Here is a 109,889-nt window from a genome sequence, read left to right as displayed (position 1 = left end):
TCCGGATCGAGGCCGAGCACCGCGGACATCGTCGCGACCGCTGCGACGGCGTTCCTTTGAACGCGCAATCCACGACCGGAATTGAATTCATCGCGGTCGTAATCGCCGAGCATTTCAAATCCCAGGGCAGTCTTGTTATAGGAGGGAGAATGGACGCCTGACATGGTCAGGGGAGTGAACACCCAGATCTGCCTATCGTCGATGAAAAGATGCGGACCGGCTTTCCAGTGCTGCTGATCTCTGTAAAAACCCTCCAGGTTTAGAATGTGCTGTTTCGTAAACCCATTGGGCCGCTGCGCGAGTGTTGGCACCGCCGTGTTGTGAACAACAATGAATGCAGGCCGCCATCCGGACCATCGCAGAGCGTGCGCGTAGCTGTCGAACTCATCTGCAGTATAGGCGGTACCAACTATTCCCTTCCATTCCACCATGACCTTCTCCCAAAAAAACGTTTGAAAAAATTTCAGTCGCAATGCGTGCCGGACGGGCCCGCTCTCTTCGAAGCGCCGGGAGGTCCGGGCGGTCTGGCAACTTAAAATGGTAGAGCGAAAACTGTCGCGTTGCAAGAAACATGGGCGCTGCTGCCACGCCTCGTTCCGGCAGCACAGCGAGATATGCGGGTGATTGAGAGCAGCTGAGGTTTGATGTCGAAGCTGCCTTGCAGCGGCGCGGGCGATGGCGATAAATGGGCTGCAATGAGCCGGCGGCCAGCGCGCCGTCCGCCCCCGAAGAGGAATCCCCATGCAGCCCCTGCGCATGTCCCGCCGCGTCATGAATCTCGCTTACATGCTGACCCAGAATGCGCGGCGGCATGGCGCGCGTCCCGGTTTCGTCTGGGGTGACATATCCTGGAGTTGGCGCCAGATCGATGCGCAGGTCTCGGCGTTGGCGGCGGCGCTCGCCGCGCGCGGCATCGCCAAGGGCGATCGCATCCTGGTCCATTCCAAGAATGGCGACGAGATGTTTGTCTCGATGTTCGCTGCGTTCCGGCTCGGCGCGGTCTGGGTGCCTACCAATTTCCGCCTGATGCCGGACGAGGTCACCTATCTCGCGCAAGCTTCCGGCGCGAAGGCGTTCCTGTGCCATGTCGATTTCCCCGAGCACGCAGCGGCCGTGAAGGGCGGCGCGCTGGAGTTCACCTGGAGCGTCGACGGCAAGGCTGCGTTCGGCGAGACGTCGGTTGCCGATGCCATTGCCTCGCAGGCCGGCGCCAATTTCGCGAACGTCGCCGTCGAACACGACGATCCCTGCTGGTTCTTCTTCACCTCGGGCACGACAGGCCGCTCCAAGGCCGCGGTGCTGACCCACGGCCAGATGGGCTTTGTGATCACCAACCATCTCGCCGATCTGACCCCCGGCGTCACCGAGAATGACGCCTCGCTGGTGGTGGCGCCGCTGTCGCATGGCGCCGGCGTGCATCAGCTGATGCAGACCGCGCGCGGCGTCTGCACCGTTTTGTTGCCGACCGAGAAGTTCGACATCAACGAGGCGTTCCGCCTGATCGAGACGCATCGGGTCGCCAATCTCTTCACGGTGCCGACGATCCTGAAGATGATGGTCGAGCATCCCGCCGTCGACAAATACGATCACTCCTCGCTGCGTCACGTGATCTATGCGGGCGCGCCGATGTATCGCGAGGACCAGAAGACCGCGCTGAAAAAACTCGGCAAGGTCATCGTGCAGTATTTCGGCCTCGGCGAAGTCACCGGCAACATCACCGTGCTGCCGGCGGCGCTGCACGATCCCGAGGACGGCCCGCACGCGAAGATTGGCACCTGCGGCTTCGAGCGTACCGGCATGCAGGTCTCGATCCAGGACGACGAGGGCCGCGAGCTCGCGGCCAACCAGAGCGGCGAGATCTGCGTGATCGGGCCGGCGGTGCTCGCAGGCTATTACGACAATCCCGAAGCCAACGCGAAGGCGTTCCGCAACGGCTGGTTCCGCACCGGCGATCTCGGCCACATGGACGAGGAGGGGTTCGTCTACATCACGGGACGTGCTTCCGACATGTACATCTCCGGGGGCTCCAACATCTATCCGCGCGAGATCGAGGAGAAGATCCTGACGCATCCCGCGGTAGGTGAGGTCGCCGTGCTCGGCGTGCCCGATGCGACCTGGGGCGAGGTCGGCGTCGCCGTGTGCGTGGCGCGCGAGGGCGAGAAGGCGGTGAGCGAGGCGGAGATGGCCGCGTTCCTGTCGCCGAAGGTACCGCGCTACAAGATGCCAAAGCGCTTCTTCTTCTGGGAGGCCCTGCCGAAGTCGGGCTATGGCAAGATCCCGAAACGCATGGTGCGCGACGAACTCGAGGCGCGCGGGCTGCTCGATCTCGACACGATGAAGACTGGCTGAGTGCAGGCGATGCGGAGTATCAAGCAGCCGGGCGCGCCCATCGCGGAACGCATCCAATGGGTGGAGGCGAGGGGACGTGCCTTCTCGTTCACGCTTCAGGCAGGTCGGCCGCTGCTGGAAGCCGCGCGGCGCGGCTTTGCGGCGGAGGGTTTTTCCGGCGGCGTGCTCAACTTCCGGAGCGGCGCGCTCGGGCCGTTCGCCTATGTCATGCCGGCGCTGTCGAAGGACGGCGAGAACGCGGCGTTCTACAGCGACACGTACCGGCCCGGCGGCGTGACGCGCACCAAGCTCGGCAGCATGACGTTCGGCACGCGCAACGGTGCGCCGTTCTTTCACTGCCATGGGTTGTGGATTGAGGCGGACGGCAAGGCGAGCGGCGGTCACATGCTGCCGGACGAGACTGTCGTCGCCGAACCGTTCGAGGTCGAGGCCTTCGGCCTCGATGGCGCGATGTTCACCGCCGAGTCCGACCCCGAGACCAACTTCAAGCTGTTCGGGCCGGTGGCGGCTGCGCGCACCGGCGCGCGCACCACGAGCCGGGCCTTCGCGCTGCGGCTGCGTCCCAATCAGGACTTTGCCTTCTGCCTCGAAGCCTTCTGCCGCGCGCACGGTATCGCGCGCGCGAAGATCCATGGCGGCGTCGGCTCGACCATCGGCGCCCGCTTCACCCATGGCGGCGTGACCGAGCCGTTTGCGACCGAGCTTGCGGTGACGGCCGGGCTGGTCGCGCCCGGGCCCTCCAGCGCACTCGAAGCTGCGCTCGACGTCGCACTGATCGACTACACCGGCGGCCTCGCCGAGGGGCGCCTGGTTCGCGGCGACAATCCCGTGCTGATGACCATGGAGCTGGTGCTGGAGGCGCAGGACTAGGCTGCGCTCGAGGCTTGCGCCGGGCGTATCCCGCCGGTTGCACACCGTCATTGTTCCCGTTATGTTCCGGGCCGGGATGCTTGTGACGGAACGGACGGAGAAGCGGCTATGAGCCGGAGAGGTCATCGTACCATCAACCTGCCGGCGCCATATCTGAAGCGGGTCTGGCTCGACCCGTTGCAGGTCGGGGATCGCGCGGCCTATCCGTTTTGCCTGCCGATCTTGCCGGACGATTTCGAGCTCTGCTTCGACAGCGCCATCACGATCATCGTCGGAGAGAATGGCACCGGGAAGTCGACCATCCTCGAGGGCATCGCAGCGCTCGCCGGCTACGACGATGCCGGGGGTGGCAAGGGCTATAGGCCGGTCGACCACTCCGAGGCGCGCGAGAAGATGGGCGGCCAACTCGCCAAGGCGCTGCGCGCGAGCTGGCTGCCGAAGATCACCAACGGCTGGTTCTTCCGCGCCGAGAGCTTCTTCTCGGTGGCGCGGTATCTGGACAAGGCCGCACGTGATGCCGGCCAGGACGGTCCCGATTTTCTCTCGCATTCGCACGGCGAAGGCTTCCTGCGCTTTTTCGAGGAACGCTGCCAGCGGCAGGGCATCTTCATCTTCGACGAGCCGGAATCCGCGCTGTCGCCGGCGCGCCAGATCGAGTTCCTGAAGCTGCTGCGACGCATGGACGACTCCAGCATCTGCCAAGTCATCATGGCGACCCATTCGCCGATGCTGATGGCCTATCCCAACGCGCAGCTGCTTCGGCTTGGGAAATACGGCCTGGAGCCAACGACGGTGGAAGAAACGGATCATTACCGGCTGATGCGCGAATTTTGCACGGACCCGCGCGGGTTCGTCGAGGCGACGTTGGCGGAATGAGACCCGGTCAATTGCAGTTCACCGGTTTTCGTAGTCTGTTATTGCCATGATCAGATCCTGGCGGAATGCGGCTAGCCGCAAGGTCTGGGATGGCGAACGTCCGAACCAGTTTCGCGGACTCGATTTCGAGGCGGCGGCTGATCTGTTGCTAGCGTTGGATGTCGCAAAATCGCTTGGCGACCTGAGCCCGTTGAAGAGCGTCGGGTTGCACAAGGGCGATCGCAAAGGGCAATGGGCGATGACGGTCAACGAGCGCTGGCGCATCTGCTTCGAGTTCAGCAAAGGCGATGCCCCAGGTTGAAATTGTCGATTATCATAAGGGCTGAAATCCATGCCTCCTCTGGTGCATCCAGGACGTTTGCTCAAGCGCGAAATGACGGCGCGTGGACTTAGCGCCAATAGGCTTTCGCTCGACATCGGCGTTCCCTCGGGGCGGGTGACCGATATCTTGAACGGGCGGCGCGGTATCTCGGCTGATACGGCGGTGCGTCTCGGTCGCTACTTTGGCAACAGTCCTCAGTTCTGGCTGGACTTGCAGGGGCAATATGACATCGGCGTTGTTGAACGGGAAAAGGGCGCGGAGATCGCTCGACGCGTAAGGCCGGCCGACGCTGCCTGACGGAGTATTGGTCCACGATTGCACCGGATTCGCCTTCAGACGGCGCAAGACGCACTTTCTCCTCCTCGCGGCCTGTTCCGCCCGAGCTTTGCTGTCGTCATCGCCCTCAAAGGTGCCGAGGGCGCAGGGAAGGCCGGGTGCCGGCTGGCACCCGCGGTCCGCTGTGCGCAAATGCACAAAAAACAGATGCACAGCGGCATACAGGTGAAGCCAAACATCCGGCCTTCCCTGCGCAGTGGGTTTACGGCTTATGTCGTGCTCTCCCCGGGGAGCGTTGCACTATTGCCCCCGTCGCCTTGCAGATGGCTGACGCGTGCGCCCGGTTGGACGACACCCATCACCACAAGACTTGGCGCACAGACCCCCGGGCGCCAGGACCACACGATTTTGCCGTACGCAGGCTGCACCGGTCGTGTGCGCGATAGGTCGCTGCTCACGGTGTGACCCGCCCTGCAAACACCCTTCGCGCCGACGCAGCCTGCGTCCACCACGTCCCATCCCGCGTTCGTGACGATCGCGATACGCCCCTCGGCCCGGGACGGGATGGGTGTCGTATACGATAATCCGAAATTCTGATAAAGAGAAATATTTTCGGTTGGCGGCGTTGACCCCGCCATGGGTGTTTTGCCCGCCGGGCCTCGCAACGGGTTGTGGGTAGGCGGAAATCGCCGCCGCAACCACGCCACGAACCGGTCTCCCCTCGGCCCCAAAATGCGCTAGGATGACCGCAGCGCGCATTCAAGTCGCGCACGATCAACGAGACGTATGAGGAAACGAGATGAGGGTGACGATTGGACGACGCATGGCCGTGGCTGCGGTGCTGGCTACCGCGGGAGCGGCGGCTTTGACGGTGGCGTTTGCGCCGGCTTTTTCACCGGCGGCTTGGGCGCATGGGCCGACCCGGCAGAAGGTGCGGGAATCCATCGAGATCAACGCGCCGCAGGACAAGGTGTGGGCAGCGATCCGTAACTTCCAGGACATGAGCTGGCTTCCACCCGTCACCAAGACCACGGGCGAGAAGGGCAACGAAGTCGGCGCGACGCGGACGCTGACGCTGCAGGGCGGCGCGACCGTCGAGGAGGAGCTCTACAAATACGAGCCCGACATGCTGAGCTATTCGTACCGGATCACCAAGGTCGACGTGAAGGTGCTGCCGGTCACCAATTATTCCTCGACGCTGACGGTGTCGCCGGCTTCCGACGGCAAGTCGAAGCTGGAATGGGCCGGCGCGTTCTACCGCGGCTTTCCCAACAACGATCCACCGCCGGAACTGAACGACGAAGCCGCCAAAACGGCAGTGAGCGGGCTCTACAAGACCGGCCTCGAGGCGCTGAAGAAGAAGATCGAGAGCGGCAGCTGACCGTGCGGGCGCAGGCGTTGCGGGCGCTGGTTCTGGCGGCGCTCGCCGCCGGCCTTTGCAATGCCGGCCCCGGCGGCGCGCGCGCCGAGGAGGCGTTCGTCACCAACCAGCTCAGCGACGATCTGATGGTGGTGGATCTCGGCACTCTGCGCAGCGTCGCGACCATCCAGATCGGCGGCAAGCCCGCCGGAATCGCCGTCAGCGCGGACGGGCGCTTTGCCTATGTGACGAGCCCGGACGCCAAGGCGGTGACGGTGGTGGACGCCGCGAGCCGGCAGGTCGCGGGGCGGATCGAGGTGGGCGGCGGGCCGCTCGGCATTGCCGTGGCGCCCGACAGCAAGACCGTCTATGTCGCCGACTGGTATGCGGCGGCGGTGCGCGTGATCGACGCCGCGAGCCGCAGCGTCACCGCCAGCATCGCGGTCGGCGCCTCGCCGTCCGGCCTTGCGGTGACGCCCGACGGCAAGCTGTTGCTCTCGGCGGACCGCGACGACGACAGCGTTTCGGTCGTGGACACGACGTCGCGCCAGCGCAAGGCGACCATCAAGGTCGGCACCCGCCCATTCGGCGTCACCATCGATGCCGAAGGAAAACGCGCCTACACCGCCAATGTCGGCTCCGACGACGTCTCGGTGATCGACATTGCGGCGGGCCGCGAGATCGCCCGTGTGAAGGTGGGCATGCGGCCCTATGCGGTGGCGCTGACGATGGGCCGCGGCTTCGTCACCGACCAATATGGCGGCACCGTCAGCGTGTTCGACCTGGCGAGCCTGAAGCCGGTCAAGCGCATCAATGTCGGCGACTATCCCGAAGGCATCGCGGCCACCGCCGACGGCAAGCGCGTCATCGTGGCGTGCTGGGAGAGCAACACGCTCAGCATCATCGATGCAGACGAGTTGAAGGTGATCGGCGAGATCAAGACAGGGGATGGCCCAAGGGCGTTCGGTGCGTTTTTGCGCAGGACCGAGTAGGGGGTCTTCTTCGTAGCCCGCATGAGCGACGCGACATGCGGGCAACGCCATCCTCATCCGCCGACGGTCCCGGATATCGCTACGCTCATCCGGGCTACGGCACTACGGCACCGGGACAAAGCGTCGATGCAATCTTATCCATCCGCTCAAACACATGATCCGGCCCCAGCGCCCGCAGAGCCACTGGGGCCGCATAGCCCCAGCACACGGCGCCGCAGGCGATTCCCACCGCGCGTGCCGCCTCGATGTCGCGCACCTCGTCGCCGATCGCGATGACCTTGTCCGGCGCGATGCCGGAACGGCGGATGACCCGGCGGAATTTCGCGGGCTTGCCGAATACCGACGCCGCGCAATCGAAATACGCAAACAGCGCGGCGCTCGGCCCAAGCTTCTCGCGCGCATTGGCTTCGCTGTCGGACGTCACCAGCGCGAGCCGCACGCCGTCCTCGGCCAGCGTCCGCAGCATCGTCTCGACGCCCGCAAACAGCGAAATCTCGGAAGCCGCCTCCGCCTTCAGCCGCCGCGCATGCCGCGCGATCGCCGGCAGCTTCCACAAGGGCACTTCGAGGCGTCTGAGGATCTCCCGCGTCGACGCATGCCGCAGTCCCTCGATGTCCTCATCGGCGACGCGGCGGAAGCCGAAGCGATCGGCGATGTCGTTGATGGTGCGCAGGAACCAGGGAAAGCTGTCGGCGAGCGTGCCGTCGAGATCGAAGATGGCGAGGGCGAGAGAAGTCAGAACTTGAGTCTCCTTGAAAAGACCGAGAGCATTGATATAAATGATCAATTATTGATTGCATTCAAATTGGTGGCGGTTTTGATGGCTAAGAAAGTTAAAGCAAGAAGGCGGTCCACCAAACTGCCGCGATTGCGGATATTCATTAGCCATAGCGATCGTGATAAATCGGCCGTCGACAAAATCTCTCAACGTCTTCGTGGCGCAGGATATGCCACTTGGGACAATCGTTTCCAGCTCAAGATGGGTGACAATTTCCAGCGTAAGATCTTAGAAGAGTTGGAAGAATCAAATGTGCTTCTGATCATTGTTAGCAAGAACTCATTTCGATCTGCACTTGCTCAGCAAGAATTCGCAACAATCGTATTGCAACAGGAAATCACGAACGGGTCTCGTCGGATTATTCCGATAAAGATTGATGAAGTTTCTGTGCCGAATTATTTGGCGCATCTACAATACTTAGATTTTTCGCAAGACTTCGACGCAGGATTGGAAAGACTCGTCGCAGACCTTCGAACGACAAAGATGGCGTTGATCGGCAGATCGCAGACGACTGCCGCTCCGAGCGGGGATAGTATCGATACACAAATTCGAGCGCTTCACGAAGCTTTGCAGCGCGGTCGCCTCACGCTGGTTTGTGGAGCTGGAATTTCAGTCAAAGCGGGAATTCCTTCTTGGGGCGAACTTTTGGTCCGTTTGTTGGATCGGATGATGGAAAAGCTCTCGAAGAACCTTTCGATGGAGATCGGGAAAAACACCGCTATCGAATTCCAAAGGGTCTATGGAAGATCGTCGTCTCTCATACTAGGAAAATATCTGAAGAACAATTTGGGCGATGATTTTACTAGCGAAACACGTGATGCGCTTTACGCGGCCGATACCGGCAATTCCGATCTCATCGATAGTATTGTCAAGCTGACGCGTCCTCAACGTGACGCGAAAGCATTAGACTCAATCATAACGTTTAACTTTGATTGCCTTGTCGAGGAAGCGTTGGAGAAGCACGCAATTGCAAATCGGCCGATCTACTCTGAAGCCATTAGACATGACGGCAACGAGATTCCAATTTATCATGTTCACGGATATTTGCCGCGTTATGGCGAAATACCTAAAACTGAGCTCGTTTTTAGTGAGGACGCCTATCACAGCCAGTTCATTGAAGCATTCAGTTGGTCGAACTTGATCCAGTTGACAAAATTGACTCAAAACACCTGCCTGTTCCTTGGAATTAGTTTGACCGATCCTAATATGCGCCGGCTCTTGGATGTCGCTTGGCGCAAGAATCCCGACAAGGTTATGTCGCACTTCATCATCAAGAAGAGCCCGGAGCACCCAAAGGATTCTTCGCTGGAGCGAGTATCAAAGCTCCTGGAGGAGCAGGATGCCAACGCTCTTGGATTAAACATCCTCTGGGTCGACTCCTTTGACGATATCCCGGGCTTGTTGAGCCGCATCTCCTGAGGCGACGAGCGTTGAATGGTAAGGCGCCATGGACGGTTAGATGGAAAATACTACTCCGCCGCCTCGCTCGTCCGCCCGCGCTTCGGCTTCCTTGCCTTCTTCAGCACCGGCGCCAAAAACTTCCCCGTGTAGCTCCGCGGCGCCTTCGCGATGTCTTCCGGCGGGCCCCAGGCGACGATTTCGCCGCCGCCGTCGCCGCCTTCGGGGCCGAGGTCGATGACCCAGTCGGCGGTCTTGATGACTTCGAGATTGTGCTCGATGACCACGACCGTGTTGCCCTGCGCGACCAGCTCGTGCAGCACCTCCAAGAGCTTCTTGACGTCGTGGAAATGAAGGCCGGTGGTCGGCTCGTCCAGGATGTAGAGCGTGCGGCCGGTGGCGCGCTTGGACAGTTCCTTGGCGAGCTTGACACGCTGGGCTTCGCCGCCTGACAGCGTCGTGGCCTGCTGGCCGACATGGATGTAGTCGAGGCCGACCCGGTGCAAGGTCTGGAACGTCTCGCGCACGCGCGGGACCGCCTTGAAGAACTCGGCGGCTTCCTCGACGGTCATGTCGAGCACGTCGGCGATGGACTTGCCCTTGAACAGCACCTCCAGCGTCTCGCGGTTGTAGCGCTTGCCCTTGCAGACGTCGCAGGTGACGTAGACGTCGGGCAGGAAGTGCATCTCGATCTTGATGACGCCGTCGCCCTGGCAGGCTTCGCAGCGGCCGCCCTTGACGTTGAAGGAGAAGCGGCCGGGTTCGTAGCCGCGCGCCTTGGACTCGGGCAGGCCGGCGAACCATTCGCGGATCGGCGTGAAGGCGCCGGTATAGGTCGCAGGGTTCGAACGCGGCGTGCGGCCGATCGGCGACTGGTCGATGTCGATGATCTTGTCGATGTGCTCGAGGCCCTCGATGCGGTCGTGCGGGGCGGCGCCCTCGCTGGCATTGTTCAGCTTGCGCGCGATCGCCTTGTAGAGCGTGTCGATCAGCAGCGTCGACTTGCCGCCGCCGGACACGCCGGTGACGGCGGTGAACAGGCCGAGCGGAATTTCGGCGGTGACGTTCTTGAGATTGTTACCGCGCGCGTTCACCACCTTGATGGTGCGGCGATGGTTCGGCGGGCGCCGCTCCGGCACCTCGACCTCGAGCTCGCCGGTCAGGTACTTGCCGGTCAGCGATTTCGGGTTGCGCATGATCTCGGCGGGCGTGCCTTCGGCGATGATGTTGCCGCCATGCATGCCGGCGCCGGGGCCGATGTCGAGCACGTGGTCGGCGAGCAGAATGGCGTCCTCGTCATGCTCGACCACGATCACGGTGTTGCCGAGGTCGCGCAGCCGCTTCAGCGTGTCGAGCAGCCGGGCATTGTCGCGCTGGTGCAGGCCGATCGAGGGCTCGTCCAGCACGTAGAGCACGCCTGTCAGCCCCGAGCCGATCTGCGAGGCCAGGCGGATGCGCTGGCTCTCGCCGCCGGACAGCGTGCCGGAGGAGCGGGACAGCGTGAGGTAGTTGAGGCCGACGTCGAGCAGGAAGGTGAGGCGCTCGCGGATCTCCTTCAGGATGCGTCCGGCGATCTCGTTCTGCTGCGTGTTCAGCGCCTCCGGCACGGTCTCGAACCATGCGCCGGCGCCCTTCACGGACATCTCCGAGATCTCGCCGATATGCTTGCCGCCGATCTTGACGCTGAGCGCCTCGGGCTTGAGCCGGAAACCGTGGCACGCCTCGCAGGGTACATCGTGGAAGTACTTTGCGAGCTCCTCGCGGGCCCACTCGCTTTCCGTTTCGCGATAGCGGCGGTTGATGTTGGTGATGACGCCTTCGAACGGCTTCTTGGTGTCGTAGGAGCGCACCCCGTCCTCGTAGGAGAACTTGATCTCGTCCTCGCCGGAGCCGTGGAGGATCGCGTTTTGCGTCTTTTTGGAAAGGTCCTTCCACTTGGTGGTCAGCGTGAACTTGTAATGCTTGCCGAGCGCAGTCAGCGTCTGCACGTAATAGGGCGACGACGATTTCGCCCAGGGCGCGATCGCGCCCTTGCCGATGGCAGCCTCCTTGTCGGGGATGACGAGGTCCTCGTCGACATGCTGCTCGACTCCGAGGCCGCCGCAGGCCGGACAGGCGCCGTAGGGATTGTTGAACGAGAACAGGCGCGGCTCGATCTCCGGAATGGTGAAACCGGACACGGGGCAGGCGAACTTTTCCGAGAACAGGATGCGCTCGGGGCCGCTCTTGTCGTGTATCTTGGCGGTCTTCTTCTTTTCCTTCTCTTCCGCGGGCGCCGTCGCCGGCGCGTCGGCGAACTCGACGACGGCGAGGCCTTCGGCGAGCTTCAGCGCGGTCTCGAAGCTTTCGGCGAGGCGCTGGCCGATGTCGGCGCGCACCACGATGCGGTCGACCACGACGTCAATGTCATGCGGGAATTTCTTATCGAGCGTCGGCGCTTCCGCCAGCTCATGGAAGGTGCCGTCGATCTTGACGCGCTGGAAGCCCTTCTTGAGCCATTCGGCGAGCTCCTTGCGGTACTCGCCCTTGCGGCCGCGCACGACGGGTGCGAGCAGATAAAGGCGCGTGCCTTCAGGCAGCGCCAGCACGCGGTCGACCATCTGCGAGACAGTCTGGCTCTCGATCGGCAGGCCCGTGGCGGGCGAATAGGGCACGCCGACGCGCGCCCAGAGCAGGCGCATGTAGTCGTAGATTTCGGTGACGGTGCCGACGGTCGAGCGGGGATTCTTCGATGTCGTCTTCTGCTCGATCGAGATCGCCGGCGACAGGCCGTCGATCTGGTCGACGTCGGGCTTCTGCATCATCTCGAGGAACTGGCGCGCATAGGCCGACAGCGATTCGACGTAGCGGCGCTGGCCCTCGGCATAGATGGTGTCGAAGGCGAGCGAGGATTTGCCGGAGCCGGAGAGACCGGTGAACACCACCAGCTTGTCGCGGGGAATCTCGACGTCGATGTTCTTGAGGTTGTGCTCGCGCGCGCCACGGATCGTAATTGCGTGCCGGCTGGAGCCCGCGTTCTGCTGTTGGCGCTTCGCCTTGATCACTTCATCCATCCGAGTTGCCCCTAGGGAATCCCACGGGTGCGCGACCGCGCCAGTAATGAAGGCGCGCTTCGCCCGGAACCGGGATCGGCGCCGATGGGGTTGCCAGCGAACGTAGGAAGAACGGAGACGGATTTCCAGTGGCAGTTGCGAATCGTCAACGGATTGTTGGCGCGCTGGCGGCATCTGGCAGCAGGTGGCTTTGCGGAACGGCGCGGCAAGCGTACCCGCCAAACAAAAAGGCCGGCACGAGGCCGGCCTTTCGTAACGCGTTGGCGTTGAAGCGTAGCTTAGTACTTGGCGACGACCGGGGCGCCGAAGTGATAGTTCACGCCGAGCTGCACGGTGTGGAAGTTGAGCGTGCCGCTGTTGATGGGCGCGCCGAGGCCGGAGAAGTAGGTCTCGCCGCCGAGGCTGCGATAGAGGTACTCGCCCTTGACCGACCACTGCGGAGCGATGAACGCCTCGACGCCCGCACCGACGGTCCAGCCCGAGTGGAACTTGCTGTCGGAGACGGTCACGCCGAGCGCGCTGACGCTGAGCTTGTTGTCGATCCAGGCGTAACCACCGGTGCCGTAGAATAGCACGTTGTTGACAGCCCAGCCGATGCGGCCGCGGACGGTGCCGAGCGCGTCGGTCTTCGACGACACGGTGATGCCGAGAGCGGTCGCGGAAGCACTGACGTCAGCCCAAGCAGCATCGGCCTCGAGGCCGAACACCACGTTGCCGGTCTGCCAGTTGTAGCCGGCGGTGCCGCCGACGAAGCCACCCTGCATCTTCGGGTCGCCTGACGAGGCTTCCCAGGCGCCGCCACCGACGACACCGAGATAGAACCCGGTCCAGTTGTAGACCGAAGCCATCGGGGCGATCGGAGCCTTGGTGTAGGGGCGGGCTGCGAGATCGGCGGCCGAGGCCGGAGCAGCGAGAGCGAACAAACAGGCCGAAGCCAACAAAACCTTTTTCATCTTACTTAATCCCAGTCCCAGTTTCTGTTGTTGCCTTCCTTGACCGGAAGGGCAGCGGACTCGATGGCCCAACTGGTGCTGTGCTTACACCACTGAAGCCGCAAGTTGTGTCTCCAGAAAGCCACAGTTGCGCGAAAGGTGATGGTTACTGACTCATTGCTTCGAGTGTCGGGCGTCGCGGGCCTGGTTCCAATTTCGGAACAGTATCAGAGCGATACATGCTGTGATCGGCGGGCCGTGCGCGGCTCCAACGGAGTTCGCTCGCCCGGTCGAACGCGACGCCGGTGAGGACACCACCGCTCCGCTGGCGGCCACGGACGGTTGCACCGTCAGCCCTCCATCGTATTTCCGAGAAGAACAAATCTGGAACACGACGAAGGTCGGTGCTATATGTGGGGATAACCTTGGGGGTGCCGGGCTGAGTGGCGCCTGCAAGCGTATAGGGTCGCCTCAACAGGCGCAGAGAACGCGGGCAGCGCGCTCGGCCCTATGAAATTCAGTGGCATTCGGATTGGAGAGCGGCGATGGCGGGAAGCGTCAACAAGGTCATTCTGGTTGGAAATCTCGGCAAGGATCCTGAAATCCGCCGCACCCAGGACGGGCGGCCGATTGCGAACCTGAGCATCGCAACGTCGGAGACCTGGCGCGACAAGAACAGCGGCGAGCGCAAGGAAAAGACCGAGTGGCACCGCGTCGTGATCTTCTCTGAGCCGCTTTGCAAGATCGTCGAACAGTACCTGAAGAAGGGCGCCAAGGTTTACATCGAGGGCGCGCTCCAGACCCGCAAGTACACCGACCAGAGCGGCGTCGAGAAGTATTCGACCGAGATCGTGCTCCAGGGCTTCAACTCGACGCTGACGATGCTCGACGGCCGCAGCGGCGGCGGCGGAGGCGGCAGCTTCGGCGACGAGCCGAGCGGCGATTTCGGCTCTTCCGGACCGGTCAGCAGCGCACCGCGCCGTCCCGTGGCCGCCGGCGGCGGTGGCCGCAACAGCGACATGGACGACGATATCCCGTTCTGAGCAAGGACGGGACTTTAGGGGACGCTCGCGGGCTCAGCGGCGGCGCCTCCCATTTCATGTCAGCAAATCGTACTAATCGACAGGACGGGCTCGGGATTTCCGGGCCCGCTTCATGTGTGGGTTGAACTCGGATTCCGCCGGCGCAAATCCGCCCATGAAGCGCGCTTGCCGCGCGATCGACGAGGTCTCGAAGGCGATTTCGGAAGGCCTGTTCCGGGCTTGTCAAAAATGCTCCCTGCAGCGCCGTAAGCTATTGGAAAAATGAGCGGAAAAAGCGCTTCCCAAGACCCCCGCGAGGGTGGTTATCAGGGGGGCGATGCGCTATATGATTCCCAGATAAAACCTCACCGGATTTCCCCTTGGCTGACGACGACGACAAGCCCGGCGACCAGCCGGCGCAACCCTCGGATATTCGCCCCGTCTCCATCTTCGAGGAGATGAAGAAGTCCTATCTCGACTACGCCATGAGCGTGATCGTGGCGCGGGCGCTGCCTGATGCCCGTGACGGCCTCAAGCCGGTGCACCGCCGCATCCTGTTCTCGATGAACGAGCAGGGGCACACGCCCGACAAGAAGTACGTCAAATCCGCCCGCGTGGTCGGTGACGTCATCGGTAAGTATCACCCGCACGGCGACCAGTCGATCTACGACGCCATGGTCCGCATGGCGCAGGACTTCTCGATGCGTGTGCCGCTGATCGACGGCCAGGGCAATTTCGGCTCGGTTGATGGCGATCCTCCGGCTGCCTATCGTTACACCGAAGCGCGCCTGACCAAGGCCGCGCTGGCGCTGCTGGCCGACATCGACAAGGACACGGTCGACTTCCAGCCGAACTACGACAACAACGAGACCGAACCTTCGGTCTTGCCGGCCAAGTTCCCCAACCTCCTCGTCAACGGCGCCGGCGGCATCGCGGTCGGCATGGCCACCAACATCCCGCCGCACAATCTCGGCGAGGTCATCGACGCCTGCGTCGCGCTGATCGACAATCCCGCGCTCACCATCGACGAACTCATCAACATCGTGCCGGGACCGGATTTCCCGACCGGCGGCGTCATTCTCGGACGTGCGGGCATCCGCGCCGCCTATCACCTCGGCCGCGGCTCGGTCGTCATGCGTGGCAAGGTCGCGATCGAGACCATCCGCAAGGAGCGCGAGGCGATCATCATCACCGAGATCCCCTATCAGGTGAACAAGGCGACGATGGTCGAGCGCATCGCCGAGCTGGTCAAGGAAAAGAAGATCGAGGGCATCGGTGACCTCCGCGACGAATCCGACCGCGACGGCTACCGCGTCGTCATCGAATTGAAGCGCGACGCGGTGCCGGATGTTGTGCTGAACCAGCTGTACCGGTTCACGCCACTGCAGACGAGCTTCGGCGTCAACATGGTCGCGCTCGACAGCGGCCGTCCGCGGATCATGCATCTGAAGGACCTGCTGGCGATCTTCGTCGACTTCCGTGAGCGGGTCGTCACGCGGCGCACCAAGTACCTGCTCGCCAAGGCGCGCGACCGCGCCCATATTTTGGTGGGTCTGGCGATCGCGGTGGCCAATATCGACGAGATGATCCGCGTGATCCGGACCTCGCCGGACCCGACCACCGCGCGCGACACCCTGATGTCGCGCGACTGGCCGGCCCGGGACGTCGAGGACATGCTGACGCTGATCGACGATCCGCGTCACCGCATCAGCGCGGATGGCACCATCCGGCTGTCGATGGAGCAGGCGAGGGCCATTCTCGACCTGCGCCTGCAGCGCCTCACCGCACTCGGCCGCGACGAAATTCGCGAAGAGCTCGACAAGCTCGCCGGCGAGATCGCCGATTATCTCGATATCCTTCGCTCGCGCGAGCGCGTGCTCGGCATCATCAAGACCGAGCTTGCCGAGGTGAAGGCCGAGTTCGCGACCCCGCGGCGCACGGTGATCATCGAGCAGGAAGGCGAGGTCGAGGACGAGGACCTGATCCAGCGCGAGGACATGGTCGTCACCGTGTCCCACGCCGGCTACGTCAAGCGCGTGCCGCTGTCGGCCTACCGGGCGCAGCGCCGCGGCGGCAAGGGCCGCGCCGGCATGCAGACCCGCGACGAGGATTTCGTCTCGCGCCTGTTCGTGGCCTCCACGCACACGCCGGTGCTGTTCTTCTCCTCGCGCGGCCAGGTCTACAAGGAGAAGGTCTGGCGCCTGCCGATGGCCGCGCCGAACGCGCGCGGCAAGGCGCTGATCAACATCCTGCCGCTGGAGCAGGGCGAGCGCATCACCACCATCATGCCGCTGCCGGAGGACGAATCCACCTGGGCCAACCTCGACGTGATGTTCGCCACCACGGGCGGCAATGTCCGCCGCAACAAGCTGTCCGACTTCGTCGACGTCCGCCGCTCCGGCATCATCGCGATGAAGCTCGACGAGAATGAAGCGATCGTGGACGTGCAGATCTGCACCGAGCACGACGACGTGCTGCTCACCGGAGCCGGCGGCCAGTGCATCCGCTTCCCCGTCACCGACGTTCGCGTGTTCACCGGGCGCACCTCGATGGGCGTGCGCGGCATCGCGCTGGGCGAAGGCGACAAGGTGATCTCGCTGGCGATCCTGCGCCACGTCGAGACGTCCTCGGACGAACGCTCGGCCTATTTGAAGATGCGCCGTGCGGTCGCCGGCGAAGCCGCGGCCGAGGAGCCGGTTGCGGAGGCCGAGGCCGAGGAGACGACCTCCGGCAGCTTCCAGCTTCCGCCGGAGCGCTATGTCGAGATGTCGGCGGCCGAGCAGGTCGTGCTCACCGTCTCCGTCAACGGCTACGGCAAGCGGACCTCGTCCTACGAATACCGCACCACCGGCCGCGGCGGCAAAGGCATCGTCGCCATGAGCGTCAACAACCGCAACGGCAACCTCGTCGCGTCGTTCCCCGTCGAGGACGCCGATCAGATCATGCTGGTCACCGACAAGGGCCAATTAATCCGCTGCCCGGTCGAAGGCATCCGCATCGCCGGCCGCTCGACGCAAGGCGTGATCGTGTTCGACACCGCCGAGGACGAGCACGTGGTGTCGGTCGAGCACATCACCGAAGAGGCTGAGAGCGGGAACGGCGCGAATGGTGAGGGAAACGGGGAGTGACGCGTCACTGCTGTAGCCCGGATGAGCGGCGATATCCGGGACACATTTCCCCGTATGGCGCTCCGCTCATGCGGGCTACGCGCTCACGCTAAATCTCCAGCTCCGTGCCGAACTCCACCACCTGCTTGGTCGGCACGCCGAAGAATGCGGCGGAGCGTTCGGCGTTGCGTTGCAGGAAGGCGAATACGCTTTCGCGCCAGACCCACATGCCCGGGACATCCTCGCGCGGGATGATGGTCTCGCGGCCGACATAATAGGTGATGTCGGAGAGGTCGATGCCGGGCAGCTTGCCCTGGCGGCAGACGAGATTCAGTCCCTCATAGATCGTCGGGTTCTGCATGAAGCCGTAATGCAGGACCACGCGGGTGATTCCGGGGATGATCTCGATCACCTCGGCGCGGTCCTCCTCGGGGATGTGCGGCAACTCCTCGATCAGCACGGTGACCAGCAGTACGCGTTCGTGCAGCACGCGGTTGTGCTTGACGAATTGCGTCAGGGCCAGCGGCACGCCCTTCGGCGCCGCCGCCAGGAACGCGGCCGTGCCGGGCAGCCGAGCGGTGCACTTGTTGACAGCGGTCTCGATCAAATCCTCTTCCGGCTGGCGCAGCTTCGCGCGCGCCGTCTCGACCAGCTTCACGCCGGCGCGCCAGGTCAGCATCAGGAAGGCGACGAGGCCGGCGAGCAGCAGCGGAAACCAGCCGCCCTCGAACAGCTTGATCGAATTGGCCGAGAAGAAGATCAAATCGATTACGAAGAAGAATCCGTTGACCGCAACGACGAGCCAGGGCGAAAAACCCCACTGGATCGCGAGCAACGCGGCCAGCAGCGTGGTGATCGCCATCAGCAGCGACACCGCGATGCCGTAGGCGCCGGCCAGCGCATCCGAGGTGCCGAAGCTGAGGACCGCGCCAAGCGTTGCGGCAGCGAGCAACCAGTTCACCAGCGGCACGTAGATCTGGCCGATGGCGTCGCTCTGGGTGTGGCGGATCTGCATGCGCGGCAGGAAGCCGAGCTGGATCGACTGCTGTGTCAGCGAAAACACGCCGGAGATGATCGCCTGCGAGGCTATCACGGTCGCCACCGCCGAGAACGCGACCAGCGGATAGTGCAGGGCGTCGGGGCAGAGCTGGAAGAACGGGTTCTCGATCATGGTGGGATCGGTGATGAGCAGCGCGGCCTGCCCGAAATAGTTTAGCACCAGCGCCGGCAGGCAGATCGCGAACCAGGCCAGCCGGATCGGGAAGCGGCCGAAATGCCCCATGTCGGCGTACATGGCCTCGCCGCCGGTCACCGCCAGGAAGGCCGCGCCGAGGATGGCGAAGGAGACGTGGAAATCCTGGTGAATCAGGAAGTCGAAGGCATAGAGCGGGCTGAGCGCCGCCAGCACCGCCGGCGCCTTGACGATGCCGTGGATGCCGAGCGCCGCGAGCACGACGAACCAGGCCAGCATCACCGGCCCGAAGATACGGCCGATGAAGCCGGTGCCCTGTTTCTGAATCATGAACAGGCCGATCAGGATGACGACGGTCACGGGCACCACGGCGGGCGCAAGCGAGGGGGCGTCGACCTTGAGACCCTCGATGGCTGAGAGCACAGAGATCGCCGGCGTGATCGCACCGTCGCCATAGAGCAGGGCGGCGCCGACGAGCCCAACGACGAGCAGATGGGCACGCCAGGTCCCGGGCTGGGCGTGGCGGGCATGCAGCAGCGCCAGCAGGGCGACGATGCCGCCTTCGCCGCGGTTGTCCGCGCGAAGGATCAGCAGCGCATACTTCAGCGAGATGATCAGCAGCAGGGCCCAGAAGATCAGAGATGCAATCCCCAGAACTGCGCCGGGGGTCAAAGTGGCACCGTGGGCCGCCGCCTTGGCGGCTTCCTTCAGGGCATAGAGCGGGCTGGTACCGATATCGCCATAGACTACCCCGAGGGCGCCCATGGTCATGGCAAGCGGTAGCGGATCAGGATGGTGGCCGGACGCGACAGCGGGCGTACTGGACAATGGCTACCCCCCGATGCGATTGCGCCCGACGGGCCATTCCGCCGGGCGCGATCATCATGCAGTCTGCGACGGGAGGTCGCAAAACGCCATCGGGATTATGTGACGGGGAGCTGACAGGGCCGACTACGGAGTCCGATTCGCGGTCACGAGGCGCGCCTCGCGGACATTCGCCTTGGTGCCGGCCTTGCGCAGGCACGAAGCCTCGAAATTCGGCCAGGCCTGCTGCGAGCAATCCTTGCCGATGGTGCGGATATCGAGCCGGTCGCTCTTGGCCAGCGGCTGCGGCACGCTGGCTTCCACTTTCGGGGCAAAGCCGGGCAGAAGGGTGAGGGCGGCGGCGACACACGCAGACAGAGCGATCGCTGAAAGAGCCTTGATCATTTGACAGTCCCCTGTGATGCGGCCGCCTACGCCCAGTGTGCGGCCCGTCATTCGTTGGCCGGATTAGTAACCATGGCCAGTTTCCGGACGTCTTCGCCGGCACGGGAAATGGTTTCGTGTCCGTGCCCCTTTGTTTCGTGGTCGCCTCAGGGACGAAACAAACCGGCCATTGCCGGCGCGGTCGGCGGGATATCTCGGTGGGTTTGGCCGGGGAACCCGCCCGGCTTGCCGGGCCGGGCCGGGCGCGGTAGGAGGGAGCCATGCCGCGCATTGCCTTCTATCCCGGTTCCTTCGACCCCATCACCAACGGCCATCTGGACGTGGTCCGGCACAGCGTTTCGCTGTGCGACCGGCTCGTGGTCGCGATCGGGGTCCATCCCGGCAAGAAGCCGCTGTTCTCGACCGAGGAGCGGCTGCAGATGCTCGATGACGTCTGCGGGCCGTTGGCGGCCCAGGCCGGCTGCGTGCTCGAAGCGGTGACCTTCGACGATCTGGCGGTCACCGCTGCGCGCAAGCACGGTGCCACCATCATGATCCGGGGGCTGCGTGACGGCAGCGACCTCGACTACGAAATGCAGCTCGCCGGCATGAACGGGACCATGGCGCCCGAGGTGCATACGGTCTTCCTGCCGGCCTCTCCCATGGTTCGCCCGATCACCGCCACTTTGGTGCGCCAGATCGCCGGCATGGGCGGGGACGTCTCGGCCTTCGTCCCGCCGCAGGTTGCGGCACAGCTCAAGGCAAAATTCGCCGTATAACGGCGCGCTTCCTCTTCTCTCTGATCCGGAGTTGTCATGATCCGAATTCTCGCAGTTCTTGCCGCGCTTCTGTTCGCGGTGCCGGCCGTGGCGCAGCAATTGCCGGCCAATCTCGACAAGGCCAACGCCATCGTCATCGACACCACCAAGGGTCGCATCGTCATCAAGCTGCGGACCGACATCGCGCCCCATCACGCCGAGCGCATCAAGCAGCTGGCGCGCGAGGGCTTCTACAACAACGTGCCGTTCCATCGCGTCATGGACGGCTTCATGGCGCAGACCGGCGACGGCCAGAACTTCAACGGCACCGGCGGATCGAAATATCCGAACCTGAAGCAGGAATTCTCCAAGGTGCATTTCGCGCGCGGCATCGTCGGGATGGCCCGGCGCGGCGACAGCGTCGACACCGCCAACTCGCAGTTCTTCATCATGTTCGCCGACGGCGGCAGCCTCGATAACCAGTACACCGTGATCGGCGAGGTCGTGCAGGGCATGGACGTCGTCGACAAGCTGAAGAAGGCCCCTCCCGGCTCCGCCGGCGGCGCCGTGACCGATCCCGACAAGATGGTGAAGGTGCAGGTCGCCTCCGACATCAAATAGGAGATTGCGATGGCGCGCTGCGGCGACAAGCTCGTGCTGGTTGCCGCATTGCTGCTGTTCGGCCTGTCCGGTGCGGCCGCAGAGGATGGGCAGGTCAACACCATCCAGGACATCTTCCGGCATCTGCGGACCTGCTGGAAACCGCCGCCGGTCGCCAAGGCCCGCCCACTCGACATCACCGTCGTCGTGAGCTTTAACCGGTCCGGCGACATTCTGGGCCATCCGAGGATCTCCTATGAATCCGCGGAGGCCTCCGACAATGACCGGCTGCAATACCGGATCGCGGTGATGGAGGCGTTGCAACGCTGCACGCCGATGCCATTTACCGATGCAATGGCCGGCGCCGCTGCGGGACGTCCATTCGCGATCCAGTTCCGCAGCCGCAAAACGTCACCTGACAAGACTTCACCTCCAACGCAAGAGAGACGAGCATGAGCGCCACCGAAAACACCCTGATCCTCGAGACCACGCAGGGCCCGGTCACAATCGAGATGCGGCCCGACCTCGCGCCCGGCCATGTCGCGCGCATCAAGGAACTGGTCCGTGAGGGCTTTTACGACGGCATCGTGTTCCACCGCGTGATCGACGGCTTCATGGCGCAGACCGGCTGCCCGCAGGGCACCGGCACCGGCGGCTCCGGCAAGAAGCTGAAGGCCGAGTTCAACAAGGAGCCGCATGTGCGCGGCACCACGTCGATGGCGCGCGCCGCGAGCCCGGATTCCGGCGACAGCCAGTTCTTCATCTGCTTCGACGACGCCCGCTTCCTCGACAACCAGTACACGGTGTGGGGCAAGGTCACCGAGGGCATGGAAAACGTCGACAAGATCAAGCGCGGCGAGCCGGTGCAGAACCCCGACAAGATCGTCAAGGCGCGGATGGCCGCGGACAAGGAGTAATCGCTCGATCCTCATCCTGAGGAGCGCGGAACGCGCGTCTCGAAGGATGAAGGCCCCGCTGCTGCAGCTCGGCTTTCATGGTTCGAGACGGCGCTACGCGCCTCCTCACCATGAGGGTCCGACTGCACGGCACTCGCCCGACATGCGCACCGACCTGTTCGATTTCGACCTTCCCGCCGAGCGCATCGCGTTGCGCCCTGCGAGCCCGCGCGACTCCGCGAAGATGCTGGTCGTGGAGAACGGCGCGCTGCGCGACCAGACCATCGCCGACCTCGCACAATGGCTGCAGCCGGGCGACCAGCTCGTCGTCAACGACACCAAGGTGATCGCCGCGCAATTGAAGGGTCGCCGCATCGGCCGCGAGACCGAGCCGAAGATCGAGGCGACGCTAATCAAGCGGCTCGACGGCTCGCGCTGGCAGGCGCTGGTGAAGCCGGCGAAGAAGCTCACGGCCGGCGACCGCATCCGTTTCGGCAATGAAGGCAAGGTCTGCCTGCTCGGGCATCTCGATGCCGAGGTCGAAGCCAAGGGCTTAGAGGGCGAAGTGACGCTGTCGTTCTCGTTCCACGGCCCGGCGCTGGACCAGGCCATCGCCGATCTCGGCAGCCCGCCGCTGCCGCCCTACATCGCCTCCAAGCGCACGCCCGACGAGCAGGACCTCGCCGATTACCAGACCATGTTCGCGGCGAACGAAGGCGCGGTCGCCGCGCCGACCGCGGGCCTGCATTTTACCCCGGCGCTGGAGCAGGCGCTGCGTGACCGCGGCGTCGGCGTCAACCGCGTGACGCTGCATGTCGGGGCAGGGACCTTCCTGCCGGTCAAGGTCGACGATACCGAAGGCCACAAGATGCATGCCGAGTGGGGCACGATCTCGGCGGAGACAGCGGAGCGGCTCAACAGCGCACGGAAGGACGGCGGCCGCATCGTCGCCGTCGGCACCACGTCATTGCGCCTGCTCGAGAGTGCAGCGCGCGAGGACGGCACGATTCAGCCGTTCGCGGCCGAGACCTCGATCTTCATCACGCCCGGCTATCGCTTCCGCGCGGTCGATATTTTGATGACGAATTTCCATCTGCCGAAGTCGACGCTGTTCATGCTGGTGTCGGCGTTTTCGGGGCTGGAGACGATGAAGCGGGCCTATGCGCATGCGATCGCGAATGGATATCGCTTCTATTCGTATGGCGATGCGTGTCTGTTGTTTCGAGCGGTGCTGTAGGGTGGGCAAAGCGAAGCGTGCCCACGTCTTTTTTGATTAAGGGGCGAGAGTGGTGGGCACGGCGCTTGCGCGCCTTTGCCCACCCTACGATACCGGTTGCTACGACATCCGTTACGCCATCACCCGCTGCGGCAGTAGCTCCGCGATCTGCACCGCGTTCAGCGCCGCGCCCTTGAGCAATTGATCCGCCGCAACGAACATCGAGATCGAATGCCCTGAGGGATCGCTCAGATCCTTGCGGATACGGCCGACCAGGACGTCGTCCTGGCCCGAGGCGTCGATCGGCATCGGGAAGTAGTTCTTGGCGCGGTCGTCGACCACCTTCACGCCGGGCGCCTGCGCCATGATAGCGCGGACCTGGTCCTCGCTGATCGGCTTCTCGCATTCGAAGGTGATGGCCTCGCAATGGGCGCGCAGCACCGGCACGCGCACGCAGGTGACGCCGATGGCGATTTTCTCGTCCTCGAAGATCTTGCGGGTCTCCTTGATGACCTTGGTCTCTTCGTCGTTGTAACCGGTGTCGGGATCGACGGCGGTGTTGTGATTGAAGAGGTTGAACGCGTAGGGATGCGGCATCACCTTCGGCGTATAGACCTGCCCGTTGAGATTGGCGCGCGTGGATTCGACCAGCTCCTCCATCGCGGCGGCGCCGGCGCCGGACGCGGCCTGGTAGGTCGAGATGATGACACGCTTGATACGGTTCTTCTGGTGGATCGGCCACAGCGGCACCAGCGCGGTGATGGCGGCGCAGTTCGGATTGGCGATGATGCCCTTGTGGTCGCGAATCCGGTTGGCGTTGATCTCGGGGATCACCAGCGGCACGTTCGGGTCCATGCGGAAGGCGGAGGAGTTGTCGACCACGACCGCGCCCGACTTGACCGCGATCGGCGCATACTTCCGGGAGATGCTGCCGCCGGCGGAGAACAGGGCGATGTCGACGCCTTCGAACGAGCGCTCATTGAGCTCCTCGATCACGACCGGCTGGCCGCGGAACGACACCGTCTTGCCGGCCGAGCGGGCGCTGGCCAGTGCCTTCAGCTTGCCGACGCGAAAGCCGCGCTTGTCCATGGTGGCGATGAATTCGGCGCCCACCGCACCGGTGACGCCGACAATCGCGACGACGGGATCGTTACTCACTTTGTCCTCCATGCGTTTGAAATCTAGACAACAAAAAAGCCCCGGACCATCATGGGCGGGGCTTCGGTAGAGTGGATTGCGTTCTAGTCGACGACTACGCGCGCACGCCTCCCGGGCCCCTGAGGCCGTGGTGGTTTTGGTCGTGCGTTTGGTGGTCGTGAACATGGCGGCGACTTATGCGGGAGAGTCTTGCGCCCGTCAATGCCCTTTCACCCCGGTCGATGCCGGGGCCGGCCTCCCGCTATTTGGCGCCCGGGGGCTCGAGGGTGACCTCCTTGAGATCGTCGCCGCTGACGACGACGATCGAAAAATTGAGCCGGCCGCGTTCGCGCACCAACCCGCCGCTGATCGCCTTGCCCGAGGCGGCGCGTTCGGCGACGCGCACGGCCTCAGCCAGGCGGTGCCTGATCGCACCGAGCGCTGCGAGGTTGTCACGATCCTCGTGGTCGAGCTCGGCGAGGGGGAAGGCGGCTTCGCCGCCGACCAGCTCGCCGGTCGTCGCATTGATGGTGTGGCGCCAGATCCGGTCGTTTTGCAGGGTCTTCACCCGATACACCGGCACCCCGTCCGCCCCGTCGAAACTCACATCCGCCGTGGTGGCGCCGGCGTGCCGGGCTTCGGCAATCGACATCGCCTGGCTGATGGAGATCGACGAACTGCGGAAGCGCTCGATCTCGCGGCTGATGGCCCGGCGGTCGGCATCGGCATCACCATCTGTGTCGCTGTGAAGGGCGGTCGGCGTGCCCGTGGAGACGATTGCCCGGGCCGGTGCGGCGATGAGGAGCGCGGACAGGGCGGTCGCAAGCAGTCGCGAGATATGTCGTTTGGCTGTCGTCATGCTCGAAACCCTCGGCCAGCGAGTGTGCCGGATGATCGTAAAGAATTCGCGGCCGGCCTTGGGCGTCGGCCGGCCGCGGAACGTCGTGGGCGGGCTGTACCCGGCACGGCGATCTAGCGGTACGGGCCACCTTTGGGGCTGGTGAAAAAAGCGGTCCGTATCGCTTATAACTAAACCATACCGTATCGTTTTATTTTGGTCAACGGCGCAGGCAGGTTCCGTTGCGGAAGGCGGGCAATCTCACGGAATTGTCAGCGCGCGGGGCGTCGCCGCGACGAGCCTTTGGTGGTGCCCTGGACGCGGTCGGCAGGTCCCAGCGCACCGGCGAGGAACAGCTTGATGGCCGTGCGCATGCGCTTTTCGGCGGGCTTCATCTCGAGCGCCGTTCCGAACGTCGCCAGGCGGTGGGTGTGACCGACGACCACGTCGAGAAAAACCTCGGCTGCGATGGTGGTGTCCTCGATGTCGAGCGCGCCCTGCGCCACCAGACGGTCAAAGAAGCGCGCGGTGGCGTCGACAGCCTTGAGCCAGCCTTCCTCCTTGCCGAGCTTGGCGACGTCGGGGAAGTTGATCGCCTGCGACGTCATCATGCGGCTGAACGCGACGGCATCGGGTCCGCAGGTGAATGTCAGCATCTCGCGCCCGATCTCGACAAGGCGCTGCTCGACCGAGATGTCGGAGGCGCTGGAGAGCTGCGTCTCGGCAGCGGCCGACAGCGGCGCAAGCCAGCGCGCAATCTCGCGCCTCAGCACAGCGGCAAACAGGCCGCGCTTGTCGCCATAGCGGGAATAGACGGTGGGCTTGCTGACCCGGGCCGCTTCCGCGACCGCGTCGAGCGAGGTGGCGTCGAAGCCGCGGTCCAGGAACAGGCGGGTGGCGACCTCGATCAGCCGCTGGTCGCGCTCGATGGCGGCGGTTTTTGTCGGCCGGCCGCCACGGGATTTCGGCACCTCGCGCCTCGGCACAGCCGGTTTTGTCCTGGTCGCAGTCAATCCCATGCCCACTGATTCCTGCGCGTTTCTGACATTAGTTTCTATATCGCGCAGGAGCCGGGGCGTCATGGCGAAACTGGCCGAATTGGCCGTATCGTCAACGGTTTCGTCAGGGCCTCGTTCCGTCTCACGGCACCGTCGAGCTCCAGGCCTGACCGGCAGCGGCCTTGTCATATCCGTATTGGTAGAGCGCCCGCATATAGGCGGTATCGAATCCTTCCGAGGGCGGCGCCGGGTACTCGCGCGCGATGTAGGAGAGGTGGAAGCCGAGACGGTTGCGCTTGGCGAAATCGTAAGTCGAGAAGATGATCGAGCGCGTCTGCGACTGGGTGATCGCCGACAGGCTGCGCGAGGCGACGTCGATGGTGCCGTTGGAGACCAGCTCGAAGTTGCGCTCGATCTTCTTGTTGACGAGGATGTAGATGTCCATCTTTGCACTACCCGGTAATCGGCTGCCCTGGAACAGCAGGGCTTCCGGCAGCGTCAGCACTGGCGCGGTCACGCCGCCGTCGACATGCATCTCCTGAAACTTGCGGCCCTCGCCCTCGGCGTCGATCATGATCGGCGGAAACACCAGGGGAATGCTGGCGGAGGCCGCCATCACGTCGCGAAACAGCTTCAGCGCCTCGGGCGTGCCGACCGCGGCGATCTTGCCCATGTCCCAGATCGCGGTGCGCTGGGTGTCGAGATCGGTCGTCACCACCAGCAGCTTCCGGCCCTTGGCATTCTCGCGCGCGACTTGCGCCATGACCTCCGGCCCGACATAGCGCGCCACCAGTTCGCGCAGCCGTGTGTTGCCGAACAGGCCGGATCCGAACAGCACGCGCATGATGCTGGGATCGTTCAGCAGGCTCTCGGCGATGCCGCTGGTATAGACCTCCTTCAGCGTGTCGTCGTATTGCGAGCCGAGATACGCAAACGGCGCGATCAGGCCGCCGGTGCTCACGCCCGAGACGACGGAGAAGGCGGGGCGGGTTCGGGCCGCGGTCCAGCCGTTGAGAACGCCGACGCCGTAGGCGCCATCGGCGCCGCCGCCGGACAGCGCCAGATAGGACCTCGTCGCGGTGCCGGTGTTCTTCTCGAAGCTGAATTTGGTGACGGGGTCGTCGGCGTAGCGCCTGAGGCCGTCGATATCGAGCACGCGCGATGTGCTGGCTTCGGCGGCCGTGTAGGGCGTACGCGGCAGGGAGGTGCAGGCGCCGAGCACCAGGCTGCACGTCAGAACCAGGAATGCTGCCAGGTGTGCGCCTGCCTGCCTTTTCCGGCCAGGCGAGGGACCGGACATGTCAGTCGAACCTGAAGGGAAGGGCATTGTCGGTGGCTGGCGATCACGCATCTACCGCCGCCGGCAAAGTTGCCGCGGCATCTCGTCCAGCCCCACCGGTAAAACTACACGGTATCGTTTTGTTTAGCAAGGGCGGCGGCGCGAAACGTCTGGGTCAATTCTGTCCCAGCCTGAGGCACAGGGCGCCGGGGCGGGTTGATCGGCTTCCTCCGACACGCAATAAGCACGGCCATGAATCCGAACCATGATCTTCCCAATCACTTTGAATTGCTCGGCACTGATGGTGCCGCGCGGACCGGGCGCCTGATCACGCCTCACGGCGTGGTGCGCACCCCCGCCTTCATGCCGGTCGGCACCGCCGGTGCCATGAAGGGCATGCACTGGCGCGAGGTGCGCGATGCCGGCGCCGACATCGTGCTCGGCAACACCTATCATTTGATGCTGCGTCCGAGTGCCGAGCGCATCGCAGCGCTCGGGGGCCTGCAGAAATTCACCGGCTGGAACGGGCCGATGCTGACGGATTCCGGCGGCTTCCAGGTGATGTCGCTGTCGGACCTGCGGAAGGTCACCGAGAACGCCGTCACCTTCCGCTCCCATATCGACGGCGCCAAGGTCGAGCTGTCGCCGGAGCGCTCGATCGAGGTGCAGCGCTTGCTCGGCTCCGACATCGCCATGCAGATGGACGAGTGCGTGCGGTTGCCGGCAGAGCGCGCCGACATCGAGCGCGCGATGCAATTGTCGCTGCGCTGGGCCGAGCGCAGCAAGCGCGCCTTCGAGAGCGCGCCCGACGGCTACATGCTGTTCGGCATCGTGCAGGGCGGCGACATTCCCCAGCTTCGCCATGAGAGCGCGCAAGGCCTCGTCGCGATCGGCTTCCATGGCTATGCGATCGGCGGCCTTGCCGTCGGCGAGCCGCAGGCGGTGATGCTGGCGATGATCGACGAGACCGCACCATTGCTGCCGAAACAGCGCCCGCGCTACCTGATGGGCGTCGGCACGCCCGACGACATCCTCGAAGCCGTCAAGCGCGGCATCGACATGTTCGATTGCGTGATGCCGACGCGCAATGGCCGGCACGGCGTCGCCTTCACGCGCTTCGGCCAGGTGAATTTGCGCAACGCGCGCCACGCCGACGATCCCCGCCCGCTCGATGAGGAGAGCTCGTGGCCATCGGCGCGCAACTGCGCGCGCGCCTATCTGCATCATCTCGTCAAGGCGGGCGAGACGCTCGGAGCGATGCTGCTGTCGGAGATCAATATCGCATATTACCAGTTCCTGATGCAGGGCATCAGGGACGCGATTGCGCAGGGAAGGTTCGACGAGTTCTATCAGCGTACGCGCACGGACTGGGCGAGGGGCGATATCGCCCCGCGCTAGATCAATGGTCCAGGCTCAATTGCACACCATCCGCTGCTTCACGGCGTGCTTGGTGACGAAGCCGTAGCCGCAATTGTCGCAGGTCCAGAGATAGCTGATCACGTGGTCGGAGACGTAGGCGGAGGCTTCGGCGGCGACCATGGAGTCGGCGCAGACGGGACAGGTCGGCAACTCGCTGCAACGCGGATCGCGCCTTAGCGCTACGGTCGACATCACTTCAGCGATTGCTGACATCGTGGTGACCTCCCTGCTTCAAGACCTAAGTCTAACATAAGCAGAATCAGTTGACGAGGTCGCAACACAAATGCGTTGGTTTTCGGCTAATTAAAGCTCACGCGATTTTGCGATGCAGCGTATTTAACATGTGCGGCATTGCCGCTTGCGTGTCGCCGTAAGCTGTCTCTAACTGCGCGAGAGCCGCGACAGAATTGAAAATAGTCGTCACAGGGAGTTCATCATGGACGCATCGTCCACCACGGGTGCAGCGCACCAACCCGGCCGCGGCCGGATATATGACTCGATCGTCGATGCCTTCGGCAACACGCCGACCGTGCGGTTGCGTCGGCTACCCGGCATGCACGGCGTGAACGCGACCATTTTGGCAAAACTTGAATATTTCAATCCGGCCGCAAGCGTGAAGGACCGCATCGGCGCGGCCATGATCATCGCCATGGAGAAGGCGGGTATCGTCAAGCCCGACACCGTGTTGATCGAGCCGACCTCCGGCAATACCGGCATCGCGCTCGCTTTCGTCGCGGCGTCACGCGGCTACCGGCTCAAGCTGGTGATGCCGGAATCGATGTCGATCGAGCGGCGCAAGATGTTGGCTTTTCTCGGTGCCGAACTGGTGCTGACGCCGGCGGCGCAGGGCATGAAGGGCGCGATCGCCGCCGCCGAGGAGCTGGTGAACACGACGCCGAACGCGGTGATGCCGCAGCAGTTCAAGAACCTCGCCAATCCCGAGGTGCACCGCCGCACGACCGCGGAGGAGATCTGGAACGACACCGGCGGCAACATCGATTTCTTCGTCGCCGGCGTCGGCACCGGCGGCACGATCACCGGCGTCGGCCAGGTGCTGAAGCCGCGCAAGGCCTCGCTGCGCGTGGTCGCGGTCGAGCCGGAGGAAAGTCCTGTGCTGTCGGGCGGACAGCATACGCCGCACAAGATCCAGGGCATCGGCGCCGGCTTCGTCCCTGACATCCTCGACCGCGCCGTGATCGACGAGATCGTGAAAATCAACTCGACGACGGCGATCGAGACCTCGCGCGCGCTGGCGCGGCACGAGGGCATTCCGGGCGGCATCTCGTCGGGCGCCGCGATCGCCGCCGCGCTCGAGATCGGCAAGCGGCCGGAAGCGGCGGGAAAGACCATCCTGGCGATCGTGCCGTCCTTCTCCGAGCGGTATCTTTCGACAGCACTGTTTGAGGGAATCTAGCACATGGCGGATCAACCACCGAGGCGGCCGCGCACGCTTGGCGATGCCAGGACGGAGGCCGAGGCGGCGTTCAAGAAGGTGACGGCCAGGGTCGCGGTCGCGCCGCCGAAGCCGAACGTGGCGCCGGGGGTCAGGGAGCAGGTGACGCTGCGCATCGACCAGGACGTGCTGGAGTTCTTTCAGGAGGGCGGCCCCGGTTGGCAGGACCGCATCAACGAGGCGCTGCGCAAGGCCGCCGGGAAGTAAGTCCCGATCGATGCGGCATCTGGCTGGATGCTGAGACGTTCGGATAAGCCCATCTCTACCGGCGTCATTGCGAGGAGCTCTTGCGACGAAGCAATCCAGAGTCCCGCCGTGGTGGGACTCTGGGTTGCTTCGCTGCGCTCGCAATGACGGCTTACGCAGGAACACCGTCAGACTAACGTGAAAAGCCCGGCGCGAGCCGGGCTTTGTGTTGTCGACCTCGTTTTCGTATCAGCGGCGGAACATGCCGCCCATCATGCCGCCGACGACACCGCCGACGAAGGCCGCACCGGCGGCATCGCCGGGGTTGCTGCGGTGTTGCGGAGCCGGCGCGCTCTGAGGAGCGCTGGCTGCGCGCCGGGCCGGCTTCTGGCTGGTGTCGCTCGCCGTCGCCGGGCCAGCCACGACTTCCGAGAGCAGGGCCTTGTGCTGGAATTTGTTGAGGTAGCCGGTCGATGGATAGCCGCGGGCGGCCTGCCAGCGCTTGAGCACCGTGCGGGTCTCGTCGCTGAACGCACCGGTCACCTTGGTGTCGAAGCCGAGCCCGGTCAGGCGGCGCTGGACGTCGCGGCGCTGGCCCTTGTCGAGGCCAATCTGGTCTTCGGTGAGCTGGGTGGCATCGTCGGTGAAGGTTGCAGGATCGACGCCGCCGTTCAGGTTGCGGGTTGCGGTGGACGGGCCGGTCTTGATCGCCGCAAGCCGCGCCAAGGCCAGCGCCTTGAACTGGCCGTTCGGATAGGCCGAGAGATAGGCGTTGAGCTCTTCCGGCTTGTTGGATTCCTTGACCGAGCGCCAGTACTCGAGCTCGACTCCGTCAGAGCTGCCGACTGCGGCCGGCACGACGCCGGAGGCCGTCGGTGCCGCGTTCGCAACCTGTGTGGTCTGCGACGGGTTGAGATAGACCGCGCCGATCAGGTTGGTATGACCCCAGGGCAGTTGGCCCTTGCGGGTCTCCTCGTTGACCTGGGCGCGCACCGACGTCATCGCCTGCTGGATCTCGACGCCGGGCTTGGTGATGTTGTCGATCAGCGCGCGGGTGAAGGGGCTGTTGTTGCCCTCCTGGCCGTCGAGCGCGGTCTGGCCCGGCCCGGTGGCGAAGGCGATCAGCGTGCCTTCGCCGGACTTCATCTCGGCAAGGCCGCTCTGCACGTTGACGCTGCGGGTCGCGGAGTTCGACTTGATCTTGGCGGCGAATGGATTGTCGCGGCAGGCGTCGAGGAAGACGAGCTTGACCTTGGCATCGCCCATGGTCTGCTCGAGCGTCAGGTCGATGTTGATGGCTGCGCCGAGCTTGACGTCCATCTCCGATTTGATGTCGGCATCGACAGGCAGGAGATAGTTGCTGCCGCTGACCGCGATGCCGTGGCCGGCGTAGTAGAACACGGCGACGTCGGAGCCCTGCGCCTTGCGGCCGAAATCCAGCAGCTTCTCGGTCATCTGGTCACGGGTGAGGTTGGATCCTTCGATCACCTCGAAGCCGACATTGCGCAGCGTCGATGCCATCGCCTTGGCGTCGATCGGCGGGTTCGGCAATTGCGCGACGTTCTTGTAGGAGCCGTTGCCGACGACGAAAGCGACGCGGCGGTCGGCCTTCGCGGCACCGACCGACAACGCCATGCACATCAATGAAGCGAGGAGGGTGAGATAGCGCATCTGAAATCCCCAGAATCGAATTGCAGGCAGCAACAAATTGGCAACGAACTTACACGAAGTGCCCGACCTCGTGCCACCAAAACGGCGGTCCGGTGCGTGCAACCCGCTGCTGTGTGGCCGAATGTGCACGATCGGAGTACCTCCCAACGTGATCCAAATCACACGGCCACTTTGATTTGTCGCGCAAGGCCGTGCCAGGTTCACGGCGCGCGGGCGGGAACCGCGGGCGCCGGCTTCAAATTCAGGAGGTTGCCACACAAGATCAGCGCAGCACCGAGCACGGTCCAGGCGTCGAGCCGCTCGGAATACAGCAGCCAACCGACCGTCGCCGTCAGTGGAACCCGGAGGAAGTCCATGGGAACCACGATCGTTGCGTCGGCATACCGGAGCGCGCTGGCCAGGCAATAGTGCGAGAAAGTGCCGCAGACACCGATGACGAAGAGCCATCCCCAAAGCGGGGCGGACGGCCACGTCCAGACGGCGAACGTCGGCAGCAGACCCACGACCATCTGCACGATGATCATCCAGAACAGGATCGACAAAGCGCTCTCGGTCCGGGTCAGCGACTTCGCCAGGATCATCGAGACGCTGAAGCCGATCGCAGCTCCGAGCGCGATCAGTTGGCCCGGATTGATCTCGCTGGTGGCGGGCCGCACGATCATGACGACGCCGACGATGCCGAGCACGACGGCGGCGATCTTCCAGACCGTCATGCGTTCTGACAGGAACGTTGCGGCCAGCAGCGCAGTCCAGATCGGCATGGTGAACTCGATCGCCACGACTTGGCCGATTCCGATCAGCGTCAATGCGTAGAACCAGCCGAGTTGCGCAAAATAATGCACCCCGTTGCGCGCAAGGTGCTGGGGCAGGCGTCTGGTCGCGACCGCCTTGAAGCCGCCGGCGCGGTAGATGAACGGCAGGAGCAGCGTGAGACCGATCACCGAACGCACTTCCATGATCTGGAAGACGTTGAGCTCACGGGTGGTCTCGCGTCCGGCAACGGCCATGACCAGCATCAGCGACAGCCAACCGGCCATCCACAGGGCAGCCATCGTTTTGGACGGTGTCGCGCTCATCGAGCCGGGTGCGGGGGGAATGGGAAAAGACGGGAATGTGAAAGGACGGCCGGTATCGGCGACATCGCCGCCGTTTGCAACGGCAAATCTGCGGATGCAGCGATGCAGGGCGACGTGCTAAGGCATCAACGAACAACGACAAAAAACGGGAGAACTTCGCTCATGCAGATCCTGCAGCCTGCCGAATGGAAAAAACCGCGCGGCTTCTCTCACGGCGTTGTGGCGGAAGGCCCTGGCCGCTGGGTGATTCTGGCCGGCCAGACCGGCGGAGACGAGGCCGGCAATTACGCCCCCGGCATGGCGGCGCAGGTCGGAACCGCGCTGAAGCGGATCATCAAGCTCCTCGGCGAAGCCGGGGCGGGTCCGGAGCACATCGTCCGCCTGACCTGGTACCTCACCAGTCGCAGCGAATATGAGGCGGCCGGTGCCGGCATCGGCGCGGCCTGGAAGGAAACGCTCGGACGCAATTTTCCGCCATCGACGCTGCTCTATATCGGCGGTCTCGTAGACGAGCGGGCCAAGGTCGAGATCGAGGTCACGGCGTTCGTGCCGGGCGCATGAAAAATCGATCCGGCGCGGGCGCCGGATCGATTGTCGGATCGTCTGCGGTCTTACTTCGACAGCGAGATGTTGGCGCCGCGGAACTGGCTGTCCGCGCGCATGGTGACGGTCTGCTTGCTGCCGCTCGCCTTCAGCGCGATATTGGCATTGAAGCCAGCGGCGGAGGCCACCAGCTCGTAATTCCCGCCACCGCCGCGGCCCTGAAGCGAGCCGGAAATGTTGCGGCTGGCCTCGGACCAGCTGCCGGTGATGGCGCTGCCTTCGGCCCTGACGTTGGCTCCGAGGTTGAACTTGTAGGCATCGCTGGCACAGGTCAGCGACATCTCCATGGTCGGGCCGATCGGGGCGTATTTGGCCCGGCAGCGGATCCGCTCGGTCGAGCCGTCGTCCAGCATCACCGTGCCGCCGCCGCTCCAGCTGCCCGCCAGCGGGGCGAAGGGGCCGGACTGGGCCTTGCTGTCCGTGTTGGCAATCCCTGCCACAAACAAAACGGCGGCCGTGATCAGCAGCCGCCGGTTCCGGGCACGAGCCTCGATTGGTTTATTGGCGCGATGCTTCCCACCGCCCGCTGCACGGTATGCCTGCAGATGCTCCATTCCACTTTCCCGATCCGGCGTTGCCGTTGAGTTGACCGTTGGCATATGCACCATTGATCGAAACTTTCACAAGTCCCCCGCTACCGATGGTGCCGGAAACGTTAGCGCCGGGCGCGGTGATCCGGCCGTCGGCAACCGTCAGCATGGAGCTTGCGGTCGGCTCGCAGGTGCCGCTCTTGGTGACGATGACGACCTGCCAGTTGCCGTCGTAGGGGCTCTGGGCGAGGGCGGGGGCGGCGAGGGTGCCGGTCAAAACTGAAGCGGCACAAAACGCCGCGATGCGACCAAAACGCATGAATTCCGTCCTTGAATTTGTCTGATATGCCGACGCTTATTCGGACGAAATGTGACGGAAATTTGTTGCAATGCCAAACCGAAAATTGTTCCTGTAGAAACAATGGTTTATTTGCGTTTCCAAGTCCAAATTTTGAAGCGGAATCAAGGCCGCCTTACGTTAAGGGTAAACGTCAGGAAAGACTCGGTGCGGAGGTCGCAAACTGCTCGTCCTGAGTCTTGGACGGAAGCGCCTTGTGGACCTTGGCATAATCGACCACGTCGGCCAGCAATTTGAGGCCGAGCGGAGCGAGCGCGCGCTCCCAGAGTTCGCGGGCGGTCTCGCCCTTCCTGACGAAGCACCAGTCCTGGGCGGCGATGGCGCCGGCGTCCATGCGGTCGGCGAGATGGTAGATCGTGCCGCCGGCGATCGGATCGCCTTCCTTGATCGTCCATTCCACGGCGGCCTTGCCGCGGTGACGCGGCAGCAGCGAGGGGTGATAGCCGATCCCGCCGAGCTTGGCGGCCGAAAGCGCGTCCTGGCCGATCCGGGCGTGGCTGTGCGCCGTGATGATCAGATCGGTATCGGGAGCAATTTCGGAGGCCACAACCAGCTTCGGATTGGCCTGGACCGCGACCTCGATGCCGGCCGCCTTGGCGGTTGCGGCGAGGCGATCCTCGGCGTCGGCGACGACGACCCGGACGATCGAGACGCCGTGCTCCCGGAGCATGTTCAGGGTGGTCACGCCGAAATGGCGGGAGCCGACGAGGGTAATGCGCATGGGTGTCCGATCCGTCTCGCAACTGCGTCATCCCCCGATAACACGTCCGGACGCCCTGTCACCACCCGCGCGGCGTTTGCGCCGGTTATCAACAATGTGCCGGCACGGACGCGATGAATTCCGCGATTGCGCAGGCGGCCGTTCCGGTGCTCCATACGTGTGTTGGACGGCTCGGGAGCGAGTGCATGCGAGGCGCCTGGCTTTTCGTTTTCGCGACGCTGATTGTGGCCTCTCCGGCCCATGCCGGCGGGCCATACCCCGCCGTGCCGCCCGAGACCGGGACCGCGCCGTTCGTGGGGCTAAGCTGGGACGCCTATCGTTGCGTCGGAGGGCCGGTCACCAATTTCTATCACGGTGCCTATTACGGCGGGGAGCCGCCGGCGCTCTATCGAGGCTACGCTTACCGGCCGTACTACCGCTACGGCGCCTATCGCAGACAGCCGCGCACCTATTTCTGCGTCACGGACTAAAGCGCGATGCAATCAGGATGAATCGTCATCGCGCTTCGGGCTGTTGTTTAATCTTGATCTTTTCGGAAAGCCGCTGCGCACTTTCCGGATGCTGCTTTAGCGTTGCCGCGCGGCCACGGTGGGCGGCAAGCGGCCGGTAAGTCGGTTCCTGTGTTTCTTTTTTAACAGAGGCGAGCCGGGCCGGATGATAAGACTACACCTACCGGGGCTGGCGACATTTCAACCCGCATCCGTTTTTAAACCCGGCCAAGGCCGCTGGCGCACTCGTCAGCGGCCTTTTCAATGCCGCGCATCACGACTTCATCCGGCGGTAACGCGATCTCAACCAGCTTGGCGTATCGACGAATCCGTCGCGGATTTGTATTGCGTACCGCGACACCGAAATTGTCCCGGCAGCCTTTGTGCGCGGCGCGGGCCATTTTGCCGGGACAGATTTCATGCCGAGCGCAATTGAGCAGATCGTCGACAGCTATGTGCGGCTGAAGAACCGGCGCGGGCTCGACGAGTTGATGATGCACAGGCAGCGGCTCGCGGTCGATCTGAAGAGCAGGTCCGGCGGCTATGATTTCAGCCTGCCGATCGGCAAGATCGACGAGGAGATCGCGGTCATCGAGGCCGGACTCAGCCGGCTCAAGGCGGAAAATTCCAAAGCAGTCTAGCCGGGCCGCGGGGCGAACGCTGGCGAGGACTGGTGACGACGCATCGTCGCAGTCCAAGGCCGGTTCATGCATGGTTCAGGCCGGCCATGTCTCAATCCCCGGGTCGTTTCGTGGGATACGAATCCTGCTAAGGCTTGTCCCCGTGATCTGGAGGAGACGTCATGATTGAGCTTGCGCTGGCCGGCCTGCTGGCATTTGCAACCGCGCCCGCGGCATCGCCGGCACCTCCGGTGGAGCAAGTTCAGTTCAGGGCTGCTCCGGGCGGACGATGCCCGCACGGCTATGATTTCAACCACTCGAACGGCCACTGCTACCCCAACGATTATCATGCGCCGGGCGTCTACACCGGGCCGCCCGGACGCGGCCACGGACGACGCGGCGGGCTCTGCCCGGACGGCTACGACTACAATTATTCGAACGGCAGCTGCTACCCGAACGGGGCGCACGGGCCCGGCGCTTACGGGCGTCCCGAAGCCTACGGACGACGTGGCGGGCTCTGTCCGGACGGCTACGATTACAACTATTCGCGCGGGCAGTGCTATCCGAACGGCGCACGCGCTCCCGGCATGTACGGGCGGTAATCAGTCGCCGTGCCGAGGCGGGCGCGTTCAGTCGCGCCGGCCGCCGTCGATCACCGTAAACAGAGGCCGCGCCGATGTCGGCTCGACCAGCAATTCCTCCACCAGCGCGGTGGCTGCATCGACATATTTTCGTGTCGGTTTGTCGAGAGGGCGCTTCGCCTCGTCGTCGAGCGCGATCTTTGCGGCCTCGACCAGCTTGCGCATGCGCGCCGCGTGGTCGTCGCCAGCCGTCAGCGTCGCGCGCGCCAGCGAACGCAACACGAACAATTCACCTTCGAGGCGGAGCAGGCGGTCGTTGAGCCTGGTAAGGACGGCGTTGAGGTCGGCCATGTCTGCTGTTCGGCGCGGAGGATCCGCCCTGATCTAGCGGCTTTCGGTGAACGGAGTCCAAATGGCGCCGGTGCAATTGGGCCGATCGCCAGCCTCTCGCGGTGCCGCCGTTGTGACCGGACGTGATGGCGCTTGTGCGTGGGCACAGCATAGTTCTCGCACCATATGACAGTCTGGATGGAGATTTGGAGCCTATGCGATGCGGTTCATCCCGATTGTGATCCTCTTGATGTCGGGATGCGCGGCTGCCGCTGCGCCGGGTCACCACGCCCGCCCGCGCCACCCCGTCGTCGCTCACCCGGCCGAGGACACGCCGGTGCCGCCCGGCTGGTACAAATTTCCCGGGCGGCCACCGATCCCTCCGTCGGAGAACAGGAATCTCGATCCCTCCAATTTCGGCGGAGGTTGATGGAAGCTACGCAGCGCTTCGCGCCAGATAGTCGCGCGCGAAGGCGAGATACCAGTCGAGGCAGGCGGGGTTGGCCATCGCTTCCTTGTTGATGACCTTCTCGACCGGATGGCCGAGCAGGAGCTTCTTGATCGGCAGTTCCTGCTTCTTGCCGGAGAGCGTGCGCGGGATCTCGGCGACGGCAAAGATCTCGTTCGGCAGAAACCGGCGGGAGAGGCCGGCCTCGATCGCCTTGTTGATCCTGGCCTGCATCGCGCCGTCGAGCGCGACCCCGTCGCGCAGCACCACGAACAAGGGCATGTAGCTGTCGCGGCCGAGATATTCGAGGTCGACGACCAGGCTGTCGAGCACCTCCGGCATCGCCTCGATCGCGGAATAGAGCTCGCTAGTGCCCATGCGCAGGCCATGGCGGTTGATGGTGGCATCGCTGCGGCCATAGATGATGCAGGATCCATCACGGTTGACCTTGAGCCAATCGCCGTGCCGCCACACCGGCCCGCGGCCGCTGCCGTCGAAATTGTCCGGATAGGTCTCGAAATAGCTGGCGCGATAGCGTGCGCCGTCCTCGTCGTTCCAGAAATACAGCGGCATCGAGGGCATCGGCTCTGTGCAGACGAGTTCGCCGACCTCGTCCGTGACGGCGCGGCCCTGTTCGCTGAAGGCTTCGACGGCCGCGCCCAGCAGGCGGCACTGCATCGCGCCGGGCGTTTGCGGCAACTCGCGATTGCCGCCGATGAAGGCGCCCGCGAAATCCGTGCCGCCGGAGATATTCGCCCACCAGATGTCGGCCTGCGCCGTGCTGCCGTTGCTCTTCGACAAAGCTGCAAAGCGTTCGTTGAAGTGGCCTTGCGTGTCGGCGCTGAGCGGTGAGCCGGTCGAGCCGAGGCAGCGCAGCCGTGACAGGTCGCCGGCGGCGGCAAGATCGACCTCGGCCTTGGCGCAGTTGGCGAAGAACGCCGCGCCCGCGCCGAAGAAGGTCGCTTTCGACTGCGCGACGAAGCGCCACAGCGTGGTCCAGTCCGGTTTGTCCTTTGCGCCGCCGGGGCTGCCGTCGAAGATGCAGCAGGTGGTGCCGCTGAGCAGGCCGCCGACCTGCGAGTTCCACATGATCCAGCCGGTCGAAGAGTACCAGTGATAGCGCTCGCCGAACGAATTCGGGTGATAGGAGCAGCCGATGTCGTTGTGCAGGCCGAGCAGCGCCAGCACCACGATGACGATGCCGCCATGGCCGTGCACGATCGGTTTCGGCAGCCCGGTGGTGCCGCTGGAATAGACGATCCAGAGCGGATGATCGAACGGCAGCCACATCGGCTCGAACGCATCGACCGCAGCGCTCGTCCTTGCGAGGATGTCGGAAAGCAGTGCCGCCGGTGCGGCAGGCGCAACGGTCTCGCCGTGCAGGATGACATGCTCGACCGTGGGCAGCGCACGCCGCAACTCGGCCACGACATCGCGCCGGTCGTGCCGCCGGCCTGCATAGGCGACGGCGTCGCAGGCGATCAGCACTTTGGGTTCGATCTGCTTGAAGCGGTCGATCACGGCGGGCGCGGCCATGTCGGGCGCGCAGACACTCCAGACCGCACCGATGCTGGCGCTTGCGAGAAACGCGACGATGGTCTCGGGAATATTGGGCAAATAGGCCGCGACGCGGTCGCCGGGCTTGATGCCCTGGTCCTTCAGGTGCAGCGCGAGCGCGGCCGCCTTGCGCCGCAATTCCGGCCAACTCGTCTCCGTCAGCCTGCCGTCTTCACCGGCGCTGACGATCGCGGGCAGGCCGGCGGCATCAGCCGACGCGACATGCCGGAACACCTGCCGGGCATAGTTGACCTGCGCGCCCGGAAACCAGACCGCGCCCGGCATCCTGCGCTCGGCGAGCACGGCCGCAAACGGCGTCGGCGATTGCAGATCGTAATAGTCCCAGATGCTGCGCCAGAAGCCGTCGAGATCGCGTACCGACCATTGCCGCATGTCCTCGTAATCAGCAAAAGTGAGGCCGCGCTGCTCGGCGAGCCAGTTGCGGTAGAGGGCGATCTGGGGAACGGAGGGAGCGGACATTGACCATCGGCTTCAGTTGCGGGGCGGAGAGTCTAACTGATGCCGCAGAGTAGCAGAAGCCGCAGTTCACGCAGGCCGCAATGACGGGGCGGAGGCGCCGTGCCTCAGCCTACCATTCGACGTCGGCCCAGCGCCTGCCGAACACGGGCGGCCTCGTCTTCACGGCCTGCCAGCCGAAGAAATGATGCTTGCCGGACCAGGCGTGCACCATGCCGCTGCAGATGCTGCATTTGAAGCTGCCAGTGTGGGCCTCGCTGTGCTCTTCCCTGGTCGCGGTGTAGTTCATGCCGCAACCTGCACAGGTGAATTCTTCGATCGTCCAGATGCTGTTGGCCATTTGCACGGAATGGTTTTTGTTGACCTCGACCCACGGTAGTCACCGGCGTTTGCAGTGGCGTAAACCGGGGCGGGGAAATCCGGTTAACGGGCGTTAGCCAAGCCCGGCGGCCGCCGCCATCGCGGGTCATGCGAGATCAGCGCGGCTTCGCCGCCGGGTGATCTGCCGGGTCGCATGTCCCGGTCGATGCGCATTTGCACCCGCCTGACCGCGAGCAGCCGCAGCCTACCTTGCACCCGTCCGGAGCGGACCATGCCGCCGATCGCATAGGCATAGTGCCAATAGCCCGGCGCGGCATTCGGCCTCAGGGAATAGTGGATGCCGCGGTGTATGCCCGCGAATGCATCGGACTTTCCGGACGGGCGTGTCATCGTTTTTCGAATGCGGAATGGTCCAATGTGTTCCTAATCTTGGGCAAACGCCGGTTCCGCTCGTCTTGACGCCGGATGCGTTGCTGGCAATAACGGCCAGGCCTCGCAAGCACCGGGGGTTGCGTTCATGTTGCAGGGAAGGCCGTGCCCGTGAAAAGTCTCCGTCAGCTGCTGACGGGCGAGGACGTCATCCAGCTGGTGATCCGGCTCGGCCTGCTCGCCCTGCTGATCATCTGGACCTTCCTGATCATCCGCCCGTTCGTGCCGATCCTGGCCTGGAGCGGCGTGCTCGCGGTCGCGTTCTATCCGGCCTTCAGCTGGGTCGCCAAAATCCTGGGCGGCCGGCCCAAGACCGCAGCAGCGATCCTGACCCTCATCACGCTCGGCATCGTCATTGGTCCGGCGACCTGGCTCGGCATCAGCGCGGTGGACGGCGTGCGCGAGCTGGCGCATCAGCTCGGCACCGGCGATCTGGCGCTCCAGGCCGCGCCCGAACGGCTCAAATCGTGGCCGCTGGTCGGCCCCTTGCTCTACGAGCTCTGGGACCAGGCCTACACCAACGTCCGCGCGCTGGTACGCGAGGTGGCGCCATATCTGCAGCCGCTGGCGGGGCCGCTGCTTTCGCTCGCAGGCGATGCCGGCGTCGGGACGCTCCAGTTCCTGGTCTCGGTGTTCGTGGCCGGCTTCCTGTTTCCCCATGGGCCGCGGCTGGTCGCGGCCGGCCGCGGTTTCCTGTTTCGCATCGTGCCCGAGCAGACCGAGCATTTCCTGTCGCTCGCGGGCGCGACCATCCGCGCCGTGGCGCAGGGCGTGATCGGCGTCGCGATCGTGCAGGCGCTGCTCGCCGGCATCGGGTTCAAGCTCGCCGCCGTGCCGAGCGCCGGCCTTCTCGCCTTCATCGTGCTGCTGCTCTCGATCGTGCAGATCGGCGCTTTCCTCGTGCTGCTGCCTGTCATCATCTGGATCTGGACCGCCAAGGACGTCACCACGGCGCTGCTGCTGACCGTGTTTCTCGTCCTCGTCGGCTTCCTCGATACCATGCTGAAGCCGCTCGTGATGGGGCGCGGCCTGACCACGCCGACCATCGTGATCTTCGTCGGCGTGATCGGCGGCACGCTGGCCCACGGCATCGTCGGCCTGTTCATCGGACCGATCATCCTGTCGGTGGCTTGGGAGATGATGATGGCCTGGATCAGGACGGAGGATCGGGCGGGGGCGGGCGAGGGCTGATCCCCCCGCGAACGGCGCGATCGCTCCGCCGGGTCGGGCCACCCGACGGCTCGCATCTGTGATCAAAGCGCGTCGGGAACTTGTCTGTTCGACTAGACAAGTTACGATTGGGACGATTCTGGTCTCAATGACGGTGCAATGGCGAAGTCTTCCAAACTGGTTGCCGCACGGCGCGGCAAGGTATTGTTGGTCAGACGGCGGTCGGACGGCCTGTGGATGTTCCCGGGCGGCCGCAAGCGCGCGCGCGAGTCCGACAAGGACTGCCTGCGGCGGGAGATCAGGGAGGAGCTGCCCAAGCTGAAGCTCGGCAGGATCAGCCTCTGGAAGGAAGTGACGGCGAGGAACAAGCGCTCCGGCCGCAAGATGAGCGACGCGATCTTCATTGCCAAGACGGCCAAAGGCAGGTTGGCGATCGGCGACAAGAAGGAGATCGACCGCGCCGCCTGGCAGAAGCCGCGCGGCATCCGCCTGACGCCGACCTCGCGCTATATCCGCGACCGCCTGTTTCCGAGGAAGCAGAGGCGAAGGTGAGCTAGTCTAGTCCTCGCGTCCCACCGACCGCGTTCGTCCGGCGAACCTCCGCGACTGCGTCCCCTGCGGTTCGGGCGCAGCACGCTTCGCGGCTTCGGCTTCCCGCATCTGCTTCCGGACGTTGCGCGCATCGCGCATCGCGCGCTTGACGAAGGGATGTTGGGAATCCTCGGCGAAGAACAGCACCACTTCGCAGCTCGGACATTGCCTGGAATAGCCGTCCTGCAACCGCCCGGCGCGATCGCGGAACACGCCCTTGCACCGCGTGCACTGAATCTGGACCGAACTCATGCGCGGACAACAATGTCTTTGGAAAATGGATCGTCAGATGATCCCAAATGTCTGAAGAAAGCTTGAATGTCTTCGTTTTGGGATGCCTGCGGACCGCGCAAGCAAGCGCCATCGTCCGGCCATGGCCAGTGGCGGAACAGGCAGGACGGAACTGCCGGTCAGTGCTTAGCCGCCATCGTTTCCAGGCACTGATTGAGAAAGGCGGTGCGATCCCTGGGGAGCACCTTCTCGAGATCCGCCTTCAGCGCGCATTCGCGCTGGCGCAACTGCTCGGCCCGGCGCTTCTCGGCCGCCTCGCGATATTCGGGCGCAACCTTGTTGGGATCGACCAGCGGCTGTGAGCGGGCGGGAGCCGTCGCAAGCAGTGCAATGGCAGCGATGAAAATGATTGGTTTCAAATGAGCCTCCGTCAAAGCAGGCACCCTAGCGCGTGGAGCGTGCGCGCTCAAACCGGAGAATGCGGTACCCTGTTCCGGCGTGATTGGACGGGCGAACCGCCGCCGGCGGCTCTGGAACGACTGCCCCCAAAGCCCCCGCGGCGAGAAAACTTTCTCCACAAAGGACGGCGGACCTCAGGGCTCCCGCGCTGAGGTCGTTTGTCCGCCGCAACGTGTGAACCAGTTCACAAGCGCGCGCTGAAATCGCTGCTATGAACACGTCATTGCTTGACCAGTTCATTTTGCTCGAAACGCCCCAGCGTGGCTCCAAGCGCTGGGGTTTTTTCGTTTCTCTCCGTGCGCAGAATGTTTACAATCGCGCCAAGCGTCGCATCGACAGACGCAGATCTCGCGCCACGCTAGTTCCGGTCCGAGCTCGATCAACAGACAAATTGTCGGGATCGCGGCGCCGCGCCGAACGTTGCCACCAGGCGTGCGTTCACCGGGCAAATCCCATATGCATGGCGAGAAGTCGCCGAATCGAAAATGAGGGCGGCTGGCGTTCAGTTGACGACGGTTTACGACCAGAAACGGATTCAAGTGAGGCTTACCAAGAAGGCGCGAGCGGCCAAGACGCCGCCGAAGAAGGCGTCACCGAACAAGGCGTCGCCGAAGAAGACGTCACCGAACAGGACGTCGTCACGCAAGGCGCTGCCAGGGAAGAGCAAAGAGGCGCAGCGCGCCGCGATCTCCTCTTCGTCGCCGCTCGGCGTGCTGGCTCTGCACCTGCTCGTCCAATGGAAACAGTCCGGACAGAGCGGCATCGTTTTTCTCGCCGAGAACGAGAACAGGGCGGAGCGGCTCGGCAGCGTCATTCACGCGCTCGACCCCTCCTGCGAGGTGCTGGTGTTTCCGCGCTTGAACACCTTGCCGTTCGATCAGCTCGAGCCGTCGCACGAACTTGCAGGACGTCGAGCCTCCGTCCTGAGGCGCATCGCGAAATCCAAGAAGCCGCTCTTTCTCGTCTCGACGGCGGAAGCCGTGATGGAGCGACTGCCGCCACCGGCGAGCCTGTCGCGCCTGAGCGTGAGCCTGAAGGTCGGCGGCACGTTCTCAGAGCAGGATCTGGAGACGCGCCTCGAAGCGCTCGGATACGATCTCGATGACGAGCCGGACTATCCGGGCGGGGCGCTGTTCCACGGCCAGACCTTCGAGATATTCCCTGCGGGCGCGTTGGGGCCGTTCCGGATCGAGCATTCGGATCGCGCGATCAAGCGGATCGTGGCGTTCGATCCGAACGAGCACAGGATCATCTTCGAAACCAGGGAGCTTGTCGTCGATCCCATGTCGGAGCGGCTCGGCCTTGCCGGCAAAGGCGGCAAGCGCGCCAGCCTGTTCGACTATTGCGGACGCGCCAAATGGATCGCCGATGCGGGCGTGCCGGCACATGTCGACGGCTGGTTCGATACGATCGAGGAGGCCGCGCCGCGTGCGGAGCGTGAGCGCGAATATCTCGGACGGCGCGACTGGAAGCAGCTCTGCCGGGGCATGAAGGTGTTGCCGCGCGCTTCGTCGTTCCAGACCATCCCTGAATTTTCGAAGCTGACCTCCGCCAGGAAGGCGTTGCGGGCTTTCGTCGACGACACGCGACGGGCCGGGTCGCGGCTGATCCTCGTCGCAGCGCATGAGGACGATTTGCGCGTGATGGAACGGATGAGCGGCCTCAAGGCGCAGCGCTGCGAAGACTGGGACGAGGCGGCACGGGGGCGGGGCGGCGAGGCGGCGCTTCTGGCCGATCTCGATGCCGGCTTCGTCGTGCCGGGCAAGAAGCCTATCGTCGTCGTGACCGCCTCCGACGTGCTCGGCAGCCGCGCGCATCATGCGCAGCCGATGGCCCGGGCCTGGAGCGCGGCCTTCGACCATGCCGATGTGCCTGAGCAGGGCACGGTGGTCATCCATCTCCAGCGCGGCCTCGGCGTGCTCGACGGCCTGCAGACCGTGAACACCGGCGGCGGCGCGATGCGGGAGATGATCCGGCTGAAGTTCGCCGGCGACAATGCGGTGCTGGTGCCGCCGCCCGATCTGGCGCTGATGTGGCCTTACGCGGCCGAGCTCGGCAAGCTCTCGCTCGACAAGGCGGACGGCAGCACATGGTGGGCGCGCCGCGGTGAGGCCGAGCGCGAAATCCAGGTGGCAGGCAAGGCGCTCGCCAAGCACATCAGCCAGCGCCGCAAGCGGCGCGGCGACAGGCTGGTTCCGCCGGGATCGGTCTATGAGAAGTTCGTCGCGCGTTTCCCTTACTTCACGACGATCGACCAGGCCAAGGCGATCGACGACGTGCTGGACGATCTTGCGTCCGGTCACCCGATGGACCGGGTGATCTGCGGCGACGTCGGCTTCGGCAAGACCGAGGTGGCGCTGCGAGCGGCAGCGGCCGTCGTGCTGTCGGGCAAGCAGGTGGCGATCGCGGTGCCGACGACGGTGCTGGCACGGCAGCATGTGGCGACGTTCCAGAAGCGCTTTGCCCCGTTCGGCATCGAGGTGGGGAATTTGTCGCGGGCGACTTCGGGTGCGGCGCTGCGCGAGACCAGGGAGGGACTGCGCAGCGGCCGGATCAAGGTCGTGATCGGCACGCAGGCGCTCACCGGCAAGGACGTCAGGTTCGACGATCTCGGCCTCGTCATCATCGACGAGGAGCAGCATTTTGGCGCCGCCGAGAAGGCCAAGCTCTCCGGCCTCGCCAAGAACGTCCATGTGCTGATGATGAGCGCGACGCCGATCCCGCGCACGCTTGCCGCGGGCCTGGCCGGCTTCCGCGACCTCAGCGTGATCGCTTCGCCCCCGGTGCACCGGCTGCCGGTCGCGACCCGGATCGCGCCGATGTCGGATGCGGCGATCGCGACGGCTCTGCTGCGCGAGCAGCGCCGCCACGGCCAGAGTTTCCTGATCTGCCCGCGCATCCAGGATCTCGATCCGATGCTGGCGCGGGTGGAGGCGGTGGCGCCGGACCTGCGCATCGTCTGCCTGCACGGCCGACTGGCGGCCGACGAGATCGACGACCGCATGATGAGCTTCGTCGAGGGGCGGGCCGACGTGCTGCTCGCGACCAACATCGTCGAGAGCGGCCTCGACATTCCCCGTGCCAACACCATCGTGGTGTGCTGGCCGGAAAAGTTCGGCCTTGCCCAGCTGCATCAGCTGCGCGGCCGCGTCGGCCGCGGCGGCATCCGCGCCTTCGCCCATCTGTTGACCGAGACGGCGTCCGGACAATCCGAGAAGCGGCTGGCCGTGCTCGAGGAGTTCAGCAAGCCCGGCTCAGGCTTTGCGATCAGCGAGCGCGACCTCGATCTGCGAGGCGCAGGCGACCTGTTCTCCGAGGAGCAATCCGGCCACGTCCAGGTGTTCGGGCCGGTGCTCTACAGCCACCTCCTGAAGATGGCCTCGGAGAAGCTCGACGAGGGGCAGGCGGTGTGGGTGCCTGACCTGAACCTGCCGGTCGCCGACATGCTGCCCGAGACCTACGTGCAGTCCGAGCCGGTGCGCCTCGAACTCTATGCGCGCGCCGCAAGATGCAAGGATGAGGACGATCTCGAAGATCTCGAGGAGGAAACCGCACGCCGCTTCGGCCCGCTGCCGAGAGGCGCGCTCGATTTCTTCGCCGCAGCCCGGATCAGGCTCGAATGCAAGCGCAGAGGCATCGTCCGCCTCGACGTCGGGCCTGAGGCTGCAGCCGCAACGTTCCTGCCGGGGCGCCTTCGGAAGTCGCGGGGCAAATCGTTGCAGCGCGATGGCGACCGCGTGGTCCATCACGCCAAGTTGCAGGACGCGCCGTTCGAGCGGGTGGAGGAATTGTTCGAGCTGCTGGACGAGGGGTAGGGACCAAAAAATGCGAAAACAACCCCATGCACAGTAGCTAAGTGCTGCTGGCGCAAGGCTTTTTGAATCCGGCGGAGAGGCAGGTCGTGACCACCTGCGCGCGCCTTGTCCTTCGAGACGACCGCTTCGCGGTCTCCTCAGGATGAGGCTAAGCAGCGCCCATGTTCGTTGAAAAAGTGCCGCGCATTCGGCCCTCATCCTGAGGGCCCGCCAACGGCGGGCGTCTCGAAGGATGGCCACAGGCGAAATCGCTCCTGCACGCGACTGTCCCCGTAATCGGCCGGGGGCGCCAAGCGGGTCAGCGTGGTCGGCCGCTAACGTGGAATTAATCCGAAATGCTCACAATTTTAGACAGTTGTGTAAGGGTGCTGCGTACAAGGGGTCGTCGCGAGGACGGTTCAGGGGCGGCTTCCTGTTGCTCGCTCACTGGGGTCAATGCAGATGACCGCGACTTTCGAAACGCAAAGCTTCGCCGAAGAGCTGGACGCTGCAGCCCTTGCGGCGGCCGCATCAGCGGACGAACCCGAAATCTCCGAAGCTCCGGCCCTGCTCAAGCGGTCCAGCCGGAAATCCGTCTTGGCCCTGGCGGTGTGCGCCCTCGCCATCAACGGCGCAGCGGCCATCTACACCTCGCCGACCGATTTTCGGTCGCTGAGCGTCGCCAGTCTGGCTGAACTTCTGCCGCGCCTGGAGGCGTCTGTGCCGAAGCCGGATCCCGTGGTCGCGGCCTTGAAGGACATTCAGGCGGCCCAGCAGCAACACACCGCGTTGCTGCAACAGAACAATCAGGCATCGGATCAGAACTCGGTCTTGCTGCAGCAGGATTCAATGGTGCTGCTGTCGCTTCGGCAGAGCATCACGGAGGAGCGGGTCGACGTGAGGAAGATCTCCTCGCAACTGTCCGCGCTGATGGCGAAGATCGACAATTTGCAAAACACGGTGACGTCGGACGTCACCTCATCGGTCCGGCGCGCGCATGCGCGCTACGGACTGCCCCCCGCGCTGCGCAAGCGGATGGTAAGGGAAGTCATGCCCCTGGGTCCCGTTTCGGTCGGAGGCGCGCCGCTGACGGTGCCGGCTGCGACGGCCGCTCCTGAAAGCTGACGAGCGCAGCTTCGGATCCACCGAGGTCGCCCGGGATTGGCCGTCAGGTCCGACAGCCCGTCACTTCGCGGCGTGGTCGATCTTGTGCTGCAGATGCCCGGTGTCGTGATCACGGCGCAACTGGCTCAGCGACGTCTCGTTCAGCTGAAGCAGGACATCGCTCAGTTGCGTCGTATCGGGATAGCCGGCCGCAAAACCCCTCCCGTAAATCTTGCGCAACGTGCCGACCAGTGCATTGCCGTGCTTCTTGCTGATCTGGCCATCCTTGTCGCGGTGGCGGCCATCGAGGCCCGGTTCTTTCATGGTTCGCTCCCTGTGCGGCGTCTTGAGCGCCTCGGGCGAGCCTGCTCCCAAACGAGTTGACTGGCAATGGCGCGCGGCAGTTGAGGACCGGCTTGCACCAGCGCAGGTGCTCGCGCTTCTCTCCAGCTTGTGAAGCCGCGCTCGGGTTGTGGCGAGCCGATCGGCGCATCAGATGACAGCGGGCGATTGCCCGATTGGAGTTGCTGCGATGCGGTCTCTGTTCGCCATGGGTCTGTTGCTGGTGCTGTGCAGCTCCGCAAGCGCCGCAAATGTGCATCACGCTCGCGCACGCCATCCCGCGGTGGATCGACCCCGCGCGAATGCAACTCCGCCGGTGCGCTTTGCCGTCCCCGGCTGGAGCGACGAGGCAACCGCGCGCTGGCTGAACAACGCCTCGTCAAACGTCGGCCGAGGCGGTTAGCCGGGGAGAAAGGCGCGGCGATACTCGAATGTCGGGGGGCTAGGCGGCTTGCTCTTCGAACGAAGTGTAGACCCGGCCGGCGGGATCGACGACCTGAACGTCCCTGCAGCCGTCCCGGACAAGCTCTCTGGCTTTCTTGAGGGCGGCGGCGAGTGACAGCCGCTTGAGACTGACGACGCCCGCCGTGTCGAAACCGTTGATTTCAAACATGCAGTTCCCTCCGGTTTTGGGAGAAGCGTACACGTTTCCGGCGGGTTGTCAGCGGGTTTTTGGAGGTGGTTTTTGGAACGACTGCGGACGCCAGGCGCTAGCAGGGTGCGGCAGTCGAGCCCACTGTCAACACACTCATTGCGCGCGCTATCACGGCAAGTCCGGCCTCAAGCCAGCGGGATGGTGTCCACCCGCAGACAGGGACGGCACTGGTAGGCATGCACTGCGGGAAGCGTGAAGATGGCCGGCAGCGTGGCCAAGAACGTCATCGGCCGTCTGCACTTGCAGCAGATCAGAACGGGCGGACTGTTTTTCGCTGCGCAAACCATCGCCAACATGCCCAGAAGGGGAGGGCACAATAGGCGGATGTTCCGGGTGGTTCATCTCGGGGCGACTACTGGGCTTTATCGGAATCCGGCGCGCTTTTGCGAGGGAGGAGTTGGTCCGCCCCGTGTCATCTGCGCTTTGTTTAGTGCACCGTGAGCGTAACACAAGCAAATGGCCGCAGTGGGGATTCCACTGCGGCCCGCGCCGAGGTCAAAACGAACCGGGTAGAAACGCTTTAAGTGAAATATGCAGCCAGCCCCGGTGGCAGCCATTTTCCGCCCGACATCATCTAACTGCAAATCGATTCTTTTTGCGGCGCAGCGAAACCAACTCGCGAGCTCAACGTATAGCCCTCAGTCTGAAGGCCGAGCACTCCCGGCGCTCTGATCCGCAATTGAACCGGCAGCCGGGAGCATTGGGGCTGGAAGAGCGAGCCGTGCCATGTTCCGCCGTTAATGACAACTCGTGGAACAACGGACTCCGGTAGTTGTACGGAGTCCTTATTTGGAACGGGGTGTTCTACTGTGAGAACACCGGCGAGATTTAAGCATCAATCAATTTCAAGTTGCCCGGGATGGGCCGCAGTGGGGCTGGAACCGCGCTGCGGCTTTTCCGTTTGTCGAATTGGCGTACCAATCACATCGTACTCGAACGCCACGCCCTCCAGGATCAGCGCCTGCATTGCGGCCTGCCATTCCGGCGCCGCGTGCTCGTTCTTCGGCGCGGCGATGTGCTTGCCGACGTCTTCGCGCCGATGAAGAATTGCCGTTCTGGTCGGTAGCTGACCGCCATCGCAGTCTCAGCACAGTTGGTGCTGGGGCTGCACATGGAGCGACCACCGTGGCGTTGAAAGACTTTGCCAGGATCGGGAGAAGCCAGAATGGCCCGGCATCGCCACGGCGGCCTCTCTCATCTGCACGGCAACGATCGTGATCGCTATAGCTCGCGATGCCGACTTCAAGCTGAAGGACTGGCAAACCATGATTGACGCTTGCATCGCGCTAGTCGGCGGAATCATGGCCTATCGCGGAGCGATGGCAAAAGTAGAATTAGATCGCGAAGCGGCAGCCGTTGCGCTGCAGAGGAAGCGGTTGCACTCTTTTTGAAGCTTAAGATGGCGCTGATCTTGCTCGAAGGCGAAGTCTCTCGCCGGCGGCAGTGGGCTGATATTCCAGTGCTGGCGTCAATGTGGTTCGCAGCCGCTAAGAGAAGGCTTGCGCGTGCCCACATTGTGCCTTGCGCCCCGCGACTTTCGCTAATTCATCGGACAATTTGGTGAGCGCGCTGGGGCTCGAACCCAGGACCCCGTGATTAAAAGTAATGCCAGGCCCCCATTTGTAACGTGCTCCAAAATCTGCATAATCACAGAATCGCTTTGAATTGCAGGGTTGTTTTAGTTTCCCTGTCTTTCCGTGAATGTCCGCATGCAACACCGGTTTTCGTTGCACGCGTTGCACCAGCGTTGCACGCCAAGGGGGGCAGGAGCATGAAGGCCAAGATCACGAAGACGGCCGTCGACGACTTGCCGGCCAACGAGTTCATCAGCGATACCGAGATAAGGGGCTTCATCGCGCGTCGCTTGCCAAGCGGGACGGTAACGTTTGGGTTCCAGTACACCGCGCCGGGTGGCGGCCGGCGATGGCTCAAGCTGGGTCTTTACGGCTCGGTGACGGTGGAGGAGGCGAGGCGGGCCGCCAAGATCAAGGCTGGCGCTGTCGCCGATGGTGGCGATCCGGCCGCAGAGGAAGAGATCGAGGCTGCACGGGCGACCAATACCGTGAAGTTCGTCTACACAGAATGGGACACGAAGTATGCCGCCGTCGCCAAGGGCGGCAAACCGCTCCGAAGCCGCGATGCCATCGCCGGCATCTTCGAGCGCCACATTCTGCCGGAGATCGGCGACATCCCTGTCTATGACTTGACCCGTACCGCCAAGACGCGCGGCAGCATCACCGACATGCTCGACAAGGTTAAGGTGCACGGCGGCGCCAAGGGCGGCCTGCCAATGGCGAACCGCGTCTACACCCATCTCAAAACGGTCCTCGAATGGTGGCGGGACCGGGATGAGAGGTTCACGACGCAGCCCATGCCGGGGACCAAGCCGGGCGGGAAGGAGAAGAGTCGAGACCGCTTCCTTCCGTTTGATGAGATCGTCGACTTCTGGCGGGCCGCAGATGAGCTGGCGCAGCCTGCCCGCAACTATTGGAAAACCGTCCTTCTGTGCGGCGGCAGGCGGAGTGAAGTCGCCAATATGCACACGGTCGAATTCGCGCGTGATGATTGGGTGATCCCGAGCGACCGTTACAAGACCGACGTCGATCATGTGATCCCGCTCACGCCTTCGTTGCGGGCACTGGTGAACGAGAAGCCGGCCGGCTGCAAAAGCGATTCCTGGTTCGTCTTCTCAACCACGAGGGGAGCGGTGCCTATCTCCGGGTTCAGCAAGATGAAACAGGTGCTCGACAAGAAGATCAACCAGATTAGGAAGCGAGAGGGCCGTGGGCCGATGAAGCCTTGGCAGATTCGAGACCTGCGTCGCTCCTGTCGCACGTTAATGGTGTCGCTGGGCATCGCCGAGACCCATGCCAAGGCGGTGACCGGGCACAAGATGCCGGGGATCGATGGCGTGTATAACGTGTGGACCTATCGTCCCGAAAAAGCGGCGGCCATCGAGCGGTTCGCTGCGCACATCAGGAGCCTGCTGGCTCCAACTCCTGCGCCCGCTCCGACGCCCGAGAACGTCGTCGCCTTCGCCCCGAGGAAGCAGGACCGGCGTCGGCAGTCGATTTCCGCTTGAGGGATTGAATCCAGCCGTCAAGGTCGGCCGTGTCGTACTGCACGCGCCGGCCTTTTTTGATGAACACGGGGCCGCCGCCGAACAGGCGGAGTTTGTTCAGCGTCGAGACCGGCGTCTTGGTGTAAGCGCTCGCTTCCTCAACATCGAGAATTGCCATTGCCGATCTCCTCACGCGGGGACTCGGCAGTTATAGCCGCTGGTGTCGCGGTGACATCTAGGATGGCCACTCTTGGTGGTTCGTATCTTGCAGTTCCTGGTTCGCAGCTCGCAGCGACCTGTTTGGTTTTTCACGTGGCGCTCGTATTCCCTGTAACGGATAAACAGGGAGGCCCAGATGGCCATCATCTATTCCGAGGCGATCCTCGCGCGCTTCAAGGTGGAGCAAGCAGAGGCGATAGAGGATTGGAGGAGGGCGCAAGCCCGCATCCCAAGCCTTTCCGACGCAATTCGCTATCTCGTTGATCGTGGTTTAGCGGCCGAACATGTCTCCGGGCAGGTCACCGTCGAGGAATCCACGAAATGAAAAGGCCCCCGCCGACCGCACCGGCGAGGGCCTCGATTTCAGAAAAAAGCAGCAGTGCCGCCAATGGCTTTCTATCTGATCTCGAAGCACCCGCACAAGCACAACTGGGAGAAGGGGTGCATCTCGCCGCGATTTGGCGCGGCCCGCGCGATCGATCGCGCGCCGTTCAATTCGCGTTGAAGGAATTCAACGGGCACCAGTTCCTTGACGTTCGGCAGTACGTCGCCAGTTCGGGCTACATGGTCCCGACGACCAAGGGCGTGACGATCTCCGTCGCGCAGCTCGGCAAGTTCGCCGCCGCTGCAGGTGCGGCCTATCGCAAGGCCGTGCAGCTCGGCTTGGTGCCGAGGTCGTCGACATGAGCGCCCGGCCCATCGTTGTTATGGGCGCAACGGGACAGCGTCAATGGGTCGAGACCTTCGCCAAGGCGGCGTTGTCAGAGAAGTACCCCGCGCGCGCCATTGCGCTGGCAATGGTGCTGATCGAGCTGCACTTCAACCGCAAGACGGGGCAATGCAATCCCGGATACCCGTTGCTCGCCGCCGAGCTGGGATGTTCCGAGCGCACCGTCATGCGCGCCGGCAATGACCTGGAGGCAAAAGGATGGATCAAGCGCCGCGCTCCCGGCCAGCACGTGCATGTCGAGTTCACCTTCACGATCCCGTCGCAGTCAGGGGTGACAACTGCTGTCACCTCTGAACGGGCTCCAGAGGTGACAGGAAGCAGCACCAGAGGTGACAACTGCTGTCCTCCCTTTAATGAAGAACACTTGAACACTAGGAATCGGCGTTCCCAATTTCGTTCAAGCCCGGGGGTGCATGAGTTCGCCAAAATCGAGGCCGAGAGCAGAGCGGCAAACGAGCGGGTGCGGAAATGGAAGGGTTCACCCGTGGGACTGACAACGGCAAGCAGCTAGTCCAGTCCAGCGGCGTGAGGGAGCCCGGCGCCCTCAAGGCGTCCGGGTGGACGTCACACCGCCATGTAGGGCATCGTGGCCGAGCAGCCGACATCGTGCTCCAAACATCCGAGATTTGCATCTTCAAGATGAGAACCGTCTGACGAGATCAACCGCAGGGTTGCAGTAGCGGCAGGATGCGAACCACCAACTGCGGGCGGCACCTTACAAAGCAAGGTTGTCGCGGGTAACGTAACGGCCATGAGCAACAGCGAGATCATCGAGCGCGACAAGAAGACGGGCCGGTTTGTAATCGGGGCAAAGCCGGGACCGGGCCGCCCGAAGGGCGCGCGCTCGAAACTCGGCGAAGCGTTCTTGGAGGACTTGCGCGACGTATGGGACGAGATGGGCATCGAGGCGCTGCGTCGCTGCGCCCAGGAGGAGCCAGGGCAGTTTGTCCGCGTCATGGCGAGCTTGATGCCGAGGGACTACAACATCAACGCCACCGTTGGCGTCAACTCGGAGGATGTCCTCGGCGCGTTCCGCTCCGCCGTGGCGATGCTCGGCAACCAGGCGCCGGCCGCGCTGCCAAAGCTCAAGGTGATCGATGCCGCGTGATCGCGAGCGCCAGCAGACGGTTCAGGAAGGCGTCGCGTTCATGCGAGAGCGCTTCGACGATCCTAACGCGCCCGATGACGGCATCCGCATCCGCTCGCTGGCCGAAGGCCTCGCTTTGCTCGCCGCTGATGCGCGCGCGGCCGGCATCGATGAAGGCCTCGCTGCCGAGATGATCTTGAGGGCCTGCGACTTCCACCGCGACACGTTGAACGAGGCCCGGCGCTTCATGGCAGCGCTCGGCTATGTCCAGATCGGCGACGTCCTGAAGCGGCTGGCGCGGACGGCGCCGCGCCGCGTCTCGTTTGAGGAGAGGATGAGGCGGCCTGCGGCCTGAATGGTTGGTTCAATTTGGGCATGCTGGTCGGAAACCACCGAAAGCCCCGGTTCAATAATTGTGTTTGACAATTCAAACTGAACCACCAACATGTGAACCATCCAAACTGAACTATGGGGGTTCGCAATGTTCGTCCGGGGTTATCTTCGAGCTTCAACCGATGAGCAGGACGCCAACCGCGCCCGCGATCAGCTCAAGGCCTTTGTCGCCGAGCGCGGCCTCACGATCGCGGCTTGGTATGTCGAGAACGAGAGCGGCGCGAAGCTGGCCCGCCCGGAGCTGTTCCGGCTGCTCAACGATAGCCAGCCCGGCGACGTGCTCCTCATCGAGCAGGTTGATCGCCTGTCCCGCCTCAAAGCTGCCGACTGGGAAAAGCTCAAGGCCGAATTGGCGTCCCGGCGCGTGCGCGTGGTCGCGCTGGACTTGCCGACGTCGTGGATGATGGCGACGAACAACACCGACGAGTTCACCGGGCGGATGTTTGAGGCCATCAACGGCATGCTGCTCGATATGCTCGCCGCTGTTGCTCGCAAGGACTACGATGATCGCCGACGTCGGCAGGCCGATGGCCAGGCCAAGGCCAAGGCCGAAGGCCGTTACAAGGGCAGGCCGGAGGACACAGAGCGAAACGCCAAAATCGCGGCGATGCTCGCCGCCAAGCAATCGTGGAACACAATCCAGTCGTTCACCGGATGCAGCCGAGCAACAATCCTCAAGATCGCGAGGCGCGAGAGCGCGGCGGCTTCATAGTCTTCGCCGAGGAAGGCATGGGGGCAATTCTGACGCTGCGCCGGAGCTGCTGTTCCGCGTTGATGATCGCGGCGGGAGCGCCTTAGCCCACCCCCCGGGAGAGGAGCCGTACTCCCCCCCTAGGGGGGCGCTAATCAGTCGACGATTGAGAAAATAAGGTCCCCCGCTCCTCCGCCTCTGCGCTCCTATTTTTGCGCAAAATTTTTTTAGAAGAATTCCAGAGCGTGGTTCTCGCATCATGCGGCCACAGACATCGCCTCCGCCGATGCGCCCCAGATCGCGCCACAGCCTCAGTGGTGACTTGGCGCGCCCATGGCCTTGCCCGGATTAGGCCCGCCCTCATCGAACGCGCAGGCGCGCTTCCCTGCAGGTCACCGCTCATCATCTCATCATCTCATCGTCTCGGTTTCTGGTTCGCAACTGAGATACGAACCGCGCTCGGACACCGGGCACCTTGCTCGCGTAGTCGTCCGCTCGCAAGCTCTCCTCCTCACAAGCGAGGAGGAGAGCAGATGGAGAAAGCCCCGATCACGCCGCGCGCGTTGATCCAGCGCATCAACCGCAGGCTTAGACCGAAACATCAGCGGCTGCGCATGTTTCGGGGCAATAGCCGGTGGTGGAACGATCTCGGCGATTTCTACGTCGTCGATCTCGAAGCAAACCTGATCCTGCACAGCCATGTCGAGCCCGTGGCCTTCGGCCGTGAACTTGGCGTCGTGCAGCCGTTCGAGGAAGTGGTCGCGGAGGAAGTGCAATGAATGCCATGGTTCAGGCGATCTTGGATATGGAAGGGCTGACCGGCGCGCAGATGGAATCCCGTCTCATCCGGATGTTCCCGACCGCTTCGGAGGGTGAGCTGCGCTCCGCGTTTCAGGGTGCGGCAGCAGAAGCCCGACGACGGGGCGACCAGCTCATGCAAGAAGCCGATGAGTTGGAGAATGAGATCATGCGTCGCAAGATCGGCGCCGTGGCCAATGACAATTGAGAGCCTGACATTCCGATTAGAGTCGTCGACAACCCGGGCCGTCTCGCTGCTTGTCCCGCGTTATCTGAAACCAGTCCTCGAAGGACGCCTTGTCGCGGCCCTTGATGCGCGTCCATGCTGCGCGCGCCTCGGTGATGATCGGGTCGCTGGCGCTCACTGCCCGATCCCCTGCAAGACCCGCAGGGTCACGATTGCACTCGACGCGGCGGAGAGGTTGAGGCGGATGGCGGCGAGCGGGCCGGTGACGATGTTGAGCGAGCTGTTCGCGGTGGTCGCCGACGAAAGGGCGAACCAAGCCACGCTCGCCGTTGCCGTTGGCTGGAGATCATCGAGCGCGCCTTCAACGGTGTAGGTAAACGTACCGGAGCTGGAGCCGGTCACTGTCCACGACGTGAACTTACTCGACATCCAATCGAGATTGATGGCGCGGCCTATGCTGCTGCTTGTCAATGTCGTCGTGATCGGCATTCCCATTTTCGATCAACCTCTTGAGGCCAAAAACCGTCAATTGGCCTTACGGTTTGCCCGAATTTCTGTTTTCCGATAGTATCGGCAATTGTCAGACAGAGCAATCGGAGCCTGATCATGTTCCTCTGGACCCAGATCGATGACGCCGTGCAGGACATCCATAACGCGCGGGAGAAGGTCGAGCGCGCCCAGCTTGCGTACCGCAAGGGCGGCGGCACCAAGGCCTTGAATGACGCGAACCGGGAGTTGGCCGATTGCCATGCCCGATACAGGGAAATTGCCGGGGGACGTCCGCACGACGATCGACGGTAAACGTTTTCGTTTGTCACCCGAATGTCAGAGCAACGTGGACGATAGCAGAGATCATGAGCAAGCCCCGCTTCACGACCCGAATTGATACTTGGGTGACGCCGCAATTCGCAGAGGCAATCGAGGCGATTGCGGACGTCCGTTGTCAGACGACGAGCGGCATCATGAGGGAGGCTATTGGTCTATATCTTCATCAGCTCGGCGCGCTGCCGCCGAGGGTGAAGGCGCAGGATCATGCAGCCTAGATCAACCAAGGAGTTTGCGTAATGCCCAGTCTTAGGGAAGTCCACCAGCGAAGTGTCCAAGGCTTTGAGGTCGCCATGCAAGAGGCCAACGTCGCCTATCAGCAGGCGGCAATGTGCAACGATATCGAAGGCATGGCGGCTGCAGCGCAGCAATGGGCGGGCCTGAGAGCGAGCGCGCGGGAGTTGGACATTATGGCCCGCGAGGCCAGCGCAGCGCAGCAGCCCCGCGCCGACGCATCGAAGTATGGGCTCACGCCCGACGAGGTCGCCATCGCGCGCGGCATGTCCAGCGGTGACCGCAACCTCTCCAATGACGAGCGCGAGCGCACCTATGCCGAGCAAAAGCATCGCTATCAGACGATGCGGGCGAACGGCACCTATCGCGATCAATTCCGGTGAGGCACCAATGGCCCTTAGCTTCCGGTCCTCATCCCCGCAGAGGTTCGAAATCATCGGCACCGATCCCGATGGACGCCGCCGCGTCGTGACAGCGACAAAAGCATCGCCAAGCGCGTTCAATTGGGAGATGCGATTGCAGCATCCATCGGGTCGTCATTGGGAGGCCACATATCACGGGCCTGCCATTCTCGACGCAATGTCTGAGCTTATGGCCTCCAAGGATGTTGAGTACACGAATGACCGCGCACGCGGCGACCGGCCGCATGAACAGCGTTTCGACTACAACCGAGCCGTTGACGGCGATGTCCCGCCGATTACCGGCATTTCGAGGAGGTTCTAGTGAGCCGCGTTGAACGATGCAAAGAGTACGCGAACCCGCGACGTCGGGAAAATTGGGACGGCGAGTCCCGTGATAAGGCGAACCTCGATCGCTGGAGTCAGCGTGCCGCCGAGAACTCCAAGACTGCCTCCCGCGCGAGCAAGGGCGAAATGAGGCTGCCGGACACAGGCGATGTCGTCTTGCACGACACGGCAGCAAAGCCGCGCCGTGCCCTGGAGATCGACGCTCGGGTGAAGGCGAAATCGGACACCAATACGGACGGCGGCTCGTCTTTCATGCGCGGCGTGCGCCGGAACGCCTAACATCGGAGATAACTTTGGCAACTCGTCGTCGATACGCCCCGCCGAAATATCGCGACGGTGGCGCTGTGCCGATCTCCGCTGATCCTCCGGTGCCGGAGGTCGAGCGGCAGGAAGTGATGACGGGCGCGGATGTATCGCCGCTGTCACTTCCTGCCGACGATGCCCTGCGTCAGGCCATCGAGGGCCAGCGCCGCGCCGAGGAGTTGCAGCGCGAGCCCCAGCCAATGACCGTCGAGGCCTATGTCGACGCCATGCCCGGCTTGAGCGTGCACAAGCGAGAGTTCCTGAAGCGCAACACCGAGCTATTGCAGCCTGAGCACTCGGAGCTGATGCGCGCGGCCTATGCCGAGGCCCTGCAGGCCGGCATTCCCGACGACACCGAGGCCATGAACGGCTTCCTGCTCAAAAGCGTCGGCGGCGAGATGCAGTTGCGCAGGCAGCGCCTTGCGGACGCAGCGCGCGCCGCTGTCGACAGCATGCAGTCATCGCAAACACCTCTGCCGAGTGTAGAGCGAGGGGCGGAACAGCTCGCCGACGAGGCCGACGCATACCGGAAGGCGTACGATGCCGAGCAAGCCATGCCGATGGAGGTGGTGCAACAGCTCCCGCCGTTACCTCAGGCAACGCGTGCCCGGAGCATTCCCATGACTGCGCCGGTCTCGCGCGAGGTTCCAATGGCGTCCGGGCGGCGCATGGGCGGCGGGTCTCAGATTACCTTGAACGCCGAAGAGCGCTTCATCGCGAGGCACAGCTTCAGCGATCCGAACTTGTCGGATGCCGAAAGAGAGAGGCTGTACGCGACTATGAAGGCAAAACTGGCGAGAGAGCGCGCCGAAGGCCGTTATCCCGAGAGGGAGCGCGGCTGATGCGCTGGTCCGACATCCCAGCCGTCAATGACGAGGTTTGGCTGTTGCTTTGCGATAGCCTCGGCGAGAACCCGTACAGGACGGCCGGTAGAGAGAAGCCGTCCCCGATGACGCGCGCCGACCTGATCAACACCATCCGGGCCGACTTCGGGGAATGCGCGGCCGAGTCTGTGCGTCTGCCGGTGCATTGATGCCCGTCCCGACACAGGCCGATCACCAGCTCGATGACCTCGAAAACCTACATGGCGCGGTGATGATCAAGCTGCGGACTTGGCAGCATGCCGGGCGACGGCGCGACCCGGAAGCAGTCAGGCGGCTCCTGCAGGCATACGTGGATGGTGCGGTCGACTACATCAACGGGGTCGAGTGATGGTCGAAAAGTTCATTCCGGGGAGGCAATTCAAGCGCATCAGGGATCGCAAGGAAGGGTTCGACGAGATCAACGCGCTGGTCACCGCTAAGGGTGGGTGGGTGACATCTATTCCGGGCGCCCCTGAGGTGCACTTTGAATGTTTGCCCGGCGCGACGCTCCCGGAAGAGCTTCGGGAGGCCGGCCACGAGGTCAGCGAGACAGGGGAAGGCGAGCGCATTTTGCCCGGCGCGATCATCGAGGCCGTACTCATCGAGGGCTCAACGGTGCCGATCGCGGTGCGGCATGCAGGCATTGTTCGCGTGCTGTGTTTCAGCTTCTGAGTTCTGCTTGCAGTCGGCGCCGAATTGGCCAATGGCGAAAAATTGGGCGGAATTTGTTCCTTCACGGCATGTTTACCATTGATTTTAGCACCTTCTGAACCTATAACCGTTATAGGTCAACGTATGGAAGGCTGGAATGGCTGCCGAGTCAGGTGACGATCCGGAGAACCCGGTAAAGACGGCCCTGGCGGAAGCGCCGCCGAAGGCGGCGGGAGCCACGCCAGAGATTTCGCGCTCCGTCGTGAACGCGATGATGCTGAAACTGGCGAAGTGGCCATCGAAGGCACCACCGCCAAATGCTCTGCTGGAACTTATCCGGGCGCTCGCAAAACAGCGCCGGGTGGGTTTCTTGGACCATTCAGAAGAGCGCCTCGCCCAGCGCGGTTTCGACGTCTTTGACGTTTACCAGACGTTGGAGAAGGGGTACTTGGCCGACGAAATTGAGGCAGGAGCAAATGAGGGAGAGTGGAAAGTAAAAATCGTGGATACGCCGGAAGGCACTTCCAGAAAAATGGGTGTGGTGACCATCGTGGTTAAGGACAAACGGCTCCTAATCAAGACCGTTGAATGGGAAGACAGATGAGCGAACGAGCAGAGTTCCATGTAATGGGCCAGCCGTATGACGGAGCGCCTCTTCATTACACGGCATCCGGCCTTGATTACGTTTATCTAGCCAATGGCTTCTCTGTAGAGGACGATCCGGACTATGGAAGGATTGTCACCATTGATGCGCCGGATGATCTACACAAAGCTATTGGCCTCCATATTGTAACTCAGCGGAGAAAGCTGACGGGGGCTGAGTTCCGCTTCCTACGGAAACAAATGAAGCTGACTCAGAAGGAACTTGCAGAGCGGTTTGATACTGACGTTCAAACAATTGCGAACTACGAAAAGGGAAGGAAAATCCCGTCCGTTTCTGAAAAATTGATGCGGATTTTGTTTGCCCTCTGCATCACTCCCTCCGATGCGCGGGCTGAAATTATGAAGGAAATTGCCAAGCAGGTGGAGCAGAGGTCTACCAAGAACAAGACCAGCCATATCACCTATCAGCGATGCACGTCATACCCCGAGATTGTGCACCTTTGGCATCAAAACGAAATTTGCGCGTACGCGCATTGATAGCTAAACCCGGCGCAGGCGCCGGGTTTTTTTTGCGAGCGAGACGTTGATGAGCGAACCCTTGCGGACGTCGTGCACGTTACGGCGGCAAGGCCGCGATGCTGTCACACGAAACGTCGGTCTATCCCAACTTCATCCTCCGCCCTCGGCCTCGGATGGTCACGCTCCCGCGTCAGGTAGTCGGCCAGCGCGACCATGGCCTCATCATAGCTCTGCTCGATCTGCTCGGCGGGGTTGAGACGCGCCATCACAGGTCCTCCCGCAGGCCCTTGAAGAACGGGTGCCGGACCTTGCCCTCGGCCGACTTGCCCCGATACTCGACCTCCGCCAGCAGCTTCGGCTCGACCCAGAAGCCCTTGTGCGACACCCGCTTCGTGTAGGGCTGCGTCTTTCTGATCAGCGGCTTCAGCCGCTTCCGCAACTCGGTCTCGGAGGTCTTGTCGAAGCCGTGGTCAACCTTGCCCGCGTAGATGAACTCGTCGCCCTTGTGCCGACCGACAAAGATGCCGTCCCATTTGCTGCCGTCCAGGGCGAAGCCGGCGATGGCCAGCGTCTCGCGGTGGGCGCAGGTGGTCTTGACCCAGTAGTCGCCGCGCCCACCCGCGTATGGCGAGCTGGCGACCTTGGAGACAATGCCCTCCAGCCCGGCCTCGCAGGCGCGGCGGTATAGCTCGGCACCGTCGATCTCGAAGTGCTCGCTGAACTCGATCGCAGTGTCCGCGATTACCGGCTTCAGGAGGGCCTTGCGGTCGACGAGAGGCACCCTCCGGAGGTCTCGCCCGTTGAGGTACAGCATATCGAAGGCCACCATGACGATGTTCTCGGCAGCCCCCCTAAGGCTGTTCTGGAGCACCGAGAAGTCGGTCTTGCCATCCTCGCCGGGCACGACGATCTCGCCGTCGATGATGACCGAGCCGACACCGATCGGGTCGGCGTCGCTGGCGACCTTGCGGAAGCGCTTGGTCCAGTCGTGGCCGCGCCTCGTGAAGACCTTGATCTCCTCGCCGACGATGTGGAGCTGGGCGCGGTAGCCGTCGTACTTGATCTCGTGGAGCCAGCGGTCCCCGCGCGGGACCCGCTCGACCATCTCGGCCAGAAGCGGCTCGACGAAGCCCGGATAAGGCGTCTTCTCCCCAATCGGGGCGGCCTTCTTACGCTGGGACGCCACTGATTACTCCACGACGCAACACACAGGGACTCGAGTCTCGTCTGGACGTTTGGTTCCCGCGCCGTCGTTTCGCTCGTAGGGAACAACCAACAATCGGGGGGGCGTTTTTATTTTGGCTCCGGGCAGCGCCTCAGAGCCGTCGCCACCCACGGCGGAGCACGTCGAAGGCGGGTCAGAATTCGGATCACGCGAAGTTTATCCATTGCGTCGGGCAAAACAGGTGTTCTTAGGAGGCTGGTCCAAGCGAGTGGGAAACCAGCCAATGCCAATCGAGTCCACCTCTGACCTTGCGAAAATTGCCAAGCTCAACGGGGATTTTCGGCGGAACTACGGGACGTTGCTCGGCGCGATTTTATATCTTCGCTCGATCAGTGCGGCGCGCGGCCGTTCCTGGTTCTGGGGCGGCTTGTTTTCGTTGGCTTGCTCGGCCGTGTTGACGTGGTTGGCTCGACACGGCGGGGCATTGGCAGACTTTTTTTGATCTCACTAACCAGTTCTGCAAAGGTTGCAACACGCGTTGCCTGCAGTCGTGGAAGGCCCATATCCGACAGTCTCAGGTACGTCGCGCGTCCCTTTGAATAGGGAAGCAACACGTAGTCTTGGATGGCCCTATTTGCGCTATTGAGCCGGCCGACCGCAAACAGCCCCGATGGCGTCCGATACGTGTAGGTCCGCCAAAACGGAACGCAGTTCGGACCTATGTTCGTGGCGTACCGAGCTAACGCGAATGATATGTGGAGCCTCCCGTTCACTGTTGCGCCGAGTTGATTTGTAGCGACCCGCAGTCCTCGCTGCGTGCGCAACGCGTGTACAAGTTTCTCGCGATGCTCCAACAAAATCGCCGAACTAGCGTTTCGACAGTCGAACCAGTCGCAATCACGGGACGCTGTATAGCCAATCAACGAGTACGCCTTGCGCAGGGAGCCGAAGTGATCGACGTACGAATCGGAACAAGGCAGCCCAGGCGTGGCGTTGATAATGTGAGAAGTTAAGCGTCCCTTGCGCGCGAGCGTCGTTCGCAGCCGCTTCAGCATCTCCTCCTCTGAGATCGCGAGGTAACGGTTCGCCATGATGTCTTGGGCGCGCGCAAAAAGAGTTGCATCAACGATTGGTTTGATGGCCGCATTGCTGCGAATCCATTGGTCGGGAGGGTTAGATTTCAGCTTCTGTCCGAGTGGCTTCGACGTGCGATTGTAGACGACCTTGCCGATGTAGTTCTCGTTCTTGAGGACGTCGTGAATCATGAGAGGCGTCCACGCGCGACCATGATGGTTGCCAACTTGTGCTTCGTTAAGCGAGCGAGCAATTGCGGCGTCGGTCTTTCGCTGTTCAACGAACTGATCGAAAATCCACCGGACGATTCTAATTTCCTCGTCGGAGCCCGCCTGTACGATTACACGGTCTGATTTGAGGGATTTGTATTGTCCCTTACCGAGAAGCCCCTTGGATTTATGGCTTTCGTCAACCAACTCTCTGCGAAGGCCGTAAGTGATTGGAGCCCCAGCGCGATAGCCGAGGCTCGCCAACTTGCACAAACCCATGTGGACCTTGACCGAGAGTTCGCGGCTGTACTCGGCTGCCATCACGCGCTTGATGTTCTTGATGATGCTCGACAGGAGGCTGCCGTCGTTATCGAATTGCTCCGCACAGTAGGCAACGCGAACACCACCTCGTCTGCAAATGAACTCGTAGTGCGCGCTCTCGTCGACGTCCTGAAAACGACCCCACCGGCTTACGTCGTAGACCAGGACATGATCGAAATCGGCGCGTCCTGATTCAACATCGTCGATCAACTCGATCAGACCGGCTCGCCCTCTGATCCTCAACCCGCTTCGCCCCTCATCGACATAGGTGCGCACGATCGTGAGACCTTTATCCCGCGCGTAAGTCGCGATGGCGGCGGCCTGGTTCTGGATCGAATACCGCTGAAGCTCAGTCGACATCCGAACGTATTGGGCTGCCCGAAGGGCGAAGTTCCGCCCGGTGAGGCTCGAAGTTCTTCTGACGACCAGGGAATTTGCCATGGATGCCAATCCCGAAGGCTCGGCGCCAGTTTTAGCAGGTTCCTGTCACTTGGCCTTGGCCAGTGGGAAGCACGAAGACGTTACTCCCGCACGCAGGTCGCAGCGTCCAGCCGATAGACGCCGTTCGAGAAGCGCGGCCAATCGCAAGCATGCTTCGATCGCACCATCTCGGCGGCGATGTCCTTGTCTCCGATAAAGCATTGAGCGACAGCTCTGTCCCGGCTCCATGGTTTCGATCGACCATCGCAAGGGGTCCCTTCGCCAACCTGTAGGCAATGAACCTGCTTACCTTCGACCAATTCAGCCAGTGCTCCGGCTGCCTTGCCGTAGCCGGGTTTGCTACGCTCAGGACTGTCGATCCCGCAAAGGCGGATGTGGACGTCCTTGCCGTCTGCGAGCATGTGGAAGCTGTCGCCGTCGTCTACGGCGGTCACCGCGCCGAGGTAGTCGGCGGCTGTTGCGGGCGAGCCGTTGAGGCCTACAAAGATGACGAGGAGGGCAGCAAGACGGATCATGTTCACGCCGCTTAGTTGCAGATGATGGTTCCGCCGCCATATCCGCCAGTATTGATACAGTTGCGGGGGCGGCTCGCATCAGACGCGGCGCTTGCTGTTGCTCTGGCCTGCCGTCGCGAGCCTTCGAGCTGGGCTCGGCAGTTGACGTAAGCGTCCGTACCCTTCTGAGCGCCGTAAGACAGGCACTGCTGATCGTCTTTGGCACTTTCTGCTGCCAAGCGCTCCTCTTCGCCCAAACAGCCCGTAAGCAGCAGCAAGAACAGGAAAGACGCCTTTCGCATTTGCATCACCCCCAACCGATTCCACGATTGTTATCGCTGGCACAACCGTCGCTTGTCAAACTCGGCGGCACCGCTGCGGGATCGAAATCCGGCCTGACATCAGCGCCGCGCCGACCACAGACCGTGCAGGTGAAGCCCGGCTCATGACCGACAGCCGGAGGTCATCGGGCCAGCGATCGGCGCTGATGGCAACGGAGTGTCCGCAGCGTTAGTCGGCGCAGTAAACCAGGACGCCGCGCACGCCCATGTTACGCATCTGGCCGAAGGTGATCTTGGTCGGCCGGCCATCGGGACGGGTAGGGGTGATGCGGCTCACTTGCAACTGGAATTCCTTTGCAACGCACGTCCATTCACCTAGGTTGCTTGAAGGCTTGCTCGCAATCGGAGGGAATGATGGCTATGACGGACGAAGAGTGGAACGTTCGCGCAGGCGCGGCGGCGCTTGCAACTTGTTTGGTCAAGACGATCGAGCAGTCCGATCCGACTTTCCAAGAAAGGTTTCTCAAGAATCTGGATGACGCCTACTACCACTTCAAAGACGATTCAGCGGCCGTAAGCGCCGATGGTAAGCCTCGATCCGTCATTGGAGCACTCGAAATATTGTCGTGGACCCGCGAGATGCTTACCGGATGGAATCCCGTCACGGGCCAAGGCCAGCCTTTGATCAAGTAAGCCTCGACGCTGGCCCATGTGTTCTGATCCCATTGCATTACGCCTCTGGCCGAAACGACTTGGCGTTGCATCTGCGTTGCACACAGACAGGGGTCACACTCTGTGATCGCATGTTTGTCGCGCAATCATTTGAATTCAAAGGATAATTTTGGTGAGCGCGCTGGGGCTCGAACCCAGGACCCCGTGATTAAAAGTCACGTGCTCTACCGGCTGAGCTACGCGCTCCCATGGCCGCTGATGGCATGTCGGAGTTCGCCATCGTGGTCGGACATTCGAGGAGCATGTCTTGCCGCTACGCTTTAAAGGCGTCGTGGGGAAAACCGGCTGTTTCCGGATCATGCTCTCGGCCCGCGCTGTGTAGGGTGATGGGGCGCGGAGGTCAATAGCGGGGATGGCTGCCGAAAGTCTTGGCAGGAGCGGGATTTTCTCGCGGTTTCCGCTGGTTAGGCCAGGGCTCTCAACTTGATTGTCGCGCTATCATCCACGCTGAACTGCCGAGGGGTACCGAAGGAGCTCGGCCTCCATGGTTCGAGACGCCCGCTTTGGCGGGCTCCTCACCATGAGGGTCCACGGACCTTGCCACGGGCACGATTTCATCCTGAGGGCGTGCCCGTGGCTGGCGTCTCGAAGGATGGCCGCAAGTCGAGGTCAGCCCGTCACCTTCGTCTCCCGCCGCACTTCGTTCGTCACGGCTTGCGGTGCGCCCACGGGGGGCAGGGCGACCGGGCGGAGGCCGATCAGCTCGGCGGTGCGGATCGCGCTGTCGCGCCAGAACTGGAACGAGTTGATGCGGCTGAGCTCGAGGATGGCGATCGCAACCGCGGCCAGGAACGGCAGGCTCTGCAGCACCAGGACGCCGGCGAAGATGTAGATCTCGGTGATCTGACGGAAGCTGTTGGTCACGATTAGGACGCCGGAGCCGATCAGGAGCAGGGCGCCGATCACGGCCTCCCAGAACGCCTGGAACTCGATCGACATCCTGGAGAGGCCGCCCTTGGAGGTGCGGGCGAAGGCGATGTGCTCGGTGATGAGGCCTTGGGCCACCGCGCGCGACACCGTCCATTGCACGCTCATCGCCGCGATCATGGCGCCGAGCATCTGGCCGGGCTTGATGGCGACGCGGGCGCGGTACATCGACAGGAAGTGCGCCAGCGAGACCACGAAGGCGCCGATGATCGGCAGTGTCAGGATCTTGTCGGGGATGGCGATGTCGGCGAAGGCGACGATCGGCACCCAGACGAGGTTGAGCAGCGCCACGACCACGCCGAGGCTTTCGGCGCCCAGCCAGTTCAGCCAGCCCAGGCCGTATTCGCGCTTCTGGTCGGCGGTCAGCCGGCTCGCGCCGGGCAGGAAGCGGCGCCAGTGCTTCTTGACGATCTGCAGGCCGCCATACGCCCAGCGGTGGCGCTGCTTCTTGAAGGCCTCGTAGGTGTCAGGCAGCAGGCCCGCGCCGTAGCGGGTGTTGGTGTAATGCGTGGTCCAGCCGAGCTCCTGGATCGCAAGGCCGAGATCTGAATCCTCGCAAATCGTGTCGGACGACCAGCCGCCGGCCATGTCCATCGCGGCACGGCGGATCAGGCACATCGTGCCGTGCACGATGACGGCGTTGAGCTCGTTGCGCTGGACCATGCCGATGTCGAAGAAGCCGGCATATTCGCCGTTCATGATGTAGTGCATGATCGACAGGTCGCCGTCGCGGTGCTCCTGCGGCGCCTGCACGAGGCCGACGCTCGGGTCGGCGAAGGCGGGCACGAGGTCCTTCAGCCAGTCGGGCTCGACGACATAGTCGGCGTCGAGAATGCCGATGATCTCGGCGTCGACCGCGGTGCGGTCCATCGCGATGCGCAGCGCGCCGGCCTTGAAGCCCTGCACCTTCTCGGCGTTGATGAACTTGAAGCGTTCACCGAGCGCGCGGCAATGGTCCTGGATCGGCTGCCAGAACGCGGGGTCCGGAGTGTTGTTGATGATGACCACGCATTCGTAGTTGGGATAGTTCAGCCGCGCCAGCGCATCCAGCGTCTGCTTGAGCATGTCGACCGGCTCGAAATAGGCCGGGATGTGGATCGAGACTTTCGGGCAGTAACCTTCGGGAACGTTTGAGACCGGCTTGTCCTTCGTGATCAGCCGCTGCGGCGGCCGGCCGAAGGCGACCGCGGCGATCTCGTCGATGCGCGCCATCGCAATCAGCACCAGCGGAACCAGCAGGATCATGCCGAGGGTCAGCGCGAAGGCCGAGCCGAAGATGAAGTAGTGGCCGTTCCAGAACGCGAACACGGTCGCGGCCCAGGCGCCGACGCCGTTGGCGGTCGCCGACAGCAGGAAGGCTTGCTTCACGGTCGGTTTTTCGATCCGCAGGATGGGCAGCGACAGCAGGATGCCGACCAGCAGCGCTATGCCCATCAGCTTCCAGTAGTCAGGGTTTTCGACCGGGCCGGTCCACGCGAATTTCGGCTCACGGCTGGCGTTGAGGATGCCCCAATAGGGACCGACGCCGCCCTCGAAATACTTCCAGGGCTGATCGATCGCCTCGACGATGTTGTATTCCATGCCGAGCGCTTCGGCGCGGCTGACGAAGTTGCGCAGCGTCAGGGCCTGCTGGAACGGACCGGGGTCGGCGTTGCGCAAATTATAGCCCGCACTCGGCCAGCCGAATTCGGCGATGACGATGCGCTTGCCCGGGAACTGATTGCGCAACAAATTGTAGCGGTCGACGGCCTGGTCGACCGCCTGGTCCGAGCGGAAATTTTCCCAATAGGGCAGCACGTGCGCGGCGATGAAATCGACGCTGGAGCCGAGCTCGGGGTTGTCGCGCCAGATGTTCCAGATCTCGCCGGTAGTGACGGGCACGCGGACCGCGCTCTTCACCCTTTTGATCATGTCGATGAGGTCTGCGACCTTCTGCTCGCCGCGGTAGATCACCTCGTTGCCGACCACGACGCCGACGACGTTGCTGTTCTTGCGGGCGAGCTCGATCGCCGCCTTGATCTCGCGGTCGTTGCGATCCTTGTCCTTGTCGATCCAGGCGCCGACGGTGACCTTGATGCCGAACTCGGCCGCGATCGGTGGCACAAGCTCGACGCCGCCCGTCGACGAATAGAGGCGGATCGCGCGCGTCATGGTCGACAGCGTCTTCAGGTCGGCGCGGATTTTCTCGATGGTCGGGATGTTGTCGATGTCCGGGTGGGCCGAGCCCTCGAACGGCGCATAGGAGACGCTTGGCAACAGGCCTTTGAAGTCTGGCGCGGGTTCCTTGTCGCGCAGGACTCCCCATATGCCGGCGTGAAGCACGGACACGAGCAACAAAACGGCGGCGACAACGCGCATCGCGGCTAGACCAAAAGGGGCTGAGGGGGCAGGGAAGCGGATCCGACCCCGAGATCCGACCAAGTCCGCGGCAAAGGGAGCATACCTCTGCCGCGCGGTTTCACAACTGTCATGGTCTCATGTCCTTATAAGGGCATGGCCTTTTCCAGAAGACGCGCGGCAGTGCCAATCGCTTCTATCGCCGATCGTTCCTGAACGACGGCTGAAACGTTCGCGACTATTTCGGGGGCGCGGCCGACGGGCTGGCTGCCGGTGAGGGGCTCGCGGCCGGCTGCGGTGCCGGCGCATTGCCGGTGGTCGGCGTTGCCGGCTGGGAGGCTGCGGCCGCCGCCTGCTGCGGCTGTGCAGCCGGGTTGATCCAGCAAGCCTGGGTCAGGTTATTCAGGCTGTTCGGAACCTTGTCGTCGATCTGGGGCAGGAAGCGGGTCAGGCAGCGGAAGGCGGCCTGGATGTGGCCGCCGGGGCAGCCGAAGCGGTCGTACAGATCGAGGTGGCGGAAGGCGGTATCGAGGTCGTCCCTGTACATCAACTGAACCGCGCGACGGCCGAGCCAGACGCATTCGGGGTTGCCCCCCGGACCATTGATGGCACGGGCAGCTTCGGCGAACTCGTCGGTCCGCTTCTGGTTCTGGCTCTGGTTGGCGTCCTTGGCGGCGGCGTCAGCGGGCTGGGCGGCGGCCTTGCCCTGCTCGGGGGCGGGCGTGCCGCTCTGGGCGGACGCGCCGCCAAAGCTGGCCATAAGGACAAGGCAGGAGACGGCCAAAGCGGCGGCGAACTGCCGCAGGACCGCATTTCGTGACTCGAACACCCGTTGCCGCATGAATTCCCCAATGTATCCGCTGCCCGTCCGCGTCAGGATCCCGCGGACGCGCCGGTGATGGCGTCCAAATGGGTCTCCAATGCGGCGGAAAAGTCTTTCGGAGTCCATGACCTGAATTTGGAATTTTGTCCAGCAAAGTCACGATGCTAGGTGACGGTCGACGGCCGGATTCCCGCAGGGCAGGGGCGGATCGGCATTGGGGCACCCCCTTGGCAGACGGCGTGCAAGCAGGTAATCGACGGACCCTTCGCGGAGGACGGAACCGATTTCTCTTCGTACGCCACTGGCGCTTCTGATCGTTTCACTGGGTGCGATTGCTGCCGTGTGGTGGTGGTTGGCGACGCCGATCACGCTCGCGCGTGCCCCGATCGATCCCGCCGAGAAGGTGCAATGCGTCTCCTACGCGCCGTTCCGCGGCGAGCAGACGCCGCTGGAGGCGTGGACCCATATCGAGGCCGAGCAGATCGAGCAGGATTTGCGCCAGCTCAAGGAAATCACCGACTGCGTCCGCACCTATTCGATGGAGAACGGGCTCGACCAGGTGCCGGCGATCGCCGCCAAGGTCGGCGGGCTGAAAGTGCTGCAGGGCATCTGGCTCTCCAGCAACCGCAGCAAGAACTTCGAGCAGGCGGCGCTTGCCGTCCGCCTCACCAAGGAATTCCCCGGCATCATCACCGCGGTCATCGTCGGCAACGAGGTGCTGCTGCGCGGTGAGATGACGACGGCGGATCTCGTCTCGATCATCCGCCTGGTGAAGACGCAGGTCAGCGTGCCCGTCACTTATGCCGACGTCTGGGAGTACTGGCTGAAGAACCGCGAGGTCTATGACGCCGTCGATTTCGTCACCATCCACATCCTGCCTTATTGGGAGGATTTTCCGATCAAGGCGAAATTCGCCTCGGCCCATGTCGAGGCGATCCGCGAGCGCATGGCGGTGGCGTTTCCCGGCAAGGAAATCCTGATCGGCGAGACCGGCTGGCCAAGCGAGGGGCGCATGCGCGACGGCGCGCTGCCGTCACGCACCAACCAGGCGCGGGTGGTCTCGGAAATCCTGGCTCTGGCGAAGTCGCAGAAATTCCGCGTCAACCTGATCGAGTCCTACGACCAGCCGTGGAAGCGCAAGCTGGAGGGCACCGTCGGCGGCTATTGGGGCCTGTACGATTCGGTGCGCCGGACCCTGAAATATCCGCCGGGTCAGCCGATCAGCAATTTCCCGCTCTGGAAATGGTACATGGGCGCCGGCATGGGTCTGTGCGTGCTGGTGTTCGCGGTGGCGATGATCACGCTGCGCCGTCGGCCGTGGACGCCGCGCTTCTCGGCTTGGCTCGGGGTCGCCATCTCGGCGACGACGGCGGGCAGCCTGCTCGGGATCGGCGCCGACAAGATGTATTACGAGAGCTACGGCATCGGCGGCTGGCTGCTCTGGGGCGCGCTGCTCGCGGCCGGAATCCTGTCGCCGATCTTCTGCGCGCAAGCGATGGTGATCGGCCGCAGCCTTCCGAGCTTCCTCGATCTGCTCGGCCCGCGCGAGGGCCGCAAATGGTCGAAGCTCACCGCCGTGCTCGGCCTGACGCTCGCGGTGACGGCGGTGATCGCGGCCGACACCGCGCTCGGTTTCGTGTTCGACCCGCGCTACAAGGATTTCCCCTACGCCGCGCTGACGATGGCGGTGGTGCCGTTCGCGCTTTTGATGCTGAACCGGCCGCAGATCGGCCAGCGCCCGATCGCGGAATCGGTGTTCGCTGGCGTGCTGGCGCTGTCGGCCGTCTTCGTGCTGTTCAACGAGGGCCGCGACAATTGGCAGTCGCTGTGGACCTGCACGATCTATCTGTTGTTCGCGCTTACGCTGTGGCGGGCGCGGGCCGAGCAAACCCAAGGATGAACAGGCCGATCGCCAGGCCGGACAGCACGACATTGTAGAGCACGATGCCCAGACCGGCGGCGACGATGCCGACGGTGAGCAGCACGATCGACGGCCGCATCAGGTTCAGCGTCGCAACCACCAGCGCGACGATGCCAAACACCGAATTCTTGAACAGCACCGTCGAGACCGACCGCGCCTTGCAGAGCAGCGTCTGCAGCCCGGCGTCGCAGGCGAGCGCGACCTGCGACAGCTCGATCGCGAGGTAGCGCAGATAAAGCGCATAGCCGACCGAGGCGAAGCCGACGACGATCAGGAACTGGACCTGGTAGGGCGAGAGGCGGAAGGGCTTTTTTGTCATGGCGGCAATATGGTCGGGATGGCGCGGGCAGGCAACAGGGCAGGTGATGTTTCCAGTGATCCGGCTCGCGCGAGGAGCCGTCAGAACCGGCTTTGCGTCGCCCGGTTCTGGTCCGCGAGCCGTCGCTCGTATTTCTCAGCCAACGCGAGCAGTCGCGTCCTGATGTAGGGATCCGCCTTCTCTGCCAGTTCCCGGATCAGTGCGAGTTGCTCCCGCAGAAACTTCGCGTCCGTCATCTCCGCTCCGAATCAAATCCGTCGCGGATACTGCCGTCTTACGCCGATCTCTTCCGTATCATTTGGTATGCCCGCTATTTCAATCCGCGCCGTCGCTCGACCCAGCCGAGCACGAATAGCACCAGCAGCGTCACGGCGATGGCAGCGCCAACCAGCAGCCAGGCTCCCAGCGCGCATGCGATGCCGAGTCCTGCCGCGATCCAGACCGTCGCCGCGGTCGTGAGGCCGTGCACGGTCTTCGCCTTGGCGTCGTGCAGGATGACGCCGGCGCCGATGAAGCCGACACCGGTCAGCACTCCGGCAACGACGCCCTGAATGACCCGGGAGATCGCATCCGGGTGATCGCGCAGATTCTGGAACTCGATCACGGAGATCGAGACCACGGCGGAGCCGAGAGCGACCAGCGCGAGGGTCCTCATGCCCACCGGCTTGTCGTTCATGTCGCGGTCGATGCCGATCAGCAATCCTGTTCCCGCCGCGACGGGAAGCCTCAGCACATCATCCAGTTCGTTCATCGAAGCTCGTGCGTTTAGGAAGGGGGCGACGCTTGGCGCGCGCCGTGAATGAACGCAAAACCGCGGCGAAAGGGCAACTCAGGTCCAAGCGTCCGATCGCCGTACGCAAGCAGTTTGCGCCGGGGCGGGACTACCGGCGGAAGAACGACGTCAGTGTCGATGCCGCCGACGCGGCCTCCGGTTTGGCCGGCGCGGGCTGTGCCGCAGGCGTTGGTGCGGGCTCCTCGCGCTTCGACGAGCGCTTGGAGGAATAGCCCCGGCGACGCTTTTCCGGCTTCTCGGGTTTTGCGACGGGCGCGGTTTCAGCTTGCGGGACCGCGTCCTGGTGCTTCTCGGAGTTCTTCTCCAAAACTCTGTCCTGGGACTTCTCTTGCCCCTTCTCCGAGCCGCCACGCAGCGACAGGCGCTGGCCGTCGAACACGGTGGTCTCGCAATGACGGTCGTTCTCGGCGAGGATCGCGCAGAATTTTGCGGCGGCGGCGGCGTTGACCAGCGGGCCGGCCCCCAAGCGGAGCTGCATGCCGAGCCCGGTGGTGCCTTCCTTGATCATGATGATCGGCCGCAGCGCTGCGATCTCCGGATTGGATTTGCTCAGGCCGCGCCAGAGCGCGCGCAGGCCGTCGACCGAATTGGCGCCGCCGAGGTCGATCGCGAAACGCGTCTGCTGAACCGCGATGGCGGGTGAATCATTTTCGGTTGCCTCGGGCGCCTTCGCGGCTGTCGCGACGACTTCGGTCGGGGCGGGCGCCGGCTCGGCCTTCTGCTCGGCGGCCTTCTCGCTTGGCTCGGGCTGAATCAATTTCGAGGCGGCCGGGTCGGGCGGCGCCATGATCGACTTGGAGGGCACCAGCGGAATCGTCGGCAGCGCAGAATTCGTTGCCAGCGGCGGCTGCACGAGCGAGGCGGCGGCAGCAGTCTGCGGCGGCAGGCTCGACGGCTCCTTTGCAGTCTCCTTGATCGTTTCCTTCGCCGTTTCCTTGTGCGTGTCCTTGGCGGCCTCGGTCCGCGGCTTGTCGCCGGCGGAGGCGGGGGTCGAGGCGACCGGCGCGACGCTGGGGGCCGTGGGCGCAGCATCCTGCGGCTTCCCAGCCTGCGGCGGTGTGATGGGCTGCTTGGCGATGGCGCCGGTGACGGAATCGAGCCCTTGCTCCACGACGGTGACGCGGGAATAGAGCCGGTCACGATCCGTGTTCAGCGTCTCGATGGCGGCCGCGAGCCGGCGGGCCCTCGTTCTGGCTTTCCTTGGTCAGCACCTGAAGCCGCTCCGCCTGGCGCGCGAGATCGGCGGACGCAAGCTGGTCGCGCCGCCAGCCGAGCTGGGCCTGGTTGGCCATCACCGCGATGACGACGGCACCCACGGCCGCCACGCCCCATGAGCCCAGCCGCCACATCATGCGGCGGTCGAACGTGCTTTCCTCGGCCACAAGTCCGGAGAACAGCCCGCCGGTCTCCTTGGTGCCGAAGGCATCCGCCAGTGGGTCGGAATCCTTTGCCATGAACGTTAAGTGCCCAGCCCTGTCCGGCTTCCCCGAATCAATCAGGGAACATTAACAGGAAAACCCCGTCGCACTTGAATTCCGGGCGTTTGCGGGGGTAGCAAGGCGAGAGCTCTTGAGGGCGCGCCGCCCGCCGCGCCAGTTGATTCGGCCGTATCTGACAGGATTTCGATGACCGCACGTTCCAGCCTCACGATCGTGCTCGCCGCCGGCGAAGGCACGCGCATGCGCTCACGCCTGCCGAAAGTGCTGCATTCGGTGGCCCACCAGACCTTGCTTGCCCACGTGCTGGCCGCTGCACCCAAGGGAACCGGCACCTCGCTCGCTGTCGTGATCGGCCCCGATCACCAGGCTGTTGCGGACGAGGCAAGGCGCATCAGGCCCGACGCGCTCACCTTCGTGCAGGCCGAGCGGCTCGGCACCGCGCATGCGGTGCTGGCGGCACGCGAGGCGATCGCACGCGGCGTGGACGATCTCCTGATTGCGTTCGGCGATACGCCCCTGATTTCGGCCGAGACCTTTGCGCGGCTGCGCGCGCCGCTCGCCAGGGGCGCCGCGATCGCCGCGCTCGGCTTCCGCGCCGCTGATCCAACGGGGTATGGCCGCTTCATCGTCGAGGGCGAACGTCTGGTCGCGATCCGCGAGCAGGCCGATGCGAGCGCCGAAGAGCGCAAGATCGATCTGTGCAACGCCGGCGTGATGGCGATCGACGGTCGCCGGGCGCTCGCAATCCTGGACAAGATCGGCAATGGGAATTCCAAGGGCGAATATTATCTGACCGATGCCGTCGGCATCGTCCGCGAGCAGGGATGGGAGTCCGTGGTGATCGAGACCAGCGAGGATGAAGTGCGCGGCATCAACACCAAGGCGCAGCTCGCCGAAGCCGAAGCCGTGATGCAGGCCCGCTTGCGGAAAGCTGCGATGGAGGCCGGCGTCACGCTGATCGCGCCCGAGACCGTTCATCTCGCCGCCGACACGGTGTTCGGCAAGGACGTCACCATCGAGCCTTTCGTGGTGATCGGCCCCGGCGTGTCGATCGCCGACGGCACCGTGATTCATTCCTTTTCGCACATCGTGCAGGCGACGCTGGGCAAGAACGTTTCGATCGGGCCCTATGCGCGCTTAAGGCCCGGCACCTCGCTCGGCGACGGCGCGCGCATCGGCAATTTCGTGGAGACCAAGGCGGCGACGCTGGGAGCCGGCGTGAAGGTCAATCATCTCTCCTACATCGGCGATGCCACCGTCGGCGCCAATTCCAACATCGGCGCCGGCACCATCACCTGCAACTACGACGGCTTCAAGAAGCACAAGACTGTCATCGGGCAGGGCGCCTTCGTCGGCACCAATTCCTCGCTGGTCGCCCCGTGAAGATCGGCAACGGAGCCTATATCGGCTCCGGCTCGGTGATCACGAAAGACGTCCCTGACGATGCCATGGCGCTGGAGCGCAACCAGCAGACCATCCGCGAAGGCGGCGCTGCGCGCTATCGCGAACTGAAGACGGGCGGCAACAAGACTGAGAAATAAGCGGGGCTAGTCGTCGTCGGCGACGTCCGAAACCATCGCGCGCGTCAGGCGCCAGCCGCGCGGCCTGGCACGCTTTGCCGGTTCGCCGGCGGACTGCGTGACGAGGGCGGGCTTGCTTTCCTTGCCGCGCTCCATGGCGCGCAGGGGCGGCGGCCAATGCGCAAGGTGCGTGCCTGTGGTCTCGCTGGCGCGCACCAAAGTCGATGACAAGCCTTTGCGGTCGGATGAGCCCTTCATGGCCATAACTCCCTGAAGGGGAATCGTTGGCCAATTTGATTGACAAGGAGTTAATCGACGCGGTTTAACGCCGACAATTCGACGCGGTCGAGCAGGCCACGCTGTGCTGTCTCAATTAGCAATAATTATTGAGTATCTGTTTTCTTAGCAAATTCGCTAAGAATCGAGCGCGTCGTTTAGGCGATTTTTCGACGATTTGGGGGATAGTGATCCGCATGTGCGGGATTGTCGGCATTCTCGGGCGCGAACCGGTTGCAGAGCAGCTGGTGGATTCGCTCAAACGTCTCGAATATCGCGGCTACGACTCGGCGGGCGTCGCCACGCTCGAAGGCAAGCACCTCGAGCGCCGTCGCGCCGAAGGCAAGCTGAAGAATCTGGAGGCGCTGCTGCGCGCCGAACCGCTCCAAGGCACGACTGGCATCGGCCACACCCGCTGGGCCACCCACGGCAAGCCGACCGTCAACAACGCCCATCCGCACGCGACCGAGCGCGTCGCCGTGGTCCACAACGGCATCATCGAGAATTTCCGCGAGCTGCGCGCGGAGCTCGAGAAGAAGGGCACGGTGTTCCACACCGAGACCGATACCGAGATCGTGCTGCATCTCGTCGACGATCTCCTGAAGCGGGGCAACAAGCCGGTCGAAGCGGTCAAGCTGGCGCTGGGGCGCCTGCGCGGCGCCTTCGCCCTCGGCTTCATCTTCGCCGGCGACGACGACCTCCTGATCGGCGCCCGCAACGGACCGCCGCTGGCGATTGGCTATGGCGCCGGCGAGATGTATCTCGGCTCGGATGCCATCGCGCTCGGCCCGTTCACCGACACGATCAGCTATCTCGAAGACGGCGACTGGGTGGTGCTGACCCGCAAGAGCGCCGATATCTTCGACAAGGACGGCAATGCCGTCCAGCGCGACAAGATCAAGCATGCCGCCTCGACCTCGCTGGTCGACAAGGCAAACTACCGCCACTTCATGGCGAAGGAGATCCACGAGCAGCCGGAAGTGGTCGGCCACACCCTGGCGCGCTACGTCGACATGGCGACCGAGCGCGTCTCGCTGCCGGTCAAGCTTCCCTTCGACTTCAAGGACATCCAGCGCATCAACATCACGGCGTGCGGCACCGCGAGCTATGCCGGCTACGTCGCCAAATACTGGTTCGAGCGCTTTGCGCGCGTGCCGGTCGAGGTCGATGTCGCCTCCGAATTCCGCTACCGCGAAGCGCCCTTGCGAAAGGGCGATCTCGCCATCTTCATCTCGCAGTCGGGCGAGACCGCGGACACGCTGGCGGCGTTGCGCTATGCCAAGGCCGAAGGCGTGCACACGGTCGCCGTCGTCAACGTGCCGACCTCCACGATCGCCCGCGAGAGCGAAATCGTGCTGCAGACGCTCGCCGGACCCGAGATCGGCGTCGCCTCGACCAAGGCCTTCACCTGTCAGCTCATGGTGCTGGCGAACCTTGCGATCGCGGCCGGCAAGGCTAGAGGCGAATTGTCCGACGAGGACGAGACCAAGCTGGTCCACGGCCTCGTCGAGGTCCCGCGCCTGATGGCGGATGCGCTCACCACCGAGCCGCAGATCGAGAAGCTCGCGCACAGGATCGCCAAGTCCCGCGACGTGCTCTATCTCGGCCGCGGCACCAGCTTCCCGCTTGCGCTCGAAGGCGCGCTGAAGCTGAAGGAGATCTCCTATATCCACGCCGAGGGCTATGCCGCCGGCGAGCTGAAGCACGGGCCGATCGCGCTGATCGACGAGACCATGCCTGTCGTCGTCATTGCGCCTTACGACCGGGTGTTCGAAAAGACGGTGTCCAACATGCAGGAGGTCGCCGCCCGCGGCGGCAACATCATCCTGATGACGGACGCAAAGGGCGCGGAAGAGGCGACCGTCGAGTCCCTCGTCACCATCGTCATGCCCGACATGGCGGCGGCTTTCACGCCGATGGTCTATGCCGTCCCCGTGCAGTTGCTCGCCTATCACACGGCTGTCGTGATGGGGACCGACGTCGACCAGCCGCGCAACCTCGCGAAATCGGTGACCGTGGAATAGGCAAAGGGGATATCAATCGGTCGCGGTCTTCCAAAACCTGCTAGAAGACCCTAGCTTGTGAGCTGCGACCGACCTGGAACCCGAATGAACCCCCGCGACGACGCGCCTGCGCCTCTTGATCCCCTCCCGGAGCCGCATACCGGCCTGATGGGCCGCTTCCGCAACTATTTTCTGACTGGCCTCGTGGTGACGGGGCCGATCGCCATCACACTGTATCTGGTCTGGTGGTTCGTCACCTGGGTCGACGGTGTGGTGCGGCCGTTCGTGCCGCTGGCCTATCGTCCGGAAACCTATCTGCCCTACGTCATTCCCGGCTGGGGACTGGTGGTCGCATTCTTCATGCTGACGCTGGTCGGTTTCCTCGCTGCCAATCTGATCGGCCGGACGCTGGTCGATGTCGGCGAGACCTTCCTCGGCCGGATCCCGGCGGTACGCGCCATCTATCGCGGCCTGAAGCAGGTGTTCGAGACGCTGTTCTCGGGCAAGGGTTCGAGCTTCCGCAAGGTCGGCCTGGTCGAGTTTCCGTCACCGGGCATGTGGTCGATCGTGCTGATCTCGCAGTCGCCGAACGAAGAGGTTGCGCGCAGCCTGCCGGGACAGGAGGAGCATGTCTCGGTGTTTCTGCCCTGCTCGCCGAACCCGACCACGGGATTCTTCTTCTACGTGCCCAAGAGCAAGATCGTCGAGGTCGATCTCAGCACCGAGGATGCCGCGACCCTGATCATGTCGGCCGGCGTGGTGCAGCCAGGCGCCGCACCCGACACGAAGAAAGCCGCCGCGCTCGCGGGCATGGCGCATGCCGCGCGCATCGCCAATGCGGCGGCGCTCCAGCCCGAGCCTGCGAAGGTGGAGTAGGGCCATTCCCCTGCGGGATGGCCGCGGTCACGCGCACATCGGCATCCTCTGCTAGTCTCCGATTGAGCTGAGCGCCCTCGCTCGGCGTTCGATCTGGAGTGCACGATGTCCAAGACCATTGCGATCCTCGCGCCCGGCGCCATGGGCAGCGCCGTCGCCCGCCGCCTCAGTGAGCATGGCGTGCGGGTGTTGACGTCCTTGGAAGGGCGGAGCGAGGCGACGCGCAAGCGCGCAGCAGACGCCGGCATGGTGGGCGCCGATGACGATGCGATCGCGGACGCCGACATCATCCTCTCGATCGTGCCGCCGGGCGAAGCCGTCGCGCTGGCTAAGCGGCTGGCGGCTCTGATCGTCAGGCGCAAGAAGAAGCCGATCGTGGTCGATTGCAATGCGGTCAATGTCGATACCGTGCGCGGGATCGAGGAGATCATCGGCTCGGCGCAGGCGCCGTTCGTCGATGGCGGCATCATCGGCTTTCCGCCGCAGCCGGGGGCTAAGAGCCCGGCCTTCTACATGTCCGGCGAGCACGCCAGGGACGTCGCAGTGCTGAAGGATTTCGGCCTCGACGTCCGCATCGTCGAAGGCCCGGTCGGCGCGGCGTCCGCTCTGAAAATGTCCTACGCCGGCATCGTCAAGGGCCTCGCCGGCATCGGCTCGGCCATGGTGGTCGCGGCGACCAAAGCAGGCGCTGCGGACGCGTTGCGTGACGAACTGGCGCTGAGCCAGCCTGCCATCCTGGCGCGGCTCGAGGTCGCGCTGCCTGACATGATTCCGAAGGCCTATCGCTGGGTTGCCGAGATGCGGGAGATTTCCGGCTTTCTCGGCGCCGATCATCCGGCCAGCCAGATCTATGAAGGTTTTGCGAGATGGTTCGAGTATCTCGCCGAGGATGCAAATGGCGATGCCGTGGATGCCGACCTGATGAAGGCCTTCGCTGCGGGGATCGCGCGGACGAAATCCTGACGTCGCCGAACTCATCTGTTATTGATCTTGCGGGCGCTGTTCTTTGTCGTGGGAGTTCGAATGAGAGTGCTGGTGATCGGCGCGGGCGCGCTGGGCGGCTATTACGGTGCTTGCCTCGTGCGAGCAGGCCGAGACGTGAGCTTTCTTGTGCGCGAGAAGCGGGCGGAGCAATTGCGGCGGAACGGACTCCAGGTCGTCAGCCCGCACGGTGACTTCGCCGTGCAGCCGAAGCTTCTTGCGGCCGGCGATCTCAGGGAGCCGTTCGATGTCGTGCTGGTCGGCGTGAAAGCCTACTCGCTCGATGACGCGATGAGCCAGTTTGCGCCCGCCATCGGACTCAGCACGATGGTTCTTCCGATACTCAACGGCTTGAAACATATCGACGCTCTCACCACCAGGTTCGGCGCCGCGCACGTGCTCGGGGGGCTCGCGAATGTCAGCGCCGGGCTCGATGCGGATGGTCGTGTCGTTCACTTCATGGCCAATCAAACGATCGTCTTCGGTGAGGTAGGAGGCGCGCTGAGCGAGCGTGCGCTCGCGCTGGAGAAGCTGCTCCAGGTCCCCGGTATCGACGTGCGTGCCAGCGAAGCAATCATGCAGGACATGTGGGAGAAATTCGTCCAGCTCTCGACGCTCGCCGGCATCACCTGCCTAATGCGCGCAAGCATCGGAGACATCCTGGCCGTGCCCAACGGCGAGCAGTCCATTTTTCGCCTGTTTGCTGAATGCTGCGCGGTCGCAACGGCTTCGGGTTTCGAGCCACGCGCGCCGTTCATCGAGTTTGACCGGAAGCTCTTCACGACCTTGGACTCTCCGCTGAAAGCCTCGATGCTGCGCGATATCGAGCGCGGCTCGATCACCGAGGCGGAGCATATTCTGGGCGATATGGCCAATCGAGCCCGTACGCTCGGCATCGAGACACCGCTGCTGGATCTGGCTCGCGCGCATGTGGCGGCTTACGAAGTCGGGCGACGAAGGGCAGGGGGCTAACCCGCCCCGATCAGCGGGATCGCTTCGTCGCGCTCGTACAGATACAAAAGGCAGCGCAGCGCCTCGCCGCGCTCGCCCTTCAGCTTGGGATCGTCCTTGAGGATCCGCAGCGCCTCGTCTCTCGCTTGGGTGATGAGCTGGCCGTGGACCTCCGAGCGCGCGATGCGGTAGCCGGGCAGGCCGCTCTGGCGCACGCCCAGCACGTCCCCTTCGCCGCGCAGCTTCAAATCCTCCTCGGCGATGCGAAAACCGTCGGTGGTCTCGCGGATCACCTTCAGCCGCGCCTTCGACATCTCGCCGAGCGGTTCCGAGTAGAGCAGCAGGCAGGTCGAGGCTTCCGAGCCGCGTCCGATCCGGCCGCGCAACTGGTGCAACTGGGCAAGGCCGAAGCGCTCGGCATTCTCGATCACCATGATGGTCGCCGCCGGCACGTCGACGCCGACCTCGACCACGGTGGTCGCGACCAGGAGGCCGATCTCGTGGGCAGCGAACTGGCCCATCACGCGGTCCTTCTCGGCTCCTTTCATTTGGCCGTGGACGAGGCCGACGCGCTCGCCGAACCGTTTCTGCAGGCTCTCGAAACGTTTGGTCGCGTTGGTGAGGTGCTCGGTGCCTTCGGCCTCGGATTCCTCGACCAGCGGGCAGATCCAGTAGACCAGCTTGCCGGCCTCCAGGGCCCGGCCGATGCTGTCCGTGACCTCGGCGAGACGGCTGATCGAGATGGTGCGGGTTTCGATCGGCTGGCGGCCGGCGGGCTTTTCTCGCAGCTCGGAGATGTCCATGTCGCCGAAATAAGTCAGCACCAGCGTGCGCGGGATCGGCGTCGCGCTCAGCACCAGCACGTCGACCGCCTCGCCCTTGGATGTCAGCGCGAGCCGTTCGCGCACGCCGAAGCGGTGCTGCTCGTCGACGATGGCGAGGGCGAGATCGTGGAAGATCACGTCGTCCTGGATCAGCGCATGGGTGCCGACGAGCAGGTCGATTTCGCCGGCTTCGAGCTGCGCCAGCAATTCACGCCGCTCCTTGCCTTTCTCGCGGCCGGTGAGGATCGCCACCCGCATGCCGGCCCGTTCGGCGAGAGGGGCGATGGTCTTGATGTGCTGGCGCGCCAGGATTTCGGTCGGCGCCATCAGCGCCGCCTGCTTGCCGACTTCCGTGACGGCTGCCGCGGCCAGCAGCGCGACCACGGTCTTGCCGGAGCCGACATCGCCCTGCAGCAGCCTGAGCATGCGTAGGGGCTGCTGCAGATCGCTGGCGATCGCCGCGGCCGCGTCACGCTGGGACACCGTCAATGCATAGGGCAGCGCGTCGATGATCTTGTTGCGCAGGTGACCGTCGCCGGCATTGCGCACGCCGGCCGGCCGGCGCAGCTGCGCCCGGATCAGCGCGAGCGCGAGCTGGCCGGCGAGCAGTTCGTCAAAGGCCAGGCGCGACCAGAACGGCTGATCGGGCAGGATGTCCGTCAGTTCGACCGGCTGATGGACGCGGTTGAACGCCTCGGTGATTGCAGGAAAATTGCAGCGGCGCATGACCTCCGGGCTGATCCATTCCGGCAGGGCAGGTAGCTTGAGCAGCGCCTGCGCGACTGCGCGGCGCAGCGAGCCGAGCGCGAGGCCCTCCGTCAGCGGATAGACCGGATCGATGCCGGAGAGCTTTGAAATGGCCTCCTCGTCGAGCACGCGATCGGGATGCACCATCTGCGGCGTGCCGTCGTACATCTGCAGCGTGCCGGAGACATAGCGCTTCTCTCCGATTGGCAGCAGCTTTTCGACATAGCCGGGCTTGGCGCGGAAGAAGGTCAGCACGACGTCGCCGGTGTCGTCGCTGGCATAGACCAGATACGGCGCGCGCGCGCTGCGCGGCGGGGGCGGGCGGTGGCGGTCGACGGTGACCTCCAGCGTCACCATGGTTCCGACCGCCGCGTCGCGGATCTTCGGCCGGGCGCGGCGGTCGATGACCTGGCTCGGCAGATGCAGCAACAGGTCGACCAGTCGCGGCGTCTCGCTGCGGCTGAGCAGGTACTGCAGCAGCTTGTCCTGTTTCGGACCGACGCCGGGCAGGCTGGTCACGGGGGCAAACAGCGGATTGAGCAGGCTGGGGCGCATCAGGGGAATCTAAGATTGTTCATCGCCGTCATGCCCGGGTTTATGCCGGGCATCCACGTCTTTTTTTCGGCCCGACGTGGACCGCCGGGACAAGCCCGGCCATGACGGATTGGAGGGACGAACTGCCGCAACAAAGTGCTGACATGGGCGGTCCCAATGGCTATATCACCCCGGCCCGGCACGTCCGGGCTTTCGGCGTTTGACTGGATTTGAGACATGACGGGAACGACACGATCGAGTGACGGGCTGGACAATCGCCGCAAGCGGCTGCTGTTCCGCTGCTGGCACCGCGGCACGCGCGAGATGGACCTGATCCTCGGCCGCTTTGCCGATGCCGAGATCGGCAATTTGTCCGACGCGGAGCTGACCGAACTCGAGACCCTGCTCGAAGAGTCCGATCCCGACCTCTATGCCGCCATCACCGGCGACAAGGTGCTGCCAGCTGCTGTCACCGGCGCGCTGTTTGCCCGCATCAAGGCGTTCCCGATCACGGACGGCAATCTATGAAACCTGGGTTGAAGTCGCCGGCCGAGCTGCTCACGCCCGGCCGCGCGGTCACGCTTGCCAATGTCGCGGAAGGCGCCGAAGGCCTGGTGGTCTCCGATCTCGCCCGGGCCATCGCGGCGCGGCCGAAAAAGCCGGCCGTCAGTCTTGCCGTGGTCTGCCGCGATGGGGCACGGATGCAGCAGCTCGAACGCGCGCTGCAATTCTTCGCGCCCGATCTGCCGGTGCTCCAGTTTCCGGCCTGGGACTGCCAGCCCTATGACCGCGTCTCGCCGCATGGCGGTATCCTGGCGCAACGTCTGACCACGCTGGCGCGGCTGGCCTCGCTCACCGGCAGCGACAAACCGCTGATCGTGCTGACCACGGTGAACGCGGTGGTGCAGCGCGTGCCCGCGCGCGAGCTCGTCGCGGCGCAGGCGCTGTCGGTTGCGCCCGGCAACGTCGTGCCGATGGACACCATCGTCGCCTGGCTCGAGCACAACGGCTACAACCGCTCCTCGACCGTGCGCGAGCCCGGCGAATATGCCGTGCGCGGCGGCATTCTCGACCTGTTCCCCGCCGGCCTCGATCAGCCGGTACGCTTCGATTTCTTCGGCGACAGCCTGGAATCGATCCGCACCTTCGATGCCGAGACCCAGCGCACGCTGCTCGACATGCGCGCGCTCGACCTGGTGCCGATCTCGGAATTCCAGCTCGTCACCGACACCATCCGCCGTTTCCGCATGGGCTATGTCGCCGAGTTCGGCGCGCCCGAGCGTGACGATGCACTGTACGAGGCCGTCAGCGAAGGCCGCCGTCATCCCGGCATGGAGCACTGGCTGCCGCTGTTCCAGGACCGGATGGACACGCTGTTCGACTATCTGCAAGGCGCGGCCGTCGCCATCGAACCGCAGGCCGAGGACGCGGTCCGCGAGCGCTTCAAGCAGATCCAGGACTATTACGAGGCCCGCCGCGATGCCATGGAGCATCCAGCCGGTGGCGCCATCTACAAGCCGCTGCCTCCGGACCGGCTTTATCTGACCGAGGACGAGTGGGCCAAGCGCCTTGCCGACATCCCGCTGGCGCGGTTGACGCAGTTCGCCGTGCCGGCCGACGGCACTTCGGTCGTTGATGCCGGCGCCCGCAAGGGCCGCGACTTTGCGCCCGAGCGTAACGACAGCACGGTCAACGTGTTCGAGTCCGTCGTCGCGCATGTCATGGGCCTGCAGGCGAACCGCAAGAAGGTCGTGATTGCACTCTGGAGCGAAGGCTCGCGCGATCGCATGACCTCGATGCTGCGCGACCACAAGCTCGCTCACACCACCAGCGTCAACGCCTGGCGGACGGTGCAGGCGACTCCGCGCAACGAGACCATGCTCGCCGTGCTCGGCCTGGAGGCCGGTTTCGAAACCGACGAGATCGCGCTAATCAGCGAGCAGGACATTCTGGGTGACCGCCTGGTGCGGACGCGCAAGGCCAGCCGCAAGCTCGATAATTTCATCTCGGAGATCACGAGCCTTGCGGCCGGCGATATCGTCGTCCACGCCGATCACGGCATCGGCCGCTTCGTCGGCCTGCAGACGCTCGACGTCGCCGGCGCGCCGCATGACTGTCTCGAGCTGCATTATGCCGCCGAGGCAAAACTGTTTCTGCCGGTCGAGAACATCGAGCTGCTGTCGCGCTACGGCTCCGACCAGACCACGGTCGAGCTGGATCGTTTGGGCGGCTCCGGCTGGCAGACCCGCAAGGCAAAACTCAAGAACCGCATCCGCGAGATCGCGGGCGAGCTGATCAAGATTGCCGCCGCGCGCCATCTGCACGAGGCGCCCAAGCTACCGGTGCAGCAGGGCATCTATGACGAGTTCTGCGCACGCTTCCCCTATGACGAGACCGAGGACCAGTTAGGGGCGATTGAATCCACGCTGAAAGACCTCGAGCTCGGTCGTCCGATGGACCGGCTGATCTGCGGCGACGTCGGCTTCGGCAAGACCGAGGTGGCGCTGCGCGCCGCCTTTGCCGTTGCGCTCGAAGGCAAGCAGGTCGCGGTCGTGGTGCCGACCACGCTACTGGCGCGTCAGCACCACAGGACCTTCACCGAGCGCTTCAAGGGCTTTCCGGTGAACGTGGCGCAGGCTTCGCGCCTGGTGCCGACCAAAGAGCTCAATTTGGTCAAGAAGGGCATCGCCGACGGCTCCGTCGACATCGTGGTCGGCACCCACGCGCTGCTCGGCAAGGCGATCAAGTTCCGCGATCTCGGCCTCGTCATCGTCGACGAGGAGCAGCACTTCGGCGTCACGCACAAGGAACGGCTGAAGGCGCTGCGTGCAGAGGTGCATGTGCTGACGCTGTCGGCGACGCCGATCCCGCGCACGCTGCAACTGGCTCTCACCGGCGTCCGCGAGCTCTCGATCATCGCCTCGCCCCCGGTCGACCGCCTCGCGGTGCGCACCTTCGTCGCCCCGCACGATCCGCTGATGATCCGCGAGGCGCTGCTGCGTGAGCGTTACCGCGGCGGCCAGGCGTTCTACGTGGTGCCGCGCATCGACGACCTCGCCGAGGTCAAGGACTTCCTCGACAAGAACGTGCCGGAGATGAAGGTCGCGGTCGCACACGGGCAGATGCCGCCCGCCGTGATCGAGGACATCATGACGGCGTTCTACGACGGCAAGTTCGACATCCTGCTGTCGACCACGATCGTGGAATCCGGCCTCGACATCCCCAACGCCAACACGCTGATCGTGCACCGCGCCGACATGTTCGGCCTTGCACAGCTCTATCAGCTGCGCGGCCGTGTCGGTCGTTCCAAGCTGCGGGCCTATGCGCTGTTCACGCTGCCGGCGCAGCAGAAGATCACCGCGCAGGCCGAGCGCCGGCTCACCGTGCTGCAATCGCTGGAGACGCTGGGCGCGGGCTTCCAGCTCGCCTCGCACGACCTCGACATCCGTGGCGCCGGCAATTTGCTCGGCGAGGAGCAGTCGGGCCACATCAAGGAGGTCGGCTTCGAGCTCTATCAATCGATGCTGGAGGAGGCGATCGTCAACCTCAAGGCCGGCGTGTCCGAGCCAGCCGCCGACCGCTGGTCGCCGTCGATCACCATCGGCATGCCCGTGCTCATTCCGGAGGATTACGTCGGCGATCTCTCGGTGCGGCTGTCGCTGTACCGGCGTCTGGCCGATCTCGACAGCGAGGAGGAGATCGAGAATTTCGGTGCCGAGATGCGCGATCGCTTCGGCGTGCTGCCGGACGAGGTCCGCTACCTCTTCAAGGTCGCCGCGATCAAGGCGTTCTGCCGCCGCGCCAATGTCGGGAAGATCGATGCCGGCCCGAAGGGCGCCGTCATCGCCTTCCGCGACAATTCCTTCGCGCATCCCGACCGCTTGGTGTCGTTCATCCGCAGCTACGGCCAGGCCGCCAAGGTGCGGCCCGACATGAAGGTGGTATTCCTGCAGGACTGGGAGACGCCGGAAGAGCGTCTCGTCGGCACCACGGAGATCATGCGCCAGCTCGCGCAACTCGCGCAGAGCAAGAAGGCGGCGTAGCAGGCTGTCGTGTTTCAGGTGCCTGCGCAGCGCGAAACACTGCGCAGGCACCTAATCTCGAATTAACGACATATGGCCCCTTGCGGAACGACCGAACAACAGCCATATTCAATTATCGAGTTTCGGCCGAACGACTTGGCCTCGCCGCTTTCGAGCGCGCCTGACTGACGACAATCCCTCCAGATCTCGACGACACCGACCGCGCTTTTGAGCGTGGCCAAACGCTTATCTATCTCAAAGGACGACCCCAATGACGACGGGAACTGTGAAGTGGTTTAACAGCCAAAAGGGTTTCGGCTTCATTCAGCCGGACCAGGGAAGCCAGGATGTGTTCGTTCATATCAGCGCCGTTGAACGCGCCGGCATGAATACCCTCAACGAAGGGCAGAAGGTCTCTTTCGAGATCGTTGCAGACCGCAAGACCGGCAAGTCTGCTGCTGAGGATCTGCGCGCCGCATAGGCTGCCGCAATCGCCATGACGTTGCTTTGACCACGGATGTACTGGCAGAGCTTCTGATTTCTGGACCCGCGACCGTTCATCGGCCGCGGGTTTTTTGCATCCGCTGCCACCCATCGCGAATGAGAACGCCAATGGTCGCATTTCGCGCAAAGATCCCCATATAGACTCTATGAGCAATTGGCAGAAGTCGACCACGCGACAAGCTCCCATGACCAAGGCGGAGCTCCGCCTGATGCTGACCGAGGCGGTGCGCAATACGCAGCCAGGCCTTGAGCCGCAGCGGCTGTCGAAATCCAGGAGGATCGCGGCCGGGACGGCTCCCGCCGATCTGGCGTCCGGGGACGCCGCACCGGTTCGCTGAGCCAGGAGAAGGAGCAGCATGCGCAAGCTTCCCCAGCCCACCGAGCAAGAGCTTAGAGAGGGGCCCCAGGCAGTGTCCTTTCAGATCGCGAATGGGAACGCGCGGCAGAGCTGTCTTCTGCAAACCAATTTCCCCACCAAAGTGCAGGCGCAGAGATACCTTCTGGCGAATTGGCCGGCTGTCGAGAAGATGGCGCGCGACGCTCTCGCGATGGGAACCGTTGAGAACGGCCAGATCAAGCTCATGATGATTTGAGCGTTCGAGCTCCGACGGCATCGAACGCTGGCGGATGATTACGACGCCGCCCGCGACGCGTCCGCCGAAAGACGCCCGAGCAGCGACCGCGCCGTGTCCGACGGCGACAGCGAATCCACGCTGACGACGGGATCGCTGCGCATCTCGTGCTTGCCGTTGGAGGTGTGCCGCATCACCGCCGAGAGGCGGCGGGCGATCATGTGGGCGGTGCGGAAGTCGGTTTCCGCGAACACGACGATGACCGAGCCGTCCTTCTGCGCGGCGCCGAAATCCATCTGCCGCATCAGCCGGCTGAGGATGCGGGCGGCATCGAGCTGGGCGCGGGAATTGCCGGGGTCGAAGGCGAAGCGTGCGACGGACAGGCCGCCGCCGCGGGCCAGCGTGTGCTCCACCGCCTTGGCAAAATCGCGGGCGAAGGCTTCCACCGTCAGCAGGCCGCTGCGCGGATCGAGCCAGCCGCCGGCGTCGATCGAGCGCAGCGTGCGGCTCAATTGCGCTTCCATCGCGTGCTGGCGGATCAGCGGCAGCGCATTGGCCGCGACCTTCGCCGGCTCGCCCGGGATCAGCTCGAGATTGGGCAGGTCGTAAGTTTGTGTCAGCTGGTGCGCGGTGAGGATCACCGGCAGGCTGCGGAAGCGGGTGTCCTCGGCGAGCACCGTAAGAAAGGCGTCGGTGACGCGGGGGGTAAAACCTTCGGCGAGTACGACACCGTCGAGGTCACGGGTGTTGAGATGCTTCGCCGCGGCCTCGATCGAGAGCGCACCGATGACACCGGCGCGTTCGCCGAGCGCGACGGAGAGCGCGGGGTAAGCCGCGCCGCGGCCGATCAGGAGCACGGTGGCATCGCGGGCGGGATCGCCCTCCGGCAACGCGACCTTCACTTCCGGCAGCCGGCGCAGCACCGTGGCATGAAGCGTGCGGACGCGCAGCGCGGCGCGAAGCCGCGCGATCAGGCGGTCGGAATTGCCGCTATGCGAGGAGAAGGGCAGGGCGTTGGGGGGCAGCGCGCCTGAAGCATCGAGGGCCACGAAGGGAAGGTAGGGCGACTGGTCGGCGATCTTCCTTGCGAGCGGCGCGATATGCGGTTCGTAACCGCCGGATATCTCGGCGAGAACGACGGCCGGCTGGACCTGCTCGACCGCGCGCGCTGCGCTGGCCCAGTCGGTGTCGACGACGGGAAAGAGCCGGGCCTCGTCCAGCGCCGCGATGAAGGGCGGCCGCTCGGCATTGGACACAAACAGGATCGGGCCCGCCTGGGACATTCGACAAACTCTGATCACGCGACAGATGCCGTGCAATCTAGTTTGGCCGCCTTAATGCGGCGTCAACATACCAGGCGAAACTGCGCCTAGGCCGGGCCGGAGCGGTCGCGAAAAGCCTCGACCATCAAGGGGTTAAGCCCGAGCTCGCTGAGCGCCTCGCGGGCCCGGGTGTTGTCCTGGGCGCGTCCGGCCAGCCTGTGGCCGGAAAGCCGGTCGGGCAGCGCGGTGAGCAGGGCGCCCTGGCCGAGCCGGCGGGCCCATTCCTGGAGGTCGTTGGAGAGGAAGCGGTAGCCGCCGACGGCCATGATGCCGGAGGGGGGTGCGGTAATGCAGATCGCGCCGCTCGGGCGGTCGAGCCGCGCGGCATAGCCGGTGTCGACATAGTCGCGCGGCGGCTGCGCGATCAGCGTGTCGCCGACCGGCTGCGGCGGCGCATAGGCCGCGATCGGCACCATCGCGCCGCGCAGGCCGAGCGTGCCCTTTGGCGTCAGCAGGATCTCGCCGGCAATGGACGAGCCGGATTGCTCGCGAGGGGCGCCGTGCGGCCCGGGCATCACCGGCACAGGCATGCCGTCCTCGCCGCGGCGGGCGCCGAACAGCCCGGCCTCGCCGAACAGGTAGACGTCGGTCAGCGGCGCATGCGGAGCGATCCAAGCATCGCTTGCCGCCACCTGCTCGGGCGCGCGCCAGAGGCCGATGACGTTGCGCAAGGACGGCATTCGCGCCGCCAGGTCGGCATCGCCGAGGCGCAACGCAAGCTGTGCAGGCGCGATCAGCACGTCGCATTCATGCTCGTTGATCTGCCGCTCCAGCACCTCGTTCTCGAACGGGTGATGCAGCGCCAGCGCACCGCCGGAGAGCAGCCACACCGCGAGCGAGGAGGCGAGGCCTGCGAACGACATCGGCGTGAACGCCGCCATCATTGTCGCGCCCTGCCTGATGTCGGCTTCCAGCGACATCGCAAGGCCGCCGGCGATCAGGCTGAAATGCGGTCGCGGCACCGGGCGAAAGCCTTCCGCCGTGACGTCGAAGGAGATCATCGCCGCCTTGCGGCCGTCCTGGATCACGGCGCGCGTGGTGCCGGGCGGGCGGGCCAGCACATCGTCCAGCGAAGCCATGCCTTCGGGCAGATCGGTGCCGAAGCCGCAGACATGACGGATCGAGAAGGCTTCGGCGGCCGCATGCATCGCCAGATCGGCATAGCTGACGCCGTCGACCGTGCTCGTGGTGACGATGGCGCGCGCCGCGGTGCGGTTCAGCGCCGCGGTCAGTTCCGCATGCCGCCACAGCAGCGGCAGCACCGCAACGACGAGGCCGGCGCGATGGGCGGCGAGCACGGTGAGCACGAACTCGACCGTCGCAGGCAATTGGATCGCGATGACGGAATTGGCCGGCAGGCCCGATTCGACGAAATAGGCCGACAGCGCCTCGATCGCCGTGTCGGCCTCGGCATAGGTCATCCGCCGCGGCTGGTGCCCGGTCACGCGGGCCTTGTTGAGGGGATCGAGCAGAGCGAGCGCGTGCGGCTGCCGTATCAGCGTGCGCTGAAACAACGTGTCGAGCGTCGGCGATATGGCTGGCTGGTTCACGGCGTCACTTTGCTTGATGAGCTTGCGGCTGCCCTTTCGACCACCAGGTCTCCGGCAAATAGCCCGAGAGCGAGGTGGTCTTGGGCCGTTCTATCCGATTCCACCGCGCGATCCATTGCTCGGATACGTTAAACAGGGGGATTGTGTAGAAGCCCGCGATCAGGGCGCGGTCGAGCGCCCGCACCGACGAGACGAAATCCGTATGTTCACGGGCCTCGAGCAGAGCGGCGATCATGGCATCGACCGCGCCATCCCTGGCGCCCATGTAGTTGCGGGTCCCCGGATTGTCGGCCGCAGCGCTGCCCCAATAGAAAGATTGCTCGTTGCCGGGCGACAGCGACTGGTCCCAGCGGTTCTGGATCATGTCGAATTCGTAAGCGAGCCGGCGCTGGTCGAACTGCACGGGATCGACAGTTCGGACGCTCGGCTCGATGCCGGCGCGCTTGAGGTCGCGCTGGAACGCAAGCGCGATCCGCTCCTGGTCGCGGGTCGTGACCAGGATCTCGAAGGTGAAGGGCGCTTTGGTCGCGCGGTTGCGCAGCACCGTGCCGTCGAGCTCGTAGCCGGCCTCCGACAACAGCTTCAGCGCCGCGCGCAGCGTGGTGCGGTCGCGTCCCGAGCCGTCGGTCACCGGCAAGCGGTAGCTGCCGTCCATGATATCGGGCCGAATTTGCGCCGCGAAGGGTTTCAGCAGCTCGCGCTCGCGCGCGCCCGCGGGCCGGCCATAGGCCGACAGGTCGGAGCCGGCGAAATAGCCGGCCACGCGCGAATAGAGCCCGAAGAAGTAGTTGCGGTTGACCAGCTCGAAATCGAACAGCAGCGTCAGCGCCTGGCGGACGCGGATGTCGGCGAATAGAGGACGGCGGGTATTGAACACCAGGAATTCGGATGGCTGCGGCAGGCCCGGCTTGACGGTATCGCGGATCACCTCGCCGCTTTTGGCAGCCGGAAAATCGTAGCCCTCGTGCCAGCGCAGCGGCTCGTGCTCGATTCGGAAATCGTAGAGGCCGCGCTTGAAGGCTTCGAACTGGCCGTTGGCCTCTCGAAAATAGTCGAGGCGGATCTCGTCGAAATTGTAGAGCCCGCGGTTGATGGCGAGGTCGCGGCCCCAATAGTCGGGATTGCGCGTGAGCGTGACGCTCGCGCCGGGCTTCACCGCGGTGACGCGATAGGGCCCGGAGCCGATCGGGCTCGCCAGCGTCGTCTCCTCGAAGGTCGCGACGTCGACCGCGTGCTTGGGCAGGATCGGCATCAGGCCGAGGATCAGCGGCAGCTCGCGATCGTTGGCGCCTGCGAGGTCGAAGCGGACGGTGAGGGGATCGGCAGCTTCGGCCCTGGCGACTTTGGCGTAGTACTGCCGGTGGTTGGGGCGGCCGTGATCGCGCAGCAGCTGCCAGGAGAACAGCACGTCTTCGGCCGTGACCGGCGTGCCGTCGGAGAACCGGGCGCGCGGATCGAGGCGGAACGTGACGAAGCTCCGCTCGTCGTTGGTCTCGACGCTCCTGGCGAGCAGTCCATAGAGCGTGAACGGTTCGTCATTGCCGCGCGCGAGCAGGCTCTCGACCACGTAGCCGCGCATCTGCTGCACGGCCAATCCCCTCACGATGAAGGGATTGAGGCTGTCGAAGGTGCCGAGGACACCCCAGGTCAGGCGGCCGCCCTTGGGGGCATCGGGATTGGCATAGGGCATGTGGGTGAAATCGGCCGGCATGGCCGGCTTGCCGTGCATCGCGATGGCATGGGCTTCCTCGGCCCGCGTGCTGCCAGCGGACAGCCCGAGCGAGAGCGCTGAGGCAAGGACGCAAAGGCGGAGACCGGGGCCCTCGAAGAGGCGCAGGAACTTGAACATCGGCACACGTTGATTCGAGGACCGGCTGGCCTTGAATCCTATCACAGGGAATTTCACGGGGCGCAGCTGCGGATGTGGCCAAAGACGGTTGTCGGCATTGATCTTTTCGTCGGCCACGTTAAGAAGGCGGGCAATCGCGCAAGAGCGCCGAGCCCGTCACTTATCTGCCTCAATTGACGGGAAGAGAGCCGCGCCCAAGGCGGCCAGGCTCGGCGCTTCGGAGCGGTTCGGGCGCTTCCCGTTCAGAAAGGGTTTTCTGCAATGAATTTCCGTTACTTGGCCGCGTCCGTCCGGCCGCGTGGGCGACTTCTCGCCCTGTTGACGGCGACGGCGTTGGTCGTTCCGTTTGCCGCCGAGGCCCAGGCGCCGGCTCCGGGCGCGCCCGCGCCCAAGGCGGCTCCGAAAGCCGCTCCCAAGGCTGCTCCCAAGGCTCCGGCGCCCGCAGCGTCCCCGCAGGCCCAGCAGGCTCCGGCCCCGGGCGCTCCGGCGCAGCAGGGCGCGGCCCAGCCGGCTGATCAGCAGATCCAGCTGATCTACGCCCCCTGGACCAAGTTCTGTCTCAAGGGCCAGGATGCCAACGCCAAGCAGGTCTGCTTCACCGGCAAGGACGGCCGCATCGAATCGGGCCAACCGGTCATCGCTGCCGTCATCATCGAGCCGGAAGGCGAGCCCAAGAAGATCCTGCGCGTGACGCTGCCGCTCGGCATGCAGCTCGTGCACGGCACCCGGATCATCGTGGACAGCAACGCGCCGCTGCAGCAGCCCTATGTGATCTGCTTCCAGAACGGCTGCATGTCCGATTACGAGGCGACCCCCGAGCTCATCAACAGCATGAAGAAGGGCCAGAATCTCGTCGTCCAGGCGATCAACGCCAACGGCGCGCCGCTGACCCTGCCGCTGCCGCTCGCCGGCGAATTCCAGAAGGCCTATGACGGTCCGCCGACCGATCCGAAGGTGTTCGAGGAAAACCAGAAGAAGCTTCAGGAAGAGCTTCAGAAGAAGGCCGAGGAACTGCAGAAGAAGCAGCAGCAGAGCGGTGGCGCCGCCCCGGCGGGTCAGAAGTAATCGGCACCATATCCCCGACATGAGAAAGGCGCTCTATCGAGCGCCTTTTTTCTTGGCTGGCTAGTGGTGAAGAAAACCTAGTTCAGCGAGGGATTGCGGGGGCGATAGCCGCCGGTCTTGTCCTTGACGAAGATCTCGGCGACCTGGGAATGCCGGACCGGTTCGCCGGAATCGTCGGGCAGAAGGTTCTGCTCCGAGACGTAGGCGACGTATTCCGACTCCGCGTTCTCAGCGAGGAGGTGGTAGAACGGCTGGTCCTTGTGGGGCCGCACCTCTTCGGGGATCGACAGCCACCACTCCTCGGTGTTGTTGAATTCCGGATCGATGTCGAAGATCACGCCCCGGAACGAGAAGATCCGGTGGCGTACGACCTGTCCGATCTGGAATTTGGCGGTCCGCGCTTTAATCATTCCTCGTCGATAGACCAGGATTGTGGCCGATGCTAGTGGCCTCATCTGGAATTAACGTTCACTTTGGGGGCAGATAGCCCCCGAGTCTTCAGAAAACGCTTCATCAATGGTCGATATCCTCAATCTGGCGCTACCTTATTTCGGCTTGATCTTCGTCGGCTTCGCCTGCGGCAAGGTCAAGTCCCTGCCGGAATCGGGCCTCGCGTGGATGAACTTCTTCCTGCTCTACGTGTCGCTGCCGGCCCTGCTGTTTGCGATCATGTCGAAGACGCCGTTTTCGGAATTGAACAACCCGCCGTTCCTGGTGGCGACCACGCTGTCCACGGTTGCGGCGTTCACCCTGGCGCTGGTGGTCGGCAAGGTTCTGGGACGGCTGACGCTGCGTGAGGCGACGCTTGCAGGTCTCTCGGGCGGCTACGGCAATATCGGCTATATGGGGCCGGGGCTGGCGCTTGCGGTGCTGGGATCGAAGGCGTCGGCGCCGACCGCGCTGATCTTCTGCTGCGACAGCATCTTCCTGTTCACGATCGTGCCGCTGTTGATCGAGCTGTCCGACCGCGATCATCCCTCCATCGTGCATGCCTTCGGCGTGGTGCTGAAGCAGATCGTGCTCAACCCGCTGATCATGTCGGCCTGTTTTGGCGCGGCCTTCGCATCGCTGCACATCGAGATGCCCGTCGCGCTCGATCGCACCATTACCTTCCTGCAGAACGCGGCGGCCCCGACTGCGCTGTTCGTGCTCGGCGTGACCGTGGCGCTGCGGCCGTTCGACCGTGTGCCATGGGAGGTGCCCGGCGTGATCGCGATCAAGCTGCTGTTCCATCCGCTCGCGGTATTCGGGCTGATGCTCGCGTTCGGCCCGTTCGCGCAGCCCTGGGCTGCGACCGCCGTGCTGATGGCCTCGCTGCCGCCGGCGCTGAACGTGTTCGTCATCGCCCGGCAGAACGATGCCTGGATCGAGTCTGCTTCCGTGGCGGTGCTGCTCGGGACGTTTGCGTCGGTGGTCACGCTGACCAGCGTGATGTGGCTGCTTCAGAGTGGCCGGCTGGCATTCCCGTGAGCGGCTCTACCTTCGCCAGGTCGGCGTCAGGCCTTCGCGCATCGCAAAACGGCGGAGCGGGCCGATGGCGCCGAGCAGGTGCATGCCGACGGCGCGGACCGGCTGCAGCGGCAGGAAATCGTTGAGCAGCGAGCGGTTGGCGATGTCGATCGCAAAGGTGCGGCTCAGGATGTCCGGGCGACGTGCGCGGTCGTAGCGCTTGAGCACCTCGTCCGTGCCCGGATCCTCGCCGGCGGCAATGGCTTCGGCCGCGAGCCGTGCGATATCGGCGGCATCGCGCAGGCCGAGATTGAGGCCCTGGGCACCGATCGGCGGGACCACATGGGCGGCTTCGCCGACCAGAGCGATGCGGTCGCGGCCGAAGGATTTCGGACGTTCGATCGCCAGCGGGAACAGGTTGCGGCCGGGCTCGACCGTCATGCGTCCCAGGATCGAATGCGACTGCTTCTCGATCGCGGCCGACAACTCGGCGTCGCTGAGGCCACGGAGCCGTTCGGCCTCGGCAGGCGCCGAGACCCAGACGATGCTGGAGCGGTCGCCGGGCAGGGGTACGAACACGCAGGGACCGTGCGGCGTGTGGAACTCCGTCGAGACATTGCGGTGTGGCCGCGTGTGAGCGACGTTGAAAGTCAGCGCGGTCTGTGTCAGCTCGCGCCGCGTCACTGCGATGCCGGCAGCTTCCCGGCACAGCGAATGGCGGCCGTCGGCGCCGACCACGAGGCGAGCCGAGAGAAACCGTCCGGACGCGGTGCGGATCGCGACGTCATCGGATTCGATCACGATGCTCTCGGCCTCGTCGTCGAGGCGGACGAGGGTGGGCAGCTCGGCCGCGCGCTCCTCGAGCGCCAGCATCAGTGAACGGTTGTCGATGTTGTAGCCGAACGCGTCGAGGCCGATTTCGTGGCAGGAGAACCGGACCTCAGGGGCGCGGAACAGCCGGCCGGTGTCGTCGACGAGGCGCATGACCTCGAGCGCGGCGGCCTTGCCGTTGCAGCGCGGCCAGACGTCGAGGGACTCCAGGAGATCGACGGAGGCGCCTAACAACGCTGTGGTGCGGTTGTCGGCATAGGGCACACGCCGCGCCACCAGCGCGGTCCGTGCACCCGCTTGCGCCAGTGCAATGGCCGCTGCGAGTCCAGCCGGTCCGCCGCCGATCACGGCCGTGTCATGCATTGTCGATGCGTCTGTCATGGAAAGACAATTGACACGCTCGGCGACAAATTCAAGCCCACCTATATTTCTGATTTTATGACGAATTGTGCGACTGCACGCCGCAATGGCTTATGTGCAAACCGGTCGCATTCTGATAGCAGAAGCCATGGATACCCAGCAGGATTCCCTGAAGCCGAAACCGGCGATCCGCGCCGCAGCCTTCTCGGTGCACATCTTTACCGCGTTCGGCGCGGCGATCGCGCTATTGGCGATGCTGGAGGCGGTGCGCGAGCATTGGGCGGCGATGTTTCAATGGCTGGGTGTGGCCCTGATCATCGACGCGATCGACGGTCCGATCGCGCGCCGGCTCGACGTCAAGAACGTGCAGCCCAACTGGTCGGGCGACGTGCTCGATCTCGTGGTCGACTTCGTCACCTATGTCTTCGTGCCGGCCTACGCGATCGTCGCCAGCGGCCTGCTGCTCCCCGTCGCGGCGCCCTTGCTCGGCGTCGCCATCATCGTCACCAGCGCACTGTATTTCGCCGATCTGCGCATGAAGGCGGACGACAATCATTTCCGCGGCTTCCCGGCGCTGTGGAATGCGGCGGCGTTCTATCTGTTCCTGCTGCACTGGCCGCCGCTGTGGTCGACGCTGCTGGTGGCCGCGCTCGTCGTGCTGACCTTCGTGCCGTTCCACGTGCTGCATCCGGTCCGCGTCGTGCGGCTGCGCTGGCTGACGATGTCGCTGATCGCGATCTGGGCGCTGCTCGGCCTCTACGTGCTGGAGATGGATTTCCGCGTCGGCGCCGGCGTGACCGTCGCACTCTGTGCGATCGCGCTCTGGATCAGCTTCAGCGACGCCTTGATCCGGCTGGTGCGGTCGTTCGGATGATGCATCTGCTGACCAGCCCCGAAGCCTGGGCGGCGCTGCTCACCCTGACGGCGCTCGAGATCGTGCTCGGCATCGACAACGTCATTTTCATCTCCGTGATCGTCTCGCGCATCCCCGAAAAGCAGGCGCATCGCGCCCGCCAGATCGGACTCGCGCTGGCGCTGATCTTTCGCATCATCCTGCTCAGCCTGCTGGTCTGGCTGATCGGCCTGACCGCACCGGTGTTCTCGATTGCCGGTTACGGCTTCTCCTGGCGCGACCTGATCCTGATCGGCGGCGGCCTGTTCCTGATCGCCAAGGCGACGCACGAGATCCACGCCGAGGTCGAGGCCGATGACGGTGAGGGGGATCAGAAATCGGGCGGCAGCGCCTTTTTCTGGGTGATCGTCCAGATCATCGTCATCGACATCGTGTTCTCGCTGGATTCGATCATCACCGCGATCGGCATGGCTGAGGATATCGAGATCATGGTCGCGGCGGTCGTGATCGCCTGCCTGATCATGTACATTTCGTCAGGCCCGGTCGCGCGCTTCGTCGCGGAGCATCCGACCACGAAAATGCTGGCGCTGGCGTTCCTGGTGCTGATCGGCGTCGCGCTGGTCGCGGAAGGTCTCCAATTCCACATTCCGCGCGGCTACATCTACTTCGCAATCGCGTTCTCGGCGGCGGTCGAATTCTTCAACGTGCTGGCCAAGCGCAATCGCAGGAAGACCAGCAAGCCGCCGGTTTAAGGCGTTCCAGCTGCATCGAGTTGACAAGGCGGGCGCGATGTCTTTCGCTGGCCTTTGAGAAGAGGAGGTCAGAAGATGACCAAAGCGGTCCGTGTGCACAAGGTCGGAGGCCCCGAAGCCCTGGTCTATGAGAGCGTCGATGTTCCGGCGCCCGGCCCCGGCGAAGTGCGCATCCGCCAGCATGCGGTCGGCCTGAACTTCATCGACGTCTATTATCGCACCGGTCTCTACAAGGCGCCTGGGCTGCCCTTCATAGTCGGTAACGAGGCTTCGGGCGAAGTCATCGCGGTCGGGCCGGGCGTGACGAATTTCCATCCCGGCGACCGCGTCGCCTACTACCACAATCTTGGCGCCTACACCGGCGAGCGCAACATTCCCTGGGAGAAGCTGGTCAAGCTGCCCGATCACATCACCCACGAGCAGGGCGCCGTGCTGATGCTGAAGGGGCTGACGGTCTGGTATCTCCTGCACAAGACCTTCAAGGTCGAGCCGCATCACCGCGTGCTGATCCATGCCGCCGCCGGCGGCATCGGCCTTCTGGCCTGCCAATGGGCGAGGGCGCTCGGGGCCCACGTCATCGGCACGGTCGGCTCGCGCGAAAAGGCCGAGCTCGCCGAAGCCAATGGCTGCGACCACGTCATCCTCTACAACGAGGAGGATTTCGTCGCGCGCGTCAAGCAGATCAGCCGCAACGAGGGCTGCGACGTCGTCTACGACGGCGTCGGCAAGGCGACCTTCCCGGGCTCGCTGTCGTGCCTGAAGCCGCGCGGCATGTTCGTCTCCTTCGGCAACGCCTCAGGTCCGGTGCCGCCGTTCTCGATCGCCGAGCTCAACAATCACGGCTCGCTGTTTGCGACGCGGCCGAAGCTCAATGATTACGTCGGGACGCGCAAGGAGCTGCTCGAAGGCGCCGACACACTGTTCGCCGCGGTCATCAACGGCAAGCTGCACGTGCCGATCAACCACGCCTACGCACTCAAGGACGCCGCCAAAGCGCATATCGATCTCGAAAGCCGCAAGACCACGGGGGCTTCGATCTTGAAGCCGTAGTTCTCGTGTCCCGGACGCGCTGCAACGTTCTTACGCTGCTGAGCCGGGGCACGAGACCGTCGCTACGCCACCCGCCGTGCCGCGCCGGCCTTGGTCAGAATCCCGTCGAGACAATCGATCATCTCGGCGATCTCTGCCTTCGTGACGTTCAGCGCCGGCATGAAGCGGAGCGTGTCGAGCTGCGGCGCGTTGAGGAGCACGCCTGCCTCGAACGCCTGCGCGACGATGCCGGGCGCGATCGGCAGCTTGAGGTCGAGCGCCAGCAGCAGCCCGCGTCCTCGCACGCCGCCGAGACCATGCCGCGCCGAGACCTTCTGCAGCTCGCTTTCGAGCAGCAGGCCGGTCTCGGCGACCTGTTTCAGGAAGTCGGGCTTGCCGATCTCCTCGAGCACGGCGAGCCCCGCCGCGCACATCAGCGGGTTGCCGTTGAATGTGCCGCCCTGGTCGCCGTGCTCGAAACAGGAGGCATGTTCGGTCGCGAGCAGCGCGGCGAGCGGCACGCCGCCGCCAATGCCCTTGCCGAGCGTCATGATGTCGGGCGCAATCCCCGTGTGCTCGTAGTGGAAGAGTTTTCCGGTCCGTCCCATACCGGTCTGGATCTCGTCGAAGATCAGCAGCAGGCCATGCGCCTTGGTGAGCGCGCGCAACTCCTGCAGGAACTGATCGGTCGCAGGCCACACGCCTGACTCACCCTGGATCGGCTCGAGCATCACCGCGACGGTGTTGTCGTTGATCAGCTTCTCGACCGAGGCGATGTCGTTCAGCTTCGCCTTCTTGAAGCCCGCGACCTTCGGCTCGAACAGCGGCTCGAACGCCTTCTTGCCCGAGGCCGACATCGTCGCCAGCGTTCGGCCGTGGAAGCCGCCTTCGAAGCTGATGATCTCGAACGCGCCACCTCTGTGCAGGCTGCCGTACTTCCGCGCGAGCTTGATCGCGCCTTCATTGGCCTCAGCGCCGGAATTGGCAAAGAACACCTGGTCGAAAGCGCTGTTGTCGACCAGCGCTTGCGCCAGCTTCAAGCTCGGCTCGTTGTAGAAGGCCGGGCTCGGCGTCAGCAGCCGGTTGGCTTGCGTGGCAAGAGCTTCCGCGATGACGGACGGGGAGTGGCCGAGGCAGTTCACGGCCCAGCCCTGCACGAAATCGAGATAGCGCTTGCGGCTGTCGTCCCAGAGGTAGGAGCCCGCGCCGCGGACGAACACGGCCTTGGGCCGTGCGGTGATGTCCATCAGCGCGTCATACGGATGCGTGGTCATGTCGTACTCCTCTGGAGGCGGGTGGAAATGGGGCGCAAAAAGCAGAAAGGCCGCACCTTGCGGGTGCGGCCTTCTCGAAAACTCGGCTGAATTCTAGTGGTTCAGCGGCGTCGTCGGACATGGCGCACCCTCTCGTCGTCGCGGGAGCGACGGCGGAGCATTTCGGTGCGCTGGTGGGTCCGGTTGATCATGGTGCGCGGCAATACATGCGAATGCCGGGCTTTGTCAAGCGGGCGTTTTGCCGAACACCCGCCTGGCGTGCATCGGTCAGGTCAGGTGGGCGGCTTGCTCGGTATCCTCGTCGCCCCAATCCGCGTCCGCAATCGCGCTATCGATGAACTCGCCGCGCATCAGCTTGAGCGGCGAATTCCAGTACAGCGCGATGTTGTGGAAGGGGTCAGTCAGCACCTTGAACACCCAGACGAGGCCAGTCGTGACGTCGCGGGTGACGAACAGCTGGATCATGCGAATGAGGCCGCCGCCGATGCCGATCGCGAGCCAGAGCGCGCCGACGTGACGGACGAAATCGAGACGCGTGGCGGGCGGATCGAACAGTCCGAACAGGGCGGGGAACGCGTACAGGGCGATCGGCGCGCTGCCCCAGACCAGCAGCAGGACGATCTTGCGGGTCTGGTTGTAGCCGACCTTCACCGCCTCCTTGTAATCGTTGCTGACGTCGTTGACGGCGTCGTAGCCGTTCGGCTCGAAGAAGAAATGCCCGGTCTGCCGCGTCAGCATCGCCAGCCAGCCGACGATGCCGGCAAGTGCGGGGTCTGCGAACAACAGCGCGTAGCAGCCGAGGAAGATCACGGCGCTGATCAGGTGCAATGTCTGGTTGACAGTGCTCTGGTGGTAGAAGCGGTAATCGTCGAAGCGCTGCGTGCGCAGCATGTCCGAGAGACGGCTCATCCTCATTCCTCGCTCGCGTTGAAAAGCGAGCGAGAGTTAGGACGAGTCCGTGACCTCTGCGTGAATGCATTATAGTGTCGCATTGCCGGCTCGTGTCGTCGCCCGCGTGGATGATGCGCGAGAAATTTGTGGTAACTTTTCCGAACCCGTCGCGAGCGAATCTCACCGCGTCTTTCGACGGAAACTTTCACGCCTCTAGCGCGTTTGTGATCGAAGCGCGAAAATTGGCTCGAACCGGATATCGCCGGGGACAGACCAAGAGGGGCGGGACCAACAGATAGCTTTGAACCTTGTCCGATACGCCTTACCCGATCGACCTCGACAGCATTCGCGGCGCGTTTCCGCCCGGCATCGAGGTGCCATCGCTCCTGGTCGACTTTGCCGATTGGCTGAAGGGACGACCGTGGGGCAGCGTCGGCTGCTTCTCCCTGCAAGGCCAGTTCTCCGATCAGGCGCCGATCTTCGACGGTAGTCCCTTGCGCGACAGGTTTTCGCTGTTCATGCGGCTGCCGGACGGATCGGCCGTCGGCGGCTGGTATGGTGCCGGTCTCGATCGCGACAATCCGCCGATCGTGGGGCTTGGCTCGGAGGGCGACCATGAGTTGCTCGCGCCAAGCCTCGACGGGTTGCTGGCGAAGCTGACGTCGCAGCAATTCGAAAAGGCGTGGAGCGATCTGAAGCCGCACGAAGAGGTCGCGTGCCAGACCGTCGAGCTGGCGCAATGGCTCGCGGGGCAGGCGGCCGGCGACAAGGCGGCGTGTGATGACGGCGCAGCGGAGCTCCCGGATTTTCGCGGCTTCGTGGAAAAGTGGAGCCGCGATCGCGAGGACTATTGGGCCAATCACCGCCTGATGGCGGAGCTTGGCTGGCGCCTGGCTGCGCATCTGCCCAAGGGCAAGGATGCATGGGACAAGACGCATTTCGAGGTCGCGATTGTCGGCCAGCAGTACGAGGCCCGCGTTCTTTCACGCGGCCCGCAGCCGTTCGCGGAAGCCGCCTCGATCGAATCCCTGCTGCGCGACCTGCGCGAGGAGATGCGGAAGGCCCAGCCGGAACTCGGGCTGTGGTTCGCGATGAGATTTGGCCTCTATGCCGATGGCCGCGTCATGCCGAACTTCGCATACGACGTGCGTCCGACCATCGACGGCGAGCCGGCGCTGCTTGCCGAAGCGAAAGCCGATCTGGCCAGAGCCCCGCGTCCCGAACGCTGGGTGCCGAAATGGCTGGCGGGATATTGAAGCTCGGCATCCCTCGATAGATCCCCCTTGACTTAGAGTGCGCTCGAAGGGGTATCTGTACGTGCGTCAGTACGAGAACGGGCACCCATGAAGATCGGCGACCTTGCAAAGCGAACCGGCCTGTCGACGCACACGCTGCGCTACTATGAGCGCATCGGGCTGCTGCCATACGCTGACCGGGATCGCTCCGGCCAGCGTGACTTTGACGCTTCGATTCTCACTTGGATCGCATTCCTCGGTCGGCTCAAGACCACGGGAATGCCGATCCGGGACATGTTGCGTTATGCGGCGCTTCGTGACGAAGGCGACGCGACCGGGCCAACCCGGCGGCAGATGCTGGAAGTCCACCGGGAACAGGTTCGCACGCAGATTGCCGAACTCCAGGAATGCCTGCTCGTCCTTGATACCAAGATCGCCGGCTATGCCGGCGACGAACAGAGGACGAAGGAAAATGACGCACGCCCAAACACAAGCCGAAAGCCGCTTCGATCGCGGTCAGCGGGCCCTGTCACGCATTGACGGCCATGCCGGCGAGAAAGTCATCGCTTCGCTCGCCGACATCGCTCCGGACTTCGCACGATACGTGATCGAGTTTCCCTTCGGCGACATCTACTGTCGCCCGGGCCTCGGCCTGCGCGATCGAGAGATCGCGACGATCGCCGCGCTGACGGCACTCGGAAATGCCGCGCCTCAGCTCAAGGTGCATATCGAGGCGGGTCTGAACGTCGGGCTTTCTCGCGACGAGATCGTGGAGGTCATCATGCAGATGGCCGTCTATGCGGGCTTCCCGGCGGCGCTGAACGGGCTGTTCGCCGCCAAGGAGGTGTTCGCCGCGCATGACGGACAGCAGGCGCCGGGCAACGGCACATGACGCCGTGACCGTCAGAACCCCGCGACGCTGCCGTGCAGATCATACTGGTCGGCGCGTTCGATCTTTGCGGTGACGATCTCGCCGACGCGCAAGGGACGGCGGCTCGTCAGATACACCGCGCCGTCGATCTCCGGCGCATCGGCCTTGGAGCGGCCCTTGGCCACCGTCGGACCGACCTCGTCGATGATGATCTGCTGGCGGGTGCCGACCTTGCGCTTCAGCCTGCGCGCCGAGATCTTCTGCTGTCGGGCCATCAGCGCGTTGTAGCGCTCCTGCTTGACCTCTTCGGGCACCGGGTTCTCGATCGCGTTCGCCGTGGCGCCTGCGACCGGCTCGTACTTGAAACAGCCGAGACGATCGATCTCAGCCTCATCCAGCCAATTGAGGAGGTATTCGAAATCGGCGTCGGTCTCGCCGGGGAAGCCGACGATGAAGGTCGAGCGCAAGGCAAGATCGGGACATTCCTCGCGCCAGCGCTTGATGCGCGCCAGCGTCTTGTCCTGCGCCGCCGGGCGCTTCATCGCCTTCAGCACTTCGGGGCTCGCATGCTGGAACGGGATGTCGAGATAGGGCAGCACCTTGCCCTCGTTCATCAGCGCGATGACCTCGTCGACATGCGGGTAGGGGTAGACGTATTGCAGGCGGACCCAGGCACCTAACTCGCCCAACTCGCGTGCGAGGTCGAGGAATCTGGCGCGGACCTGGCGGTCCTTCCACGGGCTCTCCGCATATTTGAGATCGACGCCATAGGCCGAAGTGTCCTGCGAAATGACAAGCAGCTCCTTGACGCCGGCGCCGACCAGGCGCTCGGCCTCGCGCAGCACGTCGTTGGCAGGGCGCGAGACGAGATCGCCGCGCAGCTTCGGGATGATGCAGAAGGTGCAGCGGTTGTTGCAGCCCTCGGAAATCTTCAAATACGCGTAGTGGCGCGGCGTCAGCTTGATGCCCTGCGGCGGCACCAGGTCCACGTGTGGATTGTGGGCCGGCGGCAGCGCGCGGTGCACGGCGTCGAGCACGCTCTCATATTGCTGCGGGCCCGTAATCGAGAGCACGCCGGGATAGGCCTGCTCGATCGCTTCCGGTTCCGCGCCCATGCAGCCTGTGACGATCACCTTGCCGTTCTCGGCCATGGCCTCGCCGATCGCCGAGAGCGATTCTTGCTTGGCGCTGTCGAGGAAGCCGCAGGTGTTGACGATGACGATGTCCGCCCCGTCATGCTTGCGGGCGAGTTCATACCCCTCGGCGCGCAGGCGCGTGATGATGCGCTCGGAATCCACCAATGCCTTGGGACACCCGAGCGACACGAAGCTGACCTTGGGCGCAGCCGTCTGATCCATATCCAAATCTGCCTGATTGACAGGCCTGAGCTAGTCCCAATTGCCCATAATTACAACCCTTTGCAGGGCGATCCGGCGTGCTATGGATGAATCACCTGCCGTGAGTGAGCCATGAACGCCGACCAGTCGCCCAAAATCGTGATTGTCGACGAAAGCCCGATCCGGGCCGCGATCCTGCAGGAGGGATTGCGCGAGGCCGGCTTCACGCAGGTCGTCCACATCAGCGAGATGCAGAGCCTGCTCGCCCGTATCTATGCGGTCGACCCCGAGATCATCCTGATCGATCTCGAGAACCCCAGCCGCGACGTGCTGGAGGCGATGTTCCAGGTCAGCCGCGCCGTGAAGCGGCCGATCGCGATGTTCGTCGACCAGAGCGATTCAGCCTCGATCCAGGCCTCGGTCGAGGCGGGGGTTTCCGCCTACATCGTCGACGGGCTGAAGAAGGAGCGCATCAAGCCGATCCTCGACCTCTGCGTGTCCCGCTTCAATGCCTTCGCCAAGCTCCAGGAGGAGCTCGATCGCACCAAGTCGCAACTCGAGGACCGCAAGGTCATCGAACGCGCCAAGGGCATCCTGATGAAGGTCAAGGGCCTCACCGAGGACGAGGCCTATGTGCTGCTGCGCTCGACCGCGATGCGCGAGAAGAAGAAAATCGGCGAGATCGCGCAGTCGATCATCACCGCGTCGGAGATGCTGAAATGACGACCCCCCTCCGCATCGGGTTCATCCCCTTGGTCGATTCCGCCGCGCTGATCGTCGCGGTCGACAAGGGATTTGCCGCCGCCGAAGGGCTCGACGTCGAGCTGGTGCGCGAGGTCTCCTGGTCCAACGTCCGCGACAAGCTCAATATCGGCCTGTTCGACGCCGCGCATCTGCTCGCGCCAGTGGCGATCGCGTCCTCGCTCGGGCTCGGTCACGTCAAGGTGCCGATCGCCGCGCCCTTCAATCTCGGCATCAACGGCAACGCGATCACGGTGTCGCCGGCGCTCCATGCCGCGCTGATGGAGGAGATCGACGGCGACCGTTTCGATCCGATGGTGACGGCGAAAGCGCTCGCGAAGGTCGTTGCCTTCAGGCGTAAGGCGGGGGCCGAGCCGCTGACCTTCGGCATGACCTTCCCGTTCTCGACCCACAATTACCAATTGCGGTTCTGGATGGCGGCAGGCGGCGTCGATCCCGACGAGGACGTGCGCCTCGTGGTGCTGCCGCCGCCCTACATGGTCGACAGCCTCAAGAGCGGCCATGTCGACGCGTTCTGCGTCGGCGCGCCCTGGAATTCGATCGCGGTCGATCTCGGCATCGGTCACATCCTGCATTTCGTCTCCGACATTCTGGTGCGCGCGGCAGAGAAGGTGCTGGCGGTTCGCCAGGTCTGGGCCGAAAAGAACCCCGACACGGTCGCAGCGCTGGTTCGCGCGGCAGTGAAAGCCGCCGCGTTCATCGAGGAGCCGGACAACCGGACCGAGGCGGCGCGCATCCTGGCGCAGCCCGAGCGGATCGGCGTCGATGCCGAAGTCATCCAGCGCACCCTGACGGGACGTCTGAAGATTTCCCCGGATGGCACCTTCCGTGAAAGCAGCCGCTACCTCCTGGTTGGACGCGAAGAAGCAGGGCGCCCCGATCCGGTGCAGGCCGCCTGGCTCTATGCGCAGATGGTGCGCTGGGGCCAGACAGCGCTCAGCCCGGAGGGGGTCAAGACGGCGATGGCGGTGTTCAGGTCCGACCTTTACGATGCGGCCCTCGGCCGCCGGCCGCCCGAGCAGCCTCCCGCTCCGTTCGGAGCATTCGCCGGCCCCGCCTTCGATCCCGACGACATCCGGGGCCACCTCGAGGCTTTCGAGGTCGGACGTTGGAAGGCCTGATTCGGGCCTGCATATTCTTTGGGCAAGATGTTCCATTGCCTAAAGGTTGATCTGACTGCCCGAATTTCGTGAAAGCCCGCTGGCCGACTTGTTCCGCCGAGACACCTAATCATCTGAGATCGCGTCCTTTTCCGTTTTGAGCAAGCTGGCACGCAACTTGAATGTTGCGGTGCGGCTAGCTTGGCACAGGTGCCTGCTGAGCCGAGTCCCACAGCAACGAAGCTGATTGGACCGTGAGGTATCGAAGCCGGCTCTTGGCCAGCCGAGTTCCTCGCGGGTCGCACCAATATCCGTCGATGCCACCCAGGTGGCCGCAGGAGCTTCGTTACCGATCATGAAAATCGATACGCTCTCAGTCGACTTTACCGACGAGCAGAAACGCTATCTCGAAGGCTTTACGACCGGTCTGCAGATCAGCCGGGTCGGTCGTGGTCTCGGCGGCGGCGCCGGCAAGGCGAGCGCCGAGCCTGTCGGTCCCGATGCCGTGCACATCAAGGCGCAGGACAAGCTGATCGCGTCGGGCAAGAAACTCGCCGACCAGGAGAAGATCAAGCGCGACGAGCATCCGTTCGATGCCTATCCGCGGCTGCGTCAGCAGGCGCTCGACAATACCCCGCCGAGCCCGGCGGACAATTTCCGCTGGCGCTATTACGGCATCTTCTATGTCGCGCCGACGCAGGACTCCTACATGTGCCGCCTGCGCATTCCCAACGGCATCATGAAGCACTGGCAGCTGTCGGGCCTTGCCGATCTCGCCGACGAGCTCTGCGGTCCCTACAGCCACGTCACCACGCGCGCCAATCTCCAGCTTCGCGAGATTCCGCCGAAGCATGCCGTGAAGCTGATCGAGGGCATCCAGGATCTCGGCCTGTGCTCGCGCGGCTCCGGCGCTGACAACATCCGCAACGTCACGGGAACGCCGACCGCTGGCATCGATCCGCAGGAGATCATCGACACGCGGCCCTATGCGCGCGAATGGCACTACCACATCCTCAACGACCGCTCGCTCTACGGCCTGCCGCGCAAGTTCAACGTCGCCTTCGACGGTGCCGGCAGGATCGCGGTGCTGGAAGAGACCAACGACATCGCCTTCACGGCGTATGAGGTGAGGGACGGGTTCGGTGTCGAACCTGGGGTCTGGTTCCGCCTAGGCCTCGGCGGCATCACCGGTCACAAGGACTTTGCGAAATATTCCGGCATCATCGTCAGGCCGGAGCAGGCGACCGCCGTCGCCGACGCCATCGTGCGCGTGTTCATCGACCATGGCGACCGCACCAACCGCAACAAGGCGCGGCTGAAATATGTGCTCGATGCCATGGGCCATGACGGCTTCCTCAAGCTGGTCGAGGAGCGGCTGAAGACGCCATTCACGCGCGTGCCGGAGGAAGCGTTCGCGCCGCGGCCTGCCGCGGACCGCACGGCGCATGTCGGGGTGCACAAGCAGAAGCAGGACGGCCTGAACTGGATCGGCGTGTCGCTGCCGCTCGGCAAGCTCACCTGCGATCAGATGCGCGGCCTTGCCAAGGTCTCGCGCGAGCTCGGCGACGGCGAGATCCGTCTGACGGTCTGGCAGAACCTGCTGATGTCAGGGGTGCGCGACGAGAACGTCGAGCTCGCCATTGCCGCGATCAAGCAGATCGGGCTCGCGGTCGAGGCCTCGCACATCCGTGCCGGCCTGATCGCCTGCACCGGCAATGCCGGCTGCCGTTTCGCCGCGTCCGACACCAAGCGCAGCGCGGCCGAGATCGCCGACTGGTGCGAGCCGCGCGTCGCCATGGACAAGCCGGTCAACATCCACGTCACCGGTTGCCACCATTCCTGCGCACAGCATTACATCAGCGATATCGGCCTGATCGGTGCGCGCGTGCCTGTCAACGACGAGGACACGGTGGAGGGTTATCACCTCTTCACCGGCGGCGGGTTCGGTCCCGACGCCGATGTCGGGCAGGAAGTCTACCACGACCTCAAGGCCGAAGACGCGCCGAAAACGGTCGAAGGACTGCTCAAGGCCTATATCGCCCATCGCACCTCGCCCGACGAAAGCTTCCTGTCGTTTGCGCGCCGCCATGACGGCGAGACGCTGCGCAAACTCGCTGATGCCAAGGTGTCCGCATGAACCAGATCACCCCTCCGCCGAAGCTCGATATCATTCCCGCCAGCGCACCGTTCTCCGACGCGCAACGCTCCTGGCTGAACGGCTTCTTTGCCGGGCTGCTGTCGCCTGACGTGGCAACGCCCTTGTCGGCGGAGCAGGGCGCCGCCGTCATGCAAGCCGGTGACGGCGACGACGGCGAGGCCCCGTGGCACGACCAGACCATGCCGATCGCCGACCGGATGAAGCTCGCCGAGGGGCGTCCCGTGCGCCGCAAGATGATGGCGGCGATGGCGCAGCAGGATTGCGGCCAGTGCGGCTACAATTGCCACGACTATTCGGAAGCGATCGCCACCCGCAGCGAAGCCCGGCTCAATCTCTGCGTTCCCGGCGGCAAGGAAACCGCGCGGATGCTGAAGTCGCTGTACGAGGAGCTGGACAAGGCCCCGGCGGCCAAGACGTACAACACGAACGCGGTGACCGCGCCGGCGGTGACCGTGACGATCGCAGAGCCGGGCCGCTCGCGCGACAACCCCGTCACCGCGACATTCCTGTCGCGCCGTCTGCTCAACAAGGGCAAGTCCGAGAAGGAAACCTACCACGTCGAGTTCGATCTTTCCGAGAGCAAGCTCGATTACGTCGTCGGCGACAGCTTTGGCGTGTTCGCGCGCAACGAGGTCGGGCTCGTCGACCAGATCATCGCGCTGCTCGGCGCCTCCCACACCACCAAAGTCAACGGCAAGACGCTGCGCGAAGTGCTGATCGACGACGTCTCGCTGTCGCCGGCACCCGACACATTGTTCGAATTGATCTCCTTCATCACCGGCGGCGCGCAACGCGAGAAGGCGCGGGCGCTGGCGCAGGGCGAGGATCCCGATGGCGATGCCGCCACCCTCGACGTCATGGCGGCGCTGCAGAAGTTTTCCGGCACCCGGCCGCATCCGGAGGCCTTCGTCGAGGCGCTGGAGCCGCTGCAGCCGCGGCTCTATTCGATCTCGTCGTCGCACAATGCGACGCCGGGAAAATTGTCGCTGACGGTCGACTCCGTGCGCTACGTCGTCGGCAAGCGGAGGCGCCTCGGCGTCGCCTCGACCTTCCTCGGTGAGCGCATCAATGAGGGCGAAAATCTCAAGGTGTACGTGCAGAAGGCGCACGGTTTTGGCTTGCCCGAAGATCCGAAGACGCCTGTCATCATGATC

115 protein-coding genes, 2 tRNA genes and 2 pseudogenes (2 of these 119 running past the window's edge) are annotated in these 109,889 nt (G+C 64.0%); 70 read left to right on the top strand and 49 right to left on the bottom strand.

What is annotated here, in order from left to right; translation table 11 throughout:
* Positions 1–743, bottom strand: partial view of an N-acetylmuramoyl-L-alanine amidase gene (locus CIT39_RS18295; RefSeq protein WP_162308561.1) — the 5' portion only. Its footprint begins 145 nt before the window's first position; the window shows 743 of its 888 coding nt (coding positions 1–743); the start codon lies at positions 741–743; the stop codon falls past the left edge of the window.
* Between CIT39_RS18295 and CIT39_RS18290 the strand changes: the two genes are divergently transcribed.
* The 7 genes from CIT39_RS18290 (at position 742) to CIT39_RS18260 (ending at position 7,045) form a co-directional block, all read left to right on the top strand.
* Positions 742–2,349, top strand: coding sequence for an acyl-CoA synthetase (locus CIT39_RS18290; RefSeq protein WP_094977820.1), 1,608 nt, complete (start codon positions 742–744; stop codon positions 2,347–2,349). The two genes, CIT39_RS18295 and CIT39_RS18290, sit on opposite strands and share 2 nt — an antisense overlap.
* Before the next feature lie 9 nt (positions 2,350–2,358).
* Positions 2,359–3,219, top strand: a complete 861-nt coding sequence (locus CIT39_RS18285) for a PCC domain-containing protein (RefSeq protein ID WP_094977880.1) — start codon at positions 2,359–2,361, stop codon at positions 3,217–3,219.
* A gap of 108 nt (positions 3,220–3,327) precedes the next feature.
* A complete protein-coding gene (locus CIT39_RS18280; protein WP_094977821.1) occupies positions 3,328–4,095 on the top strand; it encodes an AAA family ATPase in 768 nt (255 codons plus the stop codon).
* Positions 4,096–4,141: 46 nt separating this feature from the next.
* Entirely contained in the window at positions 4,142–4,396 is a 255-nt protein-coding gene (locus tag CIT39_RS18275; protein WP_244607603.1) for a type II toxin-antitoxin system RelE/ParE family toxin, read from the top strand.
* A 30-nt stretch (positions 4,397–4,426) separates the two neighbouring features.
* Positions 4,427–4,714 carry a HigA family addiction module antitoxin gene (locus tag CIT39_RS18270; RefSeq protein WP_094977822.1) on the top strand — a complete coding sequence of 96 codons (288 nt, stop codon included), beginning with the start codon at positions 4,427–4,429 and terminating at the stop codon, positions 4,712–4,714.
* Between the two features lie 778 nt (positions 4,715–5,492).
* The gene (locus CIT39_RS18265) at positions 5,493–6,074 is read left to right on the top strand and encodes an SRPBCC family protein (RefSeq protein WP_094977823.1); all 582 of its coding nucleotides are present in this window, start codon (positions 5,493–5,495) and stop codon (positions 6,072–6,074) included.
* A 17-nt stretch (positions 6,075–6,091) separates the two neighbouring features.
* Positions 6,092–7,045 (top strand): YVTN family beta-propeller repeat protein, encoded by a 954-nt coding sequence (locus CIT39_RS18260; RefSeq protein WP_094977881.1) that lies wholly within the window; start codon positions 6,092–6,094, stop codon positions 7,043–7,045.
* 94 nt (positions 7,046–7,139) lie between these two features.
* Here the strand turns inward: CIT39_RS18260 and CIT39_RS18255 are convergent, their stop codons facing one another.
* Positions 7,140–7,829, bottom strand: coding sequence for an HAD family hydrolase (locus CIT39_RS18255; protein WP_244607627.1), 690 nt, complete (start codon positions 7,827–7,829; stop codon positions 7,140–7,142).
* Positions 7,830–7,865: 36 nt separating this feature from the next.
* Here CIT39_RS18255 and CIT39_RS18250 point away from each other — a divergent pair, with 36 nt between their 5' ends.
* Entirely contained in the window at positions 7,866–9,242 is a 1,377-nt protein-coding gene (locus tag CIT39_RS18250) for a TIR domain-containing protein (RefSeq protein ID WP_202975557.1), read from the top strand.
* A 50-nt stretch (positions 9,243–9,292) separates the two neighbouring features.
* On the opposite strand, the gene uvrA is transcribed toward CIT39_RS18250, so the two are convergent.
* Together uvrA and CIT39_RS18240 are read right to left on the bottom strand one after the other, a co-directional pair.
* Entirely contained in the window at positions 9,293–12,274 is a 2,982-nt protein-coding gene (gene uvrA, locus CIT39_RS18245) for an excinuclease ABC subunit UvrA (RefSeq protein WP_094974052.1), read from the bottom strand.
* A gap of 278 nt (positions 12,275–12,552) precedes the next feature.
* Positions 12,553–13,227: an outer membrane protein gene (locus tag CIT39_RS18240; protein ID WP_094974051.1), complete on the bottom strand. Its 675-nt coding sequence runs from the start codon at positions 13,225–13,227 to the stop codon at positions 12,553–12,555.
* A gap of 524 nt (positions 13,228–13,751) precedes the next feature.
* Between CIT39_RS18240 and CIT39_RS18235 the strand changes: the two genes are divergently transcribed.
* Positions 13,752–14,249, top strand: a complete 498-nt coding sequence (locus CIT39_RS18235) for a single-stranded DNA-binding protein (RefSeq protein WP_094974050.1) — start codon at positions 13,752–13,754, stop codon at positions 14,247–14,249.
* Between the two features lie 359 nt (positions 14,250–14,608).
* Entirely contained in the window at positions 14,609–17,356 is a 2,748-nt protein-coding gene (gene gyrA / locus CIT39_RS18230; protein WP_094974049.1) for a DNA gyrase subunit A, read from the top strand.
* An 88-nt stretch (positions 17,357–17,444) separates the two neighbouring features.
* Here the strand turns inward: gyrA and CIT39_RS18225 are convergent, their stop codons facing one another.
* Together CIT39_RS18225 and CIT39_RS18220 are read right to left on the bottom strand one after the other, a co-directional pair.
* Positions 17,445–19,298 carry a potassium transporter Kup gene (locus CIT39_RS18225; protein WP_094974048.1) on the bottom strand — a complete coding sequence of 618 codons (1,854 nt, stop codon included), beginning with the start codon at positions 19,296–19,298 and terminating at the stop codon, positions 17,445–17,447.
* 180 nt (positions 19,299–19,478) lie between these two features.
* Positions 19,479–19,736: a hypothetical protein gene (locus CIT39_RS18220; RefSeq protein WP_094974047.1), complete on the bottom strand. Its 258-nt coding sequence runs from the start codon at positions 19,734–19,736 to the stop codon at positions 19,479–19,481.
* A gap of 260 nt (positions 19,737–19,996) precedes the next feature.
* Between CIT39_RS18220 and coaD the strand changes: the two genes are divergently transcribed.
* From coaD to queA, 5 genes are all read left to right on the top strand, one after another.
* Positions 19,997–20,494, top strand: coding sequence for a pantetheine-phosphate adenylyltransferase (coaD, locus tag CIT39_RS18215; protein ID WP_094974046.1), 498 nt, complete (start codon positions 19,997–19,999; stop codon positions 20,492–20,494).
* A gap of 36 nt (positions 20,495–20,530) precedes the next feature.
* Positions 20,531–21,094 (top strand): peptidylprolyl isomerase, encoded by a 564-nt coding sequence (locus CIT39_RS18210; RefSeq protein ID WP_094890396.1) that lies wholly within the window; start codon positions 20,531–20,533, stop codon positions 21,092–21,094.
* A gap of 9 nt (positions 21,095–21,103) precedes the next feature.
* Positions 21,104–21,529 (top strand): hypothetical protein, encoded by a 426-nt coding sequence (locus tag CIT39_RS18205; protein WP_094974045.1) that lies wholly within the window; start codon positions 21,104–21,106, stop codon positions 21,527–21,529.
* Positions 21,526–21,990: a peptidylprolyl isomerase gene (locus CIT39_RS18200; protein ID WP_094974044.1), complete on the top strand. Its 465-nt coding sequence runs from the start codon at positions 21,526–21,528 to the stop codon at positions 21,988–21,990. The genes CIT39_RS18205 and CIT39_RS18200 overlap by 4 nt, the downstream gene beginning before the upstream one ends.
* Before the next feature lie 142 nt (positions 21,991–22,132).
* Positions 22,133–23,206, top strand: coding sequence for a tRNA preQ1(34) S-adenosylmethionine ribosyltransferase-isomerase QueA (gene queA, locus CIT39_RS18195; protein WP_094974043.1), 1,074 nt, complete (start codon positions 22,133–22,135; stop codon positions 23,204–23,206).
* 111 nt (positions 23,207–23,317) lie between these two features.
* On the opposite strand, the gene CIT39_RS18190 is transcribed toward queA, so the two are convergent.
* The 4 genes from CIT39_RS18190 to CIT39_RS18175 form a co-directional block, all read right to left on the bottom strand.
* Entirely contained in the window at positions 23,318–24,355 is a 1,038-nt protein-coding gene (locus CIT39_RS18190; protein ID WP_094974042.1) for an aspartate-semialdehyde dehydrogenase, read from the bottom strand.
* A 229-nt stretch (positions 24,356–24,584) separates the two neighbouring features.
* Positions 24,585–25,181 carry a PepSY domain-containing protein gene (locus CIT39_RS18185; RefSeq protein WP_162308560.1) on the bottom strand — a complete coding sequence of 199 codons (597 nt, stop codon included), beginning with the start codon at positions 25,179–25,181 and terminating at the stop codon, positions 24,585–24,587.
* 251 nt (positions 25,182–25,432) lie between these two features.
* The gene (locus CIT39_RS18180) at positions 25,433–26,179 is read right to left on the bottom strand and encodes a TetR/AcrR family transcriptional regulator (RefSeq protein WP_162308559.1); all 747 of its coding nucleotides are present in this window, start codon (positions 26,177–26,179) and stop codon (positions 25,433–25,435) included.
* Positions 26,180–26,300: 121 nt separating this feature from the next.
* A complete protein-coding gene (locus tag CIT39_RS18175) occupies positions 26,301–27,458 on the bottom strand; it encodes a patatin-like phospholipase family protein (RefSeq protein ID WP_162308558.1) in 1,158 nt (385 codons plus the stop codon).
* Positions 27,459–27,689: 231 nt separating this feature from the next.
* Between CIT39_RS18175 and tgt the strand changes: the two genes are divergently transcribed.
* Entirely contained in the window at positions 27,690–28,835 is a 1,146-nt protein-coding gene (gene tgt, locus CIT39_RS18170) for a tRNA guanosine(34) transglycosylase Tgt (RefSeq protein WP_094974038.1), read from the top strand.
* A 15-nt stretch (positions 28,836–28,850) separates the two neighbouring features.
* Here tgt and CIT39_RS18165 read toward each other — a convergent pair whose 3' ends face one another.
* Positions 28,851–29,069, bottom strand: coding sequence for a hypothetical protein (locus tag CIT39_RS18165; RefSeq protein ID WP_094974037.1), 219 nt, complete (start codon positions 29,067–29,069; stop codon positions 28,851–28,853).
* A gap of 223 nt (positions 29,070–29,292) precedes the next feature.
* Here CIT39_RS18165 and cysK point away from each other — a divergent pair, with 223 nt between their 5' ends.
* Together cysK and CIT39_RS18155 are read left to right on the top strand one after the other, a co-directional pair.
* Positions 29,293–30,270, top strand: a complete 978-nt coding sequence (gene cysK, locus CIT39_RS18160; protein WP_094974036.1) for a cysteine synthase A — start codon at positions 29,293–29,295, stop codon at positions 30,268–30,270.
* 3 nt (positions 30,271–30,273) lie between these two features.
* The gene (locus CIT39_RS18155) at positions 30,274–30,516 is read left to right on the top strand and encodes a BrnA antitoxin family protein (protein ID WP_094974035.1); all 243 of its coding nucleotides are present in this window, start codon (positions 30,274–30,276) and stop codon (positions 30,514–30,516) included.
* 228 nt (positions 30,517–30,744) lie between these two features.
* On the opposite strand, the gene CIT39_RS18150 is transcribed toward CIT39_RS18155, so the two are convergent.
* Positions 30,745–32,166 carry a caspase family protein gene (locus CIT39_RS18150; RefSeq protein WP_094974034.1) on the bottom strand — a complete coding sequence of 474 codons (1,422 nt, stop codon included), beginning with the start codon at positions 32,164–32,166 and terminating at the stop codon, positions 30,745–30,747.
* 200 nt (positions 32,167–32,366) lie between these two features.
* Complete coding sequence (locus CIT39_RS18145) at positions 32,367–33,242, bottom strand: DMT family transporter (RefSeq protein WP_094974033.1); 876 nt, start codon at positions 33,240–33,242, stop codon at positions 32,367–32,369.
* Between the two features lie 162 nt (positions 33,243–33,404).
* On the opposite strand from CIT39_RS18145, the gene CIT39_RS18140 reads away from it, so the two are divergent.
* Positions 33,405–33,803 carry a RidA family protein gene (locus tag CIT39_RS18140; RefSeq protein ID WP_094974032.1) on the top strand — a complete coding sequence of 133 codons (399 nt, stop codon included), beginning with the start codon at positions 33,405–33,407 and terminating at the stop codon, positions 33,801–33,803.
* A gap of 50 nt (positions 33,804–33,853) precedes the next feature.
* Here CIT39_RS18140 and CIT39_RS18135 read toward each other — a convergent pair whose 3' ends face one another.
* The 3 genes from CIT39_RS18135 to CIT39_RS18125 form a co-directional block, all read right to left on the bottom strand.
* Positions 33,854–34,399 (bottom strand): hypothetical protein, encoded by a 546-nt coding sequence (locus tag CIT39_RS18135; RefSeq protein ID WP_162308557.1) that lies wholly within the window; start codon positions 34,397–34,399, stop codon positions 33,854–33,856.
* A complete protein-coding gene (locus CIT39_RS18130; RefSeq protein ID WP_080670293.1) occupies positions 34,344–34,694 on the bottom strand; it encodes a hypothetical protein in 351 nt (116 codons plus the stop codon). Before CIT39_RS18130 ends, CIT39_RS18135 begins: the two co-directional genes overlap by 56 nt.
* 172 nt (positions 34,695–34,866) lie before the next feature.
* Complete coding sequence (locus CIT39_RS18125) at positions 34,867–35,454, bottom strand: formyltransferase family protein (RefSeq protein ID WP_094974030.1); 588 nt, start codon at positions 35,452–35,454, stop codon at positions 34,867–34,869.
* A gap of 185 nt (positions 35,455–35,639) precedes the next feature.
* Here CIT39_RS18125 and CIT39_RS18120 point away from each other — a divergent pair, with 185 nt between their 5' ends.
* The 3 genes from CIT39_RS18120 to CIT39_RS18110 all read left to right on the top strand — a co-directional run bounded on the left by CIT39_RS18120 (position 35,640) and on the right by CIT39_RS18110 (position 37,164).
* Positions 35,640–35,924, top strand: a complete 285-nt coding sequence (locus CIT39_RS18120) for a hypothetical protein (protein ID WP_094974065.1) — start codon at positions 35,640–35,642, stop codon at positions 35,922–35,924.
* A 437-nt stretch (positions 35,925–36,361) separates the two neighbouring features.
* Positions 36,362–36,583, top strand: a complete 222-nt coding sequence (locus CIT39_RS18115; protein WP_094974064.1) for a hypothetical protein — start codon at positions 36,362–36,364, stop codon at positions 36,581–36,583.
* 161 nt (positions 36,584–36,744) lie between these two features.
* Entirely contained in the window at positions 36,745–37,164 is a 420-nt protein-coding gene (locus CIT39_RS18110) for a hypothetical protein (RefSeq protein ID WP_094974029.1), read from the top strand.
* 27 nt (positions 37,165–37,191) lie between these two features.
* On the opposite strand, the gene CIT39_RS18105 is transcribed toward CIT39_RS18110, so the two are convergent.
* The 4 genes from CIT39_RS18105 to CIT39_RS18090 form a co-directional block, all read right to left on the bottom strand.
* Positions 37,192–37,494: a hypothetical protein gene (locus CIT39_RS18105; RefSeq protein WP_094974028.1), complete on the bottom strand. Its 303-nt coding sequence runs from the start codon at positions 37,492–37,494 to the stop codon at positions 37,192–37,194.
* Between the two features lie 415 nt (positions 37,495–37,909).
* Complete coding sequence (locus CIT39_RS18100) at positions 37,910–39,958, bottom strand: acetoacetate--CoA ligase (RefSeq protein ID WP_094974026.1); 2,049 nt, start codon at positions 39,956–39,958, stop codon at positions 37,910–37,912.
* A gap of 109 nt (positions 39,959–40,067) precedes the next feature.
* Entirely contained in the window at positions 40,068–40,295 is a 228-nt protein-coding gene (locus tag CIT39_RS18095; RefSeq protein WP_094974025.1) for a hypothetical protein, read from the bottom strand.
* Between the two features lie 83 nt (positions 40,296–40,378).
* Positions 40,379–40,666 (bottom strand): hypothetical protein, encoded by a 288-nt coding sequence (locus CIT39_RS18090; protein WP_244607602.1) that lies wholly within the window; start codon positions 40,664–40,666, stop codon positions 40,379–40,381.
* A gap of 144 nt (positions 40,667–40,810) precedes the next feature.
* Between CIT39_RS18090 and CIT39_RS18085 the strand changes: the two genes are divergently transcribed.
* Both CIT39_RS18085 and CIT39_RS18080 read left to right on the top strand, forming a co-directional pair.
* Positions 40,811–41,896, top strand: coding sequence for an AI-2E family transporter (locus CIT39_RS18085; protein ID WP_094974024.1), 1,086 nt, complete (start codon positions 40,811–40,813; stop codon positions 41,894–41,896).
* A 138-nt stretch (positions 41,897–42,034) separates the two neighbouring features.
* A complete protein-coding gene (locus CIT39_RS18080) occupies positions 42,035–42,427 on the top strand; it encodes an NUDIX hydrolase (protein WP_018317944.1) in 393 nt (130 codons plus the stop codon).
* 6 nt (positions 42,428–42,433) lie between these two features.
* On the opposite strand, the gene CIT39_RS18075 is transcribed toward CIT39_RS18080, so the two are convergent.
* Entirely contained in the window at positions 42,434–42,718 is a 285-nt protein-coding gene (locus CIT39_RS18075; protein ID WP_094974023.1) for a hypothetical protein, read from the bottom strand.
* A gap of 158 nt (positions 42,719–42,876) precedes the next feature.
* The gene (locus tag CIT39_RS18070) at positions 42,877–43,116 is read right to left on the bottom strand and encodes a hypothetical protein (RefSeq protein ID WP_094974022.1); all 240 of its coding nucleotides are present in this window, start codon (positions 43,114–43,116) and stop codon (positions 42,877–42,879) included.
* A gap of 750 nt (positions 43,117–43,866) precedes the next feature.
* Here CIT39_RS18070 and CIT39_RS18065 point away from each other — a divergent pair.
* A complete protein-coding gene (locus tag CIT39_RS18065) occupies positions 43,867–46,971 on the top strand; it encodes a DEAD/DEAH box helicase (protein ID WP_094974063.1) in 3,105 nt (1,034 codons plus the stop codon).
* 435 nt (positions 46,972–47,406) lie between these two features.
* Positions 47,407–48,075, top strand: a complete 669-nt coding sequence (locus tag CIT39_RS18060) for a hypothetical protein (protein WP_094974021.1) — start codon at positions 47,407–47,409, stop codon at positions 48,073–48,075.
* A gap of 60 nt (positions 48,076–48,135) precedes the next feature.
* On the opposite strand, the gene CIT39_RS18055 is transcribed toward CIT39_RS18060, so the two are convergent.
* The 4 genes from CIT39_RS18055 to CIT39_RS18040 form a co-directional block, all read right to left on the bottom strand.
* Complete coding sequence (locus tag CIT39_RS18055) at positions 48,136–48,378, bottom strand: hypothetical protein (protein WP_094974062.1); 243 nt, start codon at positions 48,376–48,378, stop codon at positions 48,136–48,138.
* A 460-nt stretch (positions 48,379–48,838) separates the two neighbouring features.
* Entirely contained in the window at positions 48,839–49,009 is a 171-nt protein-coding gene (locus CIT39_RS18050; protein ID WP_162848659.1) for a hypothetical protein, read from the bottom strand.
* 877 nt (positions 49,010–49,886) lie between these two features.
* Positions 49,887–50,018 carry a hypothetical protein gene (locus CIT39_RS18045; protein ID WP_274542495.1) on the bottom strand — a complete coding sequence of 44 codons (132 nt, stop codon included), beginning with the start codon at positions 50,016–50,018 and terminating at the stop codon, positions 49,887–49,889.
* 591 nt (positions 50,019–50,609) lie between these two features.
* A tRNA-Ser gene (locus tag CIT39_RS18040) sits at positions 50,610–50,684 on the bottom strand.
* A gap of 138 nt (positions 50,685–50,822) precedes the next feature.
* Here CIT39_RS18040 and CIT39_RS18035 point away from each other — a divergent pair.
* The 9 genes from CIT39_RS18035 (at position 50,823) to CIT39_RS17995 (ending at position 56,238) form a co-directional block, all read left to right on the top strand.
* Entirely contained in the window at positions 50,823–52,133 is a 1,311-nt protein-coding gene (locus CIT39_RS18035) for a tyrosine-type recombinase/integrase (protein WP_094974018.1), read from the top strand.
* A 334-nt stretch (positions 52,134–52,467) separates the two neighbouring features.
* Positions 52,468–52,656, top strand: a complete 189-nt coding sequence (locus CIT39_RS18030) for a hypothetical protein (RefSeq protein WP_094974017.1) — start codon at positions 52,468–52,470, stop codon at positions 52,654–52,656.
* Positions 52,653–53,018: a transcriptional coactivator p15/PC4 family protein gene (locus tag CIT39_RS18025; RefSeq protein ID WP_094974016.1), complete on the top strand. Its 366-nt coding sequence runs from the start codon at positions 52,653–52,655 to the stop codon at positions 53,016–53,018. The genes CIT39_RS18030 and CIT39_RS18025 overlap by 4 nt, the downstream gene beginning before the upstream one ends.
* Entirely contained in the window at positions 53,015–53,572 is a 558-nt protein-coding gene (locus tag CIT39_RS18020; RefSeq protein WP_094974015.1) for a helix-turn-helix domain-containing protein, read from the top strand. Before CIT39_RS18025 ends, CIT39_RS18020 begins: the two co-directional genes overlap by 4 nt.
* Positions 53,573–53,812: 240 nt before the next feature.
* A complete protein-coding gene (locus CIT39_RS18015) occupies positions 53,813–54,169 on the top strand; it encodes a hypothetical protein (protein WP_094974014.1) in 357 nt (118 codons plus the stop codon).
* Entirely contained in the window at positions 54,159–54,503 is a 345-nt protein-coding gene (locus tag CIT39_RS18010) for a hypothetical protein (RefSeq protein WP_094974013.1), read from the top strand. The genes CIT39_RS18015 and CIT39_RS18010 overlap by 11 nt, the downstream gene beginning before the upstream one ends.
* 126 nt (positions 54,504–54,629) lie before the next feature.
* A complete protein-coding gene (locus CIT39_RS18005) occupies positions 54,630–55,253 on the top strand; it encodes a recombinase family protein (protein WP_094974012.1) in 624 nt (207 codons plus the stop codon).
* A gap of 512 nt (positions 55,254–55,765) precedes the next feature.
* Positions 55,766–56,011, top strand: a complete 246-nt coding sequence (locus CIT39_RS18000; RefSeq protein WP_094974011.1) for a hypothetical protein — start codon at positions 55,766–55,768, stop codon at positions 56,009–56,011.
* Positions 56,008–56,238, top strand: a complete 231-nt coding sequence (locus CIT39_RS17995) for a hypothetical protein (protein WP_148667323.1) — start codon at positions 56,008–56,010, stop codon at positions 56,236–56,238. Before CIT39_RS18000 ends, CIT39_RS17995 begins: the two co-directional genes overlap by 4 nt.
* Before the next feature lie 16 nt (positions 56,239–56,254).
* Here CIT39_RS17995 and CIT39_RS17990 read toward each other — a convergent pair whose 3' ends face one another.
* Together CIT39_RS17990 and CIT39_RS17985 are read right to left on the bottom strand one after the other, a co-directional pair.
* A complete protein-coding gene (locus CIT39_RS17990; protein ID WP_155526027.1) occupies positions 56,255–56,395 on the bottom strand; it encodes a hypothetical protein in 141 nt (46 codons plus the stop codon).
* On the bottom strand, positions 56,392–56,706 hold the full coding sequence (locus CIT39_RS17985) for a hypothetical protein (protein ID WP_148667322.1): 315 nt from the start codon (positions 56,704–56,706) through the stop codon (positions 56,392–56,394). The genes CIT39_RS17990 and CIT39_RS17985 overlap by 4 nt, the downstream gene beginning before the upstream one ends.
* 117 nt (positions 56,707–56,823) lie before the next feature.
* Here CIT39_RS17985 and CIT39_RS17980 point away from each other — a divergent pair, with 117 nt between their 5' ends.
* From CIT39_RS17980 to CIT39_RS17930, 11 genes are all read left to right on the top strand, one after another.
* A complete protein-coding gene (locus CIT39_RS17980; RefSeq protein ID WP_094974008.1) occupies positions 56,824–57,018 on the top strand; it encodes a hypothetical protein in 195 nt (64 codons plus the stop codon).
* 53 nt (positions 57,019–57,071) lie between these two features.
* The gene (locus tag CIT39_RS17975; RefSeq protein WP_094974007.1) at positions 57,072–57,260 is read left to right on the top strand and encodes a hypothetical protein; all 189 of its coding nucleotides are present in this window, start codon (positions 57,072–57,074) and stop codon (positions 57,258–57,260) included.
* A gap of 75 nt (positions 57,261–57,335) precedes the next feature.
* Complete coding sequence (locus CIT39_RS17970) at positions 57,336–57,659, top strand: hypothetical protein (RefSeq protein WP_094974006.1); 324 nt, start codon at positions 57,336–57,338, stop codon at positions 57,657–57,659.
* Between the two features lie 7 nt (positions 57,660–57,666).
* The gene (locus CIT39_RS17965) at positions 57,667–57,999 is read left to right on the top strand and encodes a hypothetical protein (protein ID WP_094974005.1); all 333 of its coding nucleotides are present in this window, start codon (positions 57,667–57,669) and stop codon (positions 57,997–57,999) included.
* Positions 57,999–58,301 carry a hypothetical protein gene (locus CIT39_RS17960; RefSeq protein WP_094974004.1) on the top strand — a complete coding sequence of 101 codons (303 nt, stop codon included), beginning with the start codon at positions 57,999–58,001 and terminating at the stop codon, positions 58,299–58,301. Before CIT39_RS17965 ends, CIT39_RS17960 begins: the two co-directional genes overlap by 1 nt.
* Before the next feature lie 14 nt (positions 58,302–58,315).
* Positions 58,316–59,167 (top strand): hypothetical protein, encoded by an 852-nt coding sequence (locus CIT39_RS17955; RefSeq protein ID WP_148667321.1) that lies wholly within the window; start codon positions 58,316–58,318, stop codon positions 59,165–59,167.
* On the top strand, positions 59,167–59,358 hold the full coding sequence (locus CIT39_RS17950; RefSeq protein WP_094974002.1) for a hypothetical protein: 192 nt from the start codon (positions 59,167–59,169) through the stop codon (positions 59,356–59,358). Before CIT39_RS17955 ends, CIT39_RS17950 begins: the two co-directional genes overlap by 1 nt.
* On the top strand, positions 59,358–59,537 hold the full coding sequence (locus CIT39_RS17945; RefSeq protein ID WP_094974001.1) for a hypothetical protein: 180 nt from the start codon (positions 59,358–59,360) through the stop codon (positions 59,535–59,537). Before CIT39_RS17950 ends, CIT39_RS17945 begins: the two co-directional genes overlap by 1 nt.
* Entirely contained in the window at positions 59,537–59,860 is a 324-nt protein-coding gene (locus CIT39_RS17940) for a hypothetical protein (RefSeq protein WP_094974000.1), read from the top strand. Before CIT39_RS17945 ends, CIT39_RS17940 begins: the two co-directional genes overlap by 1 nt.
* Positions 59,861–59,996: 136 nt before the next feature.
* Positions 59,997–60,443 (top strand): DUF4258 domain-containing protein, encoded by a 447-nt coding sequence (locus CIT39_RS17935; RefSeq protein ID WP_094973999.1) that lies wholly within the window; start codon positions 59,997–59,999, stop codon positions 60,441–60,443.
* The gene (locus tag CIT39_RS17930) at positions 60,440–60,979 is read left to right on the top strand and encodes a helix-turn-helix domain-containing protein (RefSeq protein WP_162308556.1); all 540 of its coding nucleotides are present in this window, start codon (positions 60,440–60,442) and stop codon (positions 60,977–60,979) included. The genes CIT39_RS17935 and CIT39_RS17930 overlap by 4 nt, the downstream gene beginning before the upstream one ends.
* A 104-nt stretch (positions 60,980–61,083) precedes the next feature.
* Here CIT39_RS17930 and CIT39_RS17925 read toward each other — a convergent pair whose 3' ends face one another.
* The 4 genes from CIT39_RS17925 to CIT39_RS17910 all read right to left on the bottom strand — a co-directional run bounded on the left by CIT39_RS17925 (position 61,084) and on the right by CIT39_RS17910 (position 64,686).
* A complete protein-coding gene (locus tag CIT39_RS17925) occupies positions 61,084–61,227 on the bottom strand; it encodes a hypothetical protein (RefSeq protein WP_155526026.1) in 144 nt (47 codons plus the stop codon).
* A complete protein-coding gene (gene ligD / locus CIT39_RS17920; protein WP_094973997.1) occupies positions 61,227–62,147 on the bottom strand; it encodes a non-homologous end-joining DNA ligase in 921 nt (306 codons plus the stop codon). Before ligD ends, CIT39_RS17925 begins: the two co-directional genes overlap by 1 nt.
* A gap of 368 nt (positions 62,148–62,515) precedes the next feature.
* Positions 62,516–64,171, bottom strand: coding sequence for a recombinase family protein (locus tag CIT39_RS17915; RefSeq protein ID WP_094973996.1), 1,656 nt, complete (start codon positions 64,169–64,171; stop codon positions 62,516–62,518).
* 80 nt (positions 64,172–64,251) lie between these two features.
* Complete coding sequence (locus CIT39_RS17910; RefSeq protein WP_109853905.1) at positions 64,252–64,686, bottom strand: thermonuclease family protein; 435 nt, start codon at positions 64,684–64,686, stop codon at positions 64,252–64,254.
* Between the two features lie 674 nt (positions 64,687–65,360).
* Here CIT39_RS17910 and CIT39_RS17905 point away from each other — a divergent pair.
* Positions 65,361–65,639: a hypothetical protein gene (locus CIT39_RS17905; protein WP_148667319.1), complete on the top strand. Its 279-nt coding sequence runs from the start codon at positions 65,361–65,363 to the stop codon at positions 65,637–65,639.
* 149 nt (positions 65,640–65,788) lie between these two features.
* Here CIT39_RS17905 and CIT39_RS17900 read toward each other — a convergent pair.
* The 3 genes from CIT39_RS17900 to CIT39_RS17890 all read right to left on the bottom strand — a co-directional run bounded on the left by CIT39_RS17900 (position 65,789) and on the right by CIT39_RS17890 (position 69,783).
* A tRNA-Lys gene (locus CIT39_RS17900) sits at positions 65,789–65,864 on the bottom strand.
* Positions 65,865–66,287: 423 nt separating this feature from the next.
* Entirely contained in the window at positions 66,288–68,963 is a 2,676-nt protein-coding gene (locus tag CIT39_RS17895) for a glycosyltransferase (protein WP_094973992.1), read from the bottom strand.
* Between the two features lie 217 nt (positions 68,964–69,180).
* Entirely contained in the window at positions 69,181–69,783 is a 603-nt protein-coding gene (locus CIT39_RS17890) for a beta-1-3, beta-1-6-glucan biosynthesis protein (protein WP_094973991.1), read from the bottom strand.
* Positions 69,784–70,105: 322 nt separating this feature from the next.
* Between CIT39_RS17890 and CIT39_RS17885 the strand changes: the two genes are divergently transcribed.
* Positions 70,106–71,665: a glycoside hydrolase family 17 protein gene (locus CIT39_RS17885; RefSeq protein WP_162308555.1), complete on the top strand. Its 1,560-nt coding sequence runs from the start codon at positions 70,106–70,108 to the stop codon at positions 71,663–71,665.
* On the opposite strand, the gene CIT39_RS17880 is transcribed toward CIT39_RS17885, so the two are convergent.
* From CIT39_RS17880 to CIT39_RS17865, 4 genes and pseudogenes are all read right to left on the bottom strand, one after another.
* Complete coding sequence (locus tag CIT39_RS17880; RefSeq protein ID WP_094973989.1) at positions 71,625–72,005, bottom strand: hypothetical protein; 381 nt, start codon at positions 72,003–72,005, stop codon at positions 71,625–71,627. The genes CIT39_RS17885 and CIT39_RS17880 overlap by 41 nt on opposite strands.
* Positions 72,006–72,085: 80 nt before the next feature.
* Positions 72,086–72,241: a hypothetical protein gene (locus CIT39_RS17875; protein ID WP_162308554.1), complete on the bottom strand. Its 156-nt coding sequence runs from the start codon at positions 72,239–72,241 to the stop codon at positions 72,086–72,088.
* 74 nt (positions 72,242–72,315) lie between these two features.
* On the bottom strand, positions 72,316–72,756 hold the full coding sequence (locus tag CIT39_RS17870) for an MgtC/SapB family protein (protein ID WP_094973988.1): 441 nt from the start codon (positions 72,754–72,756) through the stop codon (positions 72,316–72,318).
* Positions 72,757–72,886: 130 nt separating this feature from the next.
* Positions 72,887–74,252, bottom strand: a pseudogene (locus CIT39_RS17865) (hypothetical protein).
* 171 nt (positions 74,253–74,423) lie between these two features.
* Here CIT39_RS17865 and glmU point away from each other — a divergent pair.
* Positions 74,424–75,778, top strand: a pseudogene (gene glmU, locus CIT39_RS17860) (bifunctional UDP-N-acetylglucosamine diphosphorylase/glucosamine-1-phosphate N-acetyltransferase GlmU).
* Positions 75,779–75,784: 6 nt separating this feature from the next.
* Here the strand turns inward: glmU and CIT39_RS17855 are convergent.
* A complete protein-coding gene (locus tag CIT39_RS17855; RefSeq protein WP_094974061.1) occupies positions 75,785–76,015 on the bottom strand; it encodes a hypothetical protein in 231 nt (76 codons plus the stop codon).
* Between the two features lie 215 nt (positions 76,016–76,230).
* Between CIT39_RS17855 and glmS the strand changes: the two genes are divergently transcribed.
* The 4 genes from glmS (at position 76,231) to panE (ending at position 80,865) form a co-directional block, all read left to right on the top strand.
* Positions 76,231–78,057: a glutamine--fructose-6-phosphate transaminase (isomerizing) gene (gene glmS, locus CIT39_RS17850; protein WP_094973985.1), complete on the top strand. Its 1,827-nt coding sequence runs from the start codon at positions 76,231–76,233 to the stop codon at positions 78,055–78,057.
* 84 nt (positions 78,058–78,141) lie between these two features.
* Positions 78,142–78,912, top strand: a complete 771-nt coding sequence (locus CIT39_RS17845; RefSeq protein WP_094973984.1) for a DUF502 domain-containing protein — start codon at positions 78,142–78,144, stop codon at positions 78,910–78,912.
* Between the two features lie 105 nt (positions 78,913–79,017).
* Positions 79,018–79,875 (top strand): NAD(P)-dependent oxidoreductase, encoded by an 858-nt coding sequence (locus CIT39_RS17840; RefSeq protein WP_094973983.1) that lies wholly within the window; start codon positions 79,018–79,020, stop codon positions 79,873–79,875.
* A 60-nt stretch (positions 79,876–79,935) separates the two neighbouring features.
* Positions 79,936–80,865, top strand: a complete 930-nt coding sequence (gene panE, locus CIT39_RS17835; protein ID WP_094973982.1) for a 2-dehydropantoate 2-reductase — start codon at positions 79,936–79,938, stop codon at positions 80,863–80,865.
* Here panE and recG read toward each other — a convergent pair.
* Positions 80,862–82,970, bottom strand: a complete 2,109-nt coding sequence (gene recG, locus CIT39_RS17830; protein ID WP_094973981.1) for an ATP-dependent DNA helicase RecG — start codon at positions 82,968–82,970, stop codon at positions 80,862–80,864. The genes panE and recG overlap by 4 nt on opposite strands.
* Before the next feature lie 216 nt (positions 82,971–83,186).
* On the opposite strand from recG, the gene CIT39_RS17825 reads away from it, so the two are divergent.
* From CIT39_RS17825 to CIT39_RS17805, 5 genes are all read left to right on the top strand, one after another.
* Entirely contained in the window at positions 83,187–83,477 is a 291-nt protein-coding gene (locus CIT39_RS17825; protein WP_094973980.1) for an FAD assembly factor SdhE, read from the top strand.
* Positions 83,474–86,992: a transcription-repair coupling factor gene (gene mfd / locus CIT39_RS17820; protein WP_094973979.1), complete on the top strand. Its 3,519-nt coding sequence runs from the start codon at positions 83,474–83,476 to the stop codon at positions 86,990–86,992. Before CIT39_RS17825 ends, mfd begins: the two co-directional genes overlap by 4 nt.
* Before the next feature lie 250 nt (positions 86,993–87,242).
* Positions 87,243–87,452: a cold-shock protein gene (locus CIT39_RS17815; protein WP_094973978.1), complete on the top strand. Its 210-nt coding sequence runs from the start codon at positions 87,243–87,245 to the stop codon at positions 87,450–87,452.
* Positions 87,453–87,660: 208 nt separating this feature from the next.
* A complete protein-coding gene (locus CIT39_RS17810; RefSeq protein ID WP_155526025.1) occupies positions 87,661–87,813 on the top strand; it encodes a hypothetical protein in 153 nt (50 codons plus the stop codon).
* A gap of 18 nt (positions 87,814–87,831) precedes the next feature.
* Positions 87,832–88,068, top strand: coding sequence for a hypothetical protein (locus CIT39_RS17805; protein ID WP_094973976.1), 237 nt, complete (start codon positions 87,832–87,834; stop codon positions 88,066–88,068).
* A gap of 38 nt (positions 88,069–88,106) precedes the next feature.
* Here CIT39_RS17805 and CIT39_RS17800 read toward each other — a convergent pair whose 3' ends face one another.
* From CIT39_RS17800 to CIT39_RS17790, 3 genes are all read right to left on the bottom strand, one after another.
* Positions 88,107–89,330, bottom strand: coding sequence for a hypothetical protein (locus CIT39_RS17800; RefSeq protein ID WP_094973975.1), 1,224 nt, complete (start codon positions 89,328–89,330; stop codon positions 88,107–88,109).
* 86 nt (positions 89,331–89,416) lie between these two features.
* Positions 89,417–90,919 carry an AMP-binding protein gene (locus CIT39_RS17795; RefSeq protein WP_094973974.1) on the bottom strand — a complete coding sequence of 501 codons (1,503 nt, stop codon included), beginning with the start codon at positions 90,917–90,919 and terminating at the stop codon, positions 89,417–89,419.
* 4 nt (positions 90,920–90,923) lie between these two features.
* Positions 90,924–92,768 (bottom strand): extracellular solute-binding protein, encoded by a 1,845-nt coding sequence (locus CIT39_RS17790; RefSeq protein WP_162308553.1) that lies wholly within the window; start codon positions 92,766–92,768, stop codon positions 90,924–90,926.
* A gap of 261 nt (positions 92,769–93,029) precedes the next feature.
* On the opposite strand from CIT39_RS17790, the gene CIT39_RS17785 reads away from it, so the two are divergent.
* Positions 93,030–93,833: an invasion associated locus B family protein gene (locus tag CIT39_RS17785; protein WP_094973973.1), complete on the top strand. Its 804-nt coding sequence runs from the start codon at positions 93,030–93,032 to the stop codon at positions 93,831–93,833.
* A 77-nt stretch (positions 93,834–93,910) separates the two neighbouring features.
* On the opposite strand, the gene hspQ is transcribed toward CIT39_RS17785, so the two are convergent.
* On the bottom strand, positions 93,911–94,243 hold the full coding sequence (hspQ, locus tag CIT39_RS17780) for a heat shock protein HspQ (protein WP_094973972.1): 333 nt from the start codon (positions 94,241–94,243) through the stop codon (positions 93,911–93,913).
* 106 nt (positions 94,244–94,349) lie between these two features.
* On the opposite strand from hspQ, the gene CIT39_RS17775 reads away from it, so the two are divergent.
* The gene (locus tag CIT39_RS17775) at positions 94,350–95,303 is read left to right on the top strand and encodes an AEC family transporter (protein WP_094973971.1); all 954 of its coding nucleotides are present in this window, start codon (positions 94,350–94,352) and stop codon (positions 95,301–95,303) included.
* A gap of 6 nt (positions 95,304–95,309) precedes the next feature.
* On the opposite strand, the gene CIT39_RS17770 is transcribed toward CIT39_RS17775, so the two are convergent.
* The gene (locus tag CIT39_RS17770; RefSeq protein ID WP_094973970.1) at positions 95,310–96,494 is read right to left on the bottom strand and encodes a UbiH/UbiF family hydroxylase; all 1,185 of its coding nucleotides are present in this window, start codon (positions 96,492–96,494) and stop codon (positions 95,310–95,312) included.
* An 85-nt stretch (positions 96,495–96,579) separates the two neighbouring features.
* Between CIT39_RS17770 and pcsA the strand changes: the two genes are divergently transcribed.
* From pcsA to CIT39_RS17755, 3 genes are all read left to right on the top strand, one after another.
* Complete coding sequence (gene pcsA / locus CIT39_RS17765; protein WP_094973969.1) at positions 96,580–97,347, top strand: phosphatidylcholine synthase; 768 nt, start codon at positions 96,580–96,582, stop codon at positions 97,345–97,347.
* On the top strand, positions 97,344–98,078 hold the full coding sequence (locus CIT39_RS17760; protein ID WP_094973968.1) for a TerC family protein: 735 nt from the start codon (positions 97,344–97,346) through the stop codon (positions 98,076–98,078). Before pcsA ends, CIT39_RS17760 begins: the two co-directional genes overlap by 4 nt.
* A gap of 75 nt (positions 98,079–98,153) precedes the next feature.
* Positions 98,154–99,128, top strand: coding sequence for a quinone oxidoreductase family protein (locus CIT39_RS17755; protein WP_094973967.1), 975 nt, complete (start codon positions 98,154–98,156; stop codon positions 99,126–99,128).
* A 62-nt stretch (positions 99,129–99,190) separates the two neighbouring features.
* Here CIT39_RS17755 and CIT39_RS17750 read toward each other — a convergent pair whose 3' ends face one another.
* Entirely contained in the window at positions 99,191–100,381 is a 1,191-nt protein-coding gene (locus tag CIT39_RS17750; RefSeq protein WP_094973966.1) for an acetylornithine transaminase, read from the bottom strand.
* A 267-nt stretch (positions 100,382–100,648) separates the two neighbouring features.
* Positions 100,649–101,290, bottom strand: coding sequence for a hypothetical protein (locus CIT39_RS17745; RefSeq protein WP_094973965.1), 642 nt, complete (start codon positions 101,288–101,290; stop codon positions 100,649–100,651).
* A gap of 290 nt (positions 101,291–101,580) precedes the next feature.
* Between CIT39_RS17745 and CIT39_RS17740 the strand changes: the two genes are divergently transcribed.
* The 3 genes from CIT39_RS17740 (at position 101,581) to CIT39_RS17730 (ending at position 103,399) form a co-directional block, all read left to right on the top strand.
* A complete protein-coding gene (locus CIT39_RS17740) occupies positions 101,581–102,528 on the top strand; it encodes a hypothetical protein (RefSeq protein WP_094973964.1) in 948 nt (315 codons plus the stop codon).
* A gap of 87 nt (positions 102,529–102,615) precedes the next feature.
* Positions 102,616–103,047 carry a MerR family transcriptional regulator gene (locus CIT39_RS17735; RefSeq protein ID WP_094973963.1) on the top strand — a complete coding sequence of 144 codons (432 nt, stop codon included), beginning with the start codon at positions 102,616–102,618 and terminating at the stop codon, positions 103,045–103,047.
* The gene (locus CIT39_RS17730) at positions 102,980–103,399 is read left to right on the top strand and encodes a carboxymuconolactone decarboxylase family protein (RefSeq protein ID WP_094973962.1); all 420 of its coding nucleotides are present in this window, start codon (positions 102,980–102,982) and stop codon (positions 103,397–103,399) included. Before CIT39_RS17735 ends, CIT39_RS17730 begins: the two co-directional genes overlap by 68 nt.
* A gap of 11 nt (positions 103,400–103,410) precedes the next feature.
* On the opposite strand, the gene rimO is transcribed toward CIT39_RS17730, so the two are convergent.
* Complete coding sequence (gene rimO, locus CIT39_RS17725; protein WP_094973961.1) at positions 103,411–104,736, bottom strand: 30S ribosomal protein S12 methylthiotransferase RimO; 1,326 nt, start codon at positions 104,734–104,736, stop codon at positions 103,411–103,413.
* A gap of 111 nt (positions 104,737–104,847) precedes the next feature.
* On the opposite strand from rimO, the gene CIT39_RS17720 reads away from it, so the two are divergent.
* The 4 genes from CIT39_RS17720 to CIT39_RS17705 form a co-directional block, all read left to right on the top strand.
* Positions 104,848–105,438: an ANTAR domain-containing response regulator gene (locus tag CIT39_RS17720; RefSeq protein ID WP_094973960.1), complete on the top strand. Its 591-nt coding sequence runs from the start codon at positions 104,848–104,850 to the stop codon at positions 105,436–105,438.
* A complete protein-coding gene (locus tag CIT39_RS17715; RefSeq protein WP_094973959.1) occupies positions 105,435–106,598 on the top strand; it encodes a CmpA/NrtA family ABC transporter substrate-binding protein in 1,164 nt (387 codons plus the stop codon). Before CIT39_RS17720 ends, CIT39_RS17715 begins: the two co-directional genes overlap by 4 nt.
* A 334-nt stretch (positions 106,599–106,932) precedes the next feature.
* A complete protein-coding gene (locus CIT39_RS17710) occupies positions 106,933–108,714 on the top strand; it encodes a NirA family protein (protein ID WP_162308552.1) in 1,782 nt (593 codons plus the stop codon).
* Positions 108,711–109,889: the 5' portion of a sulfite reductase subunit alpha gene (locus CIT39_RS17705; protein WP_094973957.1), read on the top strand. The gene runs 426 nt beyond the window's last position; the window shows 1,179 of its 1,605 coding nt (coding positions 1–1,179); the start codon lies at positions 108,711–108,713; its stop codon lies beyond the right edge, outside the window. Before CIT39_RS17710 ends, CIT39_RS17705 begins: the two co-directional genes overlap by 4 nt.

The organism is Bradyrhizobium symbiodeficiens, from assembly GCF_002266465.3.
Lineage (GTDB): Bacteria > Pseudomonadota > Alphaproteobacteria > Rhizobiales > Xanthobacteraceae > Bradyrhizobium > Bradyrhizobium symbiodeficiens.
This window is presented reverse-complemented; position numbering and strand designations above follow the sequence as displayed.

Coding starts and splice junctions, on each gene's coding strand:
- CIT39_RS18290 (WP_094977820.1), top strand. CDS start 742: ATGCAGCCCCTGCGCATGTCCCGCCGCGTCATGAATCTCGCTTACATG.
- CIT39_RS18285 (WP_094977880.1), top strand. CDS start 2,359: ATGCGGAGTATCAAGCAGCCGGGCGCGCCCATCGCGGAACGCATCCAA.
- CIT39_RS18280 (WP_094977821.1), top strand. CDS start 3,328: ATGAGCCGGAGAGGTCATCGTACCATCAACCTGCCGGCGCCATATCTG.
- CIT39_RS18275 (WP_244607603.1), top strand. CDS start 4,142: ATGATCAGATCCTGGCGGAATGCGGCTAGCCGCAAGGTCTGGGATGGC.
- CIT39_RS18270 (WP_094977822.1), top strand. CDS start 4,427: ATGCCTCCTCTGGTGCATCCAGGACGTTTGCTCAAGCGCGAAATGACG.
- CIT39_RS18265 (WP_094977823.1), top strand. CDS start 5,493: ATGAGGGTGACGATTGGACGACGCATGGCCGTGGCTGCGGTGCTGGCT.
- CIT39_RS18250 (WP_202975557.1), top strand. CDS start 7,866: ATGGCTAAGAAAGTTAAAGCAAGAAGGCGGTCCACCAAACTGCCGCGA.
- uvrA (WP_094974052.1), bottom strand. CDS start 12,274: ATGGATGAAGTGATCAAGGCGAAGCGCCAACAGCAGAACGCGGGCTCC.
- CIT39_RS18240 (WP_094974051.1), bottom strand. CDS start 13,227: ATGAAAAAGGTTTTGTTGGCTTCGGCCTGTTTGTTCGCTCTCGCTGCT.
- CIT39_RS18235 (WP_094974050.1), top strand. CDS start 13,752: ATGGCGGGAAGCGTCAACAAGGTCATTCTGGTTGGAAATCTCGGCAAG.
- CIT39_RS18225 (WP_094974048.1), bottom strand. CDS start 19,298: ATGACCATGGGCGCCCTCGGGGTAGTCTATGGCGATATCGGTACCAGC.
- CIT39_RS18220 (WP_094974047.1), bottom strand. CDS start 19,736: ATGATCAAGGCTCTTTCAGCGATCGCTCTGTCTGCGTGTGTCGCCGCC.
- coaD (WP_094974046.1), top strand. CDS start 19,997: ATGCCGCGCATTGCCTTCTATCCCGGTTCCTTCGACCCCATCACCAAC.
- CIT39_RS18210 (WP_094890396.1), top strand. CDS start 20,531: ATGATCCGAATTCTCGCAGTTCTTGCCGCGCTTCTGTTCGCGGTGCCG.
- CIT39_RS18205 (WP_094974045.1), top strand. CDS start 21,104: ATGGCGCGCTGCGGCGACAAGCTCGTGCTGGTTGCCGCATTGCTGCTG.
- CIT39_RS18200 (WP_094974044.1), top strand. CDS start 21,526: ATGAGCGCCACCGAAAACACCCTGATCCTCGAGACCACGCAGGGCCCG.
- queA (WP_094974043.1), top strand. CDS start 22,133: ATGCGCACCGACCTGTTCGATTTCGACCTTCCCGCCGAGCGCATCGCG.
- CIT39_RS18190 (WP_094974042.1), bottom strand. CDS start 24,355: ATGGAGGACAAAGTGAGTAACGATCCCGTCGTCGCGATTGTCGGCGTC.
- CIT39_RS18185 (WP_162308560.1), bottom strand. CDS start 25,181: ATGACGACAGCCAAACGACATATCTCGCGACTGCTTGCGACCGCCCTG.
- CIT39_RS18180 (WP_162308559.1), bottom strand. CDS start 26,179: ATGGGATTGACTGCGACCAGGACAAAACCGGCTGTGCCGAGGCGCGAG.
- CIT39_RS18175 (WP_162308558.1), bottom strand. CDS start 27,458: ATGTCCGGTCCCTCGCCTGGCCGGAAAAGGCAGGCAGGCGCACACCTG.
- tgt (WP_094974038.1), top strand. CDS start 27,690: ATGAATCCGAACCATGATCTTCCCAATCACTTTGAATTGCTCGGCACT.
- CIT39_RS18165 (WP_094974037.1), bottom strand. CDS start 29,069: ATGTCAGCAATCGCTGAAGTGATGTCGACCGTAGCGCTAAGGCGCGAT.
- cysK (WP_094974036.1), top strand. CDS start 29,293: ATGGACGCATCGTCCACCACGGGTGCAGCGCACCAACCCGGCCGCGGC.
- CIT39_RS18155 (WP_094974035.1), top strand. CDS start 30,274: ATGGCGGATCAACCACCGAGGCGGCCGCGCACGCTTGGCGATGCCAGG.
- CIT39_RS18150 (WP_094974034.1), bottom strand. CDS start 32,166: ATGCGCTATCTCACCCTCCTCGCTTCATTGATGTGCATGGCGTTGTCG.
- CIT39_RS18145 (WP_094974033.1), bottom strand. CDS start 33,242: ATGAGCGCGACACCGTCCAAAACGATGGCTGCCCTGTGGATGGCCGGT.
- CIT39_RS18140 (WP_094974032.1), top strand. CDS start 33,405: ATGCAGATCCTGCAGCCTGCCGAATGGAAAAAACCGCGCGGCTTCTCT.
- CIT39_RS18135 (WP_162308557.1), bottom strand. CDS start 34,399: ATGGAGCATCTGCAGGCATACCGTGCAGCGGGCGGTGGGAAGCATCGC.
- CIT39_RS18130 (WP_080670293.1), bottom strand. CDS start 34,694: ATGCGTTTTGGTCGCATCGCGGCGTTTTGTGCCGCTTCAGTTTTGACC.
- CIT39_RS18125 (WP_094974030.1), bottom strand. CDS start 35,454: ATGCGCATTACCCTCGTCGGCTCCCGCCATTTCGGCGTGACCACCCTG.
- CIT39_RS18120 (WP_094974065.1), top strand. CDS start 35,640: ATGCGAGGCGCCTGGCTTTTCGTTTTCGCGACGCTGATTGTGGCCTCT.
- CIT39_RS18115 (WP_094974064.1), top strand. CDS start 36,362: ATGCCGAGCGCAATTGAGCAGATCGTCGACAGCTATGTGCGGCTGAAG.
- CIT39_RS18110 (WP_094974029.1), top strand. CDS start 36,745: ATGATTGAGCTTGCGCTGGCCGGCCTGCTGGCATTTGCAACCGCGCCC.
- CIT39_RS18105 (WP_094974028.1), bottom strand. CDS start 37,494: ATGGCCGACCTCAACGCCGTCCTTACCAGGCTCAACGACCGCCTGCTC.
- CIT39_RS18100 (WP_094974026.1), bottom strand. CDS start 39,958: ATGTCCGCTCCCTCCGTTCCCCAGATCGCCCTCTACCGCAACTGGCTC.
- CIT39_RS18095 (WP_094974025.1), bottom strand. CDS start 40,295: ATGGCCAACAGCATCTGGACGATCGAAGAATTCACCTGTGCAGGTTGC.
- CIT39_RS18090 (WP_244607602.1), bottom strand. CDS start 40,666: ATGACACGCCCGTCCGGAAAGTCCGATGCATTCGCGGGCATACACCGC.
- CIT39_RS18080 (WP_018317944.1), top strand. CDS start 42,035: ATGGCGAAGTCTTCCAAACTGGTTGCCGCACGGCGCGGCAAGGTATTG.
- CIT39_RS18075 (WP_094974023.1), bottom strand. CDS start 42,718: ATGAGTTCGGTCCAGATTCAGTGCACGCGGTGCAAGGGCGTGTTCCGC.
- CIT39_RS18060 (WP_094974021.1), top strand. CDS start 47,407: ATGCAGATGACCGCGACTTTCGAAACGCAAAGCTTCGCCGAAGAGCTG.
- CIT39_RS18055 (WP_094974062.1), bottom strand. CDS start 48,378: ATGAAAGAACCGGGCCTCGATGGCCGCCACCGCGACAAGGATGGCCAG.
- CIT39_RS18050 (WP_162848659.1), bottom strand. CDS start 49,009: ATGTTTGAAATCAACGGTTTCGACACGGCGGGCGTCGTCAGTCTCAAG.
- CIT39_RS18045 (WP_274542495.1), bottom strand. CDS start 50,018: ATGCAGGCGCTGATCCTGGAGGGCGTGGCGTTCGAGTACGATGTGATT.
- CIT39_RS18035 (WP_094974018.1), top strand. CDS start 50,823: ATGAAGGCCAAGATCACGAAGACGGCCGTCGACGACTTGCCGGCCAAC.
- CIT39_RS18030 (WP_094974017.1), top strand. CDS start 52,468: ATGGCCATCATCTATTCCGAGGCGATCCTCGCGCGCTTCAAGGTGGAG.
- CIT39_RS18025 (WP_094974016.1), top strand. CDS start 52,653: ATGAAAAGGCCCCCGCCGACCGCACCGGCGAGGGCCTCGATTTCAGAA.
- CIT39_RS18020 (WP_094974015.1), top strand. CDS start 53,015: ATGAGCGCCCGGCCCATCGTTGTTATGGGCGCAACGGGACAGCGTCAA.
- CIT39_RS18015 (WP_094974014.1), top strand. CDS start 53,813: ATGAGCAACAGCGAGATCATCGAGCGCGACAAGAAGACGGGCCGGTTT.
- CIT39_RS18010 (WP_094974013.1), top strand. CDS start 54,159: ATGCCGCGTGATCGCGAGCGCCAGCAGACGGTTCAGGAAGGCGTCGCG.
- CIT39_RS18005 (WP_094974012.1), top strand. CDS start 54,630: ATGTTCGTCCGGGGTTATCTTCGAGCTTCAACCGATGAGCAGGACGCC.
- CIT39_RS18000 (WP_094974011.1), top strand. CDS start 55,766: ATGGAGAAAGCCCCGATCACGCCGCGCGCGTTGATCCAGCGCATCAAC.
- CIT39_RS17995 (WP_148667323.1), top strand. CDS start 56,008: ATGAATGCCATGGTTCAGGCGATCTTGGATATGGAAGGGCTGACCGGC.
- CIT39_RS17985 (WP_148667322.1), bottom strand. CDS start 56,706: ATGCCGATCACGACGACATTGACAAGCAGCAGCATAGGCCGCGCCATC.
- CIT39_RS17980 (WP_094974008.1), top strand. CDS start 56,824: ATGTTCCTCTGGACCCAGATCGATGACGCCGTGCAGGACATCCATAAC.
- CIT39_RS17975 (WP_094974007.1), top strand. CDS start 57,072: ATGAGCAAGCCCCGCTTCACGACCCGAATTGATACTTGGGTGACGCCG.
- CIT39_RS17970 (WP_094974006.1), top strand. CDS start 57,336: ATGCAAGAGGCCAACGTCGCCTATCAGCAGGCGGCAATGTGCAACGAT.
- CIT39_RS17965 (WP_094974005.1), top strand. CDS start 57,667: ATGGCCCTTAGCTTCCGGTCCTCATCCCCGCAGAGGTTCGAAATCATC.
- CIT39_RS17950 (WP_094974002.1), top strand. CDS start 59,167: ATGCGCTGGTCCGACATCCCAGCCGTCAATGACGAGGTTTGGCTGTTG.
- CIT39_RS17945 (WP_094974001.1), top strand. CDS start 59,358: ATGCCCGTCCCGACACAGGCCGATCACCAGCTCGATGACCTCGAAAAC.
- CIT39_RS17940 (WP_094974000.1), top strand. CDS start 59,537: ATGGTCGAAAAGTTCATTCCGGGGAGGCAATTCAAGCGCATCAGGGAT.
- CIT39_RS17935 (WP_094973999.1), top strand. CDS start 59,997: ATGGCTGCCGAGTCAGGTGACGATCCGGAGAACCCGGTAAAGACGGCC.
- CIT39_RS17930 (WP_162308556.1), top strand. CDS start 60,440: ATGAGCGAACGAGCAGAGTTCCATGTAATGGGCCAGCCGTATGACGGA.
- CIT39_RS17925 (WP_155526026.1), bottom strand. CDS start 61,227: ATGGCGCGTCTCAACCCCGCCGAGCAGATCGAGCAGAGCTATGATGAG.
- CIT39_RS17915 (WP_094973996.1), bottom strand. CDS start 64,171: ATGGCAAATTCCCTGGTCGTCAGAAGAACTTCGAGCCTCACCGGGCGG.
- CIT39_RS17910 (WP_109853905.1), bottom strand. CDS start 64,686: ATGATCCGTCTTGCTGCCCTCCTCGTCATCTTTGTAGGCCTCAACGGC.
- CIT39_RS17905 (WP_148667319.1), top strand. CDS start 65,361: ATGGCTATGACGGACGAAGAGTGGAACGTTCGCGCAGGCGCGGCGGCG.
- CIT39_RS17895 (WP_094973992.1), bottom strand. CDS start 68,963: ATGCGCGTTGTCGCCGCCGTTTTGTTGCTCGTGTCCGTGCTTCACGCC.
- CIT39_RS17890 (WP_094973991.1), bottom strand. CDS start 69,783: ATGCGGCAACGGGTGTTCGAGTCACGAAATGCGGTCCTGCGGCAGTTC.
- CIT39_RS17880 (WP_094973989.1), bottom strand. CDS start 72,005: ATGACAAAAAAGCCCTTCCGCCTCTCGCCCTACCAGGTCCAGTTCCTG.
- CIT39_RS17875 (WP_162308554.1), bottom strand. CDS start 72,241: ATGACGGACGCGAAGTTTCTGCGGGAGCAACTCGCACTGATCCGGGAA.
- CIT39_RS17870 (WP_094973988.1), bottom strand. CDS start 72,756: ATGAACGAACTGGATGATGTGCTGAGGCTTCCCGTCGCGGCGGGAACA.
- CIT39_RS17855 (WP_094974061.1), bottom strand. CDS start 76,015: ATGAAGGGCTCATCCGACCGCAAAGGCTTGTCATCGACTTTGGTGCGC.
- glmS (WP_094973985.1), top strand. CDS start 76,231: ATGTGCGGGATTGTCGGCATTCTCGGGCGCGAACCGGTTGCAGAGCAG.
- CIT39_RS17845 (WP_094973984.1), top strand. CDS start 78,142: ATGAACCCCCGCGACGACGCGCCTGCGCCTCTTGATCCCCTCCCGGAG.
- CIT39_RS17840 (WP_094973983.1), top strand. CDS start 79,018: ATGTCCAAGACCATTGCGATCCTCGCGCCCGGCGCCATGGGCAGCGCC.
- panE (WP_094973982.1), top strand. CDS start 79,936: ATGAGAGTGCTGGTGATCGGCGCGGGCGCGCTGGGCGGCTATTACGGT.
- recG (WP_094973981.1), bottom strand. CDS start 82,970: ATGCGCCCCAGCCTGCTCAATCCGCTGTTTGCCCCCGTGACCAGCCTG.
- CIT39_RS17825 (WP_094973980.1), top strand. CDS start 83,187: ATGACGGGAACGACACGATCGAGTGACGGGCTGGACAATCGCCGCAAG.
- mfd (WP_094973979.1), top strand. CDS start 83,474: ATGAAACCTGGGTTGAAGTCGCCGGCCGAGCTGCTCACGCCCGGCCGC.
- CIT39_RS17815 (WP_094973978.1), top strand. CDS start 87,243: ATGACGACGGGAACTGTGAAGTGGTTTAACAGCCAAAAGGGTTTCGGC.
- CIT39_RS17810 (WP_155526025.1), top strand. CDS start 87,661: ATGACCAAGGCGGAGCTCCGCCTGATGCTGACCGAGGCGGTGCGCAAT.
- CIT39_RS17805 (WP_094973976.1), top strand. CDS start 87,832: ATGCGCAAGCTTCCCCAGCCCACCGAGCAAGAGCTTAGAGAGGGGCCC.
- CIT39_RS17800 (WP_094973975.1), bottom strand. CDS start 89,330: ATGTCCCAGGCGGGCCCGATCCTGTTTGTGTCCAATGCCGAGCGGCCG.
- CIT39_RS17790 (WP_162308553.1), bottom strand. CDS start 92,768: ATGTTCAAGTTCCTGCGCCTCTTCGAGGGCCCCGGTCTCCGCCTTTGC.
- CIT39_RS17785 (WP_094973973.1), top strand. CDS start 93,030: ATGAATTTCCGTTACTTGGCCGCGTCCGTCCGGCCGCGTGGGCGACTT.
- hspQ (WP_094973972.1), bottom strand. CDS start 94,243: ATGATTAAAGCGCGGACCGCCAAATTCCAGATCGGACAGGTCGTACGC.
- CIT39_RS17775 (WP_094973971.1), top strand. CDS start 94,350: ATGGTCGATATCCTCAATCTGGCGCTACCTTATTTCGGCTTGATCTTC.
- CIT39_RS17770 (WP_094973970.1), bottom strand. CDS start 96,494: ATGACAGACGCATCGACAATGCATGACACGGCCGTGATCGGCGGCGGA.
- pcsA (WP_094973969.1), top strand. CDS start 96,580: ATGGCTTATGTGCAAACCGGTCGCATTCTGATAGCAGAAGCCATGGAT.
- CIT39_RS17760 (WP_094973968.1), top strand. CDS start 97,344: ATGATGCATCTGCTGACCAGCCCCGAAGCCTGGGCGGCGCTGCTCACC.
- CIT39_RS17755 (WP_094973967.1), top strand. CDS start 98,154: ATGACCAAAGCGGTCCGTGTGCACAAGGTCGGAGGCCCCGAAGCCCTG.
- CIT39_RS17750 (WP_094973966.1), bottom strand. CDS start 100,381: ATGACCACGCATCCGTATGACGCGCTGATGGACATCACCGCACGGCCC.
- CIT39_RS17745 (WP_094973965.1), bottom strand. CDS start 101,290: ATGAGCCGTCTCTCGGACATGCTGCGCACGCAGCGCTTCGACGATTAC.
- CIT39_RS17735 (WP_094973963.1), top strand. CDS start 102,616: ATGAAGATCGGCGACCTTGCAAAGCGAACCGGCCTGTCGACGCACACG.
- CIT39_RS17730 (WP_094973962.1), top strand. CDS start 102,980: ATGACGCACGCCCAAACACAAGCCGAAAGCCGCTTCGATCGCGGTCAG.
- rimO (WP_094973961.1), bottom strand. CDS start 104,736: ATGGATCAGACGGCTGCGCCCAAGGTCAGCTTCGTGTCGCTCGGGTGT.
- CIT39_RS17720 (WP_094973960.1), top strand. CDS start 104,848: ATGAACGCCGACCAGTCGCCCAAAATCGTGATTGTCGACGAAAGCCCG.
- CIT39_RS17715 (WP_094973959.1), top strand. CDS start 105,435: ATGACGACCCCCCTCCGCATCGGGTTCATCCCCTTGGTCGATTCCGCC.
- CIT39_RS17710 (WP_162308552.1), top strand. CDS start 106,933: ATGAAAATCGATACGCTCTCAGTCGACTTTACCGACGAGCAGAAACGC.